This window comes from Rhodoferax sp. PAMC 29310 (genome assembly GCF_017948265.1).
Classification (GTDB): domain Bacteria; phylum Pseudomonadota; class Gammaproteobacteria; order Burkholderiales; family Burkholderiaceae_C; genus Rhodoferax.
Genome location: NZ_CP072852.1, coordinates 861,042 through 976,384, shown reverse-complemented (window position 1 = coordinate 976,384; position 115,343 = coordinate 861,042). Strand labels below are relative to the sequence as shown.

106 protein-coding genes and 5 pseudogenes (2 of these 111 cut by a window edge) are annotated in these 115,343 nt (G+C 56.5%); 62 read left to right on the top strand and 49 right to left on the bottom strand.

What is annotated here, in order from left to right; all coding sequences use genetic code 11:
- From J8G15_RS04520 to J8G15_RS04490, 7 genes are all read right to left on the bottom strand, one after another.
- Window positions 1–378, bottom strand: the start of a protein-coding gene (locus tag J8G15_RS04520) for a RodZ domain-containing protein (RefSeq protein WP_210546359.1). Its footprint begins 546 nt before the window's first position; 378 of the gene's 924 nt are visible here — the first part of the coding sequence; it begins with the start codon at window positions 376–378; the stop codon falls past the left edge of the window.
- Window positions 371–1,207, bottom strand: a complete 837-nt coding sequence (gene pilW, locus J8G15_RS04515; protein WP_210546358.1) for a type IV pilus biogenesis/stability protein PilW — start codon at window positions 1,205–1,207, stop codon at window positions 371–373. Before pilW ends, J8G15_RS04520 begins: the two co-directional genes overlap by 8 nt.
- A 3-nt stretch (window positions 1,208–1,210) precedes the next feature.
- Window positions 1,211–2,359, bottom strand: a complete 1,149-nt coding sequence (rlmN, locus tag J8G15_RS04510; RefSeq protein ID WP_210546357.1) for a 23S rRNA (adenine(2503)-C(2))-methyltransferase RlmN — start codon at window positions 2,357–2,359, stop codon at window positions 1,211–1,213.
- Between the two features lie 6 nt (window positions 2,360–2,365).
- Window positions 2,366–2,791 carry a nucleoside-diphosphate kinase gene (ndk, locus tag J8G15_RS04505; protein WP_210546356.1) on the bottom strand — a complete coding sequence of 142 codons (426 nt, stop codon included), beginning with the start codon at window positions 2,789–2,791 and terminating at the stop codon, window positions 2,366–2,368.
- Between the two features lie 111 nt (window positions 2,792–2,902).
- Entirely contained in the window at window positions 2,903–4,174 is a 1,272-nt protein-coding gene (locus J8G15_RS04500) for a pseudouridine synthase (protein WP_210546355.1), read from the bottom strand.
- Window positions 4,167–4,877, bottom strand: coding sequence for an SMC-Scp complex subunit ScpB (gene scpB / locus J8G15_RS04495; protein WP_210546354.1), 711 nt, complete (start codon window positions 4,875–4,877; stop codon window positions 4,167–4,169). Before scpB ends, J8G15_RS04500 begins: the two co-directional genes overlap by 8 nt.
- A 127-nt stretch (window positions 4,878–5,004) precedes the next feature.
- Window positions 5,005–6,027 (bottom strand): RluA family pseudouridine synthase, encoded by a 1,023-nt coding sequence (locus J8G15_RS04490; RefSeq protein ID WP_370627487.1) that lies wholly within the window; start codon window positions 6,025–6,027, stop codon window positions 5,005–5,007.
- Window positions 6,028–6,041: 14 nt separating this feature from the next.
- Here J8G15_RS04490 and J8G15_RS04485 point away from each other — a divergent pair, with 14 nt between their 5' ends.
- Both J8G15_RS04485 and J8G15_RS04480 read left to right on the top strand, forming a co-directional pair.
- Window positions 6,042–6,848 carry an outer membrane protein assembly factor BamD gene (locus J8G15_RS04485; RefSeq protein WP_210546353.1) on the top strand — a complete coding sequence of 269 codons (807 nt, stop codon included), beginning with the start codon at window positions 6,042–6,044 and terminating at the stop codon, window positions 6,846–6,848.
- Window positions 6,849–6,897: 49 nt separating this feature from the next.
- Window positions 6,898–7,665, top strand: coding sequence for a PP2C family serine/threonine-protein phosphatase (locus J8G15_RS04480; RefSeq protein WP_210546352.1), 768 nt, complete (start codon window positions 6,898–6,900; stop codon window positions 7,663–7,665).
- 105 nt (window positions 7,666–7,770) lie between these two features.
- Here the strand turns inward: J8G15_RS04480 and zapE are convergent, their stop codons facing one another.
- The 8 genes from zapE to J8G15_RS04440 form a co-directional block, all read right to left on the bottom strand.
- Entirely contained in the window at window positions 7,771–8,868 is a 1,098-nt protein-coding gene (gene zapE / locus J8G15_RS04475) for a cell division protein ZapE (protein WP_210546351.1), read from the bottom strand.
- 39 nt (window positions 8,869–8,907) lie between these two features.
- The gene (gene lpdA, locus J8G15_RS04470; RefSeq protein ID WP_210546350.1) at window positions 8,908–10,335 is read right to left on the bottom strand and encodes a dihydrolipoyl dehydrogenase; all 1,428 of its coding nucleotides are present in this window, start codon (window positions 10,333–10,335) and stop codon (window positions 8,908–8,910) included.
- Between the two features lie 88 nt (window positions 10,336–10,423).
- On the bottom strand, window positions 10,424–11,674 hold the full coding sequence (gene odhB / locus J8G15_RS04465; protein ID WP_210546349.1) for a 2-oxoglutarate dehydrogenase complex dihydrolipoyllysine-residue succinyltransferase: 1,251 nt from the start codon (window positions 11,672–11,674) through the stop codon (window positions 10,424–10,426).
- Between the two features lie 87 nt (window positions 11,675–11,761).
- On the bottom strand, window positions 11,762–14,656 hold the full coding sequence (locus J8G15_RS04460) for a 2-oxoglutarate dehydrogenase E1 component (RefSeq protein ID WP_210546348.1): 2,895 nt from the start codon (window positions 14,654–14,656) through the stop codon (window positions 11,762–11,764).
- Window positions 14,657–14,847: 191 nt separating this feature from the next.
- The gene (locus J8G15_RS04455; RefSeq protein WP_210546347.1) at window positions 14,848–16,743 is read right to left on the bottom strand and encodes a propionate--CoA ligase; all 1,896 of its coding nucleotides are present in this window, start codon (window positions 16,741–16,743) and stop codon (window positions 14,848–14,850) included.
- 172 nt (window positions 16,744–16,915) lie between these two features.
- On the bottom strand, window positions 16,916–17,518 hold the full coding sequence (locus J8G15_RS04450) for an isochorismatase family protein (protein ID WP_210546346.1): 603 nt from the start codon (window positions 17,516–17,518) through the stop codon (window positions 16,916–16,918).
- Window positions 17,519–17,564: 46 nt separating this feature from the next.
- Complete coding sequence (locus tag J8G15_RS04445; RefSeq protein WP_210546345.1) at window positions 17,565–18,722, bottom strand: PQQ-dependent sugar dehydrogenase; 1,158 nt, start codon at window positions 18,720–18,722, stop codon at window positions 17,565–17,567.
- 29 nt (window positions 18,723–18,751) lie between these two features.
- Complete coding sequence (locus J8G15_RS04440) at window positions 18,752–19,732, bottom strand: MDR family oxidoreductase (RefSeq protein WP_210546344.1); 981 nt, start codon at window positions 19,730–19,732, stop codon at window positions 18,752–18,754.
- 99 nt (window positions 19,733–19,831) lie between these two features.
- Between J8G15_RS04440 and J8G15_RS04435 the strand changes: the two genes are divergently transcribed.
- Window positions 19,832–20,434 (top strand): C40 family peptidase, encoded by a 603-nt coding sequence (locus J8G15_RS04435; protein ID WP_210546343.1) that lies wholly within the window; start codon window positions 19,832–19,834, stop codon window positions 20,432–20,434.
- Window positions 20,435–20,472: 38 nt separating this feature from the next.
- Here J8G15_RS04435 and J8G15_RS04430 read toward each other — a convergent pair whose 3' ends face one another.
- The 4 genes and pseudogenes from J8G15_RS04430 to J8G15_RS04415 all read right to left on the bottom strand — a co-directional run bounded on the left by J8G15_RS04430 (window position 20,473) and on the right by J8G15_RS04415 (window position 25,276).
- A complete protein-coding gene (locus J8G15_RS04430; protein WP_210546342.1) occupies window positions 20,473–22,110 on the bottom strand; it encodes a methyl-accepting chemotaxis protein in 1,638 nt (545 codons plus the stop codon).
- Between the two features lie 251 nt (window positions 22,111–22,361).
- Complete coding sequence (locus J8G15_RS04425; RefSeq protein ID WP_210546341.1) at window positions 22,362–23,648, bottom strand: TRAP transporter large permease; 1,287 nt, start codon at window positions 23,646–23,648, stop codon at window positions 22,362–22,364.
- Window positions 23,645–24,226 carry a TRAP transporter small permease gene (locus J8G15_RS04420; protein ID WP_210547463.1) on the bottom strand — a complete coding sequence of 194 codons (582 nt, stop codon included), beginning with the start codon at window positions 24,224–24,226 and terminating at the stop codon, window positions 23,645–23,647. The genes J8G15_RS04425 and J8G15_RS04420 overlap by 4 nt, the downstream gene beginning before the upstream one ends.
- Before the next feature lie 28 nt (window positions 24,227–24,254).
- Window positions 24,255–25,276 (bottom strand): annotated as a pseudogene (locus J8G15_RS04415) (TRAP transporter substrate-binding protein).
- A gap of 172 nt (window positions 25,277–25,448) precedes the next feature.
- Between J8G15_RS04415 and J8G15_RS04410 the strand changes: the two are divergent.
- Window positions 25,449–27,377, top strand: coding sequence for a nitrogen regulation protein NR(II) (locus J8G15_RS04410; RefSeq protein ID WP_210546340.1), 1,929 nt, complete (start codon window positions 25,449–25,451; stop codon window positions 27,375–27,377).
- Window positions 27,378–27,411: 34 nt separating this feature from the next.
- The gene (locus J8G15_RS04405) at window positions 27,412–28,041 is read left to right on the top strand and encodes a response regulator transcription factor (protein ID WP_210546339.1); all 630 of its coding nucleotides are present in this window, start codon (window positions 27,412–27,414) and stop codon (window positions 28,039–28,041) included.
- A gap of 60 nt (window positions 28,042–28,101) precedes the next feature.
- On the opposite strand, the gene J8G15_RS04400 is transcribed toward J8G15_RS04405, so the two are convergent.
- The 4 genes from J8G15_RS04400 to J8G15_RS04385 form a co-directional block, all read right to left on the bottom strand.
- Window positions 28,102–28,410 carry a high-potential iron-sulfur protein gene (locus J8G15_RS04400; protein ID WP_210546338.1) on the bottom strand — a complete coding sequence of 103 codons (309 nt, stop codon included), beginning with the start codon at window positions 28,408–28,410 and terminating at the stop codon, window positions 28,102–28,104.
- 136 nt (window positions 28,411–28,546) lie between these two features.
- A complete protein-coding gene (locus tag J8G15_RS04395; protein ID WP_210546337.1) occupies window positions 28,547–28,870 on the bottom strand; it encodes a hypothetical protein in 324 nt (107 codons plus the stop codon).
- The gene (locus J8G15_RS04390; protein WP_210546336.1) at window positions 28,867–29,034 is read right to left on the bottom strand and encodes a hypothetical protein; all 168 of its coding nucleotides are present in this window, start codon (window positions 29,032–29,034) and stop codon (window positions 28,867–28,869) included. The genes J8G15_RS04395 and J8G15_RS04390 overlap by 4 nt, the downstream gene beginning before the upstream one ends.
- 13 nt (window positions 29,035–29,047) lie before the next feature.
- A complete protein-coding gene (locus J8G15_RS04385; RefSeq protein ID WP_210546335.1) occupies window positions 29,048–29,815 on the bottom strand; it encodes a class II aldolase/adducin family protein in 768 nt (255 codons plus the stop codon).
- 93 nt (window positions 29,816–29,908) lie between these two features.
- Here J8G15_RS04385 and J8G15_RS21400 point away from each other — a divergent pair, with 93 nt between their 5' ends.
- The 6 genes from J8G15_RS21400 to J8G15_RS04360 all read left to right on the top strand — a co-directional run bounded on the left by J8G15_RS21400 (window position 29,909) and on the right by J8G15_RS04360 (window position 33,675).
- Window positions 29,909–30,199: a cyclic nucleotide-binding domain-containing protein gene (locus tag J8G15_RS21400; protein WP_240538441.1), complete on the top strand. Its 291-nt coding sequence runs from the start codon at window positions 29,909–29,911 to the stop codon at window positions 30,197–30,199.
- An 82-nt stretch (window positions 30,200–30,281) separates the two neighbouring features.
- A complete protein-coding gene (locus J8G15_RS21395; protein WP_240538440.1) occupies window positions 30,282–30,506 on the top strand; it encodes a hypothetical protein in 225 nt (74 codons plus the stop codon).
- A gap of 285 nt (window positions 30,507–30,791) precedes the next feature.
- On the top strand, window positions 30,792–31,067 hold the full coding sequence (locus J8G15_RS04375; RefSeq protein ID WP_210546334.1) for a DnaJ domain-containing protein: 276 nt from the start codon (window positions 30,792–30,794) through the stop codon (window positions 31,065–31,067).
- A gap of 11 nt (window positions 31,068–31,078) precedes the next feature.
- Window positions 31,079–31,657 carry a hypothetical protein gene (locus J8G15_RS04370; RefSeq protein ID WP_210546333.1) on the top strand — a complete coding sequence of 193 codons (579 nt, stop codon included), beginning with the start codon at window positions 31,079–31,081 and terminating at the stop codon, window positions 31,655–31,657.
- 17 nt (window positions 31,658–31,674) lie between these two features.
- Window positions 31,675–32,424, top strand: coding sequence for a hypothetical protein (locus J8G15_RS04365; protein ID WP_210546332.1), 750 nt, complete (start codon window positions 31,675–31,677; stop codon window positions 32,422–32,424).
- A 24-nt stretch (window positions 32,425–32,448) separates the two neighbouring features.
- Window positions 32,449–33,675: a hypothetical protein gene (locus tag J8G15_RS04360; protein ID WP_210546331.1), complete on the top strand. Its 1,227-nt coding sequence runs from the start codon at window positions 32,449–32,451 to the stop codon at window positions 33,673–33,675.
- Between the two features lie 75 nt (window positions 33,676–33,750).
- On the opposite strand, the gene J8G15_RS04355 is transcribed toward J8G15_RS04360, so the two are convergent.
- Together J8G15_RS04355 and J8G15_RS04350 are read right to left on the bottom strand one after the other, a co-directional pair.
- Window positions 33,751–34,995 carry a nitronate monooxygenase gene (locus tag J8G15_RS04355; RefSeq protein WP_210546330.1) on the bottom strand — a complete coding sequence of 415 codons (1,245 nt, stop codon included), beginning with the start codon at window positions 34,993–34,995 and terminating at the stop codon, window positions 33,751–33,753.
- 126 nt (window positions 34,996–35,121) lie between these two features.
- Window positions 35,122–36,144 (bottom strand): 3'-5' exonuclease, encoded by a 1,023-nt coding sequence (locus J8G15_RS04350; RefSeq protein ID WP_240538439.1) that lies wholly within the window; start codon window positions 36,142–36,144, stop codon window positions 35,122–35,124.
- Window positions 36,145–36,250: 106 nt separating this feature from the next.
- Between J8G15_RS04350 and J8G15_RS04345 the strand changes: the two genes are divergently transcribed.
- The 5 genes and pseudogenes from J8G15_RS04345 (at window position 36,251) to J8G15_RS04325 (ending at window position 41,234) form a co-directional block, all read left to right on the top strand.
- Window positions 36,251–37,156, top strand: coding sequence for a CoA transferase (locus J8G15_RS04345; RefSeq protein ID WP_210546329.1), 906 nt, complete (start codon window positions 36,251–36,253; stop codon window positions 37,154–37,156).
- Between the two features lie 172 nt (window positions 37,157–37,328).
- Window positions 37,329–38,249: pseudogene (locus tag J8G15_RS04340) on the top strand (histone deacetylase).
- A 697-nt stretch (window positions 38,250–38,946) separates the two neighbouring features.
- Window positions 38,947–40,176, top strand: coding sequence for an IS256 family transposase (locus J8G15_RS04335; protein ID WP_210544748.1), 1,230 nt, complete (start codon window positions 38,947–38,949; stop codon window positions 40,174–40,176).
- A 34-nt stretch (window positions 40,177–40,210) separates the two neighbouring features.
- A pseudogene (locus J8G15_RS04330) lies at window positions 40,211–40,495 on the top strand (transposase); the annotation flags it as partial.
- A gap of 70 nt (window positions 40,496–40,565) precedes the next feature.
- Window positions 40,566–41,234: a hypothetical protein gene (locus J8G15_RS04325; protein ID WP_210546328.1), complete on the top strand. Its 669-nt coding sequence runs from the start codon at window positions 40,566–40,568 to the stop codon at window positions 41,232–41,234.
- 237 nt (window positions 41,235–41,471) lie between these two features.
- Here the strand turns inward: J8G15_RS04325 and ispF are convergent, their stop codons facing one another.
- Window positions 41,472–41,960 carry a 2-C-methyl-D-erythritol 2,4-cyclodiphosphate synthase gene (gene ispF, locus J8G15_RS04320; RefSeq protein ID WP_210546327.1) on the bottom strand — a complete coding sequence of 163 codons (489 nt, stop codon included), beginning with the start codon at window positions 41,958–41,960 and terminating at the stop codon, window positions 41,472–41,474.
- Window positions 41,957–42,700 carry a 2-C-methyl-D-erythritol 4-phosphate cytidylyltransferase gene (gene ispD / locus J8G15_RS04315; protein ID WP_210546326.1) on the bottom strand — a complete coding sequence of 248 codons (744 nt, stop codon included), beginning with the start codon at window positions 42,698–42,700 and terminating at the stop codon, window positions 41,957–41,959. The genes ispF and ispD overlap by 4 nt, the downstream gene beginning before the upstream one ends.
- Before the next feature lie 127 nt (window positions 42,701–42,827).
- Here ispD and mfd point away from each other — a divergent pair, with 127 nt between their 5' ends.
- The 6 genes from mfd to J8G15_RS04285 all read left to right on the top strand — a co-directional run bounded on the left by mfd (window position 42,828) and on the right by J8G15_RS04285 (window position 53,411).
- Entirely contained in the window at window positions 42,828–46,322 is a 3,495-nt protein-coding gene (mfd, locus tag J8G15_RS04310; RefSeq protein ID WP_210546325.1) for a transcription-repair coupling factor, read from the top strand.
- A gap of 95 nt (window positions 46,323–46,417) precedes the next feature.
- Window positions 46,418–47,128 (top strand): phosphoserine phosphatase SerB, encoded by a 711-nt coding sequence (gene serB / locus J8G15_RS04305; RefSeq protein ID WP_210546324.1) that lies wholly within the window; start codon window positions 46,418–46,420, stop codon window positions 47,126–47,128.
- Between the two features lie 43 nt (window positions 47,129–47,171).
- On the top strand, window positions 47,172–48,449 hold the full coding sequence (locus J8G15_RS04300; RefSeq protein ID WP_210546323.1) for an O-acetylhomoserine aminocarboxypropyltransferase/cysteine synthase family protein: 1,278 nt from the start codon (window positions 47,172–47,174) through the stop codon (window positions 48,447–48,449).
- A 185-nt stretch (window positions 48,450–48,634) separates the two neighbouring features.
- Window positions 48,635–50,557, top strand: coding sequence for a PrkA family serine protein kinase (locus J8G15_RS04295; protein ID WP_210546322.1), 1,923 nt, complete (start codon window positions 48,635–48,637; stop codon window positions 50,555–50,557).
- A 33-nt stretch (window positions 50,558–50,590) separates the two neighbouring features.
- Window positions 50,591–51,859: a YeaH/YhbH family protein gene (locus J8G15_RS04290; RefSeq protein WP_210546321.1), complete on the top strand. Its 1,269-nt coding sequence runs from the start codon at window positions 50,591–50,593 to the stop codon at window positions 51,857–51,859.
- 7 nt (window positions 51,860–51,866) lie between these two features.
- Window positions 51,867–53,411 (top strand): SpoVR family protein, encoded by a 1,545-nt coding sequence (locus J8G15_RS04285; protein ID WP_210546320.1) that lies wholly within the window; start codon window positions 51,867–51,869, stop codon window positions 53,409–53,411.
- A 44-nt stretch (window positions 53,412–53,455) separates the two neighbouring features.
- Here J8G15_RS04285 and J8G15_RS04280 read toward each other — a convergent pair whose 3' ends face one another.
- A complete protein-coding gene (locus J8G15_RS04280; RefSeq protein WP_210546319.1) occupies window positions 53,456–53,740 on the bottom strand; it encodes a late competence development ComFB family protein in 285 nt (94 codons plus the stop codon).
- Between the two features lie 259 nt (window positions 53,741–53,999).
- Between J8G15_RS04280 and J8G15_RS04275 the strand changes: the two genes are divergently transcribed.
- The 8 genes from J8G15_RS04275 (at window position 54,000) to J8G15_RS04240 (ending at window position 62,037) form a co-directional block, all read left to right on the top strand.
- Complete coding sequence (locus J8G15_RS04275) at window positions 54,000–54,311, top strand: helix-turn-helix domain-containing protein (RefSeq protein WP_210546318.1); 312 nt, start codon at window positions 54,000–54,002, stop codon at window positions 54,309–54,311.
- Between the two features lie 232 nt (window positions 54,312–54,543).
- Window positions 54,544–54,897 (top strand): FKBP-type peptidyl-prolyl cis-trans isomerase, encoded by a 354-nt coding sequence (locus J8G15_RS04270; protein WP_210546317.1) that lies wholly within the window; start codon window positions 54,544–54,546, stop codon window positions 54,895–54,897.
- A 131-nt stretch (window positions 54,898–55,028) separates the two neighbouring features.
- On the top strand, window positions 55,029–55,589 hold the full coding sequence (gene grpE / locus J8G15_RS04265) for a nucleotide exchange factor GrpE (RefSeq protein WP_210546316.1): 561 nt from the start codon (window positions 55,029–55,031) through the stop codon (window positions 55,587–55,589).
- 67 nt (window positions 55,590–55,656) lie between these two features.
- Window positions 55,657–57,600: a molecular chaperone DnaK gene (dnaK, locus tag J8G15_RS04260; protein WP_210546315.1), complete on the top strand. Its 1,944-nt coding sequence runs from the start codon at window positions 55,657–55,659 to the stop codon at window positions 57,598–57,600.
- A gap of 88 nt (window positions 57,601–57,688) precedes the next feature.
- Entirely contained in the window at window positions 57,689–58,825 is a 1,137-nt protein-coding gene (gene dnaJ / locus J8G15_RS04255) for a molecular chaperone DnaJ (protein ID WP_210546314.1), read from the top strand.
- Between the two features lie 121 nt (window positions 58,826–58,946).
- Window positions 58,947–60,311, top strand: coding sequence for an MBL fold metallo-hydrolase RNA specificity domain-containing protein (locus J8G15_RS04250; protein ID WP_210546313.1), 1,365 nt, complete (start codon window positions 58,947–58,949; stop codon window positions 60,309–60,311).
- A 107-nt stretch (window positions 60,312–60,418) separates the two neighbouring features.
- On the top strand, window positions 60,419–61,360 hold the full coding sequence (locus tag J8G15_RS04245; RefSeq protein WP_210546312.1) for a rhodanese-related sulfurtransferase: 942 nt from the start codon (window positions 60,419–60,421) through the stop codon (window positions 61,358–61,360).
- Window positions 61,357–62,037 (top strand): glutathione S-transferase, encoded by a 681-nt coding sequence (locus tag J8G15_RS04240; protein ID WP_210546311.1) that lies wholly within the window; start codon window positions 61,357–61,359, stop codon window positions 62,035–62,037. Before J8G15_RS04245 ends, J8G15_RS04240 begins: the two co-directional genes overlap by 4 nt.
- 41 nt (window positions 62,038–62,078) lie before the next feature.
- Here J8G15_RS04240 and J8G15_RS04235 read toward each other — a convergent pair whose 3' ends face one another.
- From J8G15_RS04235 to J8G15_RS04210, 6 genes are all read right to left on the bottom strand, one after another.
- On the bottom strand, window positions 62,079–63,038 hold the full coding sequence (locus J8G15_RS04235; protein WP_210546310.1) for a nitronate monooxygenase family protein: 960 nt from the start codon (window positions 63,036–63,038) through the stop codon (window positions 62,079–62,081).
- 96 nt (window positions 63,039–63,134) lie between these two features.
- Window positions 63,135–64,925: an acyl-CoA dehydrogenase gene (locus J8G15_RS04230; protein ID WP_210546309.1), complete on the bottom strand. Its 1,791-nt coding sequence runs from the start codon at window positions 64,923–64,925 to the stop codon at window positions 63,135–63,137.
- 105 nt (window positions 64,926–65,030) lie between these two features.
- Window positions 65,031–65,963: an electron transfer flavoprotein subunit alpha/FixB family protein gene (locus J8G15_RS04225; protein WP_210546308.1), complete on the bottom strand. Its 933-nt coding sequence runs from the start codon at window positions 65,961–65,963 to the stop codon at window positions 65,031–65,033.
- Between the two features lie 11 nt (window positions 65,964–65,974).
- Window positions 65,975–66,724, bottom strand: a complete 750-nt coding sequence (locus J8G15_RS04220; RefSeq protein WP_210546307.1) for an electron transfer flavoprotein subunit beta/FixA family protein — start codon at window positions 66,722–66,724, stop codon at window positions 65,975–65,977.
- A gap of 170 nt (window positions 66,725–66,894) precedes the next feature.
- Complete coding sequence (locus J8G15_RS04215; protein ID WP_210546306.1) at window positions 66,895–68,184, bottom strand: mechanosensitive ion channel family protein; 1,290 nt, start codon at window positions 68,182–68,184, stop codon at window positions 66,895–66,897.
- A complete protein-coding gene (locus J8G15_RS04210) occupies window positions 68,177–69,130 on the bottom strand; it encodes a histone deacetylase family protein (protein WP_210546305.1) in 954 nt (317 codons plus the stop codon). Before J8G15_RS04210 ends, J8G15_RS04215 begins: the two co-directional genes overlap by 8 nt.
- Window positions 69,131–69,172: 42 nt before the next feature.
- Here J8G15_RS04210 and J8G15_RS04205 point away from each other — a divergent pair, with 42 nt between their 5' ends.
- Genes J8G15_RS04205 through mltB form a run of 4 tightly spaced genes read left to right on the top strand, consistent with a single transcriptional unit; the run spans window position 69,173 to window position 74,256 of the window.
- Window positions 69,173–70,093, top strand: a complete 921-nt coding sequence (locus J8G15_RS04205) for a MoxR family ATPase (RefSeq protein ID WP_210546304.1) — start codon at window positions 69,173–69,175, stop codon at window positions 70,091–70,093.
- A gap of 13 nt (window positions 70,094–70,106) precedes the next feature.
- Window positions 70,107–71,108, top strand: coding sequence for a DUF58 domain-containing protein (locus J8G15_RS04200; RefSeq protein WP_210546303.1), 1,002 nt, complete (start codon window positions 70,107–70,109; stop codon window positions 71,106–71,108).
- Window positions 71,105–73,153, top strand: coding sequence for a DUF3488 and transglutaminase-like domain-containing protein (locus tag J8G15_RS04195; RefSeq protein ID WP_240538438.1), 2,049 nt, complete (start codon window positions 71,105–71,107; stop codon window positions 73,151–73,153). The genes J8G15_RS04200 and J8G15_RS04195 overlap by 4 nt, the downstream gene beginning before the upstream one ends.
- The gene (mltB, locus tag J8G15_RS04190) at window positions 73,150–74,256 is read left to right on the top strand and encodes a lytic murein transglycosylase B (protein WP_370627486.1); all 1,107 of its coding nucleotides are present in this window, start codon (window positions 73,150–73,152) and stop codon (window positions 74,254–74,256) included. The genes J8G15_RS04195 and mltB overlap by 4 nt, the downstream gene beginning before the upstream one ends.
- Before the next feature lie 18 nt (window positions 74,257–74,274).
- On the opposite strand, the gene J8G15_RS04185 is transcribed toward mltB, so the two are convergent.
- The 9 genes from J8G15_RS04185 to J8G15_RS04145 form a co-directional block, all read right to left on the bottom strand.
- Window positions 74,275–74,499 carry a hypothetical protein gene (locus J8G15_RS04185; protein ID WP_370627534.1) on the bottom strand — a complete coding sequence of 75 codons (225 nt, stop codon included), beginning with the start codon at window positions 74,497–74,499 and terminating at the stop codon, window positions 74,275–74,277.
- A 59-nt stretch (window positions 74,500–74,558) separates the two neighbouring features.
- Window positions 74,559–74,840 (bottom strand): FixH family protein, encoded by a 282-nt coding sequence (locus tag J8G15_RS04180; protein WP_210546301.1) that lies wholly within the window; start codon window positions 74,838–74,840, stop codon window positions 74,559–74,561.
- 17 nt (window positions 74,841–74,857) lie between these two features.
- Complete coding sequence (ccoG, locus tag J8G15_RS04175; RefSeq protein WP_210547459.1) at window positions 74,858–76,228, bottom strand: cytochrome c oxidase accessory protein CcoG; 1,371 nt, start codon at window positions 76,226–76,228, stop codon at window positions 74,858–74,860.
- Between the two features lie 110 nt (window positions 76,229–76,338).
- Entirely contained in the window at window positions 76,339–77,253 is a 915-nt protein-coding gene (gene ccoP, locus J8G15_RS04170; protein ID WP_210546300.1) for a cytochrome-c oxidase, cbb3-type subunit III, read from the bottom strand.
- A gap of 23 nt (window positions 77,254–77,276) precedes the next feature.
- Window positions 77,277–77,420 carry a cbb3-type cytochrome c oxidase subunit 3 gene (locus tag J8G15_RS04165; RefSeq protein WP_210546299.1) on the bottom strand — a complete coding sequence of 48 codons (144 nt, stop codon included), beginning with the start codon at window positions 77,418–77,420 and terminating at the stop codon, window positions 77,277–77,279.
- A 13-nt stretch (window positions 77,421–77,433) separates the two neighbouring features.
- Window positions 77,434–78,060, bottom strand: a complete 627-nt coding sequence (ccoO, locus tag J8G15_RS04160) for a cytochrome-c oxidase, cbb3-type subunit II (RefSeq protein ID WP_210546298.1) — start codon at window positions 78,058–78,060, stop codon at window positions 77,434–77,436.
- A gap of 12 nt (window positions 78,061–78,072) precedes the next feature.
- A complete protein-coding gene (gene ccoN, locus J8G15_RS04155; RefSeq protein ID WP_210546297.1) occupies window positions 78,073–79,509 on the bottom strand; it encodes a cytochrome-c oxidase, cbb3-type subunit I in 1,437 nt (478 codons plus the stop codon).
- 85 nt (window positions 79,510–79,594) lie between these two features.
- Window positions 79,595–79,732, bottom strand: a complete 138-nt coding sequence (gene ccoS, locus J8G15_RS04150) for a cbb3-type cytochrome oxidase assembly protein CcoS (RefSeq protein WP_210546296.1) — start codon at window positions 79,730–79,732, stop codon at window positions 79,595–79,597.
- Window positions 79,732–82,086, bottom strand: a complete 2,355-nt coding sequence (locus J8G15_RS04145; protein WP_240538437.1) for a cation-translocating P-type ATPase — start codon at window positions 82,084–82,086, stop codon at window positions 79,732–79,734. Before J8G15_RS04145 ends, ccoS begins: the two co-directional genes overlap by 1 nt.
- 98 nt (window positions 82,087–82,184) lie before the next feature.
- On the opposite strand from J8G15_RS04145, the gene J8G15_RS04140 reads away from it, so the two are divergent.
- Window positions 82,185–82,628 carry a universal stress protein gene (locus tag J8G15_RS04140; RefSeq protein ID WP_210546295.1) on the top strand — a complete coding sequence of 148 codons (444 nt, stop codon included), beginning with the start codon at window positions 82,185–82,187 and terminating at the stop codon, window positions 82,626–82,628.
- Between the two features lie 40 nt (window positions 82,629–82,668).
- Here the strand turns inward: J8G15_RS04140 and J8G15_RS04135 are convergent, their stop codons facing one another.
- From J8G15_RS04135 to J8G15_RS04125, 3 genes are all read right to left on the bottom strand, one after another.
- Complete coding sequence (locus J8G15_RS04135) at window positions 82,669–83,469, bottom strand: enoyl-CoA hydratase/isomerase family protein (protein ID WP_210546294.1); 801 nt, start codon at window positions 83,467–83,469, stop codon at window positions 82,669–82,671.
- Window positions 83,470–83,535: 66 nt separating this feature from the next.
- Window positions 83,536–84,351, bottom strand: a complete 816-nt coding sequence (gene lgt, locus J8G15_RS04130; protein ID WP_210546293.1) for a prolipoprotein diacylglyceryl transferase — start codon at window positions 84,349–84,351, stop codon at window positions 83,536–83,538.
- Window positions 84,352–84,395: 44 nt separating this feature from the next.
- Window positions 84,396–85,361, bottom strand: coding sequence for a LysR family transcriptional regulator (locus J8G15_RS04125; RefSeq protein ID WP_210546292.1), 966 nt, complete (start codon window positions 85,359–85,361; stop codon window positions 84,396–84,398).
- 103 nt (window positions 85,362–85,464) lie between these two features.
- Here J8G15_RS04125 and ilvD point away from each other — a divergent pair, with 103 nt between their 5' ends.
- Window positions 85,465–87,159 carry a dihydroxy-acid dehydratase gene (gene ilvD, locus J8G15_RS04120; protein WP_210546291.1) on the top strand — a complete coding sequence of 565 codons (1,695 nt, stop codon included), beginning with the start codon at window positions 85,465–85,467 and terminating at the stop codon, window positions 87,157–87,159.
- A gap of 46 nt (window positions 87,160–87,205) precedes the next feature.
- Here the strand turns inward: ilvD and J8G15_RS04115 are convergent, their stop codons facing one another.
- Window positions 87,206–87,454 (bottom strand): TIGR04438 family Trp-rich protein, encoded by a 249-nt coding sequence (locus J8G15_RS04115; RefSeq protein WP_210546290.1) that lies wholly within the window; start codon window positions 87,452–87,454, stop codon window positions 87,206–87,208.
- Between the two features lie 102 nt (window positions 87,455–87,556).
- Between J8G15_RS04115 and J8G15_RS04110 the strand changes: the two genes are divergently transcribed.
- Complete coding sequence (locus J8G15_RS04110; RefSeq protein ID WP_210546289.1) at window positions 87,557–87,862, top strand: c-type cytochrome; 306 nt, start codon at window positions 87,557–87,559, stop codon at window positions 87,860–87,862.
- A gap of 138 nt (window positions 87,863–88,000) precedes the next feature.
- Here the strand turns inward: J8G15_RS04110 and acs are convergent, their stop codons facing one another.
- Window positions 88,001–89,998 (bottom strand): acetate--CoA ligase, encoded by a 1,998-nt coding sequence (acs, locus tag J8G15_RS04105; protein WP_210546288.1) that lies wholly within the window; start codon window positions 89,996–89,998, stop codon window positions 88,001–88,003.
- 152 nt (window positions 89,999–90,150) lie between these two features.
- Between acs and J8G15_RS04100 the strand changes: the two genes are divergently transcribed.
- The 7 genes from J8G15_RS04100 to J8G15_RS04070 all read left to right on the top strand — a co-directional run bounded on the left by J8G15_RS04100 (window position 90,151) and on the right by J8G15_RS04070 (window position 96,848).
- On the top strand, window positions 90,151–90,750 hold the full coding sequence (locus J8G15_RS04100) for a YqhA family protein (protein ID WP_210546287.1): 600 nt from the start codon (window positions 90,151–90,153) through the stop codon (window positions 90,748–90,750).
- Window positions 90,751–90,820: 70 nt separating this feature from the next.
- A complete protein-coding gene (locus tag J8G15_RS04095; protein ID WP_210546286.1) occupies window positions 90,821–93,679 on the top strand; it encodes a monovalent cation/H+ antiporter subunit A in 2,859 nt (952 codons plus the stop codon).
- 2 nt (window positions 93,680–93,681) lie between these two features.
- Window positions 93,682–94,041, top strand: a complete 360-nt coding sequence (locus J8G15_RS04090) for a Na+/H+ antiporter subunit C (RefSeq protein ID WP_210547457.1) — start codon at window positions 93,682–93,684, stop codon at window positions 94,039–94,041.
- Window positions 94,038–95,678 (top strand): monovalent cation/H+ antiporter subunit D, encoded by a 1,641-nt coding sequence (locus tag J8G15_RS04085; RefSeq protein WP_210546285.1) that lies wholly within the window; start codon window positions 94,038–94,040, stop codon window positions 95,676–95,678. Before J8G15_RS04090 ends, J8G15_RS04085 begins: the two co-directional genes overlap by 4 nt.
- Window positions 95,675–96,199, top strand: coding sequence for a Na+/H+ antiporter subunit E (locus tag J8G15_RS04080; RefSeq protein WP_210546284.1), 525 nt, complete (start codon window positions 95,675–95,677; stop codon window positions 96,197–96,199). Before J8G15_RS04085 ends, J8G15_RS04080 begins: the two co-directional genes overlap by 4 nt.
- Window positions 96,196–96,477 (top strand): K+/H+ antiporter subunit F, encoded by a 282-nt coding sequence (locus tag J8G15_RS04075; protein ID WP_210546283.1) that lies wholly within the window; start codon window positions 96,196–96,198, stop codon window positions 96,475–96,477. The genes J8G15_RS04080 and J8G15_RS04075 overlap by 4 nt, the downstream gene beginning before the upstream one ends.
- A gap of 14 nt (window positions 96,478–96,491) precedes the next feature.
- Window positions 96,492–96,848 carry a Na+/H+ antiporter subunit G gene (locus J8G15_RS04070; protein WP_240538436.1) on the top strand — a complete coding sequence of 119 codons (357 nt, stop codon included), beginning with the start codon at window positions 96,492–96,494 and terminating at the stop codon, window positions 96,846–96,848.
- A gap of 72 nt (window positions 96,849–96,920) precedes the next feature.
- On the opposite strand, the gene fumC is transcribed toward J8G15_RS04070, so the two are convergent.
- The gene (fumC, locus tag J8G15_RS04065; protein WP_210547455.1) at window positions 96,921–98,306 is read right to left on the bottom strand and encodes a class II fumarate hydratase; all 1,386 of its coding nucleotides are present in this window, start codon (window positions 98,304–98,306) and stop codon (window positions 96,921–96,923) included.
- Between the two features lie 129 nt (window positions 98,307–98,435).
- On the opposite strand from fumC, the gene J8G15_RS04060 reads away from it, so the two are divergent.
- The 18 genes and pseudogenes from J8G15_RS04060 to J8G15_RS03980 all read left to right on the top strand — a co-directional run.
- Complete coding sequence (locus J8G15_RS04060; RefSeq protein ID WP_210546282.1) at window positions 98,436–99,989, top strand: fumarate hydratase; 1,554 nt, start codon at window positions 98,436–98,438, stop codon at window positions 99,987–99,989.
- Entirely contained in the window at window positions 99,990–100,811 is an 822-nt protein-coding gene (gene murI, locus J8G15_RS04055) for a glutamate racemase (RefSeq protein ID WP_210546281.1), read from the top strand. It begins immediately after the preceding gene.
- A 129-nt stretch (window positions 100,812–100,940) separates the two neighbouring features.
- Window positions 100,941–101,120 (top strand): hypothetical protein, encoded by a 180-nt coding sequence (locus J8G15_RS04050; protein ID WP_210546280.1) that lies wholly within the window; start codon window positions 100,941–100,943, stop codon window positions 101,118–101,120.
- Window positions 101,121–101,187: 67 nt separating this feature from the next.
- On the top strand, window positions 101,188–102,408 hold the full coding sequence (gene dapC, locus J8G15_RS04045; protein ID WP_210546279.1) for a succinyldiaminopimelate transaminase: 1,221 nt from the start codon (window positions 101,188–101,190) through the stop codon (window positions 102,406–102,408).
- Window positions 102,409–102,447: 39 nt separating this feature from the next.
- Window positions 102,448–103,272, top strand: coding sequence for a 2,3,4,5-tetrahydropyridine-2,6-dicarboxylate N-succinyltransferase (gene dapD, locus J8G15_RS04040; protein ID WP_210546278.1), 825 nt, complete (start codon window positions 102,448–102,450; stop codon window positions 103,270–103,272).
- Between the two features lie 41 nt (window positions 103,273–103,313).
- On the top strand, window positions 103,314–104,477 hold the full coding sequence (locus J8G15_RS04035) for a PilT/PilU family type 4a pilus ATPase (protein WP_240538435.1): 1,164 nt from the start codon (window positions 103,314–103,316) through the stop codon (window positions 104,475–104,477).
- 2 nt (window positions 104,478–104,479) lie between these two features.
- Window positions 104,480–105,655 carry a succinyl-diaminopimelate desuccinylase gene (dapE, locus tag J8G15_RS04030; RefSeq protein WP_210546277.1) on the top strand — a complete coding sequence of 392 codons (1,176 nt, stop codon included), beginning with the start codon at window positions 104,480–104,482 and terminating at the stop codon, window positions 105,653–105,655.
- Entirely contained in the window at window positions 105,652–106,554 is a 903-nt protein-coding gene (gene prmB, locus J8G15_RS04025) for a 50S ribosomal protein L3 N(5)-glutamine methyltransferase (RefSeq protein ID WP_210546276.1), read from the top strand. Before dapE ends, prmB begins: the two co-directional genes overlap by 4 nt.
- Window positions 106,555–106,624: 70 nt before the next feature.
- A complete protein-coding gene (locus tag J8G15_RS04020; RefSeq protein ID WP_210546275.1) occupies window positions 106,625–108,583 on the top strand; it encodes an ABC-F family ATP-binding cassette domain-containing protein in 1,959 nt (652 codons plus the stop codon).
- 143 nt (window positions 108,584–108,726) lie between these two features.
- Window positions 108,727–108,825, top strand: a pseudogene (locus tag J8G15_RS21995) (isomerase); the annotation flags it as partial.
- 228 nt (window positions 108,826–109,053) lie between these two features.
- Window positions 109,054–109,179: pseudogene (locus J8G15_RS21990) on the top strand (sugar O-acetyltransferase); the annotation flags it as partial.
- Window positions 109,180–109,204: 25 nt separating this feature from the next.
- The gene (locus J8G15_RS04010; protein WP_210546273.1) at window positions 109,205–109,621 is read left to right on the top strand and encodes an FdtA/QdtA family cupin domain-containing protein; all 417 of its coding nucleotides are present in this window, start codon (window positions 109,205–109,207) and stop codon (window positions 109,619–109,621) included.
- Window positions 109,618–110,715 (top strand): DegT/DnrJ/EryC1/StrS aminotransferase family protein, encoded by a 1,098-nt coding sequence (locus J8G15_RS04005; RefSeq protein WP_210546272.1) that lies wholly within the window; start codon window positions 109,618–109,620, stop codon window positions 110,713–110,715. The genes J8G15_RS04010 and J8G15_RS04005 overlap by 4 nt, the downstream gene beginning before the upstream one ends.
- A 2-nt stretch (window positions 110,716–110,717) precedes the next feature.
- Window positions 110,718–112,235 carry an O-antigen translocase gene (locus J8G15_RS04000; protein ID WP_210546271.1) on the top strand — a complete coding sequence of 506 codons (1,518 nt, stop codon included), beginning with the start codon at window positions 110,718–110,720 and terminating at the stop codon, window positions 112,233–112,235.
- Window positions 112,232–113,200, top strand: coding sequence for a glycosyltransferase (locus tag J8G15_RS03995; protein ID WP_210546270.1), 969 nt, complete (start codon window positions 112,232–112,234; stop codon window positions 113,198–113,200). The genes J8G15_RS04000 and J8G15_RS03995 overlap by 4 nt, the downstream gene beginning before the upstream one ends.
- Window positions 113,197–114,216, top strand: a complete 1,020-nt coding sequence (locus J8G15_RS03990) for a bifunctional 2-polyprenyl-6-hydroxyphenol methylase/3-demethylubiquinol 3-O-methyltransferase UbiG (RefSeq protein WP_210546269.1) — start codon at window positions 113,197–113,199, stop codon at window positions 114,214–114,216. Before J8G15_RS03995 ends, J8G15_RS03990 begins: the two co-directional genes overlap by 4 nt.
- Window positions 114,200–115,075, top strand: coding sequence for a glycosyltransferase family 2 protein (locus J8G15_RS03985; protein ID WP_210546268.1), 876 nt, complete (start codon window positions 114,200–114,202; stop codon window positions 115,073–115,075). Before J8G15_RS03990 ends, J8G15_RS03985 begins: the two co-directional genes overlap by 17 nt.
- Before the next feature lie 5 nt (window positions 115,076–115,080).
- Window positions 115,081–115,343, top strand: the start of a protein-coding gene (locus J8G15_RS03980) for a glycosyltransferase family 4 protein (RefSeq protein ID WP_210546267.1). It continues 754 nt past the right edge of the window; 263 of the gene's 1,017 nt are visible here — the first part of the coding sequence; it begins with the start codon at window positions 115,081–115,083; the stop codon falls past the right edge of the window.

Below are 115,343 nucleotides of genomic sequence, written 5' to 3'. Positions count from 1 at the left end.
CTGACGGAGGTGACTCATGAATGCGAGTCCCCTTCCTTCGCCAGGCACGCGAAATGGGGTGTTGATACCAGATTCATCCGTTTTCATGCTCGGTGTTGCCAAGCTTGGAAAGCGCGCTAGTACAGGTCTCGCATCAATTTGAAGGGCTCGGCAAACGCTTGACGCCAAAGCACGCGCAAAGACGATGTCGGGCAACAAATCCCATCGATTTGCTTCCAGGGCCTCCAGCTTGGCTGTTGATACTTTCAGCATCGACGCAAGCGCGGGCACACTGTATCCTGCAGTCTCCCTTGCTTGCCGTAACAATGCGCCCCCGGTCTCACACGCGTCGGTTACTTGAATCTCGGGGCTAGACGAAGACGAATCAACTTCACTCATTGAATGCCCCACGGTGATACAAAATAGTCTCGGGTGAAGCCGAAAAGCGCTTCTCAAGCTGCCCTGCGAGTTGATTTAGCGCTTCTGTGTTGTTCAACTGGCGTTCAACCTTGACGCCAAGCCACAGAGACTCCGCGTTGGCCAATTGGCTATTGTTTAGACGACGAATGTAGAACTGTGACTGTACAAAGTCTCCGCGCTTGTAAAGCAAGGTGGCCATGTTGAAGGCAGTGATGGGGTTCCCCGCATCCAACTCATAAGATTTTTTAAGGCTAGCCTCCGCCGCCGTTAAGTCATTTGCCCGAACTTGGCACAAACCGTGTGCCATATAAGTTTTCGCTCGCTCTCCATACTGAGGGTTTGCAAGGGCTTGAAGAAACATCGCCGACGACTCCGGGTACCTAGATTGCTGGCACAGCAACCATCCCAAATTGTGAATGACGCTGGCATCTCGAGGACTCAACGCTAGCGCCTGTTTGAAGCTCTCCTCGGCGAATCGGTAGTCATTGAGTCGCATGTAGATCAAGCCCCGCATGTTGTACCCCGCCGAGTAGGTAGGGTCGGCCGCTATCGACTGCTTTAACTCATCAAGTGCAATATTTGTCTGCCCTTGCTCAAAATAGCCGATTGCCAACTCCAAACGAATTCTGGCTCTCTTTCTTGCATCGGTTTCGTCAGATGCCGTCACAATTTCATCACGAGGTCGGTCGGCACCAGCCTCGCGACTTGTCGACGCACAGCCGCCCATCAACGTACCGACTACGGCAATTAAGCCAACAACAAGCAAATGCCGTTTGATATTCCAATGTCCAGATGGATTGATTGCCATACGTCACTTCTCCAAATTGGGTTTTGCTGTGGGCGGTATCGGTGTCAACATAATGGTTCGCTGCCGTGCAATTCTGGATTGCACACGGGTTCGGTCTTGCACATCACCAGCCAATTGACCGCAAGCAGCATCAATGTCGTCTCCTCTTGTCTTGCGCACTGTGGTAACAATGCCGGCGTCAGACAATATTTTCGCGAAGACATTTACCTGCTCAATTGGCGAACGAAGTAGACCCGAGGCAGGAAAAGGATTAAAAGGAATCAGGTTGAACTTGCACCACACACGGCCGCTGGCGTGTTGACGTATCAAGCTGACGAGTTGGTTGGCGTGCTCCACTTGATCGTTAACACCATCAAGCATGCAGTACTCGAAGGTAATGAAGTCTCTTGGGGCGTGTGCCAAGTACCGATTGCATGCCGCCAGTAACTCTTCGATCGGATATTTTCGATTCAACGGCACCAAATTGCTACGTAACTCGTCATTGGGTGCATGCAAAGAGACCGCAAGGGCAACCGGGCAATCCAGCGCCAAACGGTCCATCATTGGAACCACACCGGAGGTGGAGACCGTCACGCGCCGCCTGGACAACCCGTACCCGTGATCGTCGAGCATGACTCGCAGTGCCGGCACGAGTTCTGAGTAGTTTTGAAGAGGCTCACCCATGCCCATCATGACTACATTTGAGATGACGCGATCACACTGCTTGAGGTGGGATCTAAGGAAGTGCTCCGCAAACCAGAGCTGAGAAATAATTTCTCCCGCGCGAAGATTCCTGCTGAACCCTTGGTGTCCAGTGGAGCAAAACCGACAGCCTACCGCACACCCTGCCTGCGAGGAAATACAAAGGGTGCCGCGATCCTTCTCGGGAATGAAGACAGCTTCTACGGCATCCCCGTTGCCGACATCAAAAAGCCATTTGATAGTGCCATCAGACGAAATATGCTGCGACAAGATGTCCAGTGGCTTGACTTGCGCCGAAGCCGACAGCTTCTCTCGCAGTGACCGGGCAAGGTCGGTCATGTCGTCAAATTTGGACGCGCCTCTTTGATGGATCCAGCGAAACAACTGAGTGGCGCGAAAACGCTTCTCACCCAGCCGCTCGCAATAAAGGGTCAAACCTTCAAGGTCGTAATCGAGTAGGTTGACCGTCATCAAGTTTTATTGGCCGTAAACGTTCATGCCAGCAAAGAAGAAGGCGATTTCAGCAGCAGCGGTCTCAGCTGCATCAGAGCCATGAACGGCATTGGCATCAATGCTGTCGGCGAAATCGGCGCGAATGGTGCCTGGGGCTGCCTTCTTCGGATCTGTTGCACCCATTAAGTCGCGGTTTTTCAGGATGGCGTTTTCACCTTCGAGCGCCTGAATCATGACAGGACCCGAGATCATGAACTCAACCAGATCCTTGAAGAAAGGACGCTCTTTATGAACGCCGTAAAAGGCTTCTGCCTCGCCGCGCGAAAGATGGGCCATGCGTGCAGCAATAACTTTCAGGCCAGCGGCTTCAAAGCGCGCATAAATTTGGCCGATTACGTTTTTGGCAACTGCATCAGGTTTGATGATAGAAAGAGTGCGTTCGATAGTCATATTTTTTCCAGATCAACAATAAATAATTATTACCCATTGGGCAAAGCTCACTAGTTTAACGCCAAGAGAGATCGATTTTTCGAAAAGTCAACTGGCGCCACCCGATATAGGTTAGGCCCCTCCGCGACCACCGCGGCGCGGCCCACCTTTTCCTCGGCCGGGCAGTTGGTTGCTCCGCTGCTTGGTGAAGCTATCAGCACCAATGTAACCAAATGCCGTCTTCATAGGATCTGGTTGGCTAGAGCCTGCATTTTGTCCACCCGAAGGAGCGCGTCCGCTGCGACCTCGGTCCGAACCGGCCGGTGATTTTTGATCGGACCCAGCGTCGCCATTGCTGCGCAGACCTCTGCCAGAACTGCGGGGACCGCTCCCCCTCACTCCTCTGCGGCGACTGGACGAATCGCCTCGCCCTCCACGAGTCGGTTGACCGTCAATTGGTTGAGGCTTGATTACGCCAGCCACCTTGACCAATCCTTGAATATCATTGTCATCCAACTCCATCCACGCCCCGCGCTTCAGGCCTTTTGGCAAAACCATTGCCCCATATCGAATTCGAATTAAGCGGCTAACAGCGTGCCCGACTGCCTCAAACATACGCCGAACCTCGCGGTTTCTCCCCTCGGAAATGGTGACTCGGTACCAGCAATTGGCGCCCTCACCACCTCCATCTTCGATTGAGCCAAACTGCGCTAACCCGTCATCCAATTGAACTCCTGCAAGCAATTTCTGCCTCTCTTCCTTGTTCAGCGCACCAAGCACTCGGACGGCATATTCACGCTCCAAACCAAATCGAGGATGCATCAAATTGTTGGCCAACTCACCAGAGCTGGTAAAAAGCAGCAACCCCTCCGTATTCAAATCCAGTCGCCCGACGGACTGCCATTTGCCTTGGTACAACTTGGGCAGGCGTCGAAAAACTGTCGGCCTGTTTTGTGGGTCGTCGTGAGTAACTACTTCACCTGCTGGCTTGTGATACGCAATCACCCGTGGAGGTGGCGGGTCAATACGAAATCGAATGGGCTTGCCATTGACCTTGACATGGTCGCCGAATTGAATTCGTTGGCCCACATGGGCTGGCTCATTGTTGACGGTGATTCGGCCCTCGAGAATCAATTGCTCCATTTCAAGACGTGAGCCCATGCCAGCTTGCGCCAGCACTTTGTGGAGTTTCGGTGACTCGGCTTGAGGCAGCAACACTCGCTTGAGTGGTGCGACTTCTGCCGTGTCTTCGTCAGCATCAAATTGCCCAGAAATCACGTCCGCAAACCGGTTTTCAGGAATTGATGGGTTTACGGGAGGCTGTGTTACCTGATCTAACTTGCTTTCTTCTGTATTCAACCCCTGGTTGAATTCTTCGTTTGTATCCATGGGGTTTTCACTCATGATTTTTTCCGTTCAAAATAATTATTTCTGACTCTGAGGTAGATTGAAGGGACTCAACCTCTCCACCTTCGCTACTCTCGGCCTGACCATCCAGCCCCTGCAGGGGCAAATCAGCGTCATCTTGAATGTCAATTTGTACTTGACCCAGGCCAGTATCAGCGCTAGTTCGCTCGAGAAACTCAGCCTGTTGTGAAGGAAATTCAAGTAGCGGCAATTCATCCAGCGCAGTCAAACCCAGATCATCCAAAAACTGCTTGGTCGTCGCAAAAAGCGCCGGCCGACCAACCGTATCCCGATAGCCGATGGTCTCAACCCAACCCCGATCTTCGAGCTGCTTAAGCAGCAATGAATTCACGGTAACGCCTCGAATATCCTCTATGTCACCGCGAGTGACCGGTTGACGATAGGCAATGATTGCAAGAGTCTCCAACGTAGCTCGCGTGTAGCGAGGCGGCTTCTCTGGGTACAGGCGATCAAGGTATCCCTTCATATCGGATTTACTTTGAAACCGCCAGCCACTGGCAACGCTCACTAACTCGACTCCTCGCCCAGTCCACTCAGACTGCAGCTGTAGCATCAGCAGTTTTAGAGAGTCAATGCTTACGCTGTCGTCAAAAAGCGCCCTTAACTCTCGCAATTGCAGGGCCTGAGGGGAGCAAATCAAAGCAGTTTCAAGGATACGTTTTGCATCCGTCGAATTCATGGTTTTCTGTTCCAGTAATTGCACCGGACCGGTACAAAAGCAATCAACAACTATTGGGGCAAACAGTGAGGCGCAGTGGGAGATTTAAGAATCTATGGCGCAAATAACGTTGAGTGCCGCGTAGACATCATATTTCGCTATGTGGCGTATTGTAGCTAAGTCCCAGTAAATTCAGGGCATGGCAGAAATCTTGCGGGGGGGCGGACTCGAACTTCATCATCGCGCCTGTCACGGGATGGGGAAACGCTAGTCGAAAAGCGTGAAGTGCCTGACGCTGCATGCCCGCCTTCTTGATGCCCCCATAGGCCTCGTCGGCGACCAGCGGATGCCCCACGTGGGCCATGTGGACCCGGATCTGATGAGTTCTGCCGGTGTGTAGCGTGCAACGTACAAGGCTGCACCCTTCTCCTTGGTCTAACAACTCAATAGAAGTTTTGGCATGTTTGCCTTGATTTTTTTCCAAATCCACCACAGCCATACGCAATCGATTTCGAGGATCCCTGCCCACTGGCGCGTCAACGTCGCAACACGATTTAGCTTTCCATAAGTGCAGGCCTATCGCCAAATACTGCCGACTCACATCTCTCGCCGCGATTAATTGAACCAATAGATCCATCGTGGCGCGGTTTCGGGCGACGACCATGAGGCCGCTGGTGTCCTTGTCCAATCGGTGAACAATGCCGGCCCTAGGGAGATCCATGGCCTTTTTGTCATGTGCCAACAATCCGTTTAGCAGCGTTCCACTCCAGTTGCCGGGGGCGGGGTGAACCACCAAGCCGGCTGGTTTGTCAATTACCATCAAATGGTCGTCTTGATAAACGACCGCCAAAGCAATAGCCTCTGGTTTGAATGCTTGGCTCTGGGGCGTTGGGCGCAATTCAACGCGGGCCACATCGCCGGCTTTAACCCGGGCGGAGGCCTTGCGAATGACTGCGCCATTGACAGTTACCCCTGACAGGTCTATGAGTTGCTGAAGGTAGCTCCGCGAAAACTCAGGGACCAGTTCAGCCAGCGCCCGATCAAGTCGTTCGGTGTGATATTTCTCGGAAATGGTCAGTTGACGAAGTTCGCACTCCGCGTCCATCTCAGCTGTGTCGTCCGAATTCTCGGGGGCGAGGCCGGTCGATATAATTCTGTCGCTATTGTTCACGAAAGTAGTCCTACATGCTTAGAGCCAAATTATCCGTTGTATGCACTTTGGCATTTACAGGCTCAGTCCTGCTATTCGCCGGCTGCGCCTCCACTGTGGAAGACAAAACAGCGGGTTGGAGCCCCAATAAAATTTATGCTGAGGCGAAAGACGAGCTAAACGCAGGAGCCTACGACAAAGCCGTGTTGCTGTTTGAAAAGTTGGAAGGCCGCGCTGCAGGGACCCCTCTTGCGCAGCAGGCCCAACTCGACAAGGCATATGCCAATTTTAAAGCGGGAGAAAGTGCCCAAGCCCTTGCGACATTGGATCGATTTCTGAAGCTGCATCCTGCCAGCCCTGCAATTGATTACGCACTTTACTTAAAGGGCATTATCAACTTCAATGACGATCTGGGTATGTTCTCGGCGATCACACGGCAAGACTTGTCTGAACGCGATCAGAAAGCTGCAAAAGAGTCGTTTTCGGCCTTCAAGGAGTTGGTGACCCGTTTCCCTGACTCTCGATATACCCCTGATGCCGGCCAGCGTATGACACATATCGTCAACTCCTTGGCTCAATACGAGGTCCATGTCGCCAAATACTATTATTTGCGTGGCGCGCACGTGGCAGCGATCAACCGTGCACAAATCGCATTGGCGGACTACCAGGGTGTTCCGGCTGTCGAAGAAGCCTTGTACATTTTGACTCAGTCTTACGATGCGCTAGGGATGAACCAACTTCGGGATGACGCGAAACGCGTGTTGGTGACGAACTATCCAAATTCTGCGTTCCTCACACGGGGATTCAAAGGGGACTCAGATCCTTGGTGGAAGGTTTGGTAATTGACCTAATTCGGTCATTGCGTCAATCCTCCACCCTTGCTCCACAAACATGACTAATGGCTACAAATTAAGTGCCTCAACTGGCATTCATAGAGGCGATCGGGACTATCAGCAAGACCAAGTGATTCTGCTCAGCCATGCGCGGGTGAGCGGCTGCATTCTCGCAATTTTGGCTGACGGAATGGGTGGTAGAAGCGGAGGGAGAAAGGCGTCGGATCAGGTGATGATGACCGCCAAACAACTGTTTGAGCGATACGACCCGCGACGCGATGAGTCTGAGGAAACTCTGATGCAGCTCATCCAGGAGGCTCATACCGTGATTAAGTTAACGGCGATTTCCTCTGAAGAGGAGCCCCACAGCACAGTGGCTGCATTTCTGATCAACGCCGGTGGAGATTGTCATTGGGCCCATGCCGGGGACTCCAGAATTTATCATTTCCGTGGCGATAAATTCATCAAGCGAACGATGGATCACTCCTATGTTCAGGCCTTGATGACCAGGGGTGAGTTGACTGAAGATCAAGCCAATTTCCATCCGCAGTCCAATATCCTGATGGGTTGCCTTGGCACTGAAAGTGACCCGCCCGTCGAATTTCATTGCATTTCCAAAGTTGAAGTGGGTGACACCTTGATGGCTTGCAGCGACGGCATCTGGCATTACTTCACGACCGCTGAGATAGGGTCAATTCTGTCGACCCTTTCCGCCAGAGAGGCCAGTGAATTCCTGATCGAAAAGGCAAGGGAGCGTGCGCGCGGTACGGGCGACAATCTGTCATTGGTAATTGTGAAGGTCGAGCCACTGGAAGTCGCGCCATAACGGCTTTGCCAACCGTTGACGACAGACATTCCCTGCAACGGTACTTCAATGGCCGGGAATTCTGGGTCGTTGCCTTAGCTGTATAGCTCACTCGGATCGATCGACTCAGGTCAGGCGGGTATCAACCAGTCGACGCTCCAGCGCAAGAAATTCGGCCGACTGCATTTCATTCAATCTGGAAACTGTTCTCGGAAATTCATGTGCCAACGGACCCTCTGTGTAAAGGGATTCAGCGGTGACCTCAGCAGAGACAATCAGCTTCACCCGCCGGTCGTAGAGCACATCAATCAACCAAGTAAAACGACGAGCCTCCGAGGACATTCGCATGGGCATCTGCGGTACGTCACTTAGAAAAATAGTGTGAAATTGGCTCGCGATTTCCAAGTAGTCATTTTGTGACCTGGGTCCGCCACACAGGACCTTGAAATCAAACCAGACCATGCCTCCCGCTTTTCGTCGGGCGACAATCTGGCGAGACTCAATTTTCAACACCGGCTCCTCGTCATGCGTCTCCGCTAGACGATCAAAGGCCTTGCTCATTTCGGCATCAGCCTTGGCACCAAGTGGCACGTGATACAGATTCAACTGCTGAAGAGTCTGGCAGCGGTAATCAGTGCCATTGTCAACATTGATGACTTCCAAATTGTTGTTGAGCAAAGCAATGGCAGGCATGATGCGGTCACGATGCATGCCGTTCGGGTACAGGTCATTCGGTTTGAAGTTTGAGGTTGTCACCAACCCGACACCGTTTTCAAACAGTGCGGCTAACAACCGGTGCAGGATCATTGCATCCGTAATGTCTGCGACGTGAAACTCGTCAAAACAAATCAGCCGGTATTTCTTTGCGATTTGCTTGGCCAGCATGTCCAGTGGATTCGCTGTGCCCTGAAGGACGGTCAGCTCCCGATGCACCTCTCGCATGAACTCGTGAAAGTGCAACCGCGTTTTCCGCTTGAGTGGAACGGCATTGAAGAAGCAGTCCATCAAAAAGCTTTTACCTCGCCCTACCCCGCCGAACATATAGACGCCGCGAGGGATATCGGGCCGATTGATTAGCTTTTTTAATGCACTTGAACGCTTCTCTTTGAACGCGCTCCACTCATTGGCGCAACGTTCCAACGCCTCAATCGCTCGCAGCTGGGCAGGGTCGCTGACGTAACCCTTCAACTTTAACTCGGCGTGGTATATCTCGGTGACGGTCATGAAGATCGGCCGTGGCAGGCGGTGCCTGCCACGAAAAGTTTAGAAATTCAATGTCCGCTTGTCCACGGCGAGTGCAGCTTCTTTGGTCGCCTCACTCAGCGACGGATGGGCATGGCAAATGCGGGCTAGGTCTTCGCTGCTCGCCCGGAACTCCATCGCCATGACACACTCAGCAATCAACTCACTGGCCATCGGTCCGACGATGTGAACGCCAAGAATTTCATCAGTAGTGGCATCTGCCAGCATCTTGACCATACCTGTTGTGTCACCCAAAGCGCGCGCACGACCATTGGCCAGGAACGGGAAGGTTCCCGCCTTGTAGGCCCGACCCTCTGCTTTGAGTTGCTGCTCAGTCTGGCCGACCCAGGCAATTTCAGGGCTGGTGTAAATGACCCAGGGAATGGTGTTGAAGTTAACGTGACCATGCTGACCGGCAATGCGCTCTGCAACGGCTACGCCCTCCTCCTCAGCCTTGTGGGCAAGCATTGGACCGCGAACCACGTCACCAACGGCCCATACACCGGCCAAATTGGTGCGGCATTCTTCGTCCACCACAATCGCGCCGCGCTCATCCAACTGCAGGCCGACACTCTCGGTATTGAGGCCAATCGTATTGGGGACGCGACCAATAGAAATAATCAGCTTGTCGACATCCAACGTCTGGGCTTCACCCTTGGCGTTGGTCCACGCGACACTGACGCCCTTCTTGCCGGTTTTGATTTCTCCAACCTTCACACCGAGCTCGACCTTAAGGCCTTGTTTAATAAACGCCTTATGCGCTTCTTTGGCGATTTGCTCGTCCACGGCGCCCAAAAAGGTGGGCAAGCCTTCCAGAATTGTCACCTCTGAGCCCAGGCGGCGCCAGACTGACCCCATTTCCAGTCCGATAACGCCGGACCCAATCAGGCCAAGTTTCTTGGGTACGGCGCCGATGCGCAATGCACCGTCGTTGGAGAGGATCAATTCCTCATCAAACGGTGTTCCGGGCAAGGCCCGTGCGTTGGAGCCGGTCGCCACAATGATTTGCTTGCCCATCAATGTCTCTTGGGCTGTGCCCGCAACGTTGAGCTCGTAGCCACCGTCAACGGCCTTTATAAAGGAGCCACGACCATGGAAAAAGCTGACTTTATTCTTCTTTAGCAGGTAGAGAATGCCGTCATTATTTTGTTTGACGACAGTGTCCTTGCGGGCGACCATTTTGGCCACATCCATGCTCACACCTTTGACCGCGATCCCATGATCGGCGAAGTGATGGTTGGCATGGTCAAAGTGCTCAGATGACTGCAGTAAGGCTTTGCTGGGAATGCAACCCACATTGGTGCAAGTGCCGCCAGGCGCGGGACCACCCTTTGCGTTCTTCCACTCATCAATGCAGGCCACACTCATGCCCAGTTGTGCTGCGCGAATGGCGGCAATGTAGCCACCAGGACCGCCACCAATGACGATCACATCAAATTGTTTGCTCATGAGAACTCCAGTTTTACAGTTGGAAAAAAACCCACCGGCTGAGCGGACGGCCTGTCCGCCCAAACGGGTGGGTTTGCCAGATCGTGGCTTAGATGTTGAACAGCAGGCGGGCTGGATCTTCTAGCGCCTCTTTCATTGCCACCAGGCCGAGAACAGCTTCACGACCGTCAATAATGCGGTGGTCGTAGCTCATGGCCAGGTAGTTAATGGGACGAACAACAACCTGACCATTTTCGACAACAGCACGGTCTTTTGTTGCGTGCACGCCCAAAATGGCCGACTGTGGCGGGTTGATGATGGGAGTCGACAACATTGATCCGAAGGTTCCGCCGTTGCTGATCGAGAAAGTGCCACCCGTCATGTCGTCCATGGTCATCTTGCCTTCACGCGCCTTGGCACCGAATTCAGCAATCTTCTTCTCAATATCGGCAAAGCTCATTTGATCCGCATTGCGCAAGATGGGCACGACCAGCCCGCGCGGTGAACCAACGGCAATGCCAATATCAAAGTAGCCGTGGTAGACGATGTCGTTGCCATCAACCGAAGCATTCAACACAGGGAATTTCTTCAGCGCGTGAACTGCTGCTTTGACGAAGAAACTCATGAAGCCGATCTTCACGCCATGCTCTTTCTCGAACTTTTCCTGAAAACGCTTGCGCATCTCCATGACTGGCGCCATGTTGACCTCATTGAATGTTGTCAAAATCGCGTTGGTCGACTGAGATTGCAGCAAACGCTCAGCCACCCGGGCACGCAAACGGGTCATTGGCACGCGTTGTTCAGGGCGGCCGCCCAAAGCCATTGCTGGCATTGCAACCTGAGGCAACATTGCAGCTGGAGCCTTGGCTGGCGCGGAAGGAGCCGCTGCAACTTTAGGAGCAGCCACGGACGCCAGGACATCGCCCTTTGTGACCCGTCCGTCTTTCCCTGTTCCAGCGACCGAACCCGGTGCCAAATGGTTGTCCGCCATTAGTTTGGCTGCCGCTGGCATTGCAACGCCAGCCATGCTGTTGGATGTCGCGGGGGGTGCGGCCACGGTGGCGGTCGCTGCTGCAGGCGCGGCTTGAGCCGGCGCAGCCGTGGGTGCGGCCACTTTGCCGTCGGTGTTAATGCGGCCAATTAACTGCTCAGCGGTCACGGTACTGCCGTCACCCATCAGCAATTCGGACAACACGCCAGCCGCCGGTGCTGGTACTTCCAGAACAACTTTGTCCGTTTCAATTTCGATCAGGATCTCGTCCATCTCAACGGTGTCTCCAACTTTCTTCTTCCATTGCAGCATGGTGGCCTCAGCCACGGATTCAGAGAGCTGGGGAACTTTGATTTCTACGATTGACATAACAATTCTTTCAAAAGGTATTTGGGGACTTGCCGGGTGCTGGTGCTTTGCAACATTGCCCGGCAGTGGAGGTAGAGCAAAGCCCTCTTATTTGGTCAGTACAAAGCCCTTGAGCTTGGCAAATGCAGCTTCAACCAGCATTTTTTGCTGTTCTTGGTGCAAGTGCGAGTAACCAACCGCAGGAGAGGCCGAAGCAGCCCGCCCGGCGTAGCCCAATTTCTGTCCTTCAAACATGTTCTCGTGGATGTAGTGCTGCACAAAGAACCAGGCGCCCTGGTTTTGTGGCTCGTCCTGGCACCACACCAAATCGGTCACGTTAGGATACTTTTTGAGTTCTGTCGCGAACGCTTTGTGCGGGAATGGATACAACTGCTCTACCCGCAGAATCACCACATCATCAGCGCCCTTTTCTTCGCGCTTCTTGACGAGGTCGTAATAGACCTTGCCTGAGCAAGCGACGACTCGCTTCGCCTTGTCTGCGTTCAGCTCTTTCTGCTCAGGAATCACAGTCTGGAAGCAGCCTTTTGTGAACTCGGAAATGGGCGAAGCCGCATCCTTGTTCCTCAGCAATGACTTCGGCGTCAAGATAATGAGGGGCTTACGCAGATTGCGAACCATCTGGCGACGCAAGATGTGGAAAATCTGGCTTGCCGTGGTTGGTTGAACCACTTGCATGTTCGTATCGGCGCTCAACTGCATGAAGCGCTCAAGACGCGCCGAACTGTGCTCGGGTCCTTGGCCTTCGTAGCCATGCGGCAGCATCAAAGTAATGCCATTGACGCGGCCCCATTTCACTTCACCCGAGGCGATGAATTGGTCGATAACCACTTGGGCGCCGTTAACGAAGTCACCAAACTGCGCTTCCCAAATCACCAGGGTATTGGGGTCATTGGATGCATAGCCATATTCAAAGGCCAATACCGCTTCTTCCGACAGGATGGAGTCAATCACCACAAACGGCGCCTGACCGTCCGCCACGTTTTGCAAAGGAATGTACGTTCCTTCATCCACTTTTTCGCGATTCTGGTCGTGAATCACCGAGTGGCGGTGGGTAAAGGTGCCGCGTCCGCAATCCTCGCCGCTCAGGCGAACCGGGTAGCCACTGGCCACCAGTGAGGCGAACGCCATGTGCTCCCCCATGCCCCAGTCCACTGCCACTTCTCCGCGGCCCATGGCAGCGCGATCGGCGTAAACCTTTTTCACCAACTGATGAGGAGTCACTGTGTCTGGAATCGTGGTGAGCCTCTCAGCCAGCCGTTTCCACTCGGCCATCGGGATCGCGGTGTCGCCGGCGTCAGTCCACTTCTTGTTCAAATAGGGAAGCCAGTCGACCGCATACTTGCTCTTGAAATTGGTCAGCACAGGGTCAAAGGTGTTCTTGCCAGCATCAAGGGCCGCGCGAGTGGCCTTCACCATGTCATCGCCCAAGGTGTCGCCAAATCCCTGAGTTGCCAACTTATCGGCGTACAGCTTGCGTGTACCGGGGTGTTGTACGATTTTTTTGTACATCAACGGCTGAGTCAGCGCAGGTGTATCTTGCTCGTTGTGCCCCAATTTTCGGAAGCAGATGATGTCAACGACGACGTCTTTGCGGAATTCCATGCGGTATTCCAGCGCCAACTTGGTAGCCAGAACCACCGCCTCAGGATCATCACCATTGACGTGCAGCACTGGCGCTTCAATCATCTTGACCACGTCCGAGCAATACAGCGTGGAACGGCTGTCGCGTGGGTCGCTGGTCGTGAAACCAATCTGGTTGTTGATCACAAGGTGAACTGTGCCGCCGGTGGTGTAGCCGCGGGTCTCAGCCAGCGCCAAGGTCTCCATGACAACGCCTTGACCAGCAAAAGCCGCATCGCCGTGAACCAAAACAGGCAGCACCTGCTTGCCCATCGGATCGCCACGGCGATCCATACGGGCACGCACAGAGCCTTCAACCACCGGATTCACAATCTCAAGGTGGGAGGGGTTGAACGCCAAAGTCAAATGGACCGGGCCGCCAGGGGTGGACACATCAGAGCTGAAACCCTGGTGGTACTTGACGTCACCACTGGGCAAGTCTTCTGGCGCTGTGTGGTCGAACTCGGCAAACAAGTCGGCAGGCATTTTGCCCAGCGAGTTCACCAAAACGTTAAGGCGACCCCGGTGGGCCATGCCGATCACGATTTCTTGCAATCCGACAGAACCGCCAGATTGGATCAACTCATCCATAGACGCGATGAAACTTTCACCGCCCTCCAATGAGAAGCGCTTTTGACCCACGTATTTGGTGTGCAGAAATCGCTCCAGTCCTTCAGCCGCCGTCAAGCGGTCCAGGATATGAAGCTTCTTTTCAGCCGTGAAATTGGGCTTGCTGCGAATACTTTCCAGCTTTTGTTGCCACCAGCGCTTCTGGCTCTGGTCAGTTATGTACATGTACTCTGCGCCGATGGTGCCGCAGTAGGTCTCATGCAGCGCATTCATCAACTCGCGCAGCGTCATGGTCTCGCGACCAAAGAAAGTATTGCTCGTGTTGAACACGGCTTCCTGATCTGCGTCGCTAAAGCCGTAGAACGAAAGCTGCAATTCAGGAATATTGGCGCGCTCAATACGCTTCAACGGGTCTAGGTCGGCCCATCGGGCACCAATGTTGCGGTAGGCGGCGATAAGCTGCTGCACAGACACGCGTTTGCGGCCCATTTCAGTGTCAGCACCTGCCACCATGACCACGGTCGCGGTGCCTTGCTTGGCACGCTCAGCGAAAGCGTTGATAACAGGTTGGTGAGCGACGTCGCGAGTGCTGGTGCCATCAACGGCTGGAACGTGTTGCAAGGCGTCGAAATAATCTCGCCAGGAATCTGGCACACTGCCAGGATTCACCAGATAGTTTTCGTACATCTCTTCGACGTACGGGGCGTTGCCGCCAAACAAATAGGTGTTGGCCTGATAGCCTTGATTAGCCGACGACGTCGGGTTTCCCGCTTGGGGCTTGGTCTCACTCATATTCCGCTGACCTCCGTTTCCCTGAAGGAAACTTAGCTGGTTAAAGCTGTTAGTTGATTAACCTCCCGCGTCACGGCTTGACCGTTTGGCGGATGCGACTGTGGCGATGGAAGGGCCTAGTATCGACATTGATTGTGCCATTAATCGACGTGTCTCTCTAATAAGAACCGTTGCGCGTGCTTCACACACACTCAATTCGCGAGCAAGTCCTTGATTTGCTGCAAGGCCGCCGGATCGTCCATGGTGGTCAAATCCCCGGGGTCCCTCCCTTCGCATACCGCTTGAACTGCTCTTCGCAACAATTTTCCGCTGCGGGTTTTTGGCAAGGTGGTCACGAAGCGCACTCGTGCAGGACGCGCCACAGCCCCCAAGTCTTTGTCGACCATCTTCATGATCTCTCCCTCCAGTTTGAGGCAGGCGGCGGCGTCCACGAGCAGGCTGGCATCCTTGGCCACAGCAAAGGCCATGGCAACTTGTCCTTTGAGCTGGTCTGCGACACCCACCACCGCCACTTCGGCAATGTTGGGGTGCGCCGAGATGCTTTCCTCGATTTCGCGGGTCCCCAGGCGGTGGCCGGCCACGTTAATCACGTCGTCGGTGCGACCCAGAATGAAGAAATAACCATCCGCGTCTCGAATACCCCAATCGAAGGTGCTGTAAACCATGCGGCCGGGCACGCTTGACCAATAAGCGTTGACGAATCGTTCGTCATCGCCCCAAATGGTTTGCAAGCAGCCTGGAGGCAATGGCCCTTCGATTGCCACCACCCCTTTTTGATTGGGGCCGGTCAATTCCTCGCCGGTTTGGTCGTCCAACAGTTTCACGTCGTACCCATAAACGGCTTTGCCGGGTGAGCCAAACTTGGACTCTGCCTTCTCGACACCATTGCACAAGGAAAGAATTGGCCAGCCCGTTTCGGTCTGCCAATAGTTGTCAATGATAGGTTTGCCCAATCCCTGGTTGATCCACTGCGCTGTTGGCTCATCCAACGGTTCTCCAGCCAGAAATAGAGCGCGCAAGCTGGACAGGTCGTATTTGCTCAACAAGGCGGGGTCTTGCTTTTTGAGCACCCTCACCGCTGTCGGGGCGCTAAACATGACTGTTACCTTGTATTTTTCGACCAAGCTCCACCAGATGCCACCGTCCGGCCGGGTGGGCAGCCCTTCGTACATGATGGTTGCCATGCCGGCGATGAGTGGTCCGTAGATGATGTAGCTGTGTCCCACTACCCAACCAATGTCGCTGGTCGAGAAATAGGTTTCACCAGCATTGCCTCCAAATATATGCTTCATGCTTGCCGCCAAGGCAACTGCATATCCACCAGTGTCTCGCTGGACGCCTTTGGGTTTGCCAGTGGTGCCCGAGGTGTAAAGCGTGTAACTCGGATGGGTCGCATCGACCCATTCGCATTCCACCGTCGTATTCATGTGCTTTTCGCGAAGATCGCCCCAAAGGTGGTCGCGGCCCGCCACTAACTCCATGGCGACCAGGTGGCGATCCACGAGCAGGACGGCATCGGGTTTGTGACTGGAGAGCCGAATGGCCTCGTCCAGCAGCGGCTTATAGGCCACTGACTTGCCACCGCGGGAACCGGCGTCGGCGCTGATCACCACCTTCGGCGATGCGTCTTCAATGCGAGATGCCAGTGAGCCTGATGCAAATCCGCCAAATACGACGGAGTGAATGGCCCCAATGCGAGCGCAGGCCAGCATGGCAAATGCGGCCTCAGCAATCATTGGCATGTAAATCAAGACTCGATCGCCCTTTCCCACGCCGAGCGTTTTGAGCGACGCCGCCATGCGTTGCACCTCGGCATGCAACTCACGAAACGAGTAGACCTGTTCCTGGTCGGTTTCGGTGGAGACAAAAATCAAAGCGGCTTGATCCGAACGGTCTTTGAGGTGACGGTCGACAGCGTTGTGGCAAAGGTTGGTGGTGCCTCCGACAAACCATTTGACAAAGGGAGGGTTGCTGTAATCGCAAATCTCTTTGGGCTGTGTTTGCCAGTCGACCAACTCAGCTTGCTTGGCCCAAAAGGCGTCACGATTGTTGAGTGAGTCGCGGTGGAAGTCGGCGTAGCTGGTCATTTTTGTCTCCGATCGGGTCGATTAACTTAATTCATAATTGTGATCAAGCAACTTGCAACAAGCTGACTGAAGGAGTCATATGCTCCTTCACCCATACCGACGCGGGAAGCCGCAAAACTAGCCCTTCCCGCCTCCTCAGAGAGCGACTTCCAGAGCCGTTCAACGCTTGCGTTTACTTAATCAGCGGCAGCACAGACTTAAATTCGTCATGCTCTGCCGTGCGCAACCATTCAAAAACCACCATCTCGGTTGTCACCAACTCAGCACCAGCCCCTGCCAGGCGGTCAAACGCGGCATCGCGGTTGCGTTCTGTGCGGGAACTGCAGGCGTCTGTGACGACCCAAACGTCAAATTCGTCTTCCAGCAAATCCAAGGCAGTTTGCAAAAGGCAGACATGGGCCTCGCAACCGGCGATGACAATCATGCCGCGCTCATCGCCACCCGATGCCGGTTTCTGCAGGTGCTTGGGCAAGCTACGAGCGTTGCCGCCCACGGGTTTGGCTGGCGGGCGCAGCCACTCACCCAAACCCTCTTCAACACCACTAAAGTGCATTTTGCTCAATGTGTTTTGGCAGCGCGCTTTCAATTCGGCGGGGTTGGCGCCGAGTTTGGACGGGTTTTGCTCAGTTCCCCAGACGGGCACACCCATCAACTTGGCAATTTCCGCCAAACGAATGGCATTGGTCAGCACCAATTGGCCTTCGAAAATGGCGGGCATCAGGTGTTCCTGGTAGTCCACGAGAACGAGTTGGGATTCGGCAGCATCTAGCAACATGTCAGACTTTCTATACACAGATTGGGCCTTTTCAAGGCATGCTTGATTAGAACCCAGGCGAAGATGGCAACAAGCGAATCAGACGGCCCCGCGCCTGATCGGTCAAGATATAAAGGAGCCCGTCAGGACCTTGGCGAACGTCGCGAACCCGCTCGCCTTCGCTGGCTGACAAGGAGTGCTCATTCACCACCTTTCCGGAAAACGGCTGCGACAACTCGATTCGGTCGAGGTAGCCGAATTTAAGCGAGCCAACAAACAGATTGCCGACCCAGGTTGGCCCATAGCGCTCACTGGTTAGAAAGGCCATTCCAGAGGGCGCGATGGAAGGCACCCAGTAATGCAGGGGCGCTGCCATGCCGGGTTTGGCCGTCAGGCCCTCGCCGATCTTGCCGCCGCCATAGTTTTCACCAAAGGTCACGACCGGCCAGCCGTAATTTTGGCCGGCCTGCGGCAAATTGATCTCATCGCCACCCTGCGGTCCATGCTCGTGAATCCATAGTGTTCCGCTCGGGGTCTGTGTCGCGCCTTGTGGGTTTCGGTGGCCGTAACTCCAAATCTCGGGCAGTGCCCCGGGCTGCCCCACAAAGGGGTTGTCAGGCGGCACGGAACCATCTTTGTTGATGCGCACTACTTTGCCAAGGTGGTTATCCAGCTTTTGCGCGTCCTCTTTTCGTTGATAGCGTTCACCCAATGTCAAAAACAAGCGTCCATCTGGCCGACCGCCAGCTTGGCTCTCAACAATCCGGCAGCCAAAATGCGCACTGCTATTGACCTTTGGCACTTGCCTGAAGATGACCTGAACGTTTTCCAACTGCTTTAAGTCGTCGGACAAACTGGCCCGAGCCAGCGCCGTGCCATTCCCGCCTGCTCCGGCTTCACTGAAACAGAAAAACAGAGTCCGGTTGCGTGAAAAATCTGCATCGAGAAGCAGATCCAGTAGGCCGCCCTGCCCACCGACCGCTGCAGCCGGCAGACCTTTGACAGGTTCACGGACATTGCCATTGGGCTCTATGACTCTAAGCAAACCCACGCGTTCAGTGACCAAGAATCGACCCTCTGGCAAAAAAGCCACTGCCCAGGGGTGCTGCAACCCGGACGCCACCACTTCCGGGCGCACGGTTTGCGCATTGGAAATCGCACTTAGCACTATCAAAAGAATAGCTGCTAGTGCTTTTCGGACTGGGGCTGGCGACTTCTTCTTCATAGAAAATAGATCCTAGACTAAGAGGCGTTCTAAGCCGCCACTTTGACGACCACCCGGCCGCGCACTTTGCCGTCCATCAAATCATGAGCTTTGGCAATCGCTTGCTCCAGCGGCACTTCCTCGATCATTGACTCCAATAACTCCAAGTCAAGATCGCGGGCCAGACGGTCCCACGCACGCTGACGTTTGATCAAGGGCGCCATGACCGAATCAATGCCAGCCAATGTGACCCCGCGCAAGATGAAAGGCATCACGGTGGTGGACAGGTCCATGCCCTGGGCGAGCCCGCAAGCGGCTACGACACCGCCATACCGGGTTTGGGCCAAGGCATTGGCCAAGGTATGAGAGCCCACGCAGTCAATCACCGCCGCCCAACGCTCTTTCTGAAAAGGCTTGCCAGCATTTGACAAAAGAGACCGGTCAATGATGCCGGAGGCGCCCAGCGACTTCAAATAAGGCTCCTCGGCCGACTTGCCGGTTGCTGCGACAACTTTGTAGCCCAGTTTGCCCAGCAAAGCAATGGCGACACTACCAACGCCCCCGGTCGCGCCAGTGACCAGCACCTCACCTGCCTCTGGGGTCACCCCGTGATCTTCCAACGCCAGGACACACAGCATCGCGGTGTAGCCCGCAGTGCCGATCGCCATGGCTTGGCGAGGCGCCAAGGCTGGCGGTAATTTGACCAGCCAGTCGCCTTTAAGTCTGGCCTTCTCCGCCAAGCAGCCCCAATGGGTTTCCCCGACTCCCCAGCCGGTGTGAACAAAGGCGTCACCGGCACGCCACGCTGCGTGGGTGGACGACAGCACGGTTCCCGCCCCGTCAATGCCTGCAACCATGGGCCAACTGCGGACCACTGGACCTTTGTTGGTGATGGCTAAACCATCCTTGAAATTCAGTGTTGAATAGCTCACGGCAACCGTGACTTCTCCTTCTGGCATCTTTGCCTCGTCCACGTTCGTGATTTGAGCTGAGAAGCCGTTGGTGTTATCCAGGAGCAGTGCTTTAAACATGAAGAACCTTTCTTATTAATTAAATCAATGACTTAAGAAATATTGTTAATGTGAAATCGAGCTTGACAGTGATTTTGAACTACAAGTATGCTAGCGCCCATGCGAATTTTTGTCATTTTGGCGGTGCTTTTGATTTCAATCAATGCCCACGCTGGCCCCACCCCACCTACCGATGACAACATGGGCCGATTCATGAATGACAAAGGTATGCTCGCACGCATGGAACAAGTTCGCCAAAGCGTGACCGAAAAGGCGTCCAATCTTGTGGTGACTTCTCTGGGGTTTTTGGGAGTGCCCTACAAACGCGGTGGCAACTCGGCCGAGACCGGGTTTGATTGCAGTGGATTCGTCAAAGCCATGTATGAACAAACCATTGGTCTTGTTTTGCCCCGTCGCGCTGAACAGCAAGCAGCGGCCACCGAAACTATTGCCCGTGACGAATTGCAACCTGGCGATCTGGTGTTTTTCAACACCTTGCGACGCGCCTTTAGTCATGTCGGCATCTATGTAGGCGATGGCAAATTCATTCACTCACCCAAGCCTGGGGCAGAGGTTCGTGTAGAGAGCTTGGGCGTCTCCTATTGGTCACGCCGCTTTGACGGCGCACGCCGGGTGCTTCACGACTCTAGCGAAGCCATCCTCATCAAGGCGCAGCTTCTTGATGGTAGCCAACGCGTTAGTCGCACTGTCGACACCCCCTAATTGCATTCTCTAAAAGTCCGATCTGGGCTGCGGGCTTCTCAGTTTTTTGAAAGCCGACGGTAGGGACGCTGAGCCACTTGATCTGATGGATCGGGCCGTATTGAGAAGGGCGCAATTTTTGGCGCCAGCATGTCGCCAGTTTTGAAAACTGCCACCACTTGTGATGGTTGGGCGGCTTGCTCTCGCAAGCTTTCAGCAGCGGCTGCACTTTGTTCAACCAACGCTGCATTTTGCTGGGTCAATTGGTCCAAATCACCGATTGACCTATTCATATTAGCGATGCCACTGCCCTGCTCCGACGACGACGCCGTGATCTCACCCACCACGCTGGCTACCTGTCGAACAGACTGCACAATGTCTCTCATCGTTGTACCCGCGTCCGACACCAAGCGGGTACCGGATGCGACCTTGTCGACCGAGCTCCCAATCAGGATTTTGATTTCTTTGGCGGCCTCAGCGCTGCGCTTCGCCAAACTGCGCACTTCGCTGGCTACCACAGCAAAGCCTCTTCCCTGTTCGCCAGCCCGCGCTGCTTCCACGGCGGCGTTCAAAGCCAAAATATTAGTTTGAAACGCGATACCATCGATTACCGCGATGATGTCCGATATCTTTTTGCTACTGGCGTTGATCTCCTCCATCGTGAAAATCACCAGCGAGACGACCTCGCCGCCTTTGTCAGCTACCAGGGACGCCGACGCGGCCAATCTACTGGCTTGGCGCGCATTGTCGGCACTTTGCTGAACTGTATGAGTCAATGTGTCCATTCTGGACGCCGTTGATTGCAAGTTACTGGATGAATGCTCTGTACGTTGAGCAAGATCGTTGTTCCCTGCGGCAATTTCTGCGCTGGCAATTGCAATACTGTCGGTGCTATGACGGACCTGTTGGACCATTCTGCTCAAGGACTCGGTCATACTGGCAAGCGACATCAATAGATCGCCAAATTCGTCTGATCGGTTTGATTCGATCCGCATGCTCAGGTCTCCCCTCACAATACTAGCGTCCAATTGATTAGCCTGCGCCAACGGCGTTTTAATAGAGGAGATCAAAAAACTGGTGCCTATCAATATGCCGACCAGTGTGATCGCCACACCGATGGCGGAAATGATCATGAGTCGCTGACTTCTGGCGTCAAAATCCGAACGAGCGCTTTCATAGGCCGCTTCTTGGATGCTGACAAAGTCTTGATATCCCTTTTGCACCTGAATCACTGCCGGTTTGTACCGGGTATCGATCATGGTCGCTAGTTCGCCTGGCTTGCCGATGACTTTGAGCAATGCCGCCTGCCCGCTCAACTCCAGAACAACTTTTCTGTATTGGGCAATTTTGTCCAGTTGCTCCCTCTCTTGCACTGACAGACCCGTCGCTTCAATTCGCTTTTGAACCTCGTCGATACGCTGATTCGTCGCAATGATCTCGAGCTTAAACGCATCAACGATGGCAGGGTCCGCAGAGGACACCACTGCATGGGAACGCACTGAATTTCTATCAACCAACCCAGCCCAATTACTGGCCGACTTAATTCGGTCCAGCATCTCCGTATTTGTCGCGGCGTAGGTAGCGCGGGACTTGCCGGATGCCCAGGCTGAATAACCAATGATGAGGGTCAATACCGCAATCATGGCCATCACAGCTACCCATAACCGGGTCGCCACTCCAGTCTGGTTAAAACGCATTTAAAGCCTTTGTAATTATTCTTTAATATACCCACATTGCGGCACGCTCGTACCTATTTATAACCCGGGCACCGCAGCTCCCGTCTAGGCCTCAAATGATCAATCCCGAACGCGCTTGAAAAAAATTCACCCATAGTCAATATGATGTGACCAAAAAATGACCTCGCAACCCTTGAATGGGCATGCGAGGCCTATCTTTATTGTGGTCAGATCACTCAGCTTGCAGGCAATAACGGCTCATCGCCCAAACATCAGTTGATCATTCCCAGCAATCGCGGCAACCAAAGTGACAAGCCCGGCCAATAAGTAACCACGCCCAAAAACACCAGCATGGTCATGAGCCAGGGCATCACCGCCATGGTCAACTCACTGATGCCCATCTTGGTAATCCCAGAGGCGACATACAAGTTCAGCCCCACTGGCGGGTGACACATACCCACCTCCATATTCACCACAATCAAAATACCAAAGTGAATGGGATGAATGCCAAGCTTCATGGCCACCGGGAACAAGATGGGCGCCAAAATCAAAATGATTGAACTGGGCTCCATCACATTGCCCGCCAACAACAACAACACGTTCACCACCAACAGGAAGGCCACCGGGCCAAAACCCTGGTTGATCATCCAGTCGGCCATGGCCTGTGGAATGTTCTCGCTGGTCATCAGGAACGAAAACAGTACCGCGTTGGTGATGATGTACAACAACATCGCGCTCATGCTGGCTGAATCAAGCAACACTTTGGGAATGCGCTTCAGTGGCATGTCTTTGTAAACAAACACCGACACGATGAACGCATAGACCGCCGCGATTGCCGCAGCTTCCGTCGGGGTGAATATGCCGCTGTAGATACCGCCCATGACGACCACGATCAGCAACAAACCCCAAACGCTCTCGCGAAAGGCCGTCCAGCGCTCAGCCCCAGTGGCTTTCGGCATGCGGGGATAATTGTTCTTGCGTGCAATATTCCAGGTTGTAAAACCTAGCGCCACACCTAACGCAATGCCGGGCACCACACCCGCCATGAACATGGCCCCAATGGACACATTGGTGGAGACAGAAAACATCACCATGGCAATGGATGGCGGAATCAAGATCCCAAGCGAACCCGAAGTAGTCAAAATTCCCGCACCAAACTTGTTCGGAAAACCTTGCTTCACCATGGCCGGCAGGATCACGGAACCGATTGCCACCACTGTGGCCGGCGAAGAGCCTGACACCGCAGCAAACAAAGCACAGGCCATGACACCAGCCAGCCCCAACCCCCCATGCCAATGCCCAATCAAGCTGGTTGCAAAGCGAATCATTCTTCGCGCCACGCCCCCGTGTGTCAAAAAATTTCCCGCCAGAATAAAGAACGGAATCGCCATGATTTCGAACTTTTCGATGCCCGTGAACAACTTAAGTGCAACGGACTGGATCGGCACATCCGTCATGGTGAACAGAAAGGTCAATACTGTCAGCCCCAGCGAGATGCTGATGGGCATGCCCGTCAACATCAACACAATCAACAGCACAAAGATAATGGTCGCATTCATGTGCGATCTCCTTTCGAATCAGCGGGTATTTCAGCGGCATCGGTCTCATTGACGCCCTCAACGTGGCTGTGGTCATGGTGTGGCAACTCAGCGCCTTGTAAAAAGCTCCAGGCGACTTGCAGAAAGCGGTAGCACATCAGTGAGGAACCCAGCGGCACACACAGGTACACCCACCACATGGGCACCTCCAGATCAGCGGAGACCTGGTCGGTCTCGCTCATGTGCCAGACAAAATTAGCCCCCAGCGTAGCCACTGTGCCTGTGAACACGGCGCCCGCCAATAAACCAAACAGAATCAGCACCCGCTGCGGCTTCCCCGTCAACTTGCGGACAATGACGTCTACACCCACGTGAATACCTGTTCGTACCCCGTAGGCCGCGCCAAACTTGGCCATCCACACGAACATGAAGATGCACAACTCCTGGGCCCAGCTCATGTTGATTTGAACCGTATAGTCCTGAATAAAGGGCACGCCCGACAGGAATCGATGCACCACGGCCAGGAAGATGACGATTGTGGCGGCGCTGATGAGGCCGCCGATCAGCCACTCCTCCAGACGATTAAGTATGCGATTGATCACGCCCAAGCTCCCTTATTGGCATCCATTACTTCGGTGCTACAAAGCCGGTGGCTTTGTAGGCCGCGTCAATAGTGGCCTTGCCCAAGCGGGACCCCATCTCTTTGTGCACGGGCATCAAAGCTTTCTTCCATTCGACCTGCTCTTCGGCGGTGGGTGTGTAAACCGTCGTTTTTCCAGCTGCCGAGATTTTCTCCAGTGCCTGCAGGTTTTCAGTAGCTGCAATGGCATTCGCGTAGGTGGTGGCATCCTTGATGGCGCCAGTCAAAGTGGTGCGAATGTCTGCCGGCAGGCCATCCCAGAACTTCTTGTTGACGATCACCGCATAGGCCAAATGACCGTGATTGGAAAGCGTCATGTGCTTCTGAACTTCATAGATTTTTTGGGTGTAAAAGTTGGACGGCACGCCTTCCGTTCCGTCGACCACACCTGACTGCAGTGCCTGATACAGCTCACTGAAGGCCATCACCTGTGGAAGCGCACCGAGGGCACGCATCTGCGCGTCCAAAACCTTTGAGCTTTGGATTCGCATTTTCAGGCCCTTAAAGTCAGCGACTTTGTGCAAGGGTTTGTTGGCACTCATGATGTGGAACCCGTTGTCCCAGTACGCCAGTCCGTGTATTCCTTTTGGGTCCAGCTTGCTGAACAGCTCGGCGCCCAGCGGGCCTTCCGTGATGCCGCGAAACGCCGCGTCGTTCTTGAACAGAAACGGCAGGTCAAAGACTTCGAACTCCTTGACCCCCAACGGGCCGAACTTGGCCAATGAAGGAGCCAACATCTGAACCGCCCCAAGTTGCAGCGCCTCCAATTCTTCTTTGTCTTTGTACAACTGGCTGTTGGGGTACAACTCCACCTTCACTTTGCCGTTGGTCCGCTGCTCAGCCAACTCCTTGAACCTCTGGGCGCCTTTGCCTTTGGGGGGGTGTCGGGTGCGACAACATGGCTGAATTTCAAGACGATCGGGGCTTGCGCCAAGGCGATGCTACTGACTCCGATTGACGCAAACAACAGGGCTGCTTGCAAAATGGAGCGACGAAAAAGAGTGGTCATAAAAGTCTCCTGAGTAAATATTGGGATGGGCCGCAGTGTGCTTTGGCATCGCACCTCAAGCCAGTGTGGATTTCCACATTTCTCACTGAATAGGGCCTGGATTAAAGGGTTTACCCTTGATTTTCAGTCGCCACGGTCAATGCTTGTGTGCCGCCGTCGCTAGACTTCATCCATGCCGCGCCGTCCAGGAACAATCGCTCACCACCCGAACCTGCTTAACAGCATTCGGTCCAATTTGTGGTTGTTGCCTTTGTTGTCAGCGCTGCTATTCATTTCAGGCGTACTGGTTTGGGCCTATCGCGCGGACCGTGATGAGACGGATGAACGCCGCAAAATCATGATCATTGATGCGTTGAGCAGCGAAGCGCAGCTGCGATCCCGCCTGGATAGTGAGATGAGCCACCTTGAGGAACTTGGCCGGCAGATTCCCAACATTGCACGTAACGCGGTAGCATTGGCGGAAAACGCCGAAGTCGCAAGTGGTCTACGCCGACTTTGGCTAAGTGTCACTTGGCTTGACAGCAACAATCGCATCGTTGCTGAAGTGCCTGGACGTGCGCCGCTAGCGACCTCTACTGCAGGTGACATCACGGATGGGCCGTCAACGACGTCCCATCTCTCGCTAGCGGTGGGAAAAGAATCACTCGTTGTTCGATACTCGCCCGCACTACTTTTGCGTCGGGGCATTCCTTGGTGGCTGACTCGAAAATACGACGTTCAGTTTGCGGACTCTTCCGAGGAAGTCATCGCATCTTTCGATCAAGTTCCGCTCGCGCTGGCCTCCCCGGAGCGGGAAAGTTACACCGTGCTTGTTGGCCGCAATCTGCCGGGCGCTTATTTGCAATTGACTCTGCGGGAACATCCTCTCCCTTTTTGGCGGGGCCTGCCGCTGGTTCTCGTTGCCGGTTTTCTGATCCTGATGGTGATCGCCACTTTGTTGTTGCGTCGTCAGGTCTTGCGAATCACTCTGGCCGAAGCTTCTTGGCGAACCGAGGCTGCCTGGCGCAAAGCGATGGAGGACTCTGCTTTGGTGGGGCTGAGAGCCCGAGACTTTGAGGGGAAAATTCTCTACGTCAACCGAACCTTTTGTGAGATGGTTGGCTTGGCCGCCGAAAATTTGCTAGGCCTGTTGCCTCCTATGCCGTACTGGCCCTCTGGCGCCATAGAGGAAGTGATGGCCCGCAACCAACGTAATCTGGCTGGCAACGCGCCACGGGAAGGTTACGAAGCACTTTGGAGCCATCACGATGGTCGCCTGTTGAACGTGATGGTATTTGAGTCACCTTTCATTGATGCTCACGGCACCCAGATTGGCTGGATGGGCTCCATCATCGACATCAGCGCTCGCAAGAAACTGGAAGAGCGTGAACGCCAGCAGGCTGAAACGATGGCCAACCAGTCTCGCTTGACCACACTTGGAGAGATTGCCTCTGCGCTGGCACACCAGCTGAATCAGCCGCTGACCGCCATCATTGGTTATAACGCCGGTCTGCAACGCATGCTGTCGGACGCGAACTACGGAAACCAGGCCGTGATGGGCGCGCTCATTCAGCAGGGCGAGCAGGCCAAAGAGGCTGGACGCATAGTCCATCGAATTCGAGAATTCCTGACCCGCCGCGCGCCCCAATGGGGGGCGTGCGATCTGGCGAGCGTTGGCCAAAGGGCCCTCAGTTTGTTGAAGCAGGATCTGAGAGCCTCAAATATTCACGTTGAGTGGATCAGTATTGAGGACCTTCCCCTGGTCCGCGCCGATCCCATATTGATGGAGCAAGTGCTGATCAACCTCATTCGCAACGCCTCTGATGCTATGGAGGGATTCGCAAAAGGAGGCAAGTTGCGGCTGTCTCTGTATGTGGCGGACTTACACTTTGTCAGTATGGACATTGAGGATGACGGGCCTGGGCTAGGGGGATTGATGATCGAGCAACTCTGCACACCCTTCTACTCCACCAAATCAGATGGAATGGGCATGGGACTGGCCATCTGTCGCTCCGTCATTGAGGTCCACCACGGCAGCATGGACGCAACGGGAAGCTCGCTGGGCGGCGCACGGTTTTCATTCACCTTGCCCATTTATGACACGCGCTCGTCAAGTCAATGACCACTGTCCCAGCCCACTACAACTAAAACACCCCATGAGTTATTTGCCAAAGAGCCCTTGTGTCCATTTGCTCGACGACGAACCTCCTGTGCGCGCCGCGCTGGAATTCCTGCTTGCTTCTCATGGCTTGCCCGTTTGCAGCTATGACACTGGGCCGGCGCTGCTGACGGGAGTGTCGCAACCGGCAGCAGCGCGCGGCTGCATCCTGCTGGACGTGCGCATGGAGCCCATGTCAGGCTTGCAAGTGCACGACGAACTCATGGCCCGGCACATCGAATTGCCCGTTATTTTTTTGACAGGCCACGGGGACATCAGCATGGCTGTGGCGGCCCTGAAAAAAGGAGCATTTGACTTTGTTGAGAAACCATTCGGTGACGCAGCCCTGGTGGACCGGGTACGCGAGGCCATGGCCGTCGACGAAGCACATCAGTCCCGATTAGCCGCTGGCGATGTACGGGGTGCAAAACTCGCTGGCCTGACACATCGAGAAAAGGATGTGGCGAGTCGTGTTGCGGCGGGGAAACTTAACAAGGTCATCGCCGATGAGATGAACGTCTCCATGAGAACTGTCGAGGTCTACCGCGCCCGGGTGTATGCCAAACTGGACGTTCGATCCTCTGCCGAGTTGGCAACCCTGCTGGCAATCACCAAAAGTGCTCTCTGATCAAAAACATTAATCCCCAAAAAGGCCACGAAGGCCTTTCCAAGAGAACGGTTGGCTGCTTTATCCTTTTTTGGCGTAAGCACTGCACCAGCCTTTGCCTGCGACCTGTTTACCTGCAAACAAGGGGCATCCGCCTGCTGCGTCGGCGGGCTTACCTTGGTAAAGCGCGCAGTTGGAGCAGATTTGACCCGCAGCGTACTTGGGGTATTTTTTGGTGTCCGTTTTTGTGCCGTCTGTTTTGTAACCCAACGCCACCGCTGTTGGGTCTTCATCTTTCAACATCGTTTGCGCCTTCGCCAAACCAGAGGCAGCAATTGCGCTGGCACCAAGGACGGATTGAATAACAAATGTTCTGCGATTGGTGGTCATGGTATTTAAAAATGTGAACAGCGTCGAAATAGACGTAGCGCACTGTAGCGCTCACGATATTCCACAGCGCGCTACTCATCTATTTTTTAAACTTTATTATCTGGCCGCTGCCGTGCGAGGAACCGTGCAGCGGTGTTTAAACGGGTGCCGCGACTCGCCCTTTTCGCCGCAAAGCCAGGCCAAACAAGGTCGCAGTGAAGTACATGCTGACGGAGTAAATGGCTGCCGGCAAGGCGAGTTGGAAGTTGTCCAACACGCTCAGCGCGATAAAAATCGCCAACGTCGAGTTGTGGATGCCGATCTCAAAGCTCACTGCTGTGGCCATGGCTTTGTCCAACCCGGCCCAGCGGCTACAGACGTAGCCCACCACGAGGCTAACCACATTGAAGGCAATGACCGCTACGCCCACACTGGCGAAGGAGTCCAGCAGCGCGGACCACTCCTTGGCAACAGCAATCACTGTAAAAGAAGCCCAGTGCAATGAGCACGGCACGCGGAGACTGCAGCAGGCGGAGACTGCAGCAGGCGTCGAAAGTCCTGGGCGGTTAGCGACAGGCCCAGCCCAAACATGACCATCGCTAGCGCCACCAGCAGCAGCAATGGCAAAAGTTGAAGGAAATTCATACTCTGGATCATCTCAAACGTCGAAACCAGGGGCGCTACGGGCTATCTTGCGAAGCAGCGAGGACCAGACAAAGGCGCCGCCCATGCCACCTGTTTGTACCCGCATCGCCTGCGCCACGCCACGGACGACCTGTGGGTTCACCTGAACCAGATCGCCGCTGGCCTGCGCACTGAGTTGAATCTGGCAGGCATTCTCAAAGGTGTAGATGGCCAGAAACGCGTCCGCAATGGTGCCGGCGGCGGTCAGCAAGCCGTGGTTTCTCAGCATCATGAAGTTGGCCTGACCAAGGTCGGCCTGCAAACGCGGTTTTTCATCATCCCTGAAGGCAACGCCCTCGTAGCCGTGATAGGCCAATGACGCCAGCACAAAGGTGCTTTGCTGGCTGATGGGCAACACGCCACACTTTTGACCACTCACCGCCACACCCGCCCGGGTGTGGGTGTGAATCACACACTGCACGTCGGGGCGGGCCTCATGCACGGCGCTGTGAATGACAAAACCTGCAGGATTCACCGGAAATGGGCTGTCCTGCACCTTGTTGCACTGCATGTCGACCTTGATCAGGCTGGACGCCGTGATTTCGTCAAACATCAAGCCATAAGGGTTGATCAAAAACTGGTGTTCGCCGCCAGTCACCGTGTCTGGCAACTTGGCACTGATGTGGGTAAACACCAAGTCGCTCCAGCCATACAGCGCCACCAGCCGGTAGCAGGCCGCCAGATCGCAACGGATTTCCCACTCTTCAGAGCTGACTTGATCTTTGAGGGACGGAATGTTCATGTTTTGTCTCCGGGTAGTTATGAGCGCAATGTAGGGCCCAGTTAGCTACTAATCTGTCAAATATTTAACATTTCAGAAACGCCCTTGTCGCCATTGAGTCACCCCATATCCAATACTACGCACTACCCGTTTCTGCGCCAAAACCCCTGGTTTTCTGGCTTGCCTAGCGGCTTGCAAAACGGACTGATTGCCGCCAGTGAAACCTGTCGCCTGCGCGACGGGGATATGTTGTTTAGCCAGGGCGATGCCCTGCCTGAGGACGGCGGCGTGTTTTTTGCAGTGTTGGACGGTAACCTCAAGTTTTCCAATTTGCGAGAGGACGGCCGGGAAGCCATATTGGCTGTGCTTGAGCCCGGCAACTGGTTTGGCGAGATCACTGCTTGACCAGCTGCCTCGCACGCATGATGCGATCGCTCTCGGGCCCTGCCAAGTGCTCGCTTTGCCCCGTGACGCATTCAGAAGCCTGATGCTGGATCCGGTCTTCAGGCAGGCCGTTTGCCGCCTGCTGGCCGGGCGTCTGCGTTTGTTGTGTGGCATGCTGGAAGACGCTGCCATGCGCTCCACCAGGGCCCGCGTGGCCCACCGACTGATCTTGCTGGCTTACGGCGGAGCCGCCCCTGACCAAGAGCAGCGCCGGATGGTGTCGGTGTCGCAAGAGTCATTGGCGATCATGCTTGGCATCACCCGCTAAACTCTGAGCAAGGAACTCAAGTCACTCGCTCAGTCGGGCGCCTTGGCGCTGGGCTATGGCCGCATTGACATCGTTTCCATGCCCATTCTGCTCAAACAGGGAATAGACTGAACCCGGCAAACCGCAACGACGCAGTGCGGGCGGCATATGACGCCAAGTACCAGTGCCAGCCCAAACGACGCACATTTTTTTGGAATTAAAATCGAGGGTTGGCCCACGCGGGGCTCTGACCTCAGCAAGCATCCATGTCATGAAACCAATGAATAAAACGTTCTGCCCGTCTGCATGAAAGACCATTACGCGGCCTTGGGCCTGAGCAGCGATGCAACACCTGCTGACATTAAAAAAGCATTCCGCCAAAAAGCGGCCTTGCACCACCCTGACCGAAACACGGACGCCGCTGCACCCGCGCGCTTTCGCGCCGTGCAGGAGGCGTATGAAGTGCTCTCGGATGACGCCAGCCGGCAGGCGTACGACGACAACCGCAGGCGCAACCTGCTGGACAGTCCTATTGACACCGCTCGTGAGATCTGGCAAAGCTACTTCAATCAATTACTGTGAAAGCAACCCCCATGCGAATCTCTTCTTTTTTCCGTAACCTGCGCTCTGCCTACGAAGCTGAGATTGATGACCTGACCTCGGACTCCGAAGGGCATGACGTACTACGCAAGCGCCTGACCGCCAAACGCAAAGAAATCACGTTTCTTCGCCAAATGATTCAGGTCAGCCCTGAAATGGTGGCGGTGGTGTTTCACCAGGGGTTTCAGTTCAAGTTGCCCTCAGTCATGGACCATCTTGTAGCGCAAGAACCTGAAAATTTACCCGAGTGGGACAGCCTGGCTGGCGCCATTGAGATGCGGCCGTGGACGCAAGACTTGGTGCGCGAGATCCTGAAGGAACCCATGGGCGAGTGGTTCATGACCGTGGCGGCTGGCGTGGAATACCTCTACGGCAAGGCCGACGCCAAACCGGCATCCGCGGCACGCGACGAGGAAGACCACGACAATTCTGATGAGGCCCGCGATCACGACAGCGACAGCGACGGTGAGTATCAGGACGGTGATGACGAAGAAGAAAAAGAAGCCCGGGCCCGTGAAGACGCTGGCGCCGACTGGATGGTTGAGCAAGGCTTTGACCGCAAAGACCGATAACCCCATTGGACACCTTGATGAACCACCTTGCCCTGATTGAGAGAACCCAAAGCCTGATTGCCTCGGGCGACATTGTGGGCGCCGAAGCCGCTTTGGTTGAGCTGGCCGACACGGAGGGTGACAGCGCCCTGATGGTCGTGCTGGAGCAACTGCCCGCCAAAGACATCCTGGCCGTGATTCGCGAGTACGACAATTCCAAAGAGTCTGTCATCAACCTGATGGTCACGCCCCTGCAGTTCGCACGCGCCGTCGTCATTGAAAAGCAATACAAGGACCTCACCCACACCCATCTGCGGGGCATGATGAACTCCATCATCTTCAGGGACGACGCCGACCCCGTGGAGTTCATGGATGCGATTGGCAACCTGGAGGGTGGCGCCGATGCACTGGCTGACTACTTTACTGAAAAGTGGAGCCGTATTGAGGCGTTTGCGCGAAGCGGCACCTTTGACACGGTCGAGGACGATGGTGAGATACTGTCTGAAACCGCCCTCTTCGCCAACGCTTATGCCAAACCGCGCATCGAGCAGGAAGAGGTTGCGGACCAAGATTGGATGGAATTGGCCTGGATTCTTCGCTACCAGTGCACCGACCTGTTCATCGAGATGTTGCTGGTCTTGCGCGCCAAAGCCCGCGCCTTTGAAAACGGCTCAGGCGACGAGTTTGAGTCCATGGAAGAGGATGACGGCAAAGTAGAAACCGGCGACACCGACCGGGGCAAGGCCACACCGGCCGCCCGCGAATCCGACGAAGAATCAGCCATTTGACCTTTGGCACCACAGCAAGCACTCATGACTCAGCCCGTGTCCACCGCCCCCGCCACTGTTGCGCTGTTTGACGCCTGCCCCTTCTTCGAGAAGGCGCTGGCCTATGGCGTGGCCCACGGCATCATTGATCAAGCCAAGCTGGACGCCATTTGCACCGACGCCCCCAAAGGCATGGTGCAAATTGCCCGCTATTTTGGCAACGAAAACCTGCGCCCTGATCTGGAAAAGGCCAAGGACCGCATCGTGAATCTGGTCAGCCTGACGCTGGAGCACAGCAGCGGTGGCGATTTGCACCAAGCCGCGCTTTCTTTGCGGGATCATTCGTTTATGTCCCGCTCCAAAGCGGCCTCGGACATGCTCAAAAGCCTGCTTGCCATGCCGCAAAACACCCACTTCGGCATGAACGAAGCCGGTGGTTTCAACGACACACAAATTCCGCATCTGGCCAAATGGACGCTCAGAAGCCTGGCGGACTACCAGCTTGAGCTCAGCAAGCGCAGCCAGGTCGAGCGTGTCATTCAAGCTGCCATCTGGTTTGCCAATGAGTTGGGCTTGGACGCTGACGAACTGGAAGAAGCCGGCAAAGACGCTGAAGCCGTCATTCGAACCGGCCTCTTGATGATGGCCACGCGCCGAACCGACATGCCGGACTGGGTGGCTTTTGACAAGGCCATCTCTGCCCTGCGCAAAAAATATGGCAGTGACCAGGAAGCCTTTCAGCCCGCTTTGCCTAAGCAGCTGCCGCCTGAGTTCAAGGCCATTGTCGAGACCATTCGGGCCTCCATCTTGGCGGATTTGCCCAAGATGCTTGATGCCAGTTTGCCGACTCGTCGCCTGTTTGATCAGACACCCGCCTTCATGGGGCGCTACTTTTGGCTGGAAGACGGTCTGAGCGAGGTGGACCATTTCGACCGAACCGCCTCTGAGGCCTGGAACAAGGCCACTGGCGGCCACAATGACGAAGGCTCACTCATGACGCTGTTCTTGAGCGTGGCAGCGGCTTCGACCCCCAAAACGCTGCTGACAGAAAAAGGGGCGGCCGCACTGGTTCGCAAAATCCGCAAATCCGGGCTCAAGCCGGAGCTGGCCACCCAGTTCATCAACGAACACGCCCCGGCCGTGCACCAGGACGCCTACCTTCGGATGTGGGACGACTTTGTGGAAGAGTCCGCCAATACCCTGACCAGTGACTTTGACTACGAATTGAAAGATGCCATCAACCTGCTTCGGTTGGAGTGCAACGTCAGCTAGCTCAGCAACCAGCGCCCGTAAAAAAAGCCCCGTTTCAACGGGGCTTTTTTGTTCGCTGGTAGCGGCTGCCCAACTTTAAGCCGGCATCGCGATTTTTTCGTCGACGCTGAACTGATAGTCCTTAAAGATGTGCTCGGCGCTCAAGGTCTGGTAGGTGCCATCCGCCAGTTGGTGGGTGGTGTCCTTCAGGCGGTAGGTGTATTGACCGCAAGTCCAGAGGTTGAAGTTGCGCATGTGGGTGCAAAGACAAGTTTTGTCCATGACCGAGATGTTTTTGACATCGGGGTGCAACACGATTTGCTGGTTGTACGCCGTGATGTAAGAGCAATTGCCCGTGCCGTCCAGCAAGTAGCCATAGGCCTCGCAGTTGGGGCGAATACCCGCGCCAATCGCGGGCGAGCCCTTCAGCATGCGCATGGGGTAGCCGGTTGGCGAAATGGTGTTGACCACCACGTCGGCTTCCGTGGCATTGAAGTAATCTTGTTTGACCTTGTCAGGCAAGCCACACTCGTTGGACACCGTGAAACGCGTGGCGACTTGAACGCCAGCAGAACCGTTCTCCAAGAACGACACCGCGTCACTGCCGGTAAAAATGCCGCCTGCGGCAATGACCGGGATCTCAAGGTGTTCGTTCTTCAAGAACTGAACCACTTCGGTCACGATGGTGGCCAGATCGTATTGCGCCCAATCCAGGCCAAAACCCAGGTGACCACCGGCCAACGGGCCTTCCACAATGATGTAGTCTGGCAGGCGGTTCAGGCGCGAGGTTTTGCGCAAGAACAGTTGCAGCGCCCGAACGGACGACACGATGATGCCCAGCTTGGCATCGTGAAAACGGGGGTGATCCGCAATCAACGCGAAAGAGCCCAGGTGCAAACCCGCGCTCAGTGTGATGCCATCAATGCCAGCATCCAGAGCCGACGCCATGCGCACCTGCAGCGTCTCGCGAGGCGCGTTCATGGTCAGCTTTTCCATGCAATTGACAAACACCATGCCGTCACCGGTTTTGGCGTCCATCGTCGCTTCAACATGGCGCTTGGTGGCTTCCGCCAGCACGCCCAAGTCAAACTTGATGATGGACTTGTCGGAGTTGTCGATGTTGTGCTTGTAGAACTTCGTCTTTTCCTTGACAAAACTGGTGTCAAAACGGCGGTCAGACACGTCGGGCACCATGGCGTCAGAGATGTGGCCAATGCCACCCAGGCGGGCTGTTTCCAGCGCCAGTTCAGCCGTAGAAATATCGACGCCCATGCCGCCCACCATGATGGGGACATACTCTTTTTTTCCGAACTTCAGGCGAAAATCATCAACACGCTTCATGGAATTCCTCGGGTACTTCTGCATCCCCGGCAGCGGTCTTGTCGCACACGCGAACCCGTTGGCGGAGAGAGAAAAATGGCAAGCCAAAACGACTCTGTCTGCCTTCAATTCTACCCCGCCCTCCTCTCACAGCTGGCGCAGGGTTATTTCCCCTACACGGCTGGAGTAGTTCACCGCCGCGTCGAGTTTCTCCACCTGCACACGGGCCGGTCGGTTGTCATAAACCTCTGCCTTCAGCCAGGCCAATTCGTCATTTAGTTGCGCTTCGTCAACCAATCGGGTGTGCCAAACCCGGTGCTCGGCATTCCAGCGATAGCCACGGGCCTTCAACAGGTCTTTGGCATCAAACGGCGCATTGGTCGCCTGCAGACGAAAACTCGGCGCGCGACTGGCCGCCATTATTTTGGCCAAACCACTTTGACCCGTTTGCGGCAAAGACTCCGCCAGCACCGCGAGCAAAGCGTGGCAATCCACTTCAGCCCGGTGGGCGTCATAAAACCAACCTTTGTCCAACGCCAAATATCCCAACTTGGCGGAACTCTGGCCCTCCGCTTTCCAGTCAATGTCCGCAAACGAGCAGCCCCACGCCAATTGGGCGAACGCGGGCATGCGCGCTTCGCAAAACGGGCGGTCAAAGCCCGCGTTATGGGCAATCACCAGATCGACGTCGCTCAACAGACTGGCAATCAGTGTCTCATCCAGGTGCATGCCCTTCACCATGTCGGTCGAGATTCCGGTAATGGCCTGAATTTCAGCCGACACCGGCCGGCCCGGGTCTTCCAGGCCGTCGTACACCGTGACATCCCCCACGGGCAAGCCAGTGGCGTTGTCTACATCAACGCGCAGCATGGCCAGCTCAATAATTTTGTCGGTGGCGTGGTCCAGCCCGGTGGTTTCCGTGTCCAGCACGATCACGCGGGTGACGGGGCCTTGGGCGGCGCGGGCAAAGTGATGCACCGGCTGCAGGCGCCGAAGCACCCGGTAGTCGGCATGGGCCGCCACCAGCGCGGCCATTTGTGCCACGTCTAGCGCGGGCGCGGTGGCGGACTTGACCACGGCCTTCGGTTTGGCGCGGGGTTTGAGCTTGGGTGGGGCCGGCCGAGGCGGCTCGCCGTTGTCAAATTCAAGCGAGAGTTGCGGGTCGGTCACGGCGTGCTTTCGTATTCATGTCAAATTACTTCAGGCCGGCATTACACCGCACTCCGGCGGCACTTGCGCGACAGCCACGCCACCCAGCCCCTGTATAAATGAGCCCATGACCCAGAAAACAGCCTCTTCATCCGCCCTGACGCCACTGCGGGGCGTCCGCGTTCTCAGCCTTGCGCTCAATCTGCCCGGCCCCGCCGCCGTGATGCGCCTTAAACAGATGGGCGCAACCTGTGTCAAGCTGGAGCCGCCACCCCTGGCCAACGCGCCGTCTGGCGACCCCATGGGCACCTACAACCGAACCGGTTATGAAGCCATGCACCAAGGCGTGCTCTTGGTGGTGGCTGACCTGAAGTCTGACAAAGGCCAAAAGACCCTGCACCGAGAATTGGCCAAAGCCGACGTGCTGTTAACGTCTTTTCGCCCGTCGGCCTTGCGCAAACTGGGGCTGGAGTGGAAAGCTCTGCGCAAGCTCTACCCCCTGCTCTCCATGGTCACCATCGTGGGCGCCCCGGGCGAGCGGGCCGAGGAGCCGGGCCACGACCTAACCTACCTGGCTGAAAACGACCTGGTCACGGGGCTGGAGCTACCCGCCACGCTGTACGCCGACATGGGCGGCTCCCTGATGACAACGGAGGCCGTTTTGCAGGCCACGCTGGTGCAGCGCCTCAAAGGCAAAGGCAGCTTGATTGAGGTGGCCTTGTCCAGCGCAGCAGCCTATCTGGCCCTGCCCCGCACCTGGGGCCTCACCCAACCCGGCGCTGCCGTGGGGGGCGGGCACGCAGGCTACCGGGTCTACCCCTGCAAAGACGGCCGGGTGGCGGTGGCAGCGCTGGAACCCCACTTTGCCAAGGCCTTGTGCGCCGTGGCGGGCATAACGCTGTCCAGCGGCGCCGCCATCATGGCGCCTGAAACCCACCAGGCTGTGGCTGAATTCTTCAGCAGCAAGACCAGCAAAGCGTTGGACCAATTGGCAGTGGCACACGACATACCACTCCACACACTATCAAAATAATAGCTACTCCCGCCCGTTGCACATGCGCTAGAATCCGATTTCTTATTAAAAATGGGGTTTGAGGAATGCGTCCCCAGAGAATGCTGTCTTCATCGCAAAGGGCCCACCCTGGCAAAGCCAGAAAAAACCTTAGGCCTTCATCTGGCGCCCCGCTTGCCGCCACAATAAAGTCATGAAAGCGTTCTACTCCGACCAGTTTGTGTTGCCCCTGCCCAGCGGCCATCGCTTTCCCATGGCCAAGTACCAAATGCTGCGCGATCGCCTGCAGGCCGACTTTCCCGAAGTGCAACTGGCCCAAGCCCTGCGCGCCTCAGACGACGACCTGACGCTGGTGCACAGCCCGGAGTATGTCCAGTCCATCGCCACCGGTCGCATCGACCCCAAGGCCATGCGCGAGATTGGTTTTCCGTGGAGCGAGGCCATGAGTGAGCGGGCGCGGAGATCAGTGGGCGCCACGGTGGCCGCTTGCCGCTCGGCGTGGTCTGAAGGCATTGCCGCCAACCTCGCCGGTGGCACCCATCACTCCTATGCCGACCGGGGCAGCGGGTTTTGCGTCTTCAACGACGTGGCGGTCGCGACCTGTTAGTTGCAGGCCGAGCACGCCAAAACCCATCAAGCGCCCTTGCAGGTGGCCGTCATTGACCTGGACGTGCACCAGGGCAATGGCACGGCCAGCATCTTTCAAGGCGACGCCAGCGTCTTCACGCTGTCGATGCATGGCGAAAAGAACTTTCCGTTTCGCAAAGAGACGAGCGACCTGGACATCGGCCTGCCCGACGGCTGCGGCGATGCGGACTACCTGCCCGCGCTGGAGCAAGCCCTGCTTGACTTGGACAGTCGCTTCACGCCCTCCTTTGTGTTTTATCTGGCCGGTGCCGACCCCTTTGAAGGCGACCGCCTGGGCCGCCTGAAGTTCAGTTATGAGGGTCTGAAGGCGCGGGACCGTCGGGTGTTTGACTGGGCATGGCAGCGCCGTGTTCCCCTGGTCATGGCCATGGCGGGTGGCTATGGCAACCAGATTGAAGCAACGGTACAAGTGCAGGTCAACACCTGGCGTGAGGCGCTTGAGCACTGGCGGCGCTGGCGCGGGTAGAGCCGACATTGCCACGGCTTTCTGCTACGTGGCGGGCATCGCCACTGATCAGCGGCTGCGCACGATACCTCGCCTCCTGCGCTATGCAATTAGTAGCTACTTGCGCTTATTGCACGAGGACTGGAACTACTTTTTTTCAGGAAAACTGAAGTTCGAGAGGCGTTTGCCTGGGATGTTGCATGTTCTTTTCAAATACCCACCATGGCAAGGCGTGAGACTTTTTTAGACCCAAAGTGGTCTGTCCACCTTCGGCTGCCGCCGGTAATTCCCTACCCAATGCGGTCTTCAATACAGTCAAACTCGCGGACTGTAAGCAGACATTACTTGATGATTTGACGACGCAGGAAATGACTTCTGACGTGCCGGACGAACATACGACAACTGCTCTCAATAATGATTATTTACCTGTCCGTGGCTAGAATTGCTCGAAGAGGTTTTTCAGGGTTTTTGTACCTTTGCAAATTTCCGATAAAGTCGCCGAAAGTAAGGCGGCAAGCCACTCCCAGAAGGAATCCAGGTCCAGTTTATTCCGCAGGTCTTGATGCAAAAATTACGTTAGATCACAAGGTGCACATCATCAAATCGCAAGAAGTATTTGAACAGGTTGTCAAGCTTATTGAGCTTCTCAGGCGAGGGTGTAAGAAGTTTTGTGTAAACGGTTATTTGGCAGGAAACTGCTGTCTTGCATGGAGCCGAGATGACCGTAGAGATGAAACCCTTACCCGCCGAGCTGATTGACGCCCTGTTGGCCGACTACAAAAAGCCCGAAGACCTGATTGGCCAGAATGGCCTCTTGACGCAGCTCACCAAAGCCTTGGTCGAGCGAGCTTTGCAAGCCGAATTGACCGGCCACCTGGGTCACGGCAAGAACCAGTTGGTTGCCAATGAAGCGGGCAACACCCGCAACGGGTGCAGCAAGAAAACGCTCAAAGGCGATTTTGGCCAGCTACCCATAGAAATCCCCCGTGACCGCGCCGGCACCTTCGAGCCCCAACTGATTGGCAAACACCAGACCCGCTGGAGCGGCTTTGACGACAAGATACTGTCGCTGTATGCCCGAGGCATGACGGTACGCGAGATTCAAGGCCATCTGCAGGAGATGTACGGCGCCGAAGTGTCTCCTACCCTGATTTCATCCGTGACCGACGCCGTCATGGACGAGGTCAAAGCCTGGCAGTCGCGCCCCTTGGAGGCGCTGTACCCCATCGTCTACATGGACTGCATTCACGTCAAGGTGCGCGACAACGGTACTGTGCGGGTCAAGGCCCTGTACTTGGCCATTGGCGTCAACCTGGACGGCCTCAAAGAGGTACTGGGCCTGTGGATGGCCCAAACCGAAGGGGCCAAGTTCTGGCTGCAGGTGGTGACTGAACTGAAGAATCGGGGCGTGGCTGACATCTTTATCGCCTGCGTAGATGGGCTCAAAGGTTTCCCTGACGCCATTGAGGCAGTCTTCCCCAAGGCGACGGTGCAGCTTTGCATTGTTCACATGGTGCGTCACAGCCTGAACTTCGTGGGGTGGAAACAGCGCAAGGAAGTCGCCGCGGATTTGCGGCTGATTTACGCTGCGCCCACTGAATCCGAAGCTGAGCGACAACTCACGGCATTCGAGGTCAAATGGGACGATTCCTTCGCTCCGATTGGGCGCTCCTGGCGGCGCAACTGGACACGCTTGATACCGTTCTTTGAATACCCGCCAGACATCCGAAAAGTGATTTACACGACCAACGCCATTGAGTCCGTGAACATGAGCCTGCGCAAAATAACCAAGACCCGCGGCTCGTTCCCAACTGAGGACGCAGTGTTCAAGCTGTTCTATCTGGCACTGAACAACATCAGCCAGAAATGGACGATGCCGATTCGGGATTGGAAGGCTGCTCTGAACCGCTTTACCATTCAGTTTGACGAGCGCATGCCGCGCGTCTAACTTAACCGCCGTTTACACAAAATTCGGGACACCCTCGCGCTCCTGGCGGCGCAACTGGACACACTTGATACCGTTCTTTGAATACCCGCCAGACATCCGAAAAGTGATTTACACGACCAACGCCATTGAGTCCGTGAACATGAGCCTGCGCAAAATAACCAAGACCCGCGGCTCGTTCCCATCTGAGGACGCAGTGTTCAAGCTGTTCTATCTGGCACTGAACAACATCAGCCAGAAATGGACGATGCCGATTCGGGATTGGAAGGCTGCTCTGAACCGCTTTACCATTCAGTTTGACGAGCGCATGCCGCGCGTCTAACTTAACCGCCGTTTACACAAAATTCGGGACACCCTCTCTCAGGCCAAAGTTCTACAACAGAATTACGTGGGTGATGGTGGTTTCTGGGATCGCTTTGATATCTACACCCTTGTGGGAGAAAATTCTTGATGCGCTACTTCAAAAGCAGTTTGACGTCAGAATTTCTGGCCCAAATGACGCAGCTTGGGGATTCGCCCTATGTGCTCTTGCACTCGTATACCACTTGGTCAATACCGGCATTTACGATGCTTTGCGCTCGCGCTCTAAGCAAGAGCGAACCTCACTTGAGATCGAACATGACCGTTCCATCTTTTTAAAAGCTGATTCTGAACTGACCGAGCAGCAGCTTGATTGGTTCTTGGAAGTTTTATCGAATGATCATTCGTATCGATCGAGCGGCGTCAGCAGACTTGATAATTTTTGTCGCGTTCTTGTTGCAACCCAGAATACGTTCCTTAGAAAGACTTTAGATGGGCGTTCTAATGACTTTCTTGTCGAAGCAAATAATTTGCTTGAATTCATCAGCTACAAATTCTTCGTATTTCCGTCAAAACAATCTGGTGAAGATTTACGCTTTTGTATGGTGCCGGGACTTAACTGCGATCGCGAGGGCGATGGATCCCCCGAACAGATGGCTAAATACGATGCACTCACCGATGAGGTATGCGAATTGATCAAACAAGTGCGAAAGCTCTATGTGGAACTGCGAATTTCCATCAAGCGTGAACTTATTGTCTAACCCTTCATTCCAGTGGATCGCCTACGGCGCCGCTTATTTCAAACGTTAGCGTACTCGAAAGCCGACGCCTGCCATGGACTGATCCTGGCTCAAATGCCGAAATTGCGGCACTCACCGTCACCGCGAGGTATTGGCCGTTGAATTGCCGTGGTTGGATGGTGTCAAGCGCCCCGCACAGCGGATTGAAGCCGTACGCTCAATGCCAAGGCTGGCCCCTACCTTTGCAGACCATGAACCTCATATCAGTTCACTCTTGATCAACAGCACCACAGCCCGAGCCTCCATAGCCTGCCCCAACCCCACGGGCCCCATCTTTTCCGCCGTTTTGGCTTTCACATTGACCTGATCCACGTCCACTCCCAGCGCTTTGGCGATGCTGGCGCGCATGGCGGGCATGTGGGGCATCAGTTTGGGGGCTTGGGCGATGACGGTGCTGTCCACGTTGCCAATCTCGTAGCCTTTTTCGCGTACCCGGCGTGCGGCCTCGGCCAACAGCACGGCAGAGTCTGCGCCTTTGAAGGTGGCGTCGGTGTCCGGGAAATGGGTGCCAATGTCGCCCATGGCGGCCGCACCCAACAAGGCGTCGGTGATGGCGTGCAGGAGCACATCAGCGTCCGAGTGGCCCAGCAGGCCCAGATGAAACGGCACCTCAACACCGCCCAAGATCAGTTTGCGCCCTTCTACCAGGGCGTGAATGTCCCAACCTTCTCCAACTCTGATCTTCATACGGGTTCTTTCAATAGAGCTGGAATTGTCGGGGCAGTGCGCGCTGTCAGCACGGCTTCGGCAAGGGCAAAGTCTTCCGGGTAGGTGACCTTGAAGTTTTGGGCGCTGCCGGGCACCAGTTTGGGTTTAAGGCCCAGGGCCTCAATGGCGCTGGACTCATCCGTGACCTGGTCGCCGGCTTGGGCTAGTGCGGTCATCAGGGTGCCGATGCGGAACATTTGTGGCGTTTGGGCCAGCCATTTGTCGCTGCGGTCCAGGGTTTGGCCCACCCGCCCCGCCACTTCTTGTTTCAGCGTGTCGGGCAGTTTGTGGGCCAGCAGGCCGCCCACCTCGTCGTCTTCGCAGGCGTCAATCAGGGCATTGATTTGCGCAGGGGTGACCAAGCAGCGGGCGGCGTCGTGCACCAAGGCCCAGTCTTGCGCCACGGCGCCTTTGATCAATAACGACTCTAAACCATTAAAAACGCTTGTAGCCCTTGTCGGACCTCCGCAAGCCGCTATCGAAAAAGAAGCATCTACGGATGCGAAAAATTTATCATCTGGCGCCACCACGACCACGGTTTGGGTCAGGCGCGGCACGGCGTCAAAAGCGGCCAGGGTGTGCAGCACCATGGGCTGGCCGGCCAGCGTCTGGTATTGCTTGGGGCCTGCTGCGCCGGAGCGGGAGCCCGTGCCCGCGCAGGGAATCAGGGCCCAGAACCTGATCGGGACGGGGGAATTGGAGTGGGTAGGTGTGGTCAAAGTGAGCCCATTCTAAAATCGCCGCCAGTGTCAGCCGCAAAACACCCCCTGCCTTGAGCCGAGAGGGTGTTTTGCATTTGTGTTTTTGAAAATCAGGGCGCCGCAATGCGCCCCCAGCAGGTCATTCATGGATTTACCCAAACTGAACCCCGGCAAACGCTTCACCCTGCCTCGCCCCACTGGCTCGGCCGACGCCTTGTTGCTGGCCCAATTGGGGTTGCGTGAGAAGAAAGCCGGCAAGATCACGGCCATCATCACCGCCAACGCGGTGGACGCCCAGCGGCTGATTGACGAGATGTCATTTTTTGCCCCTGACCTGCGCTGCGTGCTGTTTCCCGATTGGGAAACCCTGCCCTACGACACGTTTTCTCCGCACCAGGATTTGATCAGCGAGCGTTTGGCCACGCTGTGGCGCATCAGCCAGCGCGAGAAAGAAACCGGGGCTGACGTGGTGGTGGTGCCTGCCACCACCGCCTTGTACCGGCTTGCGCCGCCCAGCTTTCTGGCCGGCTACACCTTTCAGTTCAAGGTCAAACAAAAGCTGGACGAGGCCAAGCTCAAGTCCCAGCTCACCCTGGCGGGCTACAGCCATGTGACCCAGGTGGTCAGCCCCGGTGAATACGCGGTGCGCGGCGGCCTGATTGATTTGTTTCCCATGGGCAGCTTGGTGCCGTTTCGGGTGGACCTGTTTGACGACGAAATTGACAGCATTCGCACGTTCGACCCCGACACCCAGCGCAGCTTGTACCCGGTGCCTGAGGTGCGCCTCCTCCCCGGACGCGAGTTCCCCATGGACGACGACGCCCGTGCGCGCTTTCGCAGCCGCTGGCGTGAGCTGCTGGAAGGCGACCCCACCAAGAGCCGCATTTACAAAGACATTGGCAACGGCGTGGCCACGGCCGGCATTGAGTATTACCTGCCGCTGTTCTTTGAAGACACCGCCACCGTGTTTGACTACCTGGGCAGCGAAGCCACCGTGGTCTTGCACGGCGACCTGGAGCCCGCGTTTCAGCACTTTTGGCAAGACACCAAAGACCGCTACCGCCTGCTGCACACCGACCCCGAGCGCCCCGTGCTGCCGCCCGAGTCGCTGTTTTTGGGCACCGAGCAGTTTTACGCCCGAGCCAACGCCTACCCGCAACTCGCCATTCGCCCCAAAGTCACCGCCGACGGTCCCGAGGCAAGCAGCGACTATGCCGAATTTGAGCCACTGCCGGCCATGTCCGTGGTGCGCGGGGCCGAGGAGCCATTGGCCCGGCTAAAAGATCACATGCGCAACACCCAGCAGCGCACGCTGGTGTTGGCCGAGAGTGATGGCCGGCGCGCCAGCTTGCTGGACTTTTTACATGCCTCGCAGTTCAGCCCGCCCACCTTTGACTCGCTGGCCGAGTTTCTGGCAAGTGAGGAGCCCATCGGCATTGCCACCTCCATGCTCAATGTGGGCTTTGCCTGGCTGGAGGCCGGCATTGACTTTGTGACCGAGACCGAGCTGTTTGCCGCCGGGCCCACCACCCGCCGCCGCAAAAAGCAGGAACAGGTGAGCGACGTTGAAGCGCTGATCAAAGACCTGAGCGAGCTCAATCTGGGCGACCCGGTGGTGCACTCCGCCCACGGCATTGGCCGTTACCGGGGCTTGATCAACCTCGATCTAGGCAACAAGCTACCTAATGGCGAGCCTGAGGTGCAGGAGTTTTTGCACCTGGAATACGCCGACAAAGCCACCTTGTATGTGCCAGTCAGCCAGTTGCAGCTCATCAGCCGCTACACCGGCGTGAGCGCGGACGAAGCGCCGCTGCACAAGCTGGGCTCGGCCGCCTGGGACAAGGCCAAGCGCAAAGCTGCCGAACAGGTGCGCGATTCGGCTGCCGAGTTGCTCAACATCTACGCCCGCCGTGCGGCCCGTGAAGGCCACGCCTTCCGCTACTCACCCAACGACTACGAAACCTTTGCCAACGACTTTGGCTTTGAGGAAACGCCTGACCAGGCGGCCGCCATTCATGCCGTCATTCAAGACATGATCAGCCCCCGCCCCATGGACCGCCTGGTGTGTGGTGACGTGGGTTTTGGCAAGACCGAGGTGGCGTTGCGTGCGGCGTTCATCGCCATCACCGGTGGCAAACAGGTGGCGTTTTTGGCACCCACCACCTTGCTGGCGGAGCAGCACTACCAAACCCTGGTGGACCGATTCAGCAAATGGCCGGTAAAAGTGGCCGAGATGAGCCGCTTTCGATCAGGCAAGGAAATCACCGCCGCCCTGAAAGGCGTGGCCGACGGCACCGTAGACATCGTCGTGGGCACCCACAAGTTGCTCAGCGAGTCCACCAAGTTCAAAGACCTGGGTCTGCTCATCATTGACGAAGAGCACCGCTTTGGTGTGCGCCACAAAGAGCAGATGAAAGCCTTTCGCGCCGAAGTGGACGTGCTGACGCTAACCGCCACCCCCATTCCCCGCACCTTGGGCATGGCGCTGGAAGGCCTGCGCGACCTGAGCGTGATTGCCACCGCGCCGCAACGACGTCTGGCCATCAAGACCTTTGTGCGCACCGAAGGCAACGGTGTTATTCGCGAAGCGGTGCTGCGCGAATTGAAACGCGGCGGCCAGGTCTACTTTCTGCACAACGAGGTGGAAACCATTGAGAACCGTCGCGCCAGGCTGGAAGAGCTCTTGCCCGAAGCCCGCATCGCCGTGGCCCACGGCCAGATGCCCGAGCGCCAGCTCGAAAGCGTGATGCGCGACTTTGTGGCCCAGCGCTACAACTTGCTGCTGTGCTCCACCATCATTGAAACCGGCATTGACGTGCCCACCGCCAACACCATCGTGATGAGCCGGGCCGACAAGTTTGGTCTGGCGCAGTTACACCAATTGCGCGGACGCGTGGGGCGAAGCCACCACCAAGCCTACGCCTATTTGATGGTGCCGGATTTGGAGGGCTTGACCAAGCAGGCCACCCAGCGGCTGGACGCCATTCAGGCCATGGAAGAACTGGGCAGCGGCTTTTATCTGGCCATGCACGATCTGGAGATTCGCGGTGCCGGCGAGGTGCTGGGTGAAAACCAGAGCGGCAACATGCTCGAAATCGGCTTCCAGCTCTACAACGAGATGCTGTCAGAGGCCGTGCGCTGCCTGAAAGCCGGTGTTGAGCCAGACCTTTTGAGCCCGCTGAACGTCACCACAGAAATCAATTTGCACGCGCCCGCCCTGCTGCCCAACGACTACTGCGGCGATGTGCACCTGCGCCTGAGCTTCTATAAAAAACTAGCAACGGCCAAGAACACCGACCAGATCGACGGCTTGTTGGAAGAAATCATCGACCGCTTCGGCAAGCTGCCCCCACAGGCGCAAACGCTGATTGACGTTCACCGCCTGCGGGTCATCGCCAAGCCTTTCGGCGTGGTGAAAGTGGATGCCGCCCCTGGTGTGATCACCATCACCTTCAAGAAAAATCCGCCCATCGACCCGATGAAGATTATTCAAATGATTCAAAAAAACAAACACATCAAACTGGCTGGCAACGAGAAGCTGCGCATTGAGCGCGAGTTGCCCGATGCCAAAGACCGCGCCCAGATGGTGCGCGATGTGCTGAAAAACCTGGGGCAGCCGGTGGTTGAGGCCGTGGCCTGACAAATTCGCAAAATGGCAATATTCAAAAATAAAAGGCCCATACCCCCCCGTAAAACCTGCGCAAGCAGCTATCAAATTCATAGTTATTGAACACCATGTCAACCACTGAACTCTCTCCCGGCCTTGTCATTCAGGGCTTTGCGCCACCGCTGCGACTGAGCGATTTCAAGCTCATCGCCTTTGACATGGATTCCACCCTGATCAACATTGAGTGTGTGGACGAGATTGCCGACGCCGTGGGCCGCAAGGCGCAGGTGGCGGCCATCACGGAGGCCACCATGCGCGGCGAGATTGCCGACTTCAAGGAAAGCCTGCGCCAGCGTGTGGCGTTGCTCAAAGGCGTGACGCTGGAGAGCATGGAGCAGGTCTATCATGAGCGCCTGCAACTGAACCCCGGCGCGGCCGAGTTGGTGGCGGCTTGTAAAGCGACAGGCATGAAAGTACTGCTGGTCTCAGGCGGCTTCACGTTTTTTGCTAACCGGGTGCAAGAACGTTTGGGAATTGACTGGGCTCTGTCCAACCAATTGGAGATTGAGGACGGCGTGCTGACCGGCCGCATGCTGGACCAGCCTTGGGGTGATATTTGCGACGGCGCCCAAAAGCGCAAGACGCTGCTGGGGACCTGCGCGCAACTGGGCATTCAGCCCAGTCAGGCGATTGCCATGGGTGATGGCGCCAATGACCTGCCCATGATGGGCGAAGCTGGCCTGTCCGTGGCCTACCACGCCAAACCCAAGGTGCGCGAGCAAGCCATGGTCGCCATCAATACCGGCGGGTTGGACCGTTTGCTGGAAGTTTTCGCCTAAGATCGTTCGTCTAACAACAAATTTGTAACAGGAGAAAGAACCAATGAAGATTGAAACCCTGGCCGTACACGGCGGCTACACGCCTGATCCCACCACCAAGGCCGTTGCGGTGCCTATTTACCAAACCGTGGCTTACGCGTTTGACAACACGCAGCACGGTGCCGATTTGTTTGACCTGAAGGTCGCCGGCAATATTTACAGCCGCATCATGAACCCCACCAACGCGGTGCTTGAGGCGCGCGTGGCGGCTATGGAAGGCGGCATTGGCGCGCTGGCCATGGCGTCCGGCATGGCGGCCATCACGGCGGCCATTCAGACCATTGCCGAGGCGGGTGACAACATCATCTCCACCGCCACCTTGTACGGCGGCACGTACAACCTGTTTGCCCACACCTTCCCGCAGCAGGGCATTGAAGTGCGCTTTGCCGATGCCAATGACCCGGCGTCGTTCGCCAAGCTGATTGATGACCGCACCAAGGCGATTTACTGCGAATCGGTGGGCAACCCGCTGGGAAACATCACGGACATTGAAGCGCTGGCCATCGTGGCCCATGGCGCTGGCGTGCCATTGATTGTGGACAACACAGTGTCCAGCCCCTACCTGTGCCGCCCGTTTGAGCATGGCGCCGACATCGTGGTGCACTCGCTGACCAAATACATGGGCGGCCATGGCACCACCATTGGCGGCATCATTGTCGATTCCGGCAAATTCCCCTGGGCCATGCACAAAGCACGGTTCAAGCGCCTGAACGAGCCTGATGTGAGCTACCACGGCGTGGTCTACACCGAGGCCCTGGGCGAGGCAGCCTACATTGGCCGCGCTCGCGTGGTGCCTTTGCGCAATATGGGTGCGGCACTGAGCCCCATGGCTGCATTCCAGATTCTCCAAGGCATTGAAACCCTGCCTTTGCGCATGGACCGCATCTGCGAGAACGCCCTCAAAGTGGCCTCGCACCTGAAGTCTCACGCCAAAGTCGGCTGGGTCAACTATGCCGGTCTGCCCGACCATGCGGACCATGGTTTGGTGAAGAAGTACATGGGCGGGCGCGCCTCCGGCATCATCAGTTTTGGACTGAAAGCCAGCGACAGCCTTGAGGCCGGCGCCCGCTTTCAGGACGCGCTCAAGCTGTTCACCCGCCTGGTGAACATTGGCGACGCCAAGTCCCTGGCCTGCCACCCTGCTTCCACCACACACCGCCAACTCAACCCGGCCGAACTGGCCAAGGCGGGCGTCAAACCCGACATGGTGCGTTTATCCGTGGGCATTGAGCACATTGACGACTTGCTGGAAGACCTGGGGCAGGCGCTGGCCGCCGTCTAAGCAGCTACCCATCCCCGCCTGGCAAAACGCCAGGACGCGGCAAGACAAAGAAAAGCCCCTTCAATGGGGCTTTTCTTTGTGCGAAGTTTTTGTGCACGATCTGCTCTAAGTGTTTATTATGAAAACGCATCATTTGAGAAAAAGCGGTTCACCCCGGTGAGCCGCAACCATCAAAGGAGAGTCACATGAGCGTTTTCACTCGATTCCAGGAACGGTTTGTTGCCGCCCAGGAAGAGGAAATGTCGATCCAGGACTACCTGGAACTCTGCAAGCGTGATCCACAGGCCTACGCCAGCGTTGCTGAGCGCATGCTGGCCGCCATCGGCGAGCCCGAACTGGTGGACACCCGCACTGAACCCCGCCTTTCCCGCATTTTTGCCAACAAGATGCTCAGGCGTTACCCCGCGTTTCGCGACCTCTACGGCATGGAGGATGTGATTGAACAAATCGTCTCCTACTTTCGCCATGCAGCGCAGGGCTTGGAAGAGAAGAAACAAATTCTCTACCTGCTCGGGCCCGTGGGCGGGGGCAAGTCTTCGCTGGCAGAGCGGTTGAAGTCCCTGATTGAGGTGACGCCCATTTACGCCATTAAGGGCTCACCCGTGCACGAGTCGCCCTTGGGATTGTTCAATGTGATGGAAGATGCACAGTTGCTGGAAGACGACTTTGAAATTCCCCGGCGCTATCTGGGCACCATCATGAGTCCTTGGGCGCTGAAACGGTTGAACGAATACGGGGGTGACATTAGTCGCTTCCGGGTCGTCAAACTTCGCCCGTCCGTACTGGCCCAAGTAGCGGTGTCAAAGACGGAACCCGGGGATGAAAACAACCAGGATATTTCGTCGCTGGTGGGGAAAATCGACATCCGCAAGCTCGAAACCTATTCCCAGAGCGATCCGGACGCCTACTCCTACTCCGGCGGCCTGTGTCTGGCCAATCGGGGTGTGCTTGAGTTTGTGGAAATGTTCAAGGCACCCATCAAGGTACTGCACCCCTTGTTAACCGCCACGCAGGAAGGCAATTACAAGGGGACCGAAGGGTTTGGCGCCATTCCTTTTGACGGATTGTTGCTGGCCCACTCGAATGAGGCGGAGTGGTTGACCTTCAAGAACAACCGCAACAACGAAGCTTTTCTGGACCGCATTTACATCGTCAAAGTGCCGTACTCGCTGCGGGTGGCGGACGAAATTCATATTTATAAAAAGCTGCTCACGAATTCCTCACTGAGCAAGGCGCCCTGCGCACCTGACACGCTGAAGATGCTGGCTCAGTTCTCGGTGCTGTCCCGGCTCAAAGAGCCTGAAAACTCCAGCATCTTCTCCAAGATGCGCGTCTACGACGGTGAAAACCTCAAAGACACCGACCCCAAGGCCAAGAGTATTCAGGAATACCGGGACTTTGCCGGCGTTGACGAAGGCTTGACGGGCTTGAGCACCCGCTTCGCCTTCAAAATTTTGTCGCGGGTGTTCAATTTTGATCACCGCGAGGTGGCCGCTAACCCGGTGCACCTGATGTACGTGCTGGAACAGCAAATCGAGCAAGAGCAATTCGCGCCCGAGGTGGCGGACCGGTATATGCGCTATCTCAAAGAGTTTCTGTCGCCCCGCTATGCCGAGTTCATCGGCAAGGAGATTCAAACCGCCTACCTGGAAAGCTACTCGGAGTACGGGCAGAACATTTTTGACCGCTATGTCACCTACGCTGATTTCTGGATTCAGGACCAGGAATACAGGGACACCAATACCGGTGAGATTCTGGACCGGGGAGCGCTCAACAGCGAGCTGGAAAAAATCGAAAAACCCGCGGGCATTTCCAACCCAAAAGACTTCCGCAATGAGGTCGTCAACTTCGTCTTGCGGGCACGTGCCAAAAACGAGGGCCAAAACCCCGCGTGGACCTCTTACGAGAAGTTGCGGGCCGTGATTGAGAAAAAAATGTTTTCCAACACCGAGGAGTTGCTGCCGGTGATTTCGTTCACCACCAAGGCCAGCGGCGATGAGCAGAAAAAACACAAGGATTTTGTGGACCGCATGGTCAGCAAGGGCTACACGGAGAGACAGGTTCGCTTGCTGTGCGAGTGGTACTTGCGTGTGAGAAAGTCGGCTTGACCCCCCTCTTCACAAGCTGAGAGAAAGCGTCACATGACCGTGCGCATCATCGACCGTCGCCTGGACAGCAAGCATAAAAGCTCGGTGAATCGGGCACGCTTCATTGACCGGTTCAAGGGCCAGATTCGCAAGGCCGTCACTGACGCGGTCAACAAACGCCATGTGCGTGACATAGGCAATGGGGAAAAGATCGGCATCCCCGGCAAAGACATCGAAGAGCGCCAGTTCGGGCACGGCCAGGGCGGCGTGCGCGAAACGGTTCGACCCGGCAACGACCGATTCAGCACCGGCGACCGGGTTGACCGCCCCAAAGGCGGCGGCGCAGGGGGCGGTGGCGGCCAGGCCAGTCAGGATGGCGAAGGTCTGGATGAGTTCCTGTTTACCCTGACCAAGGACGAGTTTCTGGACCTGTTCTTTGATGAACTGGCGTTGCCCGATCTCGTCAAACAACATCTGGCTCAAACCGAGCAATATCGCCGTGTACGGGCCGGCTACACCCAAAGTGGGGTGCCCGCCAACATCAACCTCGTCCGCACCATGCGCGGCGCGGCCGGGCGGCGCATTGCGGTGGGTGGCCCCTATGCCGCACAACTTCGGTTGTTGCTGGCTGAGCTGAGCGAAATTGAAGACAAGTTGGCCGATGATGACCCTGAGATTCAGCGCCTGAGGCGCGAAATTGCGGTGCTGCGGGCCCGCATGGACAAAGTGCCCTTCGTGGATTCATTTGACCTGCGTTACAACAACCGCGTGAAACACCCCAAACCCAGCACGCAGGCGGTGATGTTTTGTCTGCTGGATGTGTCTGGTTCCATGGACGAGGGGCGTAAAAACATTGCAAAACGGTTTTTCATGTTGCTCTATATGTTTCTGAACCGGAACTACGAACGCATCGACGTGGTGTTCATTCGGCATCACACGGCTGCCAGCGAGGTGGATGAAGACGAGTTTTTCACCTCCCGGGAAACCGGTGGCACGATTGTTTCCAGCGCCCTGGAGCTGATGTACAAAATTATTGCGGCCCGTTATCCCAGCAGCCAATGGAATATTTACGGCGCTCAGGCATCCGATGGCGACAACTGGGACAACGATTCGCCTCGCTGCCGTGAATTGCTGTCCGAGTCCTTGCTGCCCCTGACCCAGTATTTTGCCTACATCGAAATCACCGAAGGCGAACCTCAGAACCTCTGGTACGAATACAGCAAGCTGGAAGCGCTCCACCCCAAGGACTTTGCCATGCGGCGAATCGCCACCGTGGCTGACATTTACCCTGTGTTTCGGGATCTGTTCAAACAGCGGATGTGAGCAGACCATGGACAAGAAAGTCAAAACCAAAATCAAGCTTCTGCCCACCGGATCGGAGTGGACGTTCGCCGCCATAGAGGAGTACCACCAGGCCATCGCCCGCGTGGCCAGTGAGTACAAGCTGGACACCTACCCCAATGTGCTGGAGCTGATCAGCTCCGAGCAAATGATGGACGCCTACGCCTCCATCGGTATGCCGGTCTATTACAACCATTGGTCTTTTGGCAAGAATTTCCTCGGCACACAAAACCGCTACAAGCGGGGCCAGATGGGCCTGGCCTATGAGATCGTCATCAATTCAAACCCCTGCATCGCCTACCTCATGGAGGAGAACACACTGCCCATGCAGGCACTGGTTATTGCGCATGCGGCCTATGGGCACAACTCGTTCTTCAAGGGCAACCACTTGTTCCGGCAATGGACCAGTGCGGACGCTATCGTGGATTACCTGGTGTTCGCCAAAAAGTACATTGCCGATTGCGAGGAGCGCCATGGTGTCATGGCCGTTGAGCAACTGCTGGATGCTTGTCACGCCTTGCTCAATGTCGGCGTCGACCGTTTCAAGCGCTCTCCCCGCCTGTCATTGGAGAAAGAAACACTTCGCCAAAAAGAGCGCGAAGATTACCTGCAAGCCCAGGTCAACGATCTTTGGCGAACTTTGCCACCGCACATGGAGGTCGATGCCGAGGCCCAGGACGCCCGCTTTCCAGCGGAGCCCGAGGAAAACCTGTTGTATTTCATCGAAAAGAACGCGCCATTGCTGGAGCCCTGGCAGCGGGAGGTGATTCGCATTGTTCGAAAAATAGGCCAGTATTTCTACCCGCAGCGTCAAACCCAGGTGATGAACGAGGGCTGGGCCACCTTTTGGCATTACACCCTGCTCAATACCTTGTACGACCAGGGTGGCCTGTCCGAGGGTTTTATGCTGGAATTTCTGCAATCGCACACCAATGTGGTGTACCAACCGCCCTACAACAGCCCGTACTACTCCGGCATCAACCCCTATGCACTTGGATTTGCCATGTGGCGCGACATTCGGCGAATTTGCGAGGAGCCGACCGAGGAAGACCGCGAATGGTTTGCAGACATTGCCGACTCCAATTGGCGCGACACCTTTGAATTTGCCATGCAAAACTTCAAGGACGAGAGCTTTATTGCCCAGTACCTGTCTCCCAGGTTGATGCGCGAGTTTCGCCTATTCTCGGTGCTGGATGACGATACCCAGCAGAAGCTCCAGATTGGCGCCATTCATGATGAGAGCGGCTACCGCACCGTGAGAAACCAGTTGTCCGACCAATACAACCTGAGTAATCGCGATCCCAACATACAGGTGTGGAACGTCGATTTGCGTGGAGATCGCTCCCTAACTTTGCGTCATTTCTCGCATTTGCGCCGGCCGCTGGACGAGTCCAGTGCCGCGGTACTTCAACATGTCGCTTACCTATGGGGATTCACGGTCCGCCTTGAAAACGAAGACTCTGACGGGAAGGTCACCCTGTTGTCTGAACGCATTCGGGAAAAAAGAAGTGCCCCCACTCGTCCTTTTCCGTGACCTAACGCGCAGTCAGGGAACGCTTGCCGTGAGCAACGAATCGTTCAATATGAAGCACGCTTTGGCGCACGCTCCCTGACATACGCAAACCCAAACGACAAGGCCTCGTCCATGGTGACCTCTATGGCGTGGCGTTCGTGCTCAGTGAGGTAAAACATCAAGTCCACGTCATGCCGTATGTACCGCACCGGCAGGCGGTTTAGAACGACGCAGGCCACATCGGCCAACATGTCCGCTGAAAAATCTGGATTTGACCCGGCCATGCCCGCCACCGCTTCGAAGACCAAGCGTTCATAAAAGTTGTGAACCTGTTCAAAACTAAAAACCATAAGGATCTCTCCGTAACTGATGAAGGGGCCGGTCGTTGGCTGCTGCCAGTATCGACACCAACGTTAGCACTTCAGTTCACGGTTGACAACAAAATGAGGATAGGTCGCCTATGCTTGTCGATAAACTTAGCTATGAATCTTGTAGCATCTGAAAAGTTGGGCTATAGTTTGAACCCGCGTCGGAGATCAGGGCAGTTGCCTGCATGAATAAAAAATCAAGCTCCCGGCGATCAATCCATGCTTTGAGGAGAGCCCGTTAATGAGTTCCAAAGAAAATGCCGCCGTCGGCCCGCTGTTAAGCCTGCTTGAGTCCCGCTACGCCATTCGGGTACTTTGGGCACTGAAGGACGGTCACGCTCAAACCTTTCGCTTGTTGCAGGACAGCGTTGGCGGCATCACTCCCAACACACTGAACACGCGAATCAAGGAACTGCGGGAAGCCGGCTTGGTCACCCATGGCAGCGACGGCTATATCGTCACGGCCTTGGGCGCCGATTTGCTCAAACGCATCGGGGATCTCTCTGCATTTGCCACCAAATGGTCGGCCAGCTTGGCCAAAAAAAGCGCCTAAGCCCAATTGAGGCCGGTCCCCGTTGAGGGACAAGCGTTTATTTCCAAAAAACAGGCGCGGCCTGTTTTTTTGTTGGTGCCTACCAAAACTCCGGGGAGGTCATCCTGGACCCCCGGAGCTGGCTCAAAAGTGATGCACCAAAGGGTGCTGGCATAATTTAGGGCTTTCTGGGCGCGGCCTTTCACCTTAGTGCGCACCCAGCTATCCAATTTATAGCAATCAAGGAAATCTCATGACCACAACCACTTCAGGCCTGCAATACGAAGACACTTTGATTGGCTCTGGCGACGTCGCCACCAAGGGTCAAAGTGTGACGGTTCATTACACCGGCTGGCTGCACAACGACGGCGTGCAAGGCGCCAAATTCGATTCCAGCAAAGACCGTGGTGACCCTTTTGTGTTCGCGCTCGGCGCCGGCATGGTCATTCGCGGCTGGGACGAAGGCGTGGCGGGCATGCAAGTGGGCGGTGCACGCACCCTGATCATTCCCGCAGAGCTGGGATACGGCGCGCGTGGCGCTGGCGGTGTGATTCCACCCAATGCCACGTTGAAGTTTGACGTCGAACTTCTGGCAGTTGCGGGCTAAGCATCGCCCTATCAAGCCGCCAGCCCAGCGCACCCATTCTTTGGCGCGCAGGGCACGCTTGATATTGCCCTTGAAGTTCAAGAATCCCTCCTCATGTAAGGGACTTAGTATTTGTAAATTGGCTTACCTCTATGTCTGAATCGAACCAAAACCAAACCAACCCAAGCACCGCCGACCAACCCAGCACGGAAGACATGGTGAACGCCCAAGTCTCACCTGAGATGGACGCGCTCGCCAAGGTTCAGGCGGAACTGGCCGAGTTACAGTCCAAGAGCGCAGACCTTGCTGACCAATACCTTCGCGCCAAAGCCGAGGCCGACAATGCGCGGCGCCGTGCTGAAGAAGACGTCTCCAAAGCCCGCCGATTTGCGGTAGAGGCGTTTGCCGAAAGCCTGCTGCCCGTCGCTGACAGCCTGGAAGCTGGCTTGATCATCAAAGACGCCACCATTGAGCAAATTCGGGAAGGCGCTCAAGCCACGCTGCGCCAACTGATTGCCGCTTTGGAGCGCAACAAGGTGATCGCCATCGACCCGACCGCCGGCGTCAAGTTTGACCCGCACCAGCACCAAGCCATCAGCGTGGTGCCCTCTGATCTGGAGGCGAACACGGTAGTCACGGTGCTGCAAAAAGGCTATTCCATCGCGGACCGCGTCATGCGCCCAGCGCTGATCACTGTTTCTGCGCCTAAATAAGTATGAATTGACTTGAAAACACTCAAGTCAACCGCAAATCAAGAACATCTGAAAACTGGAGTAAATCATGGGAAGAATCATCGGTATCGACTTGGGCACCACCAATAGCTGCGTGTCGGTTATGGAGGGCAATACGCCCAAAATCATCGAGAACTCAGAAGGCGCGCGTACCACACCATCCATCATTGCCTATCAGGAAGATGGCGAAGTGCTGGTCGGAGCGTCCGCCAAGCGTCAAGCTGTGACCAACCCCCGCAACACGCTTTACGCGGTGAAGCGCCTGATTGGCCGCAAATTTGCAGAAAAAGAAGTCCAGAAAGACATCGACCTGATGCCTTACAAGATTACCGCTGCAGACAATGGTGATGCCTGGGTGGAAGTGCGCGGCAACAAAATGGCGCCTCAGCAAGTGAGTGCGGATGTGTTGCGCAAGATGAAGAAGACCGCCGAAGATTACCTCGGCGAAGCCGTGACGGAAGCCGTGATCACGGTGCCCGCTTACTTCAACGACGCTCAGCGCCAAGCCACCAAAGACGCTGGCCGTATTGCCGGTCTGGACGTCAAACGCATCATCAATGAGCCCACCGCTGCCGCGCTGGCTTTCGGTCTGGACAAAAAAGAAAAAGGCGATCGCAAGATTGCTGTGTATGACCTGGGTGGCGGCACATTTGACGTCTCCATTATCGAAATCGCCGACGTGGACGGTGAGAAACAGTTTGAAGTGCTCTCCACCAACGGTGACACCTTCCTGGGTGGTGAAGACTTTGATCAACGCGTGATCGACTACATCATTTCCGAGTTCAAGAAAGAACAAGGCGTTGATTTGGGCAAGGATGTGTTGGCACTGCAGCGCTTGAAAGAAGCCGCTGAGAAAGCCAAGATTGAGCTGTCCAGCAGTGCGCAGACCGACATCAACCTGCCCTACGTGACCGCAGATGCGTCAGGCCCCAAGCACCTGAGCGTGAAACTGACTCGCGCCAAGCTGGAGTCGCTGGTTGAAGAGTTGATCGAGCGCACCATTGCCCCTTGCCGCATGGCATTGAAAGATGCGGGCGTCAGCGCCTCCGAGATCAATGACGTGATTTTGGTCGGCGGTATGACCCGCATGCCTAAAGTGCAGGAAAAGGTCAAAGAGTTGTTTGGCAAAGAGCCACGCAAAGACGTCAATCCTGACGAAGCCGTGGCCGTGGGCGCTGCCATTCAGGGCCAGGTCTTGTCGGGTGACCGCAAAGACGTGCTGCTTTTGGACGTGACACCTCTGTCGCTGGGTATTGAAACCCTGGGCGGCGTCATGACCAAGATGATCACCAAGAACACGACCATCCCGACCAAGTTTGCACAGACTTTCTCGACTGCCGATGACAACCAGCCCGCCGTGACCATCAAGGTGTTCCAGGGCGAGCGAGAGATCGCCATGGGCAACAAGATGCTGGGTGAGTTCAACCTGGAAGGCATTCCACCTGCTTCGCGCGGTACGCCGCAAATCGAAGTGTCGTTTGACATTGACGCCAACGGCATTCTGCATGTCGGCGCCAAAGACAAAGGAACCGGCAAAGAAAACAAGATCACGATCAAGGCCAACACGGGCTTGTCAGAAGCCGAAATTCAGCAAATGGTGAAGGACGCCGAGCTGAACGCCGAAGACGACAAGAAAAAACTGGAACTGGTGCAAGCCAAAAACCAGGCCGATGCCAGCGTGCACAGCGTGAAGAAGAGCCTGACCGAATACGGCGACAAACTCGAAGGCGAAGAGAAAGCCAAAATCGAGCAGGCGATCAAGGAACTGGAAGACGCTCTCAAAGGTGACGACAAGGCCTTGATCGACGAGAAGAGCACAACGCTCATGACAGCCAGCCAGAAACTCGGCGAGCACATGTACGCTGAGGCGCAGGCCAAAGAAGCCGCACAAGGCGGCGATGCCGAAGGCGCTCACTCTGCTGAGAAGGCCGCTGCGCACGAAGCTGACGACAACGTCGTTGACGCTGAAGTGAAAGAAGTCAAGAAGGACTAAGCGCTTGCGCTGACTACCGCTGATAAGCGCCGCGTTGAACACTTTGGGTGCAACGCGGCGTTTGTACTGAAACTGGGCAAGAAAGACAATGGCTAAAAGAGATTTTTACGAGGTTCTTGGTGTCCCCAAGAACGCGTCTGACGACGAAATCAAAAAGGCATATCGCAAACATGCGATGAAGCACCACCCTGACCGCAATCAGGGCGACGCCTCCAAGGCCGCCGAAGAGAAATTCAAGGAGTCCAAGGAAGCCTACGAGATGTTGTCGGACCCGCAAAAGCGGGCTGCCTACGACCAGCACGGGTTTGCCGGCGTGGATCCCAATATGCGTGGCGGCCCAGGCGGCGACAACATGGGCGGCTTCGGCGAAGCCTTTAGCGACATTTTTGGTGACATGTTTGGTCAGCAGCGTGGACGCGCGGGCGGCGGTGGACGTCAGGTCTTCCGTGGCAGCGATCTGAGCTACGCCATGGAAGTGACGCTGGAAGAAGCGGCCAAAGGCAAAGACGCACAGATTCGCATCCCCAGCTGGGACAACTGCGAGTTGTGTCAGGGCAGCGGCGCCAAGCCTGGCACGCAAGCCAAAACCTGTGGCACCTGTGCCGGCTCCGGTCAAGTCCAGATGCGCCAGGGCTTTTTCAGCGTGCAGCAAACCTGCCCCACTTGCAGAGGCAATGGCAAAGTGATTGCTGAGCCATGTACCGGCTGCCACGGTCAGGGCAAGATCAAGAAGCAAAAAACTCTGGAAGTCAAAATTCCAGCGGGCATTGACGGGGGCATGCGGATTCGCAGTTCCGGCAACGGCGAGCCAGGCACGAATGGCGGTCCTCCCGGTGACCTGTACATTGAAATCCGGCTCAAAAAGCACGATATCTTCGAGCGCGATGGTGATGACATTCATTGCTCCGTGCCCATCAGCATCATCACCGCCTCCTTGGGCGGAGAAATTGATGTGCCAACGCTGGCAGGCAAAGCGGCCATTGATATTCCTGAAGGCACGCAGACTGGCAAGCAGTTCCGCCTGCGTGGCAAGGGCATCAAGGGCGTGCGCGCAAGCTACCCCGGTGACTTGTACTGCCACATCACGGTGGAAACTCCAGTCAAGCTCAGCGAGCACCAGCGCAAATTGCTGAAGGAACTGGACGATTCGCTGAAAAAAGGTGGCGGCAAGCACTCTCCGGGCGGAGACAGCTGGGCCAACCGCCTGAAAAACCTCTTTAGTTGACGCGAATCAATTTGCATCTGAAGAACTGATGCCCAATGAATGCCGTGCGGTCTGACCAAGACCCCACGGCATTTTTTTTCGCCCTCACGGCGAAGGCATGGCGATGAGGAGAAATTGCGATATGAGCGTCAACATCACGTTTTTGGGTGGCACCGGCACCGTCACCGGTTCCAAGTACCTGGTTCAGCACGATGGGAAAAATTTGTTGGTTGATTGCGGCCTGTTTCAAGGCTACAAGGTACTGAGGCTGCGCAACCGCACACCACTGCCCATCGCCCCCGTTCAGATTGATGCAGTGCTGTTGACTCATGCGCATCTGGATCACAGCGGTTATCTGCCTTTGCTGGTCAAAGACGGTTTTACCGGTCATGTGTTTGCCACCGGCGGCACACGCGATCTTTGTCGCATCTTGCTGCCCGACAGCGGCCACATCCAGGAAGAAGATGCAGCTTTTGCTAACCGGCACGGATTCTCCAAGCATGCACCGGCACTGCCGCTCTACACCCGACAGGACGCTCTGGATTGCCTGCCTCAAATCAAAGCGATGGACTTCGGCAAGGCCATCACGCTGATGCCGGGTTGGCGCGCCACCTTTCAACCCGCCGGACACATATTGGGCGCTGCCAGTATCTTGTTAGAAGTCGCAGGACGACGGATTCTGTTTTCAGGCGACTTGGGGCGGCCCGATGACATCCTGATGAGCCCACCGCAGCCAGCGCCCCTTGCGGACACGGTCTTGATTGAATCCACTTATGGCAACCGGACGCATCCCAAGGAAGATGTGCTGGCAGAGCTGGGCCCCGCTCTCACAAAACTCGCCAAGCGTGGCGGTGTCGCCGTCATCCCTGTTTTTGCGGTGGGACGGGCCCAAGCGCTTCTGCACGCCATTCACCTTCTCAAACTTGGTGGAGATTTACCCAAGTCATTGCCGGTATTTCTGGACAGCCCCATGGCGGTGCACACCACCCACCTGTTCGACAAACACCCCGGAGAGCACCGTTTGAGTGCTAAAGAGACTTATGCGCTGACTCACTCCGCGGTGATGGTGAACAGCACCGACGAATCAAAGGCACTGGCGAGTCGTCACGGCCCCATGGTGATTCTCTCCGCCAGCGGCATGGCCACTGGCGGGCGGGTGTTGCACCATCTGGCGCACTACGCCAGCAACCACCGCAACATGATTGTGTTGACCGGTTTTCAGGCCGCCGGCACCCGGGGCGCGGCCCTGGCAGCCGGTGCGGCCAGTATTCGCATTCATGGACGAGATGTGGATATCAAGGCCGAGGTGGTTCAACTTCAATCAGCGTCGGCCCATGCGGACGGCAATCAGCTTTTGGCCTGGCTGCGCACCATGCCGGAGGCGCCGGCCCAGGTGTATGTGGTGCACGGGGAGTTGGAGCAATCCGACGCTCTTCGCAAACGGATCAAACATGAACTGGGTTGGCGGGCTGTGGTGCCTGAACACGGGTCCACTTGGCCAACCTGATACCCCGCTGACAGCCACACTGTGCGTTGGCGTCGCCCTGCACAGCCAATGCGCGAAAATACGGCGTTACCCAGACATTTCTATTGGATTGAAGCACTCAAGGCCTTATGCGTGAATTTTTGACCGCCGCGTTTTACAAGTTTGTTGACTTGCCCGACTTCGCTGACCTGAAGGCGCCACTCTTGGCCTGCTGCGAGGCCAATGAGGTGAAGGGGTTGATTTTGCTGGCGCAGGAAGGCATCAACAGCACCATTGCCGGACCCGAAGCGGGTGTTCGGGCCGTTTTGGCTACATTGCGACAAGACCCCCGGTTCGCTGATTTGCAGCACAAAGAGGCCTGGTCAAGCAAGTTACCGTTTTACCGGATGAAGCTTCGACTGAAGAAAGAAATCGTCACCATGGGCGTCCCTGAGGTCAGCCCAACGAAGATGGCTGGCACCTACGTGAAGCCACAAGACTGGAACGCCTTGATTAGCGACCCCAACGTGGTTGTGGTTGACACACGCAATGACTACGAGGTTGGCATTGGCACCTTCACTGGCGCCTTGAACCCCGACATTCAGAGCTTTGCGCAGCTCCCCGACTGGGTTGCCGGCAATGATGCGTTGAACCCGGCCTCAGGTCAAAAGCCCAAGGTGGCGATGTTCTGCACCGGTGGCATCCGCTGCGAAAAATCAACAGCGCTGTTGCGCGCGCAAGGCTACGACGAGGTCTTCCACCTGGAAGGCGGCATTCTTAAATACCTGGAAACCGTTCCCGAGGCAGAGAGCCTTTGGGAGGGGCAATGTTTTGTGTTTGACGAGCGTGTCTCGGTGGGCCACGGGTTGGTGCCCGGCCCCCACGGGCTGTGCCGCGCCTGTCGGCATCCGCTGAATGACACTGACATGGCCTCACCCTTGTTTGAGGCTGGCGTCAGCTGCCCCAAATGCCATGCGACCACGTTTGAAACCCAAAAGAACAGCGCGCGCGAACGCCAACGCCAATGGGAACTGGCCAAGGCCCGAGGCGATCAACCGCCGATTGGGCAAACCCTGCCTCGCGCCGCATGATTAACTCTGCGCCCTGCCCCGTTCTCTATTCGTTTCGCCGCTGCCCCTATGCGATGCGGGCCCGGTTGGCGCTATTGGCTAGTGGGCAACGATGCGAACTGCGTGAAGTGGTGCTGCGCGACAAGCCTGCTGCCTTGCTGGCGGTATCGTCCAAGGCCACGGTTCCGGTGCTGGTCACGCCTGAAGGACAGGTGATCGAGCAAAGTCTGGAGATCATGCTTTGGACCTTACGCCAGAATGACCCATTGGCGTGGCTGGGAGAAGGGGAATCTTTGCTGGCACCCTCGTTGGGCTTGATCCAACGCTGTGACGGTGACTTCAAGCACCACCTGGACCGCTACAAGTACCCCCACCGCTATGACTTGCCAGATGGGTTGGCCCATCGGACTTTGGCGTGCGAGTTCTTGAACGACTTGAACACCCGCATTCAGGCGAACGGACAACTTTTGCGCCAGACGCCCTGCTTGGCCGACATGGCCATTGCGCCCTTCGTGCGCCAATTCGCACACACCGATCCGGGCTGGTTTGCCGCGCAACCGTTGTCGGCCCTGCAGGCCTGGCTGATTGAGTTTGAGGCGTCGGCATTGTTCCTGCGCGCCATGCCCAAATTCGCGCCTTGGGAACCCGAGCAGGCCCCGGTGATCTTTCCCGATAACAATCTACTATCAATTAGATAGCTACTTGCACATAAGGAACGGGGGCTAGAGGTCGATTTGGCTTAATTTCTCAAAGACAAACGATCGCGCGCCGCTTGGTATTCACGCTTCAGTTGTGCAATATAGTCACCTGCCGATTGCACCTTGTTGACAGCACCAATGCCTTGTCCGCAACCCCAAATGTCTTTCCAGGCTTTGGTCTTATCGCCAGCAAAGTTCATCTTGCTCGGGTCGCTTTCCGGCAGGTGATCGGGGTCCATGCCGGCATTGCGAATGCTGGGCGCCAGGTAGTTTCCGTGCACCCCGGTGAACAGATTGCTATAAACGATGTCGTCCGAGTTGCTATCGACAATGGACTGTTTGTAATCATCAGCGGCGCGCGCTTCTTCCGTGGCAATAAAGGCGGAGCCAATGTAGGCAAAGTCAGCCCCCATGGCCTGCGCCGCCAGCACCGCATCACCCGTTGAGATGGAACCACTGAGCGCCACCGGGCCGTCAAACCACTGGCGAATTTCCTGAATCAAGGCGAACGGACTCTTCACCCCTGCGTGTCCACCGGCGCCGGCTGCCACGGCGATCAGGCCATCGGCACCCTTCTCAATGGCCTTGTGCGCGTGTTTGTTGTTAATGACGTCGTGCAGCACCACACCACCGTAGGAATGCGCCGCGGCGTTAATGTCCTCGCGCGCACCCAGCGAGGTGATGATGATGGGCACCTTGTATTTCACGCACATGGCCATGTCGTGTTCCAGTCGCTCATTGCTCTTGTGCACGATCTGGTTGATGGCAAATGGCGCCGCCGGTTGATCCGGATGCGCCTTGTTGTGGGCTGCCAACGCCTCGGTGATTTCAATCAGCCACTCTTCCAGCAGTTCGGCAGGGCGGGCATTAAGCGCCGGCATGGCGCCCACGACACCAGCCGTGCACTGGGCAATCACCAGCTTGGGATTGCTGATGATGAACAGCGGCGAGCCGATCACCGGAAAAGGCAAATTGTTCAGAGGCGCGGGTAACTTGGACATGCGGTCTTTCTAAAATAAGGTCGTCATTATTGGCAAAAAAGGCCTCATGCCCTTGTCAGATCAGCGACAACAGCTATCAAATAAGGAGTAATTGTCTTAAAAGGAATCCAGCGCCAGCTCGGTCACGCTCTGGGCACCGTCAACGATGGCGTCCCGCACCCCTGGCACTTTGGTCAGATGGTGGTCGGCGTAAAAGCGGGCCGTTGTGATCTTGGCCTTCATAAAGGCCACGTCGACACCGGCTGCGATTAGGTCTTGCGCCACCAGCAATGAGCGGCCCAATTGCCAACCGGCGACCAGGTTACCGGCCAGCATGAGGTAAGGCACGCTGCCAGAGAACACGGCGTTGGGGTTGGAGCGGGTGTTGGTGGCCACGAAAGCAACCACATCCAGAAACGCCTCGCGGGCCGCTTTCAAGCGCTTGGCAACCGCCAAGGCATCGGCGTCACCGCGCTCAGTCAACAAGGCTTCGGTGGCTTCAATCTGAGCCGCAATGCCCTTCGCGACCTGGCCACCATCGCGCGCGGTCTTGCGCCCTACCAAATCATTGGCCTGAATGGCCGTGGTACCTTCGTAGATGGTCAAAATCTTGGCGTCACGGTAGTACTGGGCCGCGCCGGTTTCCTCAATAAAACCCATGCCACCATGCACTTGCACGCCCATTGACGTGACCTCCAAGCTCATTTCAGTGCTGTAGCCTTTGATCAGTGGTACCAAGAACTCATAAAACGCCTGGTTCTGTTTGGCTGTCTCTGGGTCAAGATGGTTGTGGGCGGTGTCATAGGCAGCCGCGGCCACCGTGGCCATGGCGCGACAGCCTTCGACATAGGAGCGCATCGTCATCAGCATACGCTTCACATCGGGGTGATGGATGATGGCGGCAGCGGCAGGCTGTGAGCCATCTACGGGGCGACTTTGCACACGGTCTTTGGCGAAGGCAACCGCCTTTTGGTAGGCACGTTCTGCAATGGCAATGCCCTGAACCCCCACGCCAAAGCGGGCCGCGTTCATCATGATGAACATGTATTCCAAGCCGCGGTTTTCCTCGCCCACAATGAAACCCGTGGCGCCACCATGGTCCCCGAATTGCAACACAGCCGTCGGGCTGGCTTTGATCCCGAGCTTGTGCTCGATGCTCACGCAATGCACGTCGTTGCGCGGGCCCAATGTGCAATCGGTATTGACCAGGAACTTGGGCACCACAAACAGGCTGATGCCTTTGACGCCTTCGGGGGCACCTGCGGCGCGAGCCAACACCAAATGGACGATGTTTTCGGTCATGTCGTGCTCACCCCAGGTGATATAAATTTTGGTGCCGAACACTTTGTAGCTGCCGTCAGCTTGAAGTTCAGCGCGGCTGCGCACAGCCGCCAAGTCGCTGCCCGCCTGCGGCTCGGTCAAGTTCATCGTGCCGGTCCATTTGCCGCTCACCATGTTGTTCAAGTAGGTGGCCTTCAAATCGTCAGAGCCCGCTGTCAGCAAGGCTTCGATGGCACCATCGGTTAACAAGGGGCACAGCGCAAAGCTCATGTTGGCGGAGTTTTGCATTTCCCCCACGCTGGCGCCAATCAGCTTGGGCAGCCCTTGGCCACCACAGTCCACCGGGTGCTGCAAACCCTGCCAGCCTCCCTGCACAAACTGAGCAAAAGCTTCTTTGAATCCGGGCGTTGCGGTCACTTTGCCGTCTTTCCAACTCGATGGGTTTTGGTCACCCGCCCAGTTCAAAGGGCTCAACACGCCTTCGTTGAACTTGGCTGCCTCTTCCAGCACCGCTTGGGCAGTCTCCAGGCCGGCGTCTTCAAAACCGGGTAGTGTCGCAATGTGCTCAATGCCAGCGAGGTGCTGAATGTTGAACATCATGTCTTTAACGGGGGCAACATAACTCATGACGAGTCTCCTGAAGAAAGGGGAAAAGAGGGGCTTGGACGGGCGTTGGCACAGCGCAAGCGCAAAAAAAGGGCATCGCCGCGCGATGCCCTGGGTCAGATTAGCTTAAAGTGCGGCGACCAGTTCGGGAACCGCCACAAATAAGTCAGCTTCCAAACCGTAGTCGGCCACAGAGAAGATCGGTGCTTCAGCGTCCTTGTTGATCGCCACAATCACCTTGGAGTCTTTCATGCCGGCCAAATGCTGGATCGCGCCGCTGATGCCGCAGGCAATGTAGAGCTGAGGCGCTACAATTTTTCCGGTTTGGCCCACTTGCCAATCGTTGGGTGCGTAACCTGCGTCCACGGCAGCGCGAGAGGCGCCCATGGCGGCCCCGAGTTTGTCTGCCAGCGGGGTCATGACTTCGTTGAACTTCTCGGCACTGGCCAAGGCGCGTCCACCAGAGACGATGATCTTGGCAGAGGTCAGTTCTGGCCGGTCGTTCTTGGCAATCTCGGCCTTCACAAACACGGCCTTGTCATTGGCCGGCACGGCAGTAACGCTTTCCACGGTGGCAGAACCCCCGGTGGCAGCCGCTGGGTCAAAGCCTGTGGTGCGCACCGTAAGTACCTTAATGACATCCAGGCTTTGCACAATGGCGATGGCATTGCCGGCATAAATGGGGCGCTCAAACGTGTCCGCACTGTCGACTTGGGTCACGTCAGAGATTTGTGCCACATCCAGCTTGGCGGCCACGCGGGGCGCAATATTCTTGCCCGACGCCGTCGCCGGAAACACGATGTGGCTGTAGGCCGAAGCCAATGCCAACACTTGTGCGGCCACGTTTTCAGCAAGTCCGTGGGCAAAGCCTTCGCCTTCAACATGCAAAACCTTGCTCACGCCGGCAATTTGGGCGGCTTGTGCGGCGGCTGCCGATGCATTGGCGCCGGCGACCAGCACGTGCACGTCACCACCGCATTTGACGGCGGCGGTCACGGTATTTAGGGTAGCGGCTTTGATAGTCGCGTTGTCGTGTTCTGCAATAACGAGTGATGTCATGGTGGTGCTCCTCAGATGACTTTAGAAACGTTTTTCAGCTTGTCCACCAGAGTAGCCACATCGGGCACCATGATGCCGGCGCTGCGCTTGGCGGGCTCTGTCACTTTCAGTGTCTTGATACGCGGTGTCACGTCCACACCCAAGTCTTCGGGTTTGAAAATATCGAGCTGCTTCTTCTTGGCCTTCATGATGTTGGGCAAGGTCACGTAGCGTGGCTCATTCAAGCGCAAATCAGTGGTGATAACCGCTGGCAGCGTGATCGACAGGGTCTCCAGACCGCCGTCCACTTCACGGGTCACGGAAGCCTTGCCGTCGACCACTTCGACCTTGTTGGCAAAAGTGGCTTGTGGCAAGTCGGCCAGGGCGGCCAACATTTGACCAGTCTGGTTGCAATCATCGTCAATGGCTTGCTTACCAAGAAACACCAATCCAGGCTGCTCTTTGTCAAACAAGGCTTTCAACAACTTGGCAACCGCCAAAGGCTGCAACTCTTCCGATGTTTCCACCAGAATGGCCCGATCTGCGCCGATTGCCATGGCGGTGCGCAAAGTTTCCTGACACTGGGTCACGCCGCAAGAAACCGCAATGATTTCGGTGACGATTCCTTTTTCTTTCAATCGAACAGCCTCTTCCACAGCGATTTCATCGAACGGGTTCATGCTCATTTTGACGTTAGCGATATCCACGCCAGTTTGATCCGATTTGACGCGGACCTTGACGTTGTAATCCACCACGCGTTTGACTGCGACCAGGGCTTTCATTGTTTTGTCTCCAGATAGTTACGAATTCGACGAAGGACTGCACATACACGACCGCTTTGATTGACGTGTACGTCAACCAAATGATTCTATTCCGAGCAGCCTGTCAGGATGGTCATCCGCATGACAAAGCCACTCAAATCACAAAATAGAACGACCGTGCTTTTTAATGATTATAGCGGCATGACTGGCAATTTCTCAAGCGGCGCAGTGTGTACCACGCGCTGGGGGAATGGAATCTCGATGTGGTGTTCGCGCAGCGAACGAAGGATTTCAAGGTTAATCAGTGACTTCAGCCCGTCACTGCCGTTCTCAGGGTCGGAAATCCAATACCCCACTTTCAACTCCAAACCGTCTGCCCCAAAATTGATCAGCGTCACCGAAGGCGCAGGGTCATTCAGCACCCTGTTCTGACTGGAGGCTGCTTTCTGCAACAACCCCATCACCAACTCCACATCACTGTCATAGGACACAGACACCAGGGTGGACAGCCAGACCCTTGAATCTGACAGAGACAGGTTTTCCACCCGGGTGATGATCAAGAGTTCGTTGGGAACAATGGACTCCCGCCCCCCCAAAGAACGAATCACGGTGTATCGCGCATTGATTTGGGTGATGACCCCCTCAAAATTGTCCACCCGCACGTTGTCACCAATGCGCATGCTGCGCTCCGCCAGAATGACAAATCCACTAACGTAGTTAGATGCCAGTTTTTGCAATCCAAACCCGACACCGACACCAATCGCACCACCCAGCACCGACAGGGCCGTCAGGTCAATACCGACCGCAGACAAGGCCACCAACAGGCCGACAAACATCAAAAAAGCACGCGTCGCGTTGCTGACCGCCTTGCGTAATGACAACGCCCCCCCCGTAGCGGCGCGCAGCAGACGGGCCTCAATGGCCGAGGAAATCCAAAGGGCAATGATCAATACCGCACCGGCAGTCAGAATGCCCTCAATCAGGGTGCGAATCGACATGCTGGAGCCACCAATGGTCCATGTCACGCGGTCTAACTCATCGAGTATCAGGGGCAGCAGACCGCTCACCCACAACACCATCGCCAACCAAGCCACCCAGGAAATAGTACGTTCCAGTACGCGAATCAAGCGGGTGTTGCCAAAGGCAACTTGCAGTACTTTGACGCCCACTCGAATGACGACCAAAGCCATCAGGACGGGAATGGCAATCTTGAACACCGCCATCGGCACCCACCGGGCCAACAAGGCCTGCGCCAGATAGGCCAATGGCAGCCAAAGTAGAGGGAACAGAGCGCCATCCACAATGCGTCGACCAAACAGAATGGAGGTCTTGTCAGGTGGCCCAGAGGCCCGTGAAATACCGAGGCAAAAGGCCCAAGCCAACACACCGCTGGCCACAAGAGCGGCCAACTCCGCCAATGCGGCGGGTCTAGTCAACGCGGCAATCCAGCCCTCCAAGGAGGGGATACCGCCCTCAGACATCGGCCAATACCCGAACGTGCGCCTCCACGCTGCGGGCCAGTGCACTCAGCACGTAGCCCCCCTCCAAACAGGAAACAATGCGCCCTTTGGCATGGCGCTCCGCCACATCTTTCAGCCGCTGAGTGATCCATGCGTAGTCTTGCTCAACCAGTCCCATTTGACCCATATCGTCTTCCCGGTGAGCATCAAAACCGGCACTGATAAAGATCATCTCAGGGCGAAACGCCTCCAGGCGGGGAATCCAGTGCGTCTCGATTAACTCACGAATCTCTGCGCCTTTGGTGTACGCAGGAACAGGCATGTTGACCAAATTGCTGGCGGTGGAGTGCACGGTATCCATAGGGTAGAAAGGATGCTGATAAAAACTGGTCATCAAAATACGTTGATCACCGGCCACAATGTCTTCAGTGCCATTCCCATGGTGCACGTCAAAGTCAACAATCGCCACGCGTTTCAAACCGTGACGCTCCAAAGCGTATTTGGCGGCAATGGCCACGTTGTTGAAAAAGCAGAAGCCCATGGCTTTGTCCCGGCAGGCGTGGTGTCCCGGGGGGCGCACCGCACAAAAGGCGTTGGCCAACTCACCTGATATCACCGCATCAGTGGCATCAATTGCCGCACCCGCAGAGCGCAATGCAGCGTCCCAAGTGAAAACATTCAAGGAGGTGTCAGGGTCAAGCTGGGCATGACTGGGTCCGCCCGCGTCAATTTCATCTTTGAGGCCGTCGCTCAGGCCGCGCAAGGAGGCAACATGCATCCGGCCATGGGCCAGCTCAATGTCTGTCAGCGGGGCTTTTGATGCCTCTCGACGGTCAAGGGCAATGCTCAAACCGGAACTTAAGAGGCGGTCTTCGATGGCATCGAGCCGCTCAGGGCATTCGGGGTGGCCCGGGCCCATTTCATGTTTGCGGCAATCAGAGTGGGTGAAGTATCCGGTCATGGCCATGGCGCCGTCCTGTCTCTCGATTATTTTTGGTAACGTCATGCCATGCAAGCACAACTCAAACTTAAATCCCTCGTCAATCAGCTTAACACGGTGATTGTGGGAAAAGCTGCGCAAACGCAAGACTGTGTTGCTTGTTTGCTCGCTGGTGGCCACCTTCTGATCGAAGACGTGCCCGGCGTGGGGAAAACCACCTTGGCTCACGCCTTGGCGCGAACTTTTGGACTGCAGTTTTCACGCGTTCAGTTCACCTCTGACCTGATGCCCAGTGACCTGTCTGGCGTCTCCGTTTACGAACGAGGCAAGGAAGCATTTGTGTTTCACCCAGGCCCCATTTTTGCCCAGGTGTTGCTCGCTGACGAAATCAACCGGGCCAGCCCGAAGACCCAAAGCGCCTTGCTGGAAGCGATGGAAGAAAAGCAGGTGACGGTGGAGGGTGAAACCCGCTTGCTACCCTCGCCTTTTTTCGTCATTGCCACTCAGAACCCGCATGACCAGTTGGGGACCTATGCCCTACCCGAATCACAATTGGACCGGTTTCTAATGCGGCTGTCCCTGGGTTACCCCGACCGCGTGGCTGAGCGTGACTTGCTGGCTGGCCATGACCGGCGCGACCTAGTGAACGCGCTGCCCAGCCTGTTGACACCTGACGAACTCAAACACCTTCAATCCCTGGTGCTCACTATTCACGCTGCGCCGCCATTGCTGGACTACCTTCAAGACCTCATTGCCGCCACACGATCAGGCCACTGGTTTGTGCAGGGACTGAGCCCACGTGCGAGCATTGCCGTGTTGCGTGCTGCAAAAGCACAGGCACTTCTCAATGGGCGCGACTATGTGGCACCTGACGACATTCAGGCCATCCTGCCCCAAACCATCGCGCATCGTCTGGTTCCCGTTGGCAATGCGGGGCGAGGCGCGGTTGAGCAGGTGCGCGCCATGATCGACGCGATAGCCCTGCCATAAGGTAGGCACTTTGATGAGCAATGCAACAACGGGCGAACCCGATCGTGGTCGTTTTTGGCGTCATCCGATCCGTCGCCTGCAACGCAGGTTTCGGCAGTGGTTCGAATCGCGCCTGCCACTGACGGACAGCGTCACGCTCACCCAGCGCAGCGTCTATATCTTGCCGACCGGGCCGGGGCTGATGTTGGGAGCCACGCTGCTGTTGCTGCTGGTCGCCTCCATCAACTACCAGCTGAATTTGGGGTACATGCTCACATTTCTCCTGGCGGGAACCGCCATGGTTGGGATGCTGGTGTGTCACGGCACGCTGAGGGGCGTTAGCCTGCACCTCGCGCTGCCCTCTCCTGTTTTTGCGGGCACCTCGGCCTTGATGGAAGTCCAACTCCAAAGCCAGCGGCGCAGCACTCGCCATGGCATTGGGCTGGCCGTGATGGGCTCCGGCCACTGGGCTTGGTGCAATGTGCCGGCCCAGGGGGTGTGTACATTGCAAGTGGCTTTTCAGCCCGCTCGTCGCGGGCTGCATCGCGTCCCTACTCTCACCGCCGAGACGCGTTACCCCTTGGGGACTTTTCGAGTCTGGACGGTGTGGCGTCCAGCTGCCCAAGTTTTGGTTTACCCGACCCCGGAAGTCAGCGCGCCTCCCCTGCCATTGGCATCCGCCCACGCGGGTGATGGCCCCGCAACGCAAAGCAGCGTCGCGGGGGACTTCGACGGCGTGCGCGCCTACCGCCGGGGTGACCCGCTGAAAATGGTGGTCTGGAAAAAACTGGCCAAGGCAGACGAGTTGGTCAGCCGGGACTCGGTTCACGCCCTGGGAGTTGAGCTGTGGCTGGACCAGCGCGAGACCGGCCTCTCACACCCGGAGCGGCAATTGTCCCGCCTCTGTGCCTGGGTGCTGCAGGCCGACCGGCTGGCGTTGGACTATGGCCTTCGACTGGCAGGGCTGGACATCCCTCCTGCCAGCGGCGAGGCTCAAAAAAAACGGTGTTTGCAGGCCTTGGCCCTGAACCGATGAAACGCCCCAACATGCAGAGCACCTGGTTCACTCCATCCATCCAACTGCCACGCGACAGTCGGGACACCTTGTTCATGCTGTTCGTCATTGCCTGGGTGCTTGCTCCCCAGGTTGGCCACCTGCCTTTGTGGTGCAGCGTCATGGCCGGCAGCGCACTCATCTACCGGGCTTATCTCGCGTGGCACACCCGGCCATTGCCCTCGCGATGGTGGTTGCGTGGCGTTTTGGTGTTGACAGTGGCCGCCACCTTGTGGTCGCACAAAACATTGCTGGGCCGCGACGCTGGCGTGACGCTGGTGGTGGTTCTCTTGGCACTCAAAACGCTGGAGTTGCGCGCCAGGCGGGATGCATTCGTGGTGTTTTTTCTCAGCTTCTTTTTGATGCTGACCAACTTCTTCTACTCCCAGTCTCTCCTGACCGCGGGGGCGATGTTGGTGGCGCTGATGGGCTTGCTGACTGCGCTGGTCAACACCCACAAGCCGGTGGGAAAACCCCCATTGCTGGAATCCGCCAGAACGGCGGGCATGATGGCCTTATGGGGCGTGCCCATCATGGCACTGCTTTTTGTACTGTTTCCGAGGATGGCGCCGCTGTGGGGCATTCCCAGCGATGGCATGAGCGGTCGCAGTGGCCTGTCGTCCAGCATGCAGGTCGGCAACATTGCCAGTTTGGCACTTGACGACAGCATCGCGCTGCTGGTGCGCTTCAATGGCGAGATGCCGGACCAGTCCGACCTGTACTTCAGGGGTCCCGTGCTTTCAGACTTTGACGGCAAGAGTTGGACCGCATTGCAGTCCAGTCTGCCCGAACGCCTACAAGTAGCCGCTGATCTGCGCGGCCAGGGCACGCCGGTGAACTATCAAGTCACCTTGAAGCCCAGCAATCACCCCTGGTTGCTGGTGCTGGATGCCACGCCTGAGAAGCCCTTGTTAAATGGCTATCAGGTCAGCATGACGCCGGAGCTTCAGTGGGTCACGGATCGGCCCATTGGCGATCTGGTTCGCTATACCGCGCAAAGCTTCCCCAAATTCACCCATGGTCCGCTGACCTACAAAGCGGGATTGCAGGACTATCTCAATCTGCCGACGGGATTCAACCCCCGAACCGCCCAGTGGGCGAAGGAGCTGCGCACACAAGCCGGCGACGGCGAGGGAGCGAGCGCGCAGTTGGTCGATACCATCATGAACCACCTGCGAACCGGGGGCTATACCTACACGCTGGAACCGGGGCTTTATGGACGCCACAGCGCGGACGAGTTCTGGTTTGACCGCAAGCTCGGATTTTGTGAGCACATGGCCTCCAGTTTTGTGATTCTGATACGGGCCATGGGCATCCCGGCGCGGGTGGTTACGGGCTACCAGGGGGGTAAGCGCAATGCGGTGGACGGGTATTGGGTGGTTCGGCAAAGTGAGGCCCACGCTTGGGCGGAAGTGTGGATCAGTGGACAGGGTTGGACTCGGGTGGACCCCACTTCCGCCGTGTCCCCGGGACGCACCGGCACATTTGAGCGACTTCAGCGCGAACAAGGTGCGATTGGCACCGCCTTGCTCGGTACCGTGAACACTGAATTTGCGCTCAACCTGCGTGCCTATTGGGACGCCGCCAACAACAGCTGGAACCAGTGGGTGTTGAATTACACCCAGGGGCAACAACTCAAATTGCTTGAAAACCTGGGTTTCGAGTCGCCCAACTGGGAGGACTTGATCTACGTCCTGATTGCCGCAGTTGTAGTGGCCAGTCTGGGCGCCGCGCTGTGGGGCCTTTGGGACCGCCACCACAGAGACCCTTGGTTGCACTTGCTGGAACGGGCAAGCGCTCGATTGCGCCGCAGTGGCATCGATGTTGCGCCGAACAGCCCGCCGCGCCGCGTGGCCGAGCAGTTGATTCAGCAACTCGGGCCAGACCACCCCGGCGCCCCGGCGCTGAAAGACTGGCTTTTGCGGCTTGAAGCAATTCGCTATGCACCACCTGTTGCGGGAGCAAAGCCTTCCAACGGCCTCGCTACACTGAGACGAACGTTCAAACAACTGCCCTGGCCCACGTGATTCTTCTCAAAAATTACCGTCAATGCTTTTCGATTGCTATCGGATTAGTAGCTGCCTGCGCCCTGTCAACGGGGGCCATCGCCGGAAAACCTCATAAAAACAAGCGCAAGGTCGGCAGCGCACAAAGTCAACCGCCTCTGGCCGGCCCCTTGTATGGCCAACGGGAAGATGCGATGCGTTTTGCTGAGGACATCGCAGCCCGTGAAAACCTGCCGTCCGAGTGGGTCCGGCGTATTGTGGGACAAGCCCGGTACTTGCCATTGGCCGCAAAATACGTTCAGCCGGCGCCAACGGGCACTCGCAAGAACTGGGCTGTTTATCGCTCCCGCTTCATTGATGCCACCCGCATCCAGGCAGGCGTGCGGTTTTGGAAAGACAACCGGGAGACTTTGGCCCGGGCCGAGCGTGAAACCGGCGTTCCGGCAGAGGTGATTGTGGGCATCGTCGGGGTTGAAACGATTTACGGTCAGCAAGTCGGTAATTTTCGAGTCATTGACGCCTTGGCCACCTTGGCATTTGACTTTCCCACCACGCATCCCAGAGCAGCGGTCCGCAGTGAATTTTTTAAATCCGAGCTGTCCCAGCTCTTTAGCTTGACCGCTCGCAGCACGCTGGACCCGCTGTCATTGCGTGGCAGCTTTGCGGGCGCCATGGGCATGCCGCAGTTCATGCCCTCCAGCTGGTTGAAATACGCTGTTGATTTTGATGGTGATGGGCGCATTGATCTGTTCAATAGCGCCGCCGATGTGATCGGGTCTGTGGCGTATTACTTCAAGGCCTTCAACTGGCAGCCTGGAATGCCCACGCACTACCCGGTGAGCTTCAACCCCCAAACCGTCGACATGAAGGCCTTGCTGGCGCCGGACATTTTGCCGACATTCAGTGTGGAACGGTTTACCGCCCAAGGCGCGGTGCTCAGTGGCGCAGCACTGTCACACCAAGGCCCATTGGCCTTAGTGGAGCTGCAAGACGGCGACCGCGACCCGATCTATGTGGCCGGCACGGAGAATTTTTACGCCATCACCCGGTACAACTGGAGCAGCTATTACGCACTGGCCGTGATCGAACTTGGGCAGGAAATTTCCAAAGCCCTGAACGAATAGTCGCCTGGCGCGCCGGGCCTAGGGCGAGAGGTTGACTTCACGCGACGGCATCGCCAACAAGGTGGTCAATGCACTGGACACCATGGCAGTGATCCAAAACACCAGGAACGCCAGTGAGTAGAAACCGGCTCTGGACACCTGGACCGGCTCGCCAAACCAGTGCAAATCTTGAGGATCCACCATGGCAAACACCAGGGCCTCAAGCACGCAGGCCACCAGAAAGGCTGGCCACACGATCCACATCAGCCGTTGATACCTCACCACAGGCTGACCTGCAGGTATAGATTGCAATGGCACAGGACTCATGGCTTGACGGGCACGGCCGGCGGGGCCACGCCGGTGGCGGCGTGATTGCGAGCTTGAACGGCAGGGGCCATGCTGGCGGCGGCCTGGGCTTCCAGACGCTGGTTAATTTCAAGGCCCTGGCGGTAATAGTCTTCTGACACCACGGGGTCTGGCCGGGTAATGGCCAGGTAGAGCGTGATAAAGCTCGCCAGCACGACCACTGCTGGGCCGGCCACCACCATCCACACGTGGCCAAATTTCCACCAAGGACCGCTTGATTCCGTCAAATTGTTTTGCATGATCAATTCCTTTTTCCCTAGCGGGGAACAATAAATGAAGACTTCTCGGACACTTTGTCAGTCGTTCCGATCGCTTCAACATCGAAATAAATGACATGAGAGCCGGGCTCTGCCGAACCAAAGGGCGCCACCAACCGCACCGTCACCCAGTGCGACTCGGTGGAGGCCACCTCGACGGTGTCTGGGGTCGTCAACGTCAGGCCAGGCAAACCTGTGGTTGAAATTTTGTAAGTCTGCATCGATTCGGTCGCATTCATGAGCTGCAAGCGGTAAAGATTTTCAATGTCGCCTTTCCCCACCACACGGGCCATCACCCCTCGGTCACGAACCACATCGACCTTGAAGGGCGTGCGCAAGGCCAAACTCACCACCATGGCCACCACGACGCCGAGCAAGATGCTGGTGTAAATCAGTATTCGGGGGCGAAGCACATGGCGCAGCGTCTGGCTCTTGGTCCAGTGCTGATTCATGGCGTTTTCGGTGCTGTATTTCACCAGTCCACGGGCATAACCCATTTTGTCCATCACGGTGTCGCACACATCCGCGCAGGCGCCACAGCCAATGCACTCGTATTGCAAACCGTCCCGAATATCAATACCCGTGGGGCAGACCTGAACGCACAGGGTGCAGTCAATACACGCCCCCAGGTTCAATGTGGCCGGGTCCGTCTTGCGGGAGCGGGCACCGCGAGGTTCACCACGCTCGGCATCATAGGTAACGATCAGGGTGTCTTTGTCAAACATGGCGCTTTGAAAACGCGCATAGGGACACATGTGCAAACAGACCTGCTCCCGCATGAAGCCAGCGTTTCCGTAGGTGGCAAACCCGTAAAAGATGGACCAGAAAATTTCCCATGACCCCATGTTCAGTTGAACAAAGGCCAGCCCCAATTCCTTGATCGGCGTGAAGTAGCCCACAAAGGTGAAGCCAGTCCACATGGCCAACAGCAGCCAAGCCACATGTTTGCCACCCTTGCGCAGAAACTTGTCCATGGACCAGAGTTGCCCATCGCGACGCATGCGCGCGGAGCGATCCCCCTCCATCTGTTTCTCAATCCACAAAAACATCTCGGTGTACACCGTCTGCGGGCAGGTGTACCCGCACCAGAGGCGCCCAGCCACCGCAGTGAACAGAAAAAGCCCCAGTGCCGAGATCACCAGCAGGCCGGTGAGGTAAATAAAGTCTTGCGGATAAAGAACCAACCCGAAGATGTAGAAACGCCGGTCACCCAAATCAAATAGAACGGCTTGGCGTTGACCCCACTCCAGCCAAGGCAAGCCGTAGAACACCAGTTGTGTCAGGATCACCATGGCCCAGCGCCAGCGCGAGAAAAACCCGGACACGCTGCGTGGGTAAATATCCTTGCGGGCTGCGTACAGCGAAACCATTTCCGGGTCTGCTGGCACCGCCACAATCGGAATTACCTTTTTGGTCGAAGCGGCCGGTTTGGTCAATCGATGTCCTTCATTCAGTTGGGCGCGGTCAAGGTCAGAGGCGCTTACTGAGCCGAAACACCCTTGTTGGAAAGACTCAAGACATAAGACGTCAACACATGAATCTGCCCTTCGGTGAGCTTTTCAGCTTGCGCTGGCATCTGGTTGACCTTGCCGTTGTTGATCATGGAGATGATCGCCGCCTCGCCATAGCCATGCAGCCAGATGTCGTCCGTCAAGTTCGGAGCGCCCAAGGCTTGATTTCCCTTGCCGTTGGCGCCATGACAGGCCGCGCAGGCTACGAATTTTTCCTTGCCCAAGGCGGCCTGAACCGAGTCATGCGGACTGCCCGACAAGCTCAACACATACTGAGCCAAATTCTTGACGTCGCTACTCGAACCGACGGCCGCCGCCATGGGAGGCATATTGCCCATGCGTCCCTGAGTCAAGGTCGTTTTGATCAACTCTGGCGTACCACCGTGCAACCAATCACCATCGGTCAAGTTTGGAATCCCTTTGGTACCGCGAGCATCTGAGGCGTGGCATTGAGCACAGTTGTTCATGAACAAGCGGTCACCAATGGCCATGGCCTGTGTGTCCTTTATCAGCTCTTCGGGTGTCATCGCCTCAAATTTGGCGTACAAAGGAGCGACTTCAGCATTGCCTTTGTCAACTTCCTTTTCATGTTGCCCCAACGATGTCCAACCGAGCGTTCCCTTGTAGGTCCCCAAACCAGGGTACAAGGCCAAGTAGACAAACGCGAAGATCACGGTGATCACGAACAGGTAGGCCCACCAGCGCGGCAGCGGGTTGTTCATCTCGCGCAAGTCGCCGTCCCAGACGTGGCCGGTGGTGTTGTCCTCAGCGGTCATGGCTTTGGCTTTGCCACTAAACCACAGCAGAAGCAAGCAAGCCAAGATACTGACGATCGTGATCACGGTCACGTAGATGGACCAGAAATTACTAGTGAAATCGCTCATTTTTTATCCTTTTGGTCCGTTCGTCAGTCTTGCTCGAAGGGCAGATTGGCCGCCTCTTCAAAATCGGCTGCATTGCGACGCGAATAAGCCCAAACCACAATACCAATGAAAGTAATGAAGGCCGCCACGGTGGCCACTGAACGAAGGGTGTTGATATCGAGTTCCATAGAACGTCCTCTCTTATTTAACTGAGATTCCCAAGACTTGCAGGTAGGCGATCACGGCATCCACCTCGGTCTTGCCTTTGATCTCCGCCGACGACGCGGCAATCTGCTCGTCCGTGTAGGGCACGCCAACAGTCCGCAACGCTTTCATATGCGTGGGAATCGACTCATGGTCAACTGCAGACGTCGCCAACCAAGGGTAGGCAGGCATATTGGACTCGGGCACCAGGTCACGAGGGTTATGCAAGTGGTCACGGTGCCACTGGTCACTGTATTTGCCACCGACCCGATGCAAATCAGGGCCAGTGCGTTTGCTACCCCACTGGAACGGATGGTCATAAACAAACTCACCGGCGACGGAGTAATGCCCGTAACGCAGCGTCTCTGCGCGAAAAGGACGAATCATTTGCGAGTGACAGTTGTAGCAACCCTCACGCACATACACATCGCGTCCAGCCAGTTCTAGCGGGGTCAGCGGCAAAAGTCCTTTGACCGGCTCCGTGGTCGACTTTTGGAAGAACAAAGGAACAATCTCGACCATGCCCCCGACCAGCAACACCAAGAGGATCAAAACGATCATCAGGAAGTTGTTGGTTTCGATTTTCTCGTGCGACAGTCCGCCGCTTGATTTCGTATCAGCCATGTTGTTTCCTTATCAAGCGTGTGCGACTGCGGCGGGAATCGTTACCGTGACAGAGCGTCCATTGGTGACCGTTTTATAGGTATTCCAAAGCATGATGATCATGCCGCCCAGGTACAACAATCCGCCCAACAAGCGCAGTGCATAGAACGGGAACGTGGCTTTCACCGACTCAACAAAGGTGTAGGTCAGCGTGCCGTCTGGGTTGATGGCGCGCCACATCAGGCCCTGCATCACACCGGCAATCCACATGGCGGCGATGTAAACAACGATACCAATGGTGGCAGCCCAGAAATGAATCTCAATGGCTTTGACGCTGTACATCTGTTTTTGACCGAACAGGCGAGGAATCAGGTAATACATCGAACCCATGGTCACCAAGCCAACCCAGCCCAGAGCTCCAGAGTGCACGTGGCCAACAGTCCAATCCGTGTAATGCGACAAGGCATTCACTGTTTTGATGGACATCATCGGACCTTCAAAGGTCGACATGCCGTAGAAGGAGAGTGAAACGATCAGGAAACGCAGAATCGGGTCATCGCGCAGTTTGTGCCAAGCGCCCGACAAGGTCATGATGCCGTTGATCATGCCGCCCCAGCTGGGTGCCAACAAAATCAGGGAGAAGACCATGCCGACCGACTGGGTCCAATCAGGCAAGGCGGTGTAATGCAAATGGTGTGGGCCGGCCCACATGTAGGTAAAAATCAACGCCCAAAAGTGAACGATAGAGAGGCGGTACGAGTAGACAGGCCGCTCAGCTTGCTTGGGAATGAAGTAATACATCATGCCCAGGAAGCCTGCGGTCAGGAAAAAACCAACCGCGTTGTGGCCATACCACCACTGCACCATGGCGTCTTGCACACCGGCGTAGGCTGAATATGACTTCATGGCGCCAGCGGGAATCGCGGCACTGTTAACGAGGTGCAGCAACGCCACGGCAATGATGAAGGCACCGAAAAACCAATTGGCCACGTAGATGTGACGCACCTTGCGCGTGCCCACCGTTCCGAAAAACACAATGGCAAACGACACCCAGACCAGCGTGATCAGAATGTCAATGGGCCACTCCAGCTCAGCGTACTCTTTGCCCTGTGTGTAACCCAGTGGGAGCGACACAACAGCTGCCAGAATCACCAGCTGCCAACCCCAAAAGGTGAAGGCGGCCATCTTGTCTCCGAACAAGCGCACATGACAGGTTCGTTGCACCACATAGTAGGCAGCGGCAAACAAACCACAGCCGCCAAACGCAAAAATCACCGCATTGGTGTGCAAAGGCCGCAATCGACCGTAGCTGAGCCAAGAGATACCAAAATTCAGCTCGGGCCAAGTCAATTGGGCGGCGATGATCACGCCGACCAACATGCCAACCACCCCCCACACAATGGTCATGATGGCGAACTGTCTGACCACCTTGTCGTTGTAGGTGGTTGCAGACGCGTTGGGAAATATCATTTTCACCTCTCTAAGTTTGTTACAAGGAGTTTCCAATGGAAAACCCTAGCCCCATTTGACTCACATCAACTCTTTGCCACATTCCTTAAGAATCCTTAAGAATTCGCTCCCCTTCAGACTCGATATCTTCGAATTGACCCCGATATATTGCCCACCACAAACCGCCGATGATGAAAAAAACCAGAATCACCGAAAGCGGGATCAGCAAATACAAAATGTCCATTAACTGACTCCTTGCAATTCCGCCTTCGACGAAAGGCGCAACGCGTTAAGAACGACCAGCAGCGAACTCAAGGCCATCCCCAAGCCGGCCAGCCATGCCGGCAAAAACCCAAAGACCGCCAAAGGCACGCACACCGCGTTATAGATCGCGGCCCATACGAGGTTTTGACGAACCACTTGCAAGGTGCGCCGTGCCAGTTTCACCGTCGCGACGACGGTCGTCAACTGTTCTCCCAAAATCACAAAATCTGATTGCGCTTGCGCAAGCGGCACCGCTTGACCAAAGGAGAAAGATACATGGGCGCCAGCCAACGCCGGCCCGTCATTCAGCCCATCTCCCACCACGGCCACGCGACCGCCACGTTGCTGCGCCGACTTCAAAAATGCCAGCTTGTCTTGCGGCGAACAACCGCCGCGAAAATTGGCAATGCCAACCGCAGACGCCACCCTGGCGACTGCCTCATTCCCGTCGCCGGATAGGAGTTGAACGGCGATGCCCTGTTGCGCCAACCACTGAACGGTTGCGAGCGCATCGGCTCGAATATCTTCATGCAGTTCAAACGTGGCCAGCCAGCCATGCTGATCACTGAGGCAGGCATGCAAAGAGCTGGAAGCTGGCGACTGAACGCCACAAAACTCGGCAGACCCCAAACGCAGAGCGCGGGGCGACTCGCTGCTTCCTTTCCGAGAGATTTGACCGGAGACACCCTGCCCCGCTTGCTCCGTCACTTGGCTGGCGGACCAAGCCAAGACTGCTGAACTTCCACCCGCCGCGCCCAGCAGCGCCCTAGACACGGGGTGTAACGAGTTTTGCCCCAGAGTCGCGGCCAGCGCCAGCGCGTCTGACACCGAGGTGCCTTCGCGGACCCTCACCTCACCCAACACCATGGCGTCGCGCGTCAAGGTGCCCGTTTTGTCAAACAACACAGTGTCAATGGAGGCCAGTGCCTCAAAGGCCTCCAGCCGCCTGACCAAGACGCCTCTTTTGGCCAGAGCGCCGGCCGAGGCCAGCATTGCCGCCGGCGTGGCCAATGACAAGGCGCAAGGGCACGTCACGATAAGCACAGCGACCGCTACCATCAGTGCGTGGCCGGGATCACTCGGCCACCAATACAAACAGGCCAGGCCTGCCGCGATCAAAACGGCAATCAAAAACGGTTTGGCCACCCGGTCCGCCAACCTGGCAATGGGCGGCTTGGAGACTGAGGCGCTCTCCATCAAAGCAACGATCTGAGCAAACCGGGTTTGCTCACCGACGCCATCGACCCGAACCTGAACCACACTGGACAGGTTGTGGCTGCCCGCAATCACCGCGCCGCCAACACCGCGCGCCATGGGACGAGATTCGCCCGTCAGCAGAGCTTCGTCCACCGTGGTCTCGCCTTGCAACACCACGCCGTCCGCAGGAAACGATTCGCCAGGCAGGATTCGAATCACATCACCGGCCATTAGGCGGCGAACCGGCACCCGCTCAAATTCGCCATTGGGAAGTTGCCGCGGCACACTGTCAGGAAGACGATTCATCAGCGCCTCCAGCGCGCCCGCTGTGCGGTCCCTCAGCCGAAGTTCCAACCAGCGCCCGGTCAGCAAAAAGAACACAAACATGGTCAGCGAGTCAAAGTACACCTCTCGCCCAAACACGCCTTGCGGCTCAAATGTGCCAATGGAGCTGACCACAAAAGTGATGGCCATGCCCAGCGCCACCGGCAAATCCATGCTGACACGCAGGCTCATGACATCGCGAAGTGCGCTGCTAAAAAAAGGCCCGCATGAGAAGAGAATGACAGGCAAGGTCAGTACCCAAGATGCCCAGCGCAGAAGTTGTTCCATCTCGGCCGTCAAATCGCCGGGGGCCGCCACATACGCGGGGTAGGCGTACATCATGACCTGCATCATGCACAGACCGGCCACTGACATGCGCCACAGCGCTTTGCGAGCCTCCGCTTTGCGGCGTTCCCGAGAAAAAGCATCGTTGGCGGGCACAGCCCGGTAGCCCGCAGCACGCACCGCCTGCATCCAGTCAGAGGGTTTCGCTTGTTGAGACGACCACACCACCCGCGCCCGATGACTGCCAGCGCTGACCTCGGCTTTGGCCACACCGGGCACTTTCAGCAAGGCGTCTTCAATGCTCAAAGCGCAAGCGGCGCAGTGCATACCCTCAATCAACAGGTTGGACTCCCACACATCGGTTTGGCCAATGTCGGCCCGACTGAAGGCCGACCACTCAGCAGGGTCGTCCAGCAACTCAAGGACATCGGGTTCCGTCGCGTCCGTCAATTTGCTGGCGGCGCGTGGTGTGATGGCAGCAAGTGACAGCGGGTCGACAGCAGCGGAGTGAACGATTGGCATAGGCATCTAGCGTACTCCAGGGCGCCACCAATTCTCTTGACTTGCATCAAGACGGCGCAACGCCACGGGGGTAAGCTGAAGGCTCAACTCACAGGAAACCAAGCATGTACAAAAAAATTCTTGTTGCAACGGATGGCTCAGCTTTGTCAAAAAAGGCGGTCGCCAACGCCATCGCTCTGGCCTCCTCGCTGGGCGCCGAATTGGTGGCATTGAAGGTGGTGCCCCGCTATCCACAAAGCTATTTTGAAGGTGGACTCGCCCTCCAAGCCGCTGAAGTGGAGCGAGTGGAAGCCCAATGGGCCACCGAAGGTCAAACCATTGTGGACGGCGTCAAAAAAGCCGCTGAGGCCAATGGGGTGAAGGCCAAAGGAATAACCGCCAAGTCTGACGTCGTGTCAGACGCCATCATTGCCGCCGCCAAGAAGCACAAGTGCGATCTGGTGGTGATGGCTTCTCATGGCCGAAAAGGCGTGAAGCGGCTGTTGCTTGGCAGCGAAACCCAGCAGGTGCTCACCCACTCCCACGTGCCAGTTCTGGTAATGCGTTAGTCAGCCGCAGGGGCATATTGCGCGGAGCCTCTGGAAAAAGTTAAAAAACGGGTTTGCGTTTTTGCAGGAACGCCATCACGCCCTCTCGGTGCTCTGCACTGTCAGCGTAGGCATAGGGGTTGGGCGTTTGATTTACTACTAAATCAATAGCCTCTCCCGCAGGCAATACGAGGGCCAAGGGCTGATTTGGCACTCGAATTGTTTGTTTGTTGAGGCGTGCGGCCTGAGGGGCCAGGCTGACAACTCGTTCGGCCAATGCCTGTGCCTGCGCGTTCAGCTGTTCGCCCGCCACTACTTGGCTGAGAAACCCACAGGCCAGCAACTCCGACGGAGAAAACAGCGTCGCAGCCAGCAACATTTGTCGGGCCACGGTGGCCCCGAGCTCACGCGTCACCAAGGCGGCCTCGCGTGGCGCCATGGGGAAACCCAGTTTGGCAATCGGCGCCCCAAACTGAGCCGTGCTGGACGACAAGCGAATGTCACAGCAACTGGCAATCTCCACACCCGCACCCATACAGTTGCCTTCAATCTGGGCGACGATAGGCACATCGCAATCCAACATGGCTTGCAAGCCGCCCCACACTTCATTCTCGTGAAAGTGCCGCAGGCTCTCCTCTTGAAACCGGAAGTCGGCATATTCAGAGATGTCGCCACCCGCGCAAAAATGAGCGCCCTCGCCCTTGATCACCACGCAGCGCACGTCGGCGTTGTGCTGGATCTGCTCAAACACCGTTTTCAACTGCGCCCACATGGCGCGAGACATGGCGTTGAACCGGGCGGGGTGGTCAATGGTGACCACCGATAGGTGCCCGACTTGCGCCGATCGAATCGTCCCGCTCATACAACCTCCGTGAGTGGCGCTCTCATTTGTATAGCTACCTGCGCTTATTCCGCTGAGGCTGGAGCGTTATTTGGTACTGGGTTCTTGCTTGCCAGTCCACCACCACATGGCCATACCACCGACGATCATGGGAATGCACAGCCACTGGCCCATGCTCATGCCCAGTGACAACAATCCCAAATGTGCATCTGGCTCACGGAAAAATTCGGCGATGAAGCGAAACACACCATAACCCAGCAAAAACACGGCAGACACCTGCCCTTGTTTGCGCTCCTTGCGGGCATACAACCACAGCAACACGAAGAGCAACATGCCCTCCAGCAGGAACTGGTAAATCTGTGACGGATGGCGGGGCAAGTTGCCACCATCGCGAAACACCATGCCCCAGGGCAAGTCAGGACTGCTGATGCGGCCCCACAACTCGCCATTGATGAAGTTTCCGACTCGGCCCGCCGCCAATCCAGTGGGCACGCAGGGCGCCACAAAGTCCATCACCTGCAGCCAGGGCCGGTGGCGGGAGCGGGCAAACCAGACCATCGCCAGCAAAACGCCCAGCAAACCGCCATGAAAACTCATGCCACCTTGCCACACTGCGAAGATCTCGAGCGGGTTGGACAAGTAGTACGCCGGCTTATAAAAAAGACAATAGCCGATGCGCCCTCCCAAAATGACGCCCATGACGCCCAGAAACAAAATGTCTTCCACATCCCGCCGGACCCAGGCGCCTTGCCCGGTGATGGATGCAAAAGGCTCATGGCGCAAGCGGCGAAAGCCAAGCAACATAAAGAGCCCAAACGCAGCCAGATACGTCAAGCCATACCAATGAATGGCTATTGGACCCAGTTGCAGGGCGATCGGATTAATTTCAGGATGAATCAGCATGGCCGCCATTGTGCCCGCATGCGCATTGCCCCAAATCAGGGAGATCAACCCAGCTGTTGCTGGGCATAGGTCACAAACCGGTCCAGTGTGGGGCTAACCTGCTGCGCGGCCCAGACCAGACTGGTTTCACAACGTGGCATCGCGTCGCTGGCGCCAAGTGGCCCCTTGCCAGGCGCTTGAACCTCTCGGTAGACCACCCCGGAGCGTTGAAACTGACGCACGCTTTCCGGCACCCAGGCCACGCCCAGTCCGGCCGAGACCAAATTCACAATGGTTTGCATCTGGATGGCCTCTTGCGCGACAGCAGGCAGAAAGCCGGCGCCGTGATAAAGGGCAAAGATACTGTCATACAAGGACGGCGCAATTCGCCGTGGGAAAATTACCAACGGGTCAGTCAACACGTCGGCAAGTCTTAGGGTGGGTTGTGCGGCCATGCCGTGCTGTTCAGGCATCGCCAGCACCAATGGCTCTTGTGTGATGAGGCAGCGCGACAAACCCACCGGGGCGAACCCCGGCGCATGCAGCATAAAACCCGCATCCAGTTCACCCCGCTCCAGGCCCTGCAACTGCATGTCCCCGGTGGCTTCGAGCAAATCGAGCTGCACTTTCGGGTATTGCGCCCGAAAGCCGCGCACCCACTGCGGCAGCAGGGCGAAACCCACAGTGGATACAAAACCCAAACGTAGCCGTCCCACCTCACCCTGCGCGGCAGCGCGAGCCTGCGCGGGCAGCGCCTGTGCCCGTGCCAACAGGTCCAGCACGGTCGGCAACAGCGCCGCGCCCGCAGGGGTCAACTGAACACTGCGCTTGGTGCGGTCAAACAGACGCACGCCCAAGGTTCGCTCCAACTGCACAATGGCCTGGGTCAGCGGGGGCTGCGTCATGTGCAGACGCACCGCCGCCTGTCCGAAATGAAGCGTGTCAGCCACGGCGGCAAATTGACGCCACAACCTCAGTTCAATTAGGTGGTTGGCGGTCGCGCTTGACTGGGAAAGTATCGGTTCAGTCATATGCAGGGGATATTAATACATCTCTAAAAATATATTGGAACAACGAATTGACCACAGGCATACTTGTCGCACGATCCCCTCCCCCATACACAGAGAGCGCCTCATGGACATCAAACCTATTGTTATGAACCCCCGCAGCAAGAACATCACCGAGGGCAAGTCACGTGCACCGAATCGGTCCATGTACTACGCCATGGGTTACGAAGCTGAAGATTTCAAGAAACCCATGATTGGTGTGGCCAATGGTCACAGCACAATCACACCTTGCAACAGCGGCCTGCAAAAACTGGCAGATGCAGCCGTTGAGGGCATTGAGGAAGCTGGCGGCAACGCGCAAACCTTTGGCACGCCCACCATCTCCGACGGCATGGCCATGGGCACCGAAGGCATGAAGTATTCGCTGGTCAGCCGTGAAGTGATCTCTGACTGTATTGAGACCTGCGTGGGCGGCCAATGGATGGACGGCGTGGTCGTCATCGGCGGTTGCGACAAAAACATGCCCGGTGGCCTGATGGGCATGCTGCGCGCCAATGTGCCGTCTATATTTGTCTATGGCGGCACCATTCTGCCCGGCACCTTCCGTGGCAAAGATTTGAACATCGTGAGCGTATTTGAGGCTGTCGGTGAAAACGCCGCCGGCCGCATGAGCGACGAAGACTTGCTCGAGATCGAGCGCCGTGCCATTCCCGGCACCGGTTCCTGTGGTGGCATGTACACCGCCAACACCATGTCGAGTGCGTTTGAGGCCCTGGGCGTCTCGCTGCCCTACTCCAGCACCATGGCCAACCCGCACGACGAAAAAGTCGTATCGGCCAAAGAATCCGCCAAAGTGCTGGTCAACGCCATCAAACTGGACTTGAAGCCACGCGACATCGTGACCCGCAAGTCGATCGAAAACGCAGTGGCTGTGATCATGGCCACCGGTGGCTCGACCAATGCCGTGTTGCACTTCCTGGCCATCGCCCACGCTGCCGGCGTGGAATGGACGATTGACGACTTTGAACGCGTGCGTGTCAAAACCCCCGTGCTGTGCGACCTGAAGCCAAGTGGCAAGTACTTGGCGGTTGACTTGCACCGAGCTGGCGGCATTCCCCAGGTGATGAAAACCTTGCTGTCCGCTGGCCTGCTGCATGGCGATTGCATCACCATCACTGGCGAAACAATTGAGGAAGTGCTGAAGGACGTGCCCGATGCACCCCGCGCTGACCAGGATGTGATTCGCCCCTTGAGCAACCCCATGTACGCGCAAGGTCACCTGGCGATTCTGAAAGGTAATCTGTCCCCCGAAGGCTGTGTGGCCAAGATCACGGGTTTGAAAAACCCCGCAATGACCGGGCCAGCCCGCGTGTTTGATGACGAACAGTCCGCTCTGGCCGCCATTCTGGCCAACAAAATCGTCGCTGGCGACGTGATGGTGTTGCGCTACCTGGGCCCCAAAGGTGGCCCGGGCATGCCCGAAATGCTGGCGCCTACCGGCGCCTTGGTTGGGCAAGGCCTAGGAGAGTCCGTAGGTTTGATTACAGACGGCCGCTTTTCAGGCGGTACCTGGGGCATGGTCGTCGGCCACGTGGCACCCGAAGCGGCGGCGGGCGGCCTGATTGCATTGATCAACGACGGTGACTCCATCACCATTGATTCAAACAAGTTACTGCTGCAATTGAACGTGAACGAGGAAGAAATTGCGAAGCGCCGTTCCACTTGGGTGGCCCCCAAGCCACGCTACACCCGGGGTGTGCAGGCCAAATTTGCCTTCAACGCCTCGTCTGCCAGCAATGGCGCGGTGCTGGACAACTATTGAGCAAAAAAGAGTGGCTAAATGCCGCTCCATCTTTCTAAAGCGGCGCCTAGCGCCGCTTTTTCTTTTGTGGGCCCAAACCCATGGCCTCCCGGTTGCTGTCAATGCGAACCTGCTTGCGGAGGTTTTCGCGCTCCATTACCTTTCGCTTGGTGTAGCCCGACCAGTCCGCCCAGGACCACCAGGCAATGGCCAGTCCAAACGGAGCCAGAACGACCCACCACTCCCACGCAGCGACAGGATCGACCTCCAAATACTTCAGCGCAATAAAAAGCAATCCCAAACCCAACAAATACATACATCTCTCCTGTTGTTTTGAGGGCACTTAATTTGGCCCACTCTCACCCCAATCGATACAATCAGTCCGATCGACTGTACCTGAACCGAAAGGAAAGAATCTATGAAACTCGCTCTTTTAGCCTTCGTTGCCGCCTCCTCCTTGGCCGCTCCCGTCATGGCGGATCAGGCACTCGCCACAAAAAACAACTGCATGGCTTGCCACGCGGTTGACAAGAAGCTGGTTGGACCCGCGTTCAAAGAAATCGCCAAAAAATATGCCGGTCAAAAAGACGCTGAAGCGATGCTCGTCGCCAAGGTCATGAAAGGCGGCTCTGGCGTTTGGGGTGCCATTCCAATGCCTGCCAATACGCAACTCAAAGATGCGGACGCCAAGACGCTGGTGGAATGGGTTTTGGCTCAGAAGTAATTTGACGCCATCTTGCCCCCTGTTATTCGCAGGGCGACGGCAAAAGAAAAGCCCGCAAATGCGGGCTTTTCTTTTGCCATGGCCTCAACCTCATTTGGCGCTCCTGCTTACAGGAGGCGCAAAATGAGGTTTGACCGATCAGTAGGTTTGACCGAGCTGATCCAGAATGGCCGGATTCTCCAGGGTGGAGGTGTCTTGGGTAATTGACTCCCCCTTCGCCAGCGAGCGCAACAGACGACGCATGATTTTTCCAGACCGGGTTTTTGGCAGGTTTTCACCAAAACGAATGTCTTTCGGTTTCGCAATCGGTCCGATTTCTTTGGCCACCCAATCACGCAACTCTTTGGCGATCGCCTTGGCCTCGTCGCCAGTAGGGCAAGGACGCTTCAACACCACGAACGCGCAAATCGCCTCGCCGGTCAGGTCATCGGGCCGTCCCACAACGGCGGCCTCAGCAACCAAGTCAGACTTGGCAACCAGTGCAGATTCGATTTCCATCGTGCCCATGCGGTGTCCGGACACGTTCAGCACATCGTCAATGCGACCCGTGATCCTGAAGTAGCCGCGGTCTTCACTTCGCACGGCGCCATCACCGGCCAGGTAAACATTCCCGCCCAGCTCTGCAGGGAAGTAGCTCTTCTTGAAGCGCTCAGGGTCATTCCAGATATTGCGAATCATGGAAGGCCAAGGGCGCTTGATCACCAGCAGACCGCCTGAGCCGTTGGGCACATCATTGCCCGCCTCGTCCACGATGGCCGCCATGATGCCCGGCAAGGGCAAGGTGCAGCTTCCTGGCACCAAGGGAGTCGCGCCTGGCAAGGGGGTGATCATGTGCCCACCAGTCTCTGTCTGCCAAAAGGTGTCAACGATAGGGCAGCGCTCTCCACCAATGTTTTTGTAGTACCACATCCAGGCTTCAGGATTGATCGGCTCACCGACCGAACCCAAAATTCGCAAGCTGCTCAGGTCAGATCGCGCTGGGTGAACCTTTTCATCACTTTCCGCTGCCTTGATCAGCGAGCGAATGGCCGTGGGCGCCGTGTAGAAAATTGTGCACTTGTGGCGCTCAATCATTTGCCAGAACCGCCCTGCATTGGGGTAGGTAGGAATGCCTTCAAAAATAATTTGAGTCGCGCCAGCCGCCAACGGACCATAGGCGACGTAGGCATGACCGGTGATCCAGCCAATGTCGGCCGTGCACCAGAACACATCGTCGGCTTTCAGATCAAATGTCCAGTCCATGGTCAGCTTGGACCACAACAGGAATCCACCGGTGGCGTGCTGAACACCCTTTGGTTTGCCAGTTGATCCAGAGGTAAACAGAATAAACAGCGGGTGCTCTGCCCCGACCGGAACAGGCGCGCACTCGGTACTTTGACCTTGCAAGGCCTCAGAAAAGGTCACATCCCGACCCGCCACCATATTGCAAGGCGATGACGTGCGCTCAAACACAAATACCGTTTTCACGGACTCGCAGCCGCCGAGGCCCAAGCCTTCGTCAACGATGGCCTTCAGTGGCAGTTGTTTGCCGCCTCGCATCTGGAAATTAGAGGTGATCACGGCGACTGCGCCGGCATCAATGATTCGTTCCTGCAACGCTTTGGAAGAAAACCCACCGAAAACCACACTGTGGGTTGCGCCAATGCGGGCGCAGGCCTGCATCGCGATCACACCCTCTAGCGTCATCGGCATATAAACCAGTACACGGTCGCCCTTTTGTACGCCCTTCCCCTTGAGTGCGTTGGCAAACTGGCTTACTTTGGCCAGCAACTCCTTGTAGCTGGTCTTGGTGACAGTACCGTCATCGGCCTCAAAGATGACCGCCGTCTTGTTCTCATTGGGCGTGCCCATGTGCTTGTCCAGGCAATTTGCCGATGCATTGAGTTCGCCATCTTCAAACCACTTGTAGAACGGTGCGTTGGACTCATCCAGTGTCTGGGTGAACGGCTTGTTCCACACCACGTTTTCGCGCGCCAAGCGGGCCCAAAAACCTTCAAAGTCTTTCTCTGCTTCAGCGCACAAGGCGTTGTAGCCGGCCATGCCCGAAATACGAGCCGCTTTGACGATGCTCTCGCTTGGCGGAAAAACGCGGTTTTCAACCAATACGGACTCAATAGCGGATGGTGATGTACTCATGGATGTCGCTCCTCTTGTTAAATTGAATTCAGGTCAACTGTCAAGCTTGGCACTTACAAGCCACTGACTACCTCATGCGCCCGCACCGGATGTATCGGCAGGTAAAAAGCAGACTCTACAATCAGCCGCAACCTTTGACCCTGTGACGCCCCATGACTGAAAAAAATACACAAACCTCGACGCCACTTCGTCCTATTCCCAGCTTTATCTTTGCGAGCCGCTGGCTTCAGCTGCCGCTTTACATCGGACTGATTGCGGCCCAGGGGGTCTATGTGTACCACTTCTGGGTTGAACTCGTTCACTTGCTGGAGGCCGTGTTTGGCAATCAAACGGCACTGCAAGCGCTAGTGACCAGCATTGGTTATAAATCTGACGTGGCCATCACCTCTCTGAATGAAACCGTCATCATGCTGGTTGTTCTGGCGTTGATTGACGTCGTCATGATCTCCAACCTGCTCATCATGGTGATCGTGGGTGGCTACGAAACCTTCGTCAGCCGCATGGACCTGCAAGGCCATCGTGACCAACCTGAATGGCTGAGTCATGTCAATGCCTCCGTCCTTAAAGTGAAGCTGGGCACTGCGATCATCGGGATCAGCTCCATTCACTTGCTGAAGACCTTTATCAATGCCGCCAACTATGATGAAAAGGTGTTGATTGCCCAAACCGCGATTCACATTACCTTTTTGCTCTCCGCCATCGCCATCGCTTACACCGATCGATTGATGCAGCGCGACCACGGCGCCCGTTGAGGCCTGTTGTCAAGATTGACCTGGGGCACGTCGACTTAGCATGTCGCCCCTTTTGACCGGATAACACCACGTGCTACTGATCATCATTTTTCTGCCGCTTCTTGCTGGCACCCTTTTGACAGCCTGGTCCGGCGCTGTGCCCTCCAACGGTTACCGGCGCCGAACTGCGTGGCTCGCGGGTGCTGTCGCAGCCACCAGCCTGGGGTTGCTACTCATGCAGGCTCCGGCCGTCATGGCGGGAGAAACAGTTCGCCTTTTTGTGGAATGGGTGCCCGAAATCGGGATGAACCTGGGACTGAGGCTGGACGGACTGTCCCTCATGTTTGCCATGTTGATCACTGGCATGGGGCTTTTGATCATTGTGTATGCCGATAGTTACCTCGGAAAAAATGACCCAGTTGGCAAGTTTTACAGCACCTTGATGCTGTTCATGGCCGCCATGCTTGGCATTGTGCTGTCTGACAATCTGCTGCTCATGATGGTGTTTTGGGAACTCACCAGCATTTCTTCGTTTTTGCTCGTGGGGTACTGGAATCATCGGGCGGACGCCCGAGACGGCGCCCGGATGGCACTCACCATCACCGGTGGCGGTGGTTTGGCCATGCTTGGTGGCTTCGTTTTGCTGGGGCAAATCGCGGGAACCTATGAAATCAGTGACATGATGGCCAATGCGGCGTCCATTCAAGCTGACGCCAACTACCCCATCGCCTTGCTCCTGATTTTGGTAGGCTGCTTCACGAAAAGCGCGCAGTTCCCCTTCCACTTTTGGCTACCGCAAGCCATGGCCGCCCCCACTCCAGTGTCTGCCTACCTGCATTCAGCCACCATGGTGAAGGCGGGCATTTTCTTGTTGGCACGTCTGACACCCGTGATTGGTGGTACGGAGTTGTTCACTGGCATCGTGACCACCACCGGCTTGGTGACCGTTGCATTTGCCGCGTTTATTGCCCTGTTTCGGCAAGACCTCAAAGGTTTGCTGGCGTATTCCACGATCAGCCACCTCGGTCTCATCACGTTTCTTATTGGGCTGGGATCGCCGCTTGCCGCCGTCGCGGCCATCTTCCACATCCTGAACCACGCCACCTTCAAGGCCGCGCTGTTCATGACTGCGGGCATCATTGACCATGAAACCGGTACCCGGGACATGCGCAAATTGGGCGGGCTTTGGCGCCTGATGCCCTGGACCGCCACGCTGGCCATGGCCGCAACTGCCGCCATGGCGGGCGTCCCACTTTTCAATGGATTTTTGTCGAAAGAAATGTTTTTGACCGAGGCCGTGATTTTTGCGCAGGCTGGTGGCTGGCGTTGGGTGGTGCCTGCGGTCGCCACCTTTGCGGCACTTTGCAGCGTCGCCTACTCGGTGCGTTTGGTACACGACATTTTCTTCAACGGCCCTGCGCGCGATTTGCCCATTGCACACCCGCACGAGCCACCAATGGGCATGAAGGCACCAGTCATTCTGCTAGCGACCTTGTGTGTGGTGGTGGGACTGTTGCCCGCTTTGACACTTGGCCCACTGGTACTGGTGGCATCAACTGCCATGCTGGGCCATGCGCCCCCAGAGTTCCAGTTGGCAATTTGGCACGGCTTCAATCTGCCACTGCTGCTCAGTGTGGTGGCTTTGGCAGGCGGCGCGCTCCTCTACTTTCGGGTCAATCGTGGCAATCGATTGCACCGACTGGATATCGAGCGCTGGTTTGGGCCCTTCACGGGACCAAATGTGTTTTGGCGCTCTTCTGACAGTTTGTTTGGCGGCGCAGGGCGGCTGACCGCCCTGCTTGAGATTGGATCACTGCAACGGTACGTCGCCTGGATGCTGATCGCGAGCATGGTGGTGGCAATCTCCAGCCTCTTGACTGGCGAAATGCCCCAAACCGGCTCTCGCGAACTACTCCCCGTCACTTTGCCCGCGCTGGTGCTTTGGGGGCTGATGCTGCTGGCGAGCGGATGGCTCGCGCTGCGCCATCACGATCGCTTGCAGTCCGTCGTGCTTGCGGGCGTCATCGGTCTGGTCACTGCTCTGACCTTTGTCGGCTTTTCCGCCCCTGATCTCGCACTGACGCAACTCAGCGTTGAAGTCGTGTCCACGGTGTTGCTACTAATGGGGCTCGCCCTTTTGCCAGCTCAAACCCCCATGGAGTCGTCCTCGGCTCGAAAACTGCGTGACGGCTCACTGGCGCTCGTTGGTGGTGCCGGCATGGCGTGGCTGACCTGGATGATGCTCACCCGCGACCATGACTCCATTGCCTGGTATTTCCTGAACCAGTCGGCCATTGCGGGCGGCGGCACCAACGTGGTCAACGTCATTTTGGTCGACTTCCGGGGCTACGACACCTTTGGGGAAATCACCGTACTCGGCATTGCCGCCATCGGCGTTCTGGCCTTGATGGACGGCATGCGCACCCGCCGTCCCGGCGGCGACGATAGGGGTCGCTCCTGGACGTTTGCAAGCCAGCCGCTCATGTTGCGCGTCGCGGCTCGTGTCGTGTTGCCCCTGGCCCTGGTTGTCACGCTCTACATCTTCATGCGTGGTCACAACATGCCAGGTGGCGGCTTTATCGCTGGACTGATCACGGCCGTGGCCTTGGTACTGCAGTACATGGCCATGGGCCAGACCCGGGCAGAAGTTTTACTCCACGCAGCGGGCGGGCGACGCTTTGTTCGCTGGATTGGAACTGGGCTGGCCATTGCAGGGCTGACCGGCGCGGGGGCTTTTTTGCTGGGGCAACCATTCCTGACCAGCGCGCACGGTCACCCGTATGTCCCCTTTCTGGGTAACTTGCCGCTTGCGACAGCGGCGCTGTTTGATTTAGGCGTTTACATCACGGTGGTTGGTGCCACATTGCTGACCATTGCAACCCTGGGGGCCGTGAGTCGTGCCCCCAACGTGGCGCCGCGCAAGAAGAAGCTGAAGGGAGCACAGGCATGAGTCTGGAATTTTTGGTGGCTACCGGCATTGGTGCCGTCACAGCCAGCGGTATTTACTTGGTCTTGCGGGGCCGCACCTGGCCAGTGGTCATTGGTCTGAGTCTGTTGGGCTACGCCGTGAATCTGTTCATTTTCGCGATGGGCCGCCTGTGGCAGGACGCGGCGCCCATTCTTACCGCGACGGGTCAGGTGGCTGACCCACTTCCCCAAGCCTTGGTTTTGACCGCCATCGTCATTGGTTTTGCCACCACCGGCTTTGTCATCGAACTGGCATTGCGCAGCCGACACGAGAGCGGCACCGACCATGTGGATGGATTTGAGCCTAGCAGCACGACGCCAAACGCTGTTGAGGACGTCAAATGAGCGATTTCGTGAGTCATTTTTTCGCCAGCCATTTGTCTGTGCTGCCGGTTCTGCTTCCCTTGTTCACAGCCGCGACTTTGCTTCTCATGGGCGACGGCGGCGGCCAAGCCAGTCATGGTGGCGCCAAACTTCGCTACAGCCGATTGCTCAGCCTGACCTCGGCCCTGATCGGCGCTTTGCTGGCATGGAAGCTGATGTCCAACGCCTCGACAGGAACTCTGTCCGTTTACCCGTTGGGTGGCTGGTCTGCTCCCTTTGGGATTGTCCTGGTGGTTGACCGCCTGAGCGCGATGATGTTGGCCCTGACCTGGACCATTGCCGTGCCTGTGCTCTGGTACGCCACGGGCGGCTGGGACTCGCATGGCCGTTATTTTCACGCGCTGTTTCACTTTCAGCTCATGGGCTTGTCTGGTGCATTTGTGACGGGCGATCTGTTCAATCTCTTCGTGTTTTTCGAAGTGTTATTGATTGCTTCCTACGTCTTGCTAGTCCACGGCCACGGCCGCGAGCGATTCAAAGTGGGATTGCACTACGTGGTTCTAAACCTGGTCGCCTCCGCCCTGTTTCTCATTGGGCTGGCCGTCATCTATGGCGTTGCGGGGACGTTGAACATGGCTGACTTGGCGATTCGCGTGGCTCAGTTGGCACCTCAAGAGGCATCCTTGTTTAAAGCCGGGGCGCTCCTGTTGCTAGTGGTCTTTGGCCTTAAGGCGGCCATCGTCCCACTTTACATGTGGCTGCCCGGCACCTACGCCGCAGCCAGTGCACCAGTGGCGGCCTTGTTTGCAATCATGACCAAGGTCGGTGTCTACAGCATCATCCGAGTGCACGCCGGGATCCTGGGCGAGTCAGCCGGCCACGCGGCTTTGGCGGCGGAGCCGTGGCTGTTGCCGGTGGCGTTGACGACGACCGTGCTGGGCGTCTTTGGGGCGCTGGCATCTCACAGTCTGTCCCGACTGGTGTCTTACCTCACAGTAGCCTCGGTGGGCACCATTTTGGCGGCAGTTGGTCTATTTACACCTGCCGCGATGTCGGCAGCGCTGTACTACATGGTGCACAGCACCTTGGTCATCGCTGCCCTGTTCCTGCTGGTTGAACTCGTGGCCTCGCAACGGGGCGATATAGGCGACCGACTGCAACCATCGACTCCGGTGGCACAACCCATCATGCTGGGTTTGATGACCCTGCTGGGTGCCGCCTCGGTGGCGGGCCTCCCTCCTCTGCCCGGTTTCCTGGGCAAATTGATGGTTCTGCAAAGTGCAGCTGCTACACCTGCACAAGGCTGGGTGTGGGCCGTGGTATTGAGCGCGGGCTTTCTGACACTAATTGGGCTGGCGCGGGCCGGAAGCATTTTGTTCTGGCAAGTGTTGCCCATCAACAATCAAATGAGCAACTCGGGCGGCAGTTGGCGCCTCACCTCTGCCACGCTGGGTCTGCTGGGCCTGAGCCTGGTCTTGGCGACTGGCGCCTCACCACTCAAGCGCTACACCGACGCCGCAGCCGTTCAGTTGGCCGACCACACCGGATATGCGCAAGCTGTGTTGGGCCCCGTCGGTGGCGCTGCGGCCCAAACAACGCGTCCCTACCGGGGCGGCGAAGGCGACGTGAAGCTGCCCCCTCAAGGAGACAAGCCATGATCAAACGGAAGACATCCTGGTTGGGTCATCCCTGGTTGACGGCGCTGTTGGCCAGCAGTTGGTTGCTGCTACAGCACTCCGTTGAACCCGTTCACCTGCTGTCTGCGACCCTTATTGGCATCGTGATACCGCGGCTGCTGCATGACTTTCTGCCCCGCCCGTCGAAGATCAAGCTGAAACCGGCCCTTCGGCTAACACGTTTCGTGCTGTGGGACATTTTGATGTCCAACATTGCTGTCGCCAAGTTGGTGCTGGGGTCCATGTCTCGTCCGCAGCCGGCCTGGGTTCCGGTGCCGCTCGCTTTGACTCACCCCACTGCGATCTCCTTGCTGGCGACCATCATTACAACCACACCGGGAACGGTGTCCTGCAGCATCGACGAAGAACGCAACATGATTTTGGTGCACGCATTGGATTGCAGTGACCCGGCCCAGATGGCCATTGACATCAAGGACCGCTATGAGGTCTTGTTGCTGGCGATTTTCGAAGGCGACCCAAAAATCACAGGAGACACAGCATGACATCCGGCATATTTCTGATCTCCCTGAATATTGCGAGCACCGCCGTGGCCTTGGCGATGATGATGTGCGCGTGGCGCTTGGTCAAAGGGCCCGACATCATCAACCGCATTTTGGCCATCGACACGCTGTACCTCAACGCTGTGGCGCTGGTGGTGTTGATTGGCATCCGCCAGCAATCGGCCATCATGTTTGAAGCCGCCCTGATTGTTGCCATGCTGGGTTTCGCCGCCACAGTGGGCTTGGCCCGCTACCTCACGCGTGGCGACGTCATTGAATAGAAAGGGACAGAAGAATGATTGCCACCATGCATCCCGTTGTTGAATGGATCGCCGCTGCCCTGCTTTTGATTGCCGCCTTCACCTTGTTTGTGGGCGCCTTGGGTTTGGTCCGCTTTCCTGATTTCTTCATGCGCCTGCACGCCCCCACCAAAGCGTCCACCTTGGGAGTGGGCGGAATTTTGTTGGCCAGCATGATCGTGGCGGCATCTCAGGGTCGCATTGGGCTGGCTGAACTACTGATTACCTTGTTTGTGTTTGTGACCGCGCCGGTCTCCGCCAACCTGATGGCACAGGCGGCCCTGCACCTGAAGGTAAAAAGCCAAGCGCCCATCCCCGATGGATCCATCCCGGAACACCGGGACATTGACTAGCTTCCCAGTAAGCGCGTCACCCGGGTCGGTTCGCCAGGCCTTGCTGCTTGCCTTTGGGTCCTCGGGTAACGACTACTTACCCACCATGGCTTGTGGCTGAACCCAGGCATCAAATTGCGCCGCCGTAACATGGCCCGAGGTGATGGCCGCTTCGCGCAACGTGCACCCGCTGGCATGAGCCTGCTTGGCAATTTCAGCGGCTTTGTCGTAGCCAATGTGAAGATTCAAGGCAGTCACCAGCATCAAGGAGGCGCCCAGTAATTCCGCAATGCGGGGTTTGTTCGCCTCAATGCCCTGAACGCAGTGTTGGTCAAAATTACGCATGCCATCGGCCAGCAACCGAACACTCTGTAAGAAGTTGTGGGCAATCATCGGTCGAAACACATTCAACTCGAAATTGCCGGCGGCACCACCCATGTTGATCGCCACATCGTTGCCCATCACCTGACAGCACAACATGGTGAGCGCCTCGCACTGTGTCGGATTCACCTTGCCTGGCATGATGGATGAGCCGGGTTCGTTGGCGGGCAACAGCAGCTCGCCAAGCCCGCTTCTCGGCCCACTGCCCAACCAGCGCACATCGTTGGCGATTTTCATCAGGCTTGCAGCCAGCCCTTTGAGCGCACCGTGCGCGTGAACCAGTGCGTCACATGCTGCCAGGGCTTCGAATTTATTTGGCGCCGTGACCAGTGGCAGGCCTGTCAGACGCGCCAACTCTGCCGCTGCCAGCTCACCAAACTCGGCGGGTGCATTGAGGCCAGTGCCAACCGCTGTCCCGCCCAGGGCCAGCTCACACAAATGGGGCAGCGCAGCCTGCAAGTGCCGCTCAGCATGAGCCAGTTGGGCTACATAGCCAGAGAACTCCTGACCCAGCGTGAGCGGTGTCGCGTCTTGCAAATGGGTGCGGCCAATCTTGACGATGCCGTCAAACGTTTGCGCCTTGTGCGCCAAGGTCTGGCGTAACCCTACCAATGCCGGCAACAGACGCCGAGAAATGCCGGCCACTGCGGCCGCGTGCATGGCGGTTGGAAACACGTCATTGGACGACTGGCTCCGATTCACGTCGTCATTGGGATGCACGCCGCGCTCCATGCCCCGCACCCCACCCAACAGCTCGCTGGCCCGATTGGCCAAGACCTCATTGACATTCATATTTGTCTGGGTGCCAGAGCCCGTTTGCCAGACTACCAGTGGAAACTCGCCATCATGGCGCCCAGCAAGCACCTCGTCTGCCGCTTGCTCAATGGCGCGAGCCTTTGACGAATCCAACTCACCCAGTGTGGCGTTGACCGTTGCGGCCGCGCGTTTTACCCAGACCAGCGCGTCTATGAGCTCCTTTGACTGACGCTCACCCGAGATGTCAAAATTTTGCAACGAGCGTTGAGTTTGAGCGCCCCACAGGCGATCGAGAGGCACATCAATGGGGCCCATAGAGTCATGTTCGGTGCGGGTTGGCAGCTTCATTCGTATCTTCCTTTCCTGTGCTGTAAGGCCTGTGAAGACAAGCCTGTCAAAATCCAGGGTTTACGCGAACCTAGCACACGCCGGCTGCACTGAACAGCCTTCTTTTCCACGAAGCACCTGACCATGACCACAAGCATTCAACAAGACGACCTGATCGAATCCGTTGCCGCAGCCCTGCAATTCATCAGCTACTACCACCCCGCTGACTACATTGCTCACCTGGCCCGCGCCTATGAACGCGAGCAGAGCCCCGCCGCCAAGGACGCGATCGCGCAGATTCTGACCAATAGCAAGATGAGCGCCACCGGCCACCGGCCGATTTGCCAGGACACCGGCATCGTCAACGTGTTCCTCAAAGTAGGCATGGATGTGCGCTGGGAAGGCTTCACGGGCAGTCTGGATGACGCCATCAATGAAGGCGTGCGCCGTGGCTACAACCACCCTGACAACACCCTGCGAGCGTCTGTGGTAGCAGACCCCCAGTTCGACCGCAAGAACACCAAAGACAACACCCCCGCCGTCATCTTCACGGAAATCGTGCCCGGCAACAAGCTGGATATCACGGTGGCAGCCAAGGGTGGCGGCAGTGAGAACAAAAGCAAAATGGCCATGCTCAACCCGGGCGACTCGGTGGTGGACTGGATTTTAAAAACCGTTCCCACCATGGGCGCCGGCTGGTGCCCGCCCGGCATGCTGGGGATTGGCATTGGCGGCACGGCCGAGAAAGCCGTGTTGATGGCCAAAGAAAGCCTGATGGACGACCTGGATATGTACGAGCTGCAAGCCAAAGCCGCCGCCAACGAGCCGCTCACCAAAACCGAGGCCCTGCGCCTGGAATTGTTTGAAAAGGTCAACGCCCTCGGCATTGGCGCGCAAGGCCTGGGCGGCTTGACGACTGTGCTGGACATCAAAATCAAGATGTACCCCACCCACGCCGCCAGCAAGCCCGTGGCCATGATCCCCAACTGCGCCGCTACCCGCCACGCCCACTTTGTGATGGACGGCAGCGGCCCGGTCTACCTGACCCCGCCCTCGCTGGACTTGTGGCCCGATGTGAACTGGGCCCCCGACTACGTCAAAAGCAAAAAGGTGGACCTCAACACGCTCACCAAAGAAGAAGTTGCCAGCTGGAAGCCGGGTGACACCCTGCTGCTCAACGGCAAGATGTTGACCGGCCGGGACGCCGCTCACAAGCGCATCAAAGACATGCTGGCCAAAGGTGAAAAACTGCCCGTTGACTTCACCAACCGTGTCATTTACTACGTTGGCCCAGTGGATCCGATGAAAGGCGAGGCCGTGGGCCCCGCTGGCCCCACCACCGCCACGCGCATGGACGAGTTCACCGAGATGATGCTGGCCGAGACCGGCCTGATCTCCATGGTGGGCAAGGCCGAGCGCGGCCCGGTCGCCATTGAGGCCATCAAAAAGCACAAGAGCGCTTACCTGATGGCCGTGGGTGGCGCCGCCTACCTGGTGAGCAAAGCCATCAAACACGCTGAAGTGGTTGGCTTTGCGGATCTGGGCATGGAAGCCATTTACGAGTTTGACGTGGTCGACATGCCTGTCACCGTGGCCGTCGATGCTGGCGGCACCAGTGCCCACATCACCGGCCCCGCACTCTGGAAAGAGCGTATTGCTACGGGTGAATTCAAAGGTATTTCGGTGGCCGGTGCCTGATTGACTCGCCCAAACGAATCCCCCTCGGGCGCCTGCCCGATTGGGGTGTTTGACAGCGGCGTCGGGGGCTTGAGCGTGCTCAAGGCCCTGCGTGCCGAGTTGCCCCATGAAGACTTTGTGTACCTGGCGGACGCCGGTCATGCGCCCTATGGCGAGCGCGACGAGGCGTACATTCTGGAGCGCGCCCGCCTCATCACGCGCTACCTGCTTGAGCACCACCATATTCAGTTGCTGGTGATGGCCTGCAACACCGCCACGGCGGCGGCCATTCAACCATTGCGTCAAGAGTTTCCGGCGCTGCCCATCGTTGGCGTGGAGCCGGCCGTCAAACCCGCGGTGGCGCTCAGCCAAACCAAGCACATTGGCGTCATGGCCACGCGCGCCACGTTGAACAGCACCAAATTTCAGGCACTGCTTGCGTCACTGGCAGATCAGGCCGAGTTCATTTGCCAGCCTTGCGATGGGCTGGCCGATGCCATTGAGCGCCAAGAAACATCAAAAATAATAGCACTCTGTGCATATTACACATGGGCTATTGGCCAATTTGGCACAAAACCTGGCGACATAGACACTTTGGTGCTGGGCTGTACCCACTACCCATTTGCCAGAGACCAATTGGCGACATTGCTCGGGCCCGAGATTCACCTTCTCGACAACGGTGACCCCGTCGCACGGCAAACACGCCGCCTGATCGGCGCCAAAGCGAAAGCCTTCGGGCAAGGTCAACTCACCTTGCAATCAACTGGCAATGGCGCCACGCTGCACCATGCCGCCCAGCAATGGTTGGCGGTGCAGAACCCGGTCGAGACCGTCTCGGTCTGACACACCCAAAGGCCTTGGCGTGCTCTAGGTTCGGAATTAGAGTTCACACACTCCCGCCAGCGTCGTTGGCAACCGCTAACGCAGGCATACTGGGCCGCCCGATTCACTCAGCTATACCCAAGATACCCCATGACCATTTGCCCCATCGCCATCGCCGTCGGCTGCCAAAAGTGCCCGGTTTTCAAAATTTGTCCTGTGAAGTCGCTGATTGGTGACGCACCCAAGGCAGCAGAGCCCAAAGCCCAAGTCAAACCCGCCGCCAAAAAGCCCGCGGCCCCAAGAAAAACAGTCAAAAAAGCGAAGAAATAACCCAAACCTCGGTTCAAGGCCCTACCCGGCGCGGCGACCCAGCGACAAGGCGGGATAATCTCTCCCCATGAACCCACTGCTTTCTCGCCTGCAGCCCTACCCTTTTGAGCGGCTGCGCCAACTCTTTGCCTCGGTCACCCCGAATCCGTCACTGCGCCCCATCAGCCTGGGCATGGGCGAGCCCAAGCACGCCACCCCTGCGTTCATTCAGCAAGCCATGGTGGACAGCATTCAGTCCACCCCCAGTGGTTTAGCCGCATACCCCAGCACCCCCGGTGAACCCAAGCTGCGTGATGCATTTATCCACTGGATGAAGCAGCGCTATGGCTTGGATGTGAACCCGGCCACCCAGGTGCTGCCGGTCAATGGCTCTCGTGAGGCCCTGTTTGCCCTGACCCAAACGATCATCGAGCCCGCCCCTGCAGGCAGCGCGGCAGATCAGGCGCCGATTGTGGTCTGTCCCAATCCGTTTTATCAAATCTACGAAGGCGCGGCCCTGTTGGCCGGGGCCCAGCCCTATTTTGTGGCCAGCGACGCGGCTCGTAACTTTGCGCCGGACTGGGACAGCGTGCCAGAGGCTACCTGGGCGCGCACCCAGTTGCTCTTTGTCTGCTCCCCCGGCAACCCCACTGGCGCTGTGATGCCGCTGACCGAATGGGAAAAACTGTTTGCTCTGAGCGACCGCCACGGCTTTGTGATCGCCTCAGACGAGTGTTACAGCGAAATTTACTTCCGTGACGAACCTCCCTTGGGAGGCATGGAGGCCGCCGCCAAGCTGGGGCGCACCGACTTCAAAAACCTGATTTCCTTCACCAGCCTGTCCAAACGCAGCAATGTGCCCGGCATGCGCAGTGGCTTTGTGGCCGGTGACGCTGCCATCATCAAACAGTTTCTGCTCTACCGCACCTACCACGGCAGCGCCATGAGCCCGGTGGTGCAAGCCGCCAGCATCGCCGCTTGGGGCGACGAGGCCCATGTCATCGACAACCGCGCCCAGTACCGCCGCAAGTTTGAACAAGTCACTCCGATGCTGGCTGAGGTGCTGGACGTGTCTTTGCCCGACGCCGGCTTCTACCTGTGGGCCAAAGTCCAGGGCGATGACGCCGAATTCGCACGCGAATTGCTGTCTCTTTACAATGTGACGGTTTTGCCCGGCTCTTATTTGGCCCGCGATGCGCAAGGCAACAACCCCGGCGCCGGCCGTATTCGTATGGCACTGGTGGCTGAAACCGCTGAATGTGTCGAAGCGGCTCAACGCATCGTCCAGTTTGTCAAATCCCGAGTGTGAAGCTCGCCCCCTGATTACCCCTATCGAAAGAAGCAAAAAATGACACAACAACTTCAAACCATCCTCGACGCTGCGTGGGAAGACCGCGCCAACATTTCCGCCAAATCAGCCCCCAAAGAGGTGTCGGAAGCCGTTGAACACGTGCTGGCCCAACTCGATGCCGGTCAATTGCGCGTCGCCACTCGTGATGGCGTTGGCCAGTGGACCACCCACCAGTGGATCAAGAAAGCCGTCTTGCTGAGCTTCCGCCTGAAAGACAACGAAATCATGAAAGCCGGCGACCTTGGCTTTTACGACAAGGTCCCCACCAAATTCGCCGGCATGGACGAAGCGGCCATGAAAGCCACTGGCGTGCGCGTGGTGCCACCTGCCGTGGCGCGTCGGGGCAGTTTTGTGGGCAAAGGCGTGATCCTGATGCCTTCTTACGTGAACATTGGCGCCTATGTGGACGAAGGCACCATGGTTGACACCTGGGCCACCGTCGGCTCCTGCGCCCAGATCGGCAAAAACGTGCACCTGAGTGGCGGCGTAGGCATTGGCGGCGTGCTGGAACCCATGCAAGCCGGTCCCACCATCATTGAAGACAACTGCTTCATCGGCGCCCGCTCCGAAGTGGTTGAAGGCGTCATCGTGGAAGAAAACTCGGTCATCTCCATGGGTGTCTACCTGGGTCAAAGCACCCCGATTTACGACCGCGCCACGGACACCGTCACCTACGGTCGCATTCCTTCGGGCTCGGTGGTCATCAGCGGCAGCCTGCCCAAGAACGACGGCAAGTACAGCCTGTACGCCGCCATCATCGTCAAGCGGGTGGACGCGCAGACCCGCGCCAAGACCAGCCTGAACGACTTGTTGCGCGACTGATTCACCCACTGCCACTCAACCGTTTGAACCGAGGCTAGACCATGGCAACCAATGGTGTTTCAGGCACGATGGATCGAATTCTTCGCCTGATGGCGGAGAAAAAAGCGTCAGACGTGTATCTTTCGGCGCACTCCCCCGCGTTGATTCGCATCAACGGCCAGTGTGTGCCGATCAACAGTCAGGTGCTCCCACCGGAAGCACCGCGCAATTTGCTGGCCGAGGTTTTGTCGCCGGAGAAAATTGAAGAGCTGGAGGAGATGAACGAGTTGAACGTGGGCTTTCCGCTGCCTGGCGTGGGGCGGTTTCGGATCAGCGCCATGCGCCAGCGCGGCACGCTTGCCGCCGTCATTCGCTTCATTGCCATGGATATTCCGTCACTGGCCTCGCTCTCAGTCCCCATGGTTTTGGCAAATCTGGTCATGGAAAAGCGCGGGCTGATATTGATGGTCGGTGCCACAGGCGCAGGCAAGAGCACCACGTTGGCCTCCATGATTGACCACCGCAACGAAAACTCTACCGGACACATCCTCACTATCGAAGATCCGGTCGAGTTTTTGTTCAAGAACAAACGCTCTGTGGTGAACCAGCGAGAAGTCGGCACCGACACACAGTCCACCCACCTGGCACTCAAAAATGCGCTGCGTCAGGCGCCTGACGTGATTCTGATTGGTGAGATTCGCGACCGGGAAACCATGTCGGCGGCCATCGCCTACGCGCAAACCGGTCACCTGTGCCTGGCCACCATGCACGCCAACAACAGCAACCAGGCGCTGAACCGTATCCTGAGTTTTTACCCGGCCGAAGTGCGCCCCACCCTGCTGGGTGACTTGGCCGCCTCGCTCAAAGCCATCGCGTCGCAGCGCTTGCTGCGCACCACCACGGGCGGGCGCACCCCAGCGGCTGAAATCATGATCAACACGTCCTTGATTGCCCAAAAAATTGAAAAAGGTGATTTTTCCGGCATCCGTGACGCCATGAATCAGTCCATGGCCGAAGGCGGCCAAACCTTTGAGCAAGACATCGCCCGTCTGATCAAAGACGGCGTCGTGGACCGACAAGAAGGAATGAGCAACTCCGATTCCCCTACCAACCTGTTATGGCGCCTGCAAAATGACTTTCACGCCCGCTCGGCCGTCAAAACCGTCGTCGAAGAGCCGGACGACCAGCCCAGCTTCACGGAGTTCACGCTGGACGTCAAACACTGACCATGTCAAACACCCTTTACCTCACCGAACAACTCGTTTCCCGCGCCTCGGTCACCCCTAACGACATGGGCTGCCAGGCGTTGATCGCTGCGCGCCTGGCGCCGCTGGGCTTTGTGTGCGAAACCATCGAAAGCGGGCCGGCTGACTTTCGCGTTACCAATTTGTGGGCAAAACGGGCTCCAGCCTCCGAAACACAAGCGCTAGAAGCTACTGAATTGATAGTGTTTGCTGGCCACACAGATGTGGTGCCAACCGGTCCGGTCGAGCAATGGGACAGCAACCCGTTTGCCCCCACTCACCGAGACGGCAAGTTGTTTGGCCGCGGCACCAGCGACATGAAGGCATCCCTGGCCGCGTTTGTGGTTGCTGCCGAGGAGTTCATCGCCGCACAACCCGACACCCCACTGTCCATCGCCTTTTTGCTGACCAGCGACGAAGAGGGTCCGGCCCACGACGGCACCGTCATCGTCTGCCAAGCCCTGACGGCCCGTGGCGAGAAAATGGACTACTGCATCGTCGGCGAACCCACCTCGGTGGAGCGCACCGGCGACATGATCAAGAACGGCCGGCGCGGCTCCATGAGCGGTCGTTTGACGGCGAAAGGGGTGCAAGGCCATATCGCCTACCCCCACCTGGCCAAAAACCCCATTCACCTGGCCGCGCCCGCGTTGGCCGAACTGGTGACCGTGGAATGGGACCAAGGCAACGAATTTTTCCCCGCCACCACCTGGCAAATCAGCAATATGCACGGCGGCACGGGCGCCAGCAATGTGATCCCGGGCGCCGTCGTCATTGACTTTAACTTCCGCTTTTGCACGGAATCGACCCCTGAGAGCCTGCAAGAACGCCTGAAGTCCGTGTTGGTAAAACACGGGCTAGACTTTGACCTGACCTGGAGCATCAGCGGCCTGCCCTTTTTGACGCCACCCGGTACCTTGGTCGACGCTGTCGTTGACGCCATTCGCTCTGAGACCGGCATCGACACCCAACTCTCCACCACCGGCGGCACCAGCGACGGCCGCTTCATCGCCAAGGTGTGCCCGCAAGTCATCGAGCTCGGGCCCCCCAACGCGACCATTCACAAAATCAACGAGTACGTGGCCGTTGCAGACATCGAACCTTTGAAAAACATTTACCGACGTGTGCTGGAAAACCTGCACACGCGCCTGAGCTCATGACCCTGCTGGAACTGATTACCGACGCCGCCCAACAACTGACCGATGCCGGTGTGGCGTTTGGCCACGGCACCACCAACGCCTTTGACGAGGCCGCCTGGCTGGTGCTATGGCAACTGGGATTGCCGCTGGACAGCTCGCTCGATAACCCAGCGACGGACGACACTTCGGTATCAAATCAAGCTGTAGCCCCCGAAAAACAAGCGCAAGTAGCTACTTTATTGATAGCGCGCATCGAATCCCGTAAACCCGCCGCCTACCTGACCCGCGAAGCGTGGCTACAAGGCGTTCCGTTCTACGTCGACGAGCGCGCCATCGTGCCGCGCTCCTTCATTGCCGAGCTGTTAGTCAACGGTGATCTGGACTACTGGCTCAGCGACGCCACCCAACGCGTGCTGGATTTGTGCACCGGCAACGGCAGCTTGGCTGTATTGGCCGCCATGACCTACCCGGACGTGAGCGTGGACGGTGCCGACATCTCCGATGACGCCCTGGCCGTGGCCCGCATCAACGTCGACCGCCACCAGCTGCAGAGCCGCGTCACGCTGACGCACTCTGACGGACTGGCGTCAGTCAACGGCCCCTACGACCTGATACTGTGCAACCCGCCCTACGTCAGCGCCCAAAGCATGGCCGCCCTGCCCCTGGAATACCGGGCCGAGCCCGCCCTGGCGCTGGACGGCAATGGGGAAGGCGGCAGCGACGGCATGGACTTCATCCGCCACTTGCTGCGCCAAGCACCCGCCCAGATGACCGAAAAAGCAATTCTGGTGCTGGAGATCGGCAACGAACAAGCCAACTTTGAAGCTGCCTTCCCCAAACTGGCCCCTATTTGGCTAGACACCAGCGCGGGCGATGCCCAAGTACTGGTGTTGACCCGTGCCGAGCTGCTGAAGATTTGAACGCCAGCAGCAATCGACTTACCGCAGTGGCACCGACCGCCCCTCACCCTCTCTAACTGAAACGATTCCCTTGATTACTCTTAAAAACGTCACCCTTCGCCGCAGCGCCAAAGTCTTATTGGACGGCGCAACCGTCACCATGAACCCCGGAGAAAAAGTCGGGCTGGTGGGACGCAATGGCGCAGGTAAGTCTTCTTTGTTTGCCTTGCTCAATGGCAATCTGCACGAAGACGCGGGTGAGTACTACATTCCGACCCAATGGCGAATGGGCCAGGTCTCGCAGGACATGCCGGAAACGGACCAGTCCGCCACAGACTTCGTGGTCGAGGGCGACACCAACTTGCTGGCAGCACAGCAGGAAGTCACCGCGTCAGAGGCCACCGACGACTATGACCGCATGGCCCACGCTTACATGGCCCTGCAAGATGCCGGCGCCCACGACGCGCCCGCCCGCGCCCAAGCCCTGATTTTGGGCTTGGGTTTCAAAACCACCGAACTCACCAACCCGGTGAACAGCTTTTCCGGCGGCTGGCGCATGCGCCTGCAGCTGGCCCGCGCGCTGATGTGCCCCTCTGACCTGCTTTTGCTGGACGAGCCCACCAACCACTTGGACCTGGACGCACTGGTTTGGCTGGAGGCTTGGCTCAAACGATATGAAGGAACCATGGTCGTCATCAGCCACGACCGGGAATTTTTGGATGCCGTCACCACCGTGACACTGCACATTGACGCGGGAAAACTGGTGCGCTACGGCGGCAACTACAGCAAGTTTGAAGACATGCGCGCCGAGCAGATGGAGCTGCAACAAAACGCATTCTCCAAGCAGCAAGACAAAATTGCCCACCTGCAAAAGTTCATCGCCCGCTTCAAGGCCAAGGCCAGCAAGGCCAAGCAGGCTCAAAGCCGGGTCAAAGCGCTGGACCGCATGGAGAAAATCGCGCCCTTGCTGGCCGACGCCGACTTCACCTTCGAGTTCAAAGAACCCGCCAATTTGCCCAACCCCATGCTGTCCATGCAGGGCGTGAGCTTTGGCTACCCCGCGCCAGAAGATGCGCCAGAGGGCACGCCGCCCACCGTCATCGTTCAAAACGTCAGCAAATCGGTGCTGGCCGGTCAGCGCATCGGTATTCTGGGTGCCAATGGTCAGGGCAAATCCACCCTGGTCAAGACCGTGGCGCGTGATTTGCAAGCCATTGGCGGCGAAATGACCGAGGGCAAAGGCCTCAACATTGGTTACTTTGCCCAGCAAGAGTTGGACGTGCTGCGCCCTGCGGACACCCCGCTGGAGCACATGATCCGCCTCGTCAAGGAGTTGACGGCTGCCGGAAAAATCGCCGGCCAAGCCACCCGCGAACAAGACCTGCGCAGCTTCCTGGGCACCTTCAACTTCGGTGGCGACATGGTCAAGCAAGCCGTGGGCAGCATGAGCGGTGGTGAAAAAGCCCGCCTGGTGCTGTGCATGATCGTCTGGCAGCGCCCCAACCTGCTGCTGCTTGACGAGCCCACCAACCACCTGGACTTGGCTACCCGTGAAGCACTGGCCATGGCGCTGAATGAATTTGAAGGCACCGTGATGCTGGTCAGCCACGACCGCGCCCTGCTGCGCGCCGTGTGCGACGAATTCTGGATGGTCTCCCGCGGCGGCGTCGAACCCTTCGACGGCGACCTCGACGACTACCAGCGCTACCTGCTGGACGAAGCCAAACGCCAACGCGAAGCCATCAAAGAGGCCAACAGCGCCGCCGCCAAAGCCGAACGGAAAGCCCAAGCTGAAGCCGCCGCGCAAGCCAAAACGAAGGCCAAACCCGCACCCTCAGGCTCGCTCAAACGCAAACTGGAAGAGATCGAGGCCAAAATGGCCGAACTCAACACCGAAGGCGCCTCCTTGGAAGCTCACCTGTGCAAAACGCCCCCCCCCGCCGAGATTGCGGAATTGGGCAAGCGGTTGAGCACGGTGAACGAGGAATTGCAGAAGTTGGAAGAAAAGTGGCTGGCACTGTCTGGAGAAATTGAGGCCTTGGCGGGGTGAGCCATACGCCAAAAATTAGTAAACTTTCACGCTCCTAATGTGGTGCCTGGAATGATACGAGCCAGCATCGAAAGACGATCCAATAGATTGGCACAGAAGTCCCGCTCGAAGCTAACTAAGATTATTGACATGGCAATCACAATATGACCAAGCCCTTCATTCACACCCTCTCAGATGTTCAATCAAACGCTGTTGGCGAAAATACTCGTATCTGGCAATTTGTTGTGGTGCTTGCTGGCGCAAGAATTGGTCAAGACTGCAACATCTGCTCCCACTGTTTGATTGAAAATGACGTGGTCATCGGTGATCGGGTTACGGTCAAGAGCGGTACACAGTTGTGGGATGGTCTTCGCGTCGGTAGTGACGTTTTCATCGGCCCCAACGTTACCTTTACCAACGACAAAAATCCACAAAGCGGAAACGTGAACTTCACTCGGCTGTCGACACGTATCGAGTCCGGTGCCAGCATCGGCGGCGGCGCGACCTTGTTGCCCGGGGTAACAATTGGTGTAGGTGCCATCGTGGGTGCAGGCTCAGTGGTTACTAAAGACGTGCAGCCAGGTACCACAGTTGTGGGCAACCCAGCCAAAGTATTGATCTAAAGAAACGCGAGGGACCCCAATGATTTTCAACATCGACGCCTGCAAAACAATCGAACTACCCAAAATCACTGACCCCCGTGGCAATCTGACCTTTGTCGAAGGGGGAAAGCAAATCCCTTTTGACATCCAACGTGTCTATTACCTCTACGACGTGCCAGGTGGGGCCGAGCGAGGTGGTCATGCCCACAAAGGGCTACACCAGCTCATTATTGCGATGTCAGGCAGCTTTGATGTCGTTCTGGATGACGGTGCCAACAAAAAACGCGTGCATCTTAGTCGATCGTACAACGGCCTGTATGTCTGTCCGATGATCTGGCGCGAGTTGGATAATTTTTCATCCGGCTCTGTCTGCATGGTCCTGGCTTCAAACAGATACGACGAAGATGACTATTACCGCGACTACAGCGAATTCATGCTTGATCGGGCTAAGTTATGAGTGTTCCGTTTTTAGACTTGAGTGCGGCCTACCGCGAACTGCAAACCGAGATTGACGCAGCCGTTGCGCGATCATTGGCGTCTGGTTACTACATCGGGGGGCCGGAAGTCGAGGCGTTTGAAGGGGAGTTTGCCAGGTACTGCGGAGCAGAGCACGCCATCGGAGTTGCAAATGGCCTGGATGCATTGCACCTGGCATTGCGGGCCATGGACGTAGGGCCAGGGGACGAGGTCATCGTTCCCAGCAATACCTACATCGCCACTTGGTTGGCGGTGAGTCAATGTGGTGCCACGCCAGTGCCAGTGGAGCCTGATGCGCGGACATACAACATTGACCCTACCCGCATTGAATCGGCGATTACTTCGCGGACAAAAGTTATTCTCCCTGTGCATCTATACGGGCAGCCCGCCGATATGGACGCTATTCTGCCTATAGCACGCAAGTACAGCCTTCGTGTATTGGAAGACGCGGCGCAGGCCCACGGCGCACGATACAAAGGCACGCGCTTGGGCTGTCATGGAGATATGGTGGCCTGGAGTTTTTACCCAGGTAAGAACTTGGGGGCCATGGGCGACGGGGGGGCAATTACGACCAGCGATGCGCAGTTGGCAGATCGCATTGGCGTGCTGCGCAACTACGGCTCGCGGGTGAAATATGTCAATGAAATCAAAGGCTACAACAGCCGCTTGGACCCACTGCAAGCCGCGATCCTGCGCGTAAAGCTGGCGCATCTGGATGAATGGAACGCCCGCCGTAGTGGCATTGCAGCCCGATATCAACAAGGTTTGACCGGTTCCGGTCTGACTCTACCCTTTGTGCCGATCTGGGCTGAACCAGCCTGGCATCTATATGTGGTGCAACACCCTCGGCGCGATGCTTTGCAAAACGCATTGGCACGCTCTGGCGTGGGGACGTTGATTCACTACCCCATTGCGCCGCATTTGCAGCAGGCGTATGCCAGTGCCGGCTTTGTCAAGGGCCAATTCCCCTTGGCAGAGCGGATTGCAAATCAGTGTCTGAGCTTGCCAATAGGGCCGCAGTTGAACGAGGCATCCCTTGACGCCGTGGTGACTGCGGTGAAAGCCTTGGCCTAGTCGTGTCTGAACAAGCTGCGTCGTACCGGCGTATTCTTAAAAGTTCTTCCATCATTGGAGGGGCATCAGTCATTAACATTTTGATCGGTCTGGTACGTATCAAATTTGTAGCCCTGTGGCTTGGGCCAGCTGGCATCGGTCTTGTCAGCCTTTACAGTGTTTTGCTGGCGACAGCCTCAACCCTGGCCTCTATGGGTGTCGGGACAGTCGCTACGCGTCAGGTTGCAGAGGCCTTGAGCAAAGAAGATGCACAAACGCTTGCTGTGGTGCGGCGGTCCCTCTCTTTGGGTGTCTGGATATTGGCGGGTGCAGGGGCGTTGGCGGTGTGGTCTTTGCGCGAGGTGTTGGCGATTAAGGTCTTGGGTGGGGTGAGTTACGCCGGCGATGTCGGCTGGTTGGCCCTCGGGGTTGCTTTATCGGTGGCAGCGTCATTGCAGACGGCATTGCTGCAAGGCATGCGCCGCATGGGCGACATGGCCCTACTAAGTGTGTTGGGGGCCGTGTTGAACACTGTACTCGGTATGGCCGTGCTTTGGCAGTGGAAGCAGGCCGGGCTGCTTGCCTTTGTGGTGGCCGGTCCGTTGGTCAATTTTGTACTGGGATACTGGTTTGTAGGGCGTGTGCCCAAAGTGACCGTTGAGTCTGTTTCCTTTGACGCGGTGGCGCAGCAGTGGCGAACTTTCTTGCGTCTGGGGGTCCCTTTTATGGGGGCTGGGTTGGTGGGGTCATTGGTTCAACTATGGATGCGTGTGGAGGTGGGGCAAACGTTGGGAGCAGAGTCGTTAGGTCACTTTCAAGCGGCCTGGACCATATCAATGCAGTACATCGGATTTGTTTTGGCGGCCATGGGTGCTGACTATTACCCCCGCTTGGCGGGTGTGATGGCTGACAAATTGGCAGCAACCCGCTTGGTTAATGAACAAACAGAAATATCGCTGTTGCTCAGCGCGCCTATATTCATCGCCGTGATTGGCGTGGCTCCTTGGGTGATTCAACTTTTGTATTCGTCAGACTTTTCCCCCGCTGTAGCCGTGTTGCGCTGGCAGGTGTTAGGCGATGTACTTAAGGTGGCGAGTTGGCCATTGGGCTTTGTGATTGTCGCGGCCGGCGCAGGGGCGACGTTCTTTTGGACAGAATCATTGGTTTTGATTTTGATGGGTGGGCTGATTGCTGTCTTTACCTCAGTGATCGGACTGCAAGCAACAGGCATCGCATTTTTAATCTCTTACATGGTTTATTTGCCTATAGTGTTCATGCTGGCGAATCGACGAATCGGATTCTTGTGGACCTCGCAAGTGGCAACGCTGCTGGTCAGCATATTTTGTATTTGTATATTGGTTTTTATCATTAGCGTTAAATTCTGGTTTGGACCTTTGGCGTCGTTGGTGGGTTCCATGCTCTTTGCCGTTTATTCGTTTGGAAGAATTTCAAAAATCATCAATCTGAGTGGTCGAGTCGGTCGACTGGGGGCGCTGGCAAACCGGATTACAACGAAAATGGGGATAATCAATAAACCATGAAAATTGCTATTATATTAATTACATTTAATCAAGAAAAATTCATCCTAGAAGCCCTTGATGGCATACGCCTGCAGACGCGAACACCTGATGAGGTTGTGATTGCAGATGATGGTTCAAAAGACAGAACCCAGGATTTAATACTGGCCTATGTGGCTCAGCACAATCTAGAACGAAAATGGAAAATAATTTTTTCTGAAAATAACAAAGGACTCAATGAAAATTTGCAAGGTGGCATTAATGTAATTACTTCGGATGTCATTATCCCATTGGCGGGCGATGATGTTTCATTGCCAAATCGGTGCGCAGTTGCGGAACAAATTTTTCTGAGTCATCCGGATGTAAATCATAGTGTAACGGCCGGGTATGTTATTGATGAGACGGGGGAACTAATCAAAACAATCAATTGTCAAGATAAAATTTATACAGACCCGTTTCTTGCCATTAAGCTAGGTTTTCCGCCTGCGCCGCCGTACGGGAGTGCATGGCGTAAAGTTTTGTTTGATGTCTTTGGAAAACTGCGTTTTGACATTCCAAACGAAGATGATCAAATGGGCTTTCGTGGAATGCTTTTAGGTGGTTTTCTGATATCGTCAGAGAAAACCTATAAATACAGAGTCCATGAAAAATCAATGAGTAGCTGGCAGCGAAACATGAGTTCTGATGAATTGTATTTTCAGCAATTCAAAAAAAATCAAAAAATACGTCTTGCCAATATTCTTTGGTGGAAAGATTCCTTAGAAAAAATTGAAAGAAAAGATAAATTATATTTATTGGAATCGCTTGCTTTCAAAGCAGATTTTTATAAATTCATGGGCGCCATTGATGATCACTCTATTTTCTCAAGAATCATCCATCTTTATCGTTGCCGGCGTGTATTGTGCAGAAGAGATCTTGTCTATGGGCTTGCCGGAAAGATAGGTATTTTGGGTTGGCGGCGTTTTCGTCAAATGCGAGGGGTGAAATGAGTAGAGGCGCCATTTTCCCTGCGGGCTATACGCCGAAATTGAAGTGCGCGGCTTGTGGTGCAAAAGGGTTGCTTTGCTATGAGGGGCTTGAAGATCACCTTTTTGCAATCAAAGGTGCTTGGCGTATGGTGCGTTGCTCGCGTAACGGCTGTGGTCTTCATTGGTTGGATCCATCTCCGCTGCCTGACTTACTTCCAACCTTCTATGAGCAGTACCACACGCATGCTGCAGAGCCTGCCGGAGGCCTCGCCAAACGTCTTTTTACCCAAGCGGTGAATACCTATTTGGCGGCCAAGTTTGGCTATGCTAGTTGCCCAACCCTTGCTGGGAAAATAGGACGATGGATCATCCAATTCACACCAACACTACGGGACGACGCAGCCGCGCGGGTGTATTGGTTGGATCGTGTGCAAAACGGGAAACTTCTTGAAGTGGGTTTTGGCAATGGCGCAACGCTAGATCGCCTGCGAAGGCTTGGCTGGAATGTTGTCGGGGTCGAGTTTGACGGGGTAAGTGTTGAGCTTGCTAGAAAGCTAGGGCTTGAGGCCCATTTAGGTTCGTTAGAAGACTGCGACTTTGATCCGAATAGTTTTGATGCCGTTGTGGCCAGTCATGTCATAGAGCATTTGCCCGATCCGGCAGGATATTTTAAAGAGTGTTTCAGGATCTTGAAGTCAGACGGCCGCATGGTTCTCACGACGCCAAATGCATCATCGTTGGGTCATCGTTTGTTTACATCTAATTGGCGCGGCCTGGAGCCACCGCGGCATTTGTTTGTATATTCACCGGATTCATTGGAAAAACTGGCTAGGGATGCTGGCTTTACGCGCGTCTGGGCGACAACCACCGCACGCTCAGGAACAATTTTGGCGCAGAGTTTACGATTGGCGCTTGGATTAAACCCACACGGTGCTCCACGAATTGAAATTGAGCTGGCTGCATGGGTGGGGTGGTTTTTCTCCCTGTTTTCGGGCCGAAAATCAGGAGAGGAGATTCGACTTGAATGCCGACCATGAAGCTCCCCGCATTGGCCAGGTGCGTGTCGCAGCTGTACTGGTCAACTGGCGGCAGCCCGAGTTAACGGTTGAGGCTGTTCAAGCCTTAGCTCGCCAGACACTGCGTTGTGTAAAGGTGATCGTGGTTGATAACGGCAGTGGAGATGGTTCGGCAGAGTTATTGAAGGCATCGTTGCCAGATGCATTAGTGGTCTGTAATGAAAAAAATGCGGGTTTTGGTGTCGGGTGTAATTCAGGTATTGAGCGTGCGCTTGCAGAAGGCGTTGACTATGTGTGGTTGGTCAACAATGACGCCAAACTTCATGAGCAATGTTTGGAGTTTCTATTGGCGTGCGCCCAAGCGGATTTAAAAGTTGGTGCGGTTGGGGCGCGTATTTGTGACCCAAATCGAGTCGTGGTAGACCACGCCGGCACAGTGATGCATCCGCTAACTTTTACATGTCGCTACACGATGCTCGAAGTGGAAGTGAATGAGGCCACCTATGCCTGGTTAACTGGCGCCTCAATTTTGTTGTCGGTGCCGGCGGTGAGGCAGGTTGGCCTGTTTGATTCTGAGTTTTTTATGTATTGGGAAGACGCCGATCTTTGTCATCGAATTCGACAAGCTGGGTTTCGACTTGCTATTGCACCGGAGGCGATAGTTTTTCATGTGGCTGGCACGAGTAGTAATGAGATGAGAGTTACAAGATTTTCGTGGCATCTTGAATCTCAAATACGATGGATTCGTAAAAATTACTCACTTCCGTTATATGGTGTTTTTTTGGTATATGTTCGACATCTTGTTAAAAGTATTATTAGTCGTGATTTAGAAAGATTTTTCATGACTCTTAAGTCTCTAAAATCATCGCTAAAAAACTGATAAATATGAAATATTGTTTATATTCATCTATTGATGACGTTAATTTATTTGAGCGCGTAGGTTTTTATCGTGATGATATTTCCGCCTTACGACTAAACGGCGCTAAGGTGCTAGCAACAAACTCGTTAATACAAGTTTTTTGTTTTAGGCCATATATTATTGTTGGTTATTTTTACAGCAAATCTTTAGTGGTGGCGATTCTGGGGAGATTAATCGGTTCGCGGGTTCTTCTGACGGGTGGTGCGGATCAGATTTCACCGGCTCTTCT

Excerpts from the sequence above, each read along its gene's own strand:
- dapE (WP_210546277.1), top strand. The coding sequence starts at position 104,480 with ATGTCAAACACCCTTTACCTCACCGAACAACTCGTTTCCCGCGCCTCG.
- ispF (WP_210546327.1), bottom strand. The coding sequence starts at position 41,960 with ATGAAGATCAGAGTTGGAGAAGGTTGGGACATTCACGCCCTGGTAGAA.
- J8G15_RS04230 (WP_210546309.1), bottom strand. The coding sequence starts at position 64,925 with ATGAGTTATGTTGCCCCCGTTAAAGACATGATGTTCAACATTCAGCAC.
- lgt (WP_210546293.1), bottom strand. The coding sequence starts at position 84,351 with ATGCTGATTCATCCTGAAATTAATCCGATCGCCCTGCAACTGGGTCCA.
- J8G15_RS21395 (WP_240538440.1), top strand. The coding sequence starts at position 30,282 with ATGCTGGATCCGGTCTTCAGGCAGGCCGTTTGCCGCCTGCTGGCCGGG.
- J8G15_RS04410 (WP_210546340.1), top strand. The coding sequence starts at position 25,449 with ATGCCGCGCCGTCCAGGAACAATCGCTCACCACCCGAACCTGCTTAAC.
- J8G15_RS03995 (WP_210546270.1), top strand. The coding sequence starts at position 112,232 with ATGAAAATTGCTATTATATTAATTACATTTAATCAAGAAAAATTCATC.
- prmB (WP_210546276.1), top strand. The coding sequence starts at position 105,652 with ATGACCCTGCTGGAACTGATTACCGACGCCGCCCAACAACTGACCGAT.
- J8G15_RS04060 (WP_210546282.1), top strand. The coding sequence starts at position 98,436 with ATGACCACAAGCATTCAACAAGACGACCTGATCGAATCCGTTGCCGCA.
- J8G15_RS04110 (WP_210546289.1), top strand. The coding sequence starts at position 87,557 with ATGAAACTCGCTCTTTTAGCCTTCGTTGCCGCCTCCTCCTTGGCCGCT.
- J8G15_RS04275 (WP_210546318.1), top strand. The coding sequence starts at position 54,000 with ATGAGTTCCAAAGAAAATGCCGCCGTCGGCCCGCTGTTAAGCCTGCTT.
- J8G15_RS04405 (WP_210546339.1), top strand. The coding sequence starts at position 27,412 with ATGAGTTATTTGCCAAAGAGCCCTTGTGTCCATTTGCTCGACGACGAA.
- J8G15_RS04500 (WP_210546355.1), bottom strand. The coding sequence starts at position 4,174 with ATGAGTGAAAACCCCATGGATACAAACGAAGAATTCAACCAGGGGTTG.
- J8G15_RS04295 (WP_210546322.1), top strand. The coding sequence starts at position 48,635 with ATGAGCGTTTTCACTCGATTCCAGGAACGGTTTGTTGCCGCCCAGGAA.
- J8G15_RS04215 (WP_210546306.1), bottom strand. The coding sequence starts at position 68,184 with ATGTCTGAGGGCGGTATCCCCTCCTTGGAGGGCTGGATTGCCGCGTTG.
- J8G15_RS04300 (WP_210546323.1), top strand. The coding sequence starts at position 47,172 with ATGAAGATTGAAACCCTGGCCGTACACGGCGGCTACACGCCTGATCCC.
- J8G15_RS04195 (WP_240538438.1), top strand. The coding sequence starts at position 71,105 with ATGAAACGCCCCAACATGCAGAGCACCTGGTTCACTCCATCCATCCAA.
- dnaJ (WP_210546314.1), top strand. The coding sequence starts at position 57,689 with ATGGCTAAAAGAGATTTTTACGAGGTTCTTGGTGTCCCCAAGAACGCG.
- J8G15_RS04460 (WP_210546348.1), bottom strand. The coding sequence starts at position 14,656 with ATGAGTGAGACCAAGCCCCAAGCGGGAAACCCGACGTCGTCGGCTAAT.
- ccoG (WP_210547459.1), bottom strand. The coding sequence starts at position 76,228 with ATGGTTTCGCTGTACGCAGCCCGCAAGGATATTTACCCACGCAGCGTG.
- J8G15_RS04050 (WP_210546280.1), top strand. The coding sequence starts at position 100,941 with ATGACCATTTGCCCCATCGCCATCGCCGTCGGCTGCCAAAAGTGCCCG.
- J8G15_RS04335 (WP_210544748.1), top strand. The coding sequence starts at position 38,947 with ATGACCGTAGAGATGAAACCCTTACCCGCCGAGCTGATTGACGCCCTG.
- ilvD (WP_210546291.1), top strand. The coding sequence starts at position 85,465 with ATGGACATCAAACCTATTGTTATGAACCCCCGCAGCAAGAACATCACC.
- J8G15_RS04390 (WP_210546336.1), bottom strand. The coding sequence starts at position 29,034 with ATGAATTTCCTTCAACTTTTGCCATTGCTGCTGCTGGTGGCGCTAGCG.
- dapD (WP_210546278.1), top strand. The coding sequence starts at position 102,448 with ATGACACAACAACTTCAAACCATCCTCGACGCTGCGTGGGAAGACCGC.
- J8G15_RS04080 (WP_210546284.1), top strand. The coding sequence starts at position 95,675 with ATGATCAAACGGAAGACATCCTGGTTGGGTCATCCCTGGTTGACGGCG.
- J8G15_RS04345 (WP_210546329.1), top strand. The coding sequence starts at position 36,251 with ATGACCCAGAAAACAGCCTCTTCATCCGCCCTGACGCCACTGCGGGGC.
- lpdA (WP_210546350.1), bottom strand. The coding sequence starts at position 10,335 with ATGAGCAAACAATTTGATGTGATCGTCATTGGTGGCGGTCCTGGTGGC.
- J8G15_RS04355 (WP_210546330.1), bottom strand. The coding sequence starts at position 34,995 with ATGAAGCGTGTTGATGATTTTCGCCTGAAGTTCGGAAAAAAAGAGTAT.
- J8G15_RS04205 (WP_210546304.1), top strand. The coding sequence starts at position 69,173 with ATGCAAGCACAACTCAAACTTAAATCCCTCGTCAATCAGCTTAACACG.
- J8G15_RS04115 (WP_210546290.1), bottom strand. The coding sequence starts at position 87,454 with ATGTATTTGTTGGGTTTGGGATTGCTTTTTATTGCGCTGAAGTATTTG.
- pilW (WP_210546358.1), bottom strand. The coding sequence starts at position 1,207 with ATGGCAATCAATCCATCTGGACATTGGAATATCAAACGGCATTTGCTT.
- J8G15_RS04240 (WP_210546311.1), top strand. The coding sequence starts at position 61,357 with ATGATTAACTCTGCGCCCTGCCCCGTTCTCTATTCGTTTCGCCGCTGC.
- J8G15_RS04480 (WP_210546352.1), top strand. The coding sequence starts at position 6,898 with ATGACTAATGGCTACAAATTAAGTGCCTCAACTGGCATTCATAGAGGC.
- J8G15_RS04370 (WP_210546333.1), top strand. The coding sequence starts at position 31,079 with ATGCGAATCTCTTCTTTTTTCCGTAACCTGCGCTCTGCCTACGAAGCT.
- J8G15_RS04075 (WP_210546283.1), top strand. The coding sequence starts at position 96,196 with ATGACATCCGGCATATTTCTGATCTCCCTGAATATTGCGAGCACCGCC.
- J8G15_RS04005 (WP_210546272.1), top strand. The coding sequence starts at position 109,618 with ATGAGTGTTCCGTTTTTAGACTTGAGTGCGGCCTACCGCGAACTGCAA.
- J8G15_RS04225 (WP_210546308.1), bottom strand. The coding sequence starts at position 65,963 with ATGACATCACTCGTTATTGCAGAACACGACAACGCGACTATCAAAGCC.
- grpE (WP_210546316.1), top strand. The coding sequence starts at position 55,029 with ATGTCTGAATCGAACCAAAACCAAACCAACCCAAGCACCGCCGACCAA.
- J8G15_RS04485 (WP_210546353.1), top strand. The coding sequence starts at position 6,042 with ATGCTTAGAGCCAAATTATCCGTTGTATGCACTTTGGCATTTACAGGC.
- dnaK (WP_210546315.1), top strand. The coding sequence starts at position 55,657 with ATGGGAAGAATCATCGGTATCGACTTGGGCACCACCAATAGCTGCGTG.
- J8G15_RS04455 (WP_210546347.1), bottom strand. The coding sequence starts at position 16,743 with ATGACCAGCTACGCCGACTTCCACCGCGACTCACTCAACAATCGTGAC.
- mfd (WP_210546325.1), top strand. The coding sequence starts at position 42,828 with ATGGATTTACCCAAACTGAACCCCGGCAAACGCTTCACCCTGCCTCGC.
- J8G15_RS04140 (WP_210546295.1), top strand. The coding sequence starts at position 82,185 with ATGTACAAAAAAATTCTTGTTGCAACGGATGGCTCAGCTTTGTCAAAA.
- J8G15_RS04435 (WP_210546343.1), top strand. The coding sequence starts at position 19,832 with ATGCGAATTTTTGTCATTTTGGCGGTGCTTTTGATTTCAATCAATGCC.
- J8G15_RS04270 (WP_210546317.1), top strand. The coding sequence starts at position 54,544 with ATGACCACAACCACTTCAGGCCTGCAATACGAAGACACTTTGATTGGC.
- J8G15_RS04035 (WP_240538435.1), top strand. The coding sequence starts at position 103,314 with ATGGCAACCAATGGTGTTTCAGGCACGATGGATCGAATTCTTCGCCTG.
- J8G15_RS04365 (WP_210546332.1), top strand. The coding sequence starts at position 31,675 with ATGAACCACCTTGCCCTGATTGAGAGAACCCAAAGCCTGATTGCCTCG.
- serB (WP_210546324.1), top strand. The coding sequence starts at position 46,418 with ATGTCAACCACTGAACTCTCTCCCGGCCTTGTCATTCAGGGCTTTGCG.
- J8G15_RS04360 (WP_210546331.1), top strand. The coding sequence starts at position 32,449 with ATGACTCAGCCCGTGTCCACCGCCCCCGCCACTGTTGCGCTGTTTGAC.
- ccoS (WP_210546296.1), bottom strand. The coding sequence starts at position 79,732 with ATGGACATTTTGTATTTGCTGATCCCGCTTTCGGTGATTCTGGTTTTT.
- J8G15_RS04245 (WP_210546312.1), top strand. The coding sequence starts at position 60,419 with ATGCGTGAATTTTTGACCGCCGCGTTTTACAAGTTTGTTGACTTGCCC.
- J8G15_RS04430 (WP_210546342.1), bottom strand. The coding sequence starts at position 22,110 with ATGCGTTTTAACCAGACTGGAGTGGCGACCCGGTTATGGGTAGCTGTG.
- J8G15_RS04185 (WP_370627534.1), bottom strand. The coding sequence starts at position 74,499 with ATGTGGATCGTGTGGCCAGCCTTTCTGGTGGCCTGCGTGCTTGAGGCC.
- ccoN (WP_210546297.1), bottom strand. The coding sequence starts at position 79,509 with ATGATATTTCCCAACGCGTCTGCAACCACCTACAACGACAAGGTGGTC.
- J8G15_RS04280 (WP_210546319.1), bottom strand. The coding sequence starts at position 53,740 with ATGGTTTTTAGTTTTGAACAGGTTCACAACTTTTATGAACGCTTGGTC.
- J8G15_RS04070 (WP_240538436.1), top strand. The coding sequence starts at position 96,492 with ATGATTGCCACCATGCATCCCGTTGTTGAATGGATCGCCGCTGCCCTG.
- J8G15_RS04450 (WP_210546346.1), bottom strand. The coding sequence starts at position 17,518 with ATGTTGCTAGATGCTGCCGAATCCCAACTCGTTCTCGTGGACTACCAG.
- J8G15_RS04375 (WP_210546334.1), top strand. The coding sequence starts at position 30,792 with ATGAAAGACCATTACGCGGCCTTGGGCCTGAGCAGCGATGCAACACCT.
- acs (WP_210546288.1), bottom strand. The coding sequence starts at position 89,998 with ATGAGTACATCACCATCCGCTATTGAGTCCGTATTGGTTGAAAACCGC.
- J8G15_RS04385 (WP_210546335.1), bottom strand. The coding sequence starts at position 29,815 with ATGAACATTCCGTCCCTCAAAGATCAAGTCAGCTCTGAAGAGTGGGAA.
- ccoO (WP_210546298.1), bottom strand. The coding sequence starts at position 78,060 with ATGGCTGATACGAAATCAAGCGGCGGACTGTCGCACGAGAAAATCGAA.
- J8G15_RS04145 (WP_240538437.1), bottom strand. The coding sequence starts at position 82,086 with ATGCCTATGCCAATCGTTCACTCCGCTGCTGTCGACCCGCTGTCACTT.
- odhB (WP_210546349.1), bottom strand. The coding sequence starts at position 11,674 with ATGTCAATCGTAGAAATCAAAGTTCCCCAGCTCTCTGAATCCGTGGCT.
- J8G15_RS04135 (WP_210546294.1), bottom strand. The coding sequence starts at position 83,469 with ATGAGCGGGACGATTCGATCGGCGCAAGTCGGGCACCTATCGGTGGTC.
- J8G15_RS04085 (WP_210546285.1), top strand. The coding sequence starts at position 94,038 with ATGAGCGATTTCGTGAGTCATTTTTTCGCCAGCCATTTGTCTGTGCTG.
- J8G15_RS04445 (WP_210546345.1), bottom strand. The coding sequence starts at position 18,722 with ATGAAGAAGAAGTCGCCAGCCCCAGTCCGAAAAGCACTAGCAGCTATT.
- J8G15_RS03990 (WP_210546269.1), top strand. The coding sequence starts at position 113,197 with ATGAGTAGAGGCGCCATTTTCCCTGCGGGCTATACGCCGAAATTGAAG.
- rlmN (WP_210546357.1), bottom strand. The coding sequence starts at position 2,359 with ATGACGGTCAACCTACTCGATTACGACCTTGAAGGTTTGACCCTTTAT.
- J8G15_RS04250 (WP_210546313.1), top strand. The coding sequence starts at position 58,947 with ATGAGCGTCAACATCACGTTTTTGGGTGGCACCGGCACCGTCACCGGT.
- J8G15_RS04165 (WP_210546299.1), bottom strand. The coding sequence starts at position 77,420 with ATGGAACTCGATATCAACACCCTTCGTTCAGTGGCCACCGTGGCGGCC.
- J8G15_RS04425 (WP_210546341.1), bottom strand. The coding sequence starts at position 23,648 with ATGAATGCGACCATTATCTTTGTGCTGTTGATTGTGTTGATGTTGACG.
- J8G15_RS04200 (WP_210546303.1), top strand. The coding sequence starts at position 70,107 with ATGAGCAATGCAACAACGGGCGAACCCGATCGTGGTCGTTTTTGGCGT.
- J8G15_RS04440 (WP_210546344.1), bottom strand. The coding sequence starts at position 19,732 with ATGTTTAAAGCACTGCTCCTGGATAACACCAACGGCTTCTCAGCTCAA.
- J8G15_RS04235 (WP_210546310.1), bottom strand. The coding sequence starts at position 63,038 with ATGTCCAAGTTACCCGCGCCTCTGAACAATTTGCCTTTTCCGGTGATC.
- zapE (WP_210546351.1), bottom strand. The coding sequence starts at position 8,868 with ATGACCGTCACCGAGATATACCACGCCGAGTTAAAGTTGAAGGGTTAC.
- J8G15_RS04285 (WP_210546320.1), top strand. The coding sequence starts at position 51,867 with ATGGACAAGAAAGTCAAAACCAAAATCAAGCTTCTGCCCACCGGATCG.
- J8G15_RS04010 (WP_210546273.1), top strand. The coding sequence starts at position 109,205 with ATGATTTTCAACATCGACGCCTGCAAAACAATCGAACTACCCAAAATC.
- ccoP (WP_210546300.1), bottom strand. The coding sequence starts at position 77,253 with ATGAGCGATTTCACTAGTAATTTCTGGTCCATCTACGTGACCGTGATC.
- scpB (WP_210546354.1), bottom strand. The coding sequence starts at position 4,877 with ATGAATTCGACGGATGCAAAACGTATCCTTGAAACTGCTTTGATTTGC.
- J8G15_RS04400 (WP_210546338.1), bottom strand. The coding sequence starts at position 28,410 with ATGACCACCAATCGCAGAACATTTGTTATTCAATCCGTCCTTGGTGCC.
- J8G15_RS04100 (WP_210546287.1), top strand. The coding sequence starts at position 90,151 with ATGACTGAAAAAAATACACAAACCTCGACGCCACTTCGTCCTATTCCC.
- J8G15_RS04210 (WP_210546305.1), bottom strand. The coding sequence starts at position 69,130 with ATGGCCATGACCGGATACTTCACCCACTCTGATTGCCGCAAACATGAA.
- dapC (WP_210546279.1), top strand. The coding sequence starts at position 101,188 with ATGAACCCACTGCTTTCTCGCCTGCAGCCCTACCCTTTTGAGCGGCTG.
- J8G15_RS04220 (WP_210546307.1), bottom strand. The coding sequence starts at position 66,724 with ATGAAAGCCCTGGTCGCAGTCAAACGCGTGGTGGATTACAACGTCAAG.
- J8G15_RS04290 (WP_210546321.1), top strand. The coding sequence starts at position 50,591 with ATGACCGTGCGCATCATCGACCGTCGCCTGGACAGCAAGCATAAAAGC.
- J8G15_RS04180 (WP_210546301.1), bottom strand. The coding sequence starts at position 74,840 with ATGCAAAACAATTTGACGGAATCAAGCGGTCCTTGGTGGAAATTTGGC.
- ndk (WP_210546356.1), bottom strand. The coding sequence starts at position 2,791 with ATGACTATCGAACGCACTCTTTCTATCATCAAACCTGATGCAGTTGCC.
- J8G15_RS04125 (WP_210546292.1), bottom strand. The coding sequence starts at position 85,361 with ATGACTGAACCGATACTTTCCCAGTCAAGCGCGACCGCCAACCACCTA.